Source organism: Idiomarina sp. 017G (genome assembly GCF_004362265.1).
Classification (GTDB): Bacteria; Pseudomonadota; Gammaproteobacteria; order Enterobacterales; family Alteromonadaceae; genus Idiomarina; species Idiomarina loihiensis.
The window spans coordinates 172,427-287,769 of record NZ_SNWT01000001.1 but is presented as its reverse complement, the minus strand read 5'-3'; the positions used below and the strand labels follow the sequence as shown (position 1 = coordinate 287,769).

The window sequence follows — 115,343 nt, the reverse complement described above, 5'->3', positions numbered from 1 at the left end:
AGTCACCAGGCTGCGACGGATATCTCCGACTGCAAACACCAGTACCACTAAAACCACTAACAGAATAAAAATTTCCATGGGTATCTCCAGTGCACCATCACAATAAAAGTGTAGTCAAATCTCAAACTTACGACAGGTTGTTTACGCTTCTTCCAGCCCGCCGGAAACAAATGGGATCAAATGATCAATAACATCCTGCGCACCCACTTTTTGATTGAATTCGGCCTCAGCAATTTCAATCAGAGCTTGCCCAGATACCTGGGCAAAAACTGCTGCTCCCAGAATAAAGTGTAGACGCCAGAACATTTGTTGCTCATCCAAATGTGGATTCGCGCGCTTTAATAAAGCCATTAAATGCTGTAATACCTCACCAAACTCCTGCTGAGTGTATTTACGTAAATGCCCCTGAATTTCGGAATAAGCAAAGCCCAGTAATCTTAAAAAGATATCGGGGCCGTGTTTATTAACTTCGGTTAACTTTGCCAGAGGTATTTTAAAGCGCTTAAACAATTCTTCCGTTTTTAACTCGCTCTGCTGCTCTGCCAGCTTTAACTGTTCTTCCAGAACCGGCATAAAAACAACCAGATAACGCGCCATTACGGCCTGAATAAGTGCTTTTTTTGAGCCAAAGTGATAGTTTACAGAAGCAAGGTTAACCCCCGCTTCCTGCGTAATTTGCCTTAACGAAGTCTGCTCAAATCCATCGCGGGAAAAGAGCATTTCTGCGGCATTAAGTATTTTCTTTTGAGTCGGAATTCGGGCTGCCATGAAATAAATAAACGCATGATTTAAACATGCGTTTAATCTAATTCATGTCGTTTCAGCGTGCAAGTGTTCGCTGAATTTATTTTTGGTAAGAGTGTAAACCTTTTCAGGCTGCACTTAGTGGCGCCAATAATGACGATGGAACAAAATAAGTACCGTCATAATTTCCAGACGGCCTGCCAGCATAGCAAAAACCAGCAAAAGTTTAGCTCCCCCGTCAAGGCTCGCGAAGTTTCCTGCCGGACCAATAATGTCGCCTAATCCAGGTCCAACGTTGCCCACCGCAGAAGCCGCACCTGATATTGCCGTCATAAAATCCAGATCAAATAATGATAACCCCAATGCAATAACCGCTATCAGCAAAAAGTACATAAAGCAAAAAGCGACCATTGAGCCAAGTAATGAGTCATTTACCCGACGCTCCTGATAGGTCTGGACACTGACCAGGTTAGGATGAATTAACTGGCTGAACTGTTTTCTTAATAACAGCTGCGACAACTGAAAACGAAAAATTTTCATACCGCCGGAAGTTGAGCCGGTGCAGCCGCCAATAAACATTAAGTAGAAGAAAGCCATTAACGACCAACTTCCCCAGTTTCCGTAATCTTCGGTTGCGTAACCGGTTGTGGTCACAACTGACACGACATTAAATGCCGTATGCATTAATGCATCACCAAGTTCCCGTCCTTTAACTATCTGAACCAGGGTAATCAACGCAATAGCAATGAGAAGGAAGGTAACAAAAGCCCGTACCTGGCTATCTTTCCACAATGGTCCAAAGTCACCTTTTACAAAGCGAATGTAGAGCACAAAAGGTAAGGCGCCTGCCACCATAAAAATAGTGCCCGTTATCACCAAAAATGGTGTATTAGAAAAATGCCCAAAAGACGCATCGTAGTTAGAGAAGCCTGCTGTCGCTATGGTGGTCATGCCGTGCACAAAGGCATCAAAACTGCCCATGCCGCCAATTAAATACAAGCTAATAACGGCAGCCGTCAGAATGAGGTAAACCCGCCCTATTGCCAAAACCATATGGCTGGAACGTGGCATAAATTTACCCGACATATCGGAAGATTCAGCCTGGAACAGGCGCATGCCGCCAACTTGCAAAAACGGCAAAATGGCCATAGCCATAACGATAATTCCGATTCCGCCCAACCATTGCAACATAGCCCGCCACAACAGAACACTCGCGGGCAAGTCGTCCAGCCCCGAGATAACGGTGGCTCCGGTAGTTGTAATGGCTGACATGGCTTCAAACCAGGCACTGGAGAAGTCCAGATAAGGTCGAGCAAAAATAAACGGCAAGGTGGCGAATAAGCTGGCCGAAACCCAGCATAAGGAGGTCAACAGAAAAACTTGTCGTGCCCGCAGTTTGGCCTCACCCGCTGGCTGCAAAAACAGAAGCAAACCAAAAACCAGACCCAGGCTGGATAATGTCAGGTAAGTCCACTGCTCTTTTTCGCCACTAACCACCGCCATAACAAAGGGCGCCAGCAAGGCGATAGAAAGCAATGCAATGAGCCCGCCAATGGCTTTCAGCAATAGCTTAATAGCCTGACGCTTATCAAGCGGAGTCTGACGCAATGACTGGCTTGCCTGCATTGACATAGTTTTAGTTAGACGTGTCTAAAGGAGCAAATGATTTCACCAAATCATCAATCGCTTTCATCTGCTGAAGGTAGGGCTCCAGAGCGTGCAGAGGTAAAGCACAGGGACCATCGCATTTCGCTTCATCGGGGTTCGGGTGCGCTTCAATAAACAAACCAGCAATACCCAGCGACATACCAGAACGAGCCAACTGCGCTGCTTGCGCGCGGCGTCCGTCAGCAGAGTCAGCTCTGCCGCCAGGACGCTGCAAAGCGTGAGTTGCGTCAAAAATAACCGGCGCCATGGGTTTCATCTCGTCCATACCAAGCATATCAACAATGAGATTGTTATAACCAAAGCTTGAACCTCGCTCACACAACATCAGCTTCTCGTTACCGGCCTCGCCAAACTTTTTAATAATGTGCTTCATTTCCTGCGGCGCAAGAAACTGTGGCTTTTTAATATTAACCATAGACCCGGTTTCAGCCAGTGCTACCACCAGGTCAGTCTGACGGGCAAGAAACGCCGGTAACTGCAATACGTCAACCACTTCAGCGACCGGTGCTGCCTGATGCGGCTCGTGTACATCGGTAATTAAAGGCACATTAAACTGCTGTTTCACTTCTTCAAAAATGCGTAGTCCTTCTTCCAGACCGGGGCCGCGAAAAGAGTGAATGGATGACCGATTGGCTTTATCAAACGACGCCTTAAACACGTAAGGTATGCCAAGCCTGCTGGTTACCTCAACGTAATGCTCAGCAATTCGCAAAGCTAAATCACGGGATTCCAGCACATTCATCCCGCCAAATAAAACAAAGGGTTTATCATTTGCTATTTGAATGTCACCAAGCTGTAACTCTTTAATCATCATAAACTCCCGCGGTTAACTACCGACAACTCGTAGAATCTGTCCGGCGAAATACGCCATATAGGTTCCAAGCGCATAACCCATTACCGCTAATAATACACCAACCGGTGCCAATGACGGATGAAAAGCTGAAGCAACAACCGGTGCTGACGCTGCGCCACCCACATTAGCCTGACTGCCCACTGCCATATAAAATACAGGAGCACGAAGCAGTTTTGCCACAAGTAACATAAGCCCAGCGTGGATCAGCATCCAGATAGCACCAATTAAGAAGTACTTAGGCGCCTCTACTATTTTGGTTACGTCCATATGCAGGCCAATGCTGGCCACCAGAATATAAACAAAAACGGAGCCTATTTTTGACGCCCCGGCGGCCTCCAAAGAACGAGCCCGGGTAAAAGAAAGTGCAATACCGCCAGCAGTGGCTAAAACAATGACCCAGAAAAACAGACTGTCCAGGCTGAACTTACTTAGTGCAGGATAATTCGTTGCTATTCCCGGAGCTATCCAGTCAGCCAGCAAATGCGCTAACCCGGCAATACCGAAACCAACAGCCAGAATCAGCATTAAATCACGTAAGCTCGGGTTTCTGACATGCTCGGCTTCATACTGCTCCACTTTACGACGAATGTTGTCGATAGCGGATGTATCAGCGCCGGTGCGGGCATCAATTTTCTTAGCATTTGCTGCCATATAAAGCAGTACAGCCATCCATAAGTTGGCAACAATAATGTCTACTGTCACCATGGCTGAGAAAATATCACCGCCGACTTCATAAACTTCTTTCATGGCAGCCTGGTTTGCGCCGCCACCAATCCAGCTTCCGGCAATGGTTGTCATGCCACGCCAAACAGCATCAGGGCCCGCACCGCCAAGCATTTCAGGGAATATGGCAGACACCAGTAACAAGGCTATAGGTCCGCCAATGACAATACCAAAAGTACCGGTTAAAAATAGAATAAGAGCCTTTGACCCAAGACCCATTACGGCTTTTAAATCCAGACTTAGGGTAAGCAATACCATACAGGCGGGTAACAGATAATCCATTGCTATATCTGTTACGGCAGTTTGATTTCCGTCGACAATACCAAAAGTATTCAGCAAAGACGGTATGAAATAGCAAAGCAGTAAAGCCGGAACAAAACGATAGAATTTCTTGAAAAAAGGATGCTCGCTGCTATTAGTGTAAAATACAAAACCAAGGATGGTCAGCAATAAACCAATAACAACCCCATCGTTAGTGATTAAGGCATTCGTTTCCGAAACAACAGACTCAGGCGCTAACATAGGTACTCCTTTTACTTAACCGGCAATAAGTGCTTGTTTGGACACAGCCACATGCAACAGGAAGGCTATCCAGCCGCAAGCGCCAATAAAACCAAGCCAGCGCGCACCAGCTGTTTTTCCTTTCATAGCTAAGACACCAAAGCCAATATAAGCAATAACACCTATGACTTTATCAGTTAACCAGGGAACCTGAATTGGGTACATGCTTAACGTCACCATGATACCCACCGCACTGAGCAACAATAAGGTATCGTTAACGTGAGGGACTATCTTCAACCACTTCTTTTTTAATAAAGGTGAGTCAAGAAGCAGAAGCACAAAACGGAATAAAAAAAGGCTGATCGAAATCAGCACAAATAATACATGCAGGTGTTTAAAAGCAGCGTACACAGTAACCTCTTATTTTTAATTTAATTAAATGGTTCTCAACTCAGGCAGGGATTTTATAACAACATCAAGAAACTTAGGTGAATAATAGCGGCCCCGTTCATCTTTCAGGCGTACCGCAATATCGCTGTCACTAATGCCACTTTCCCACCAATCCAGCAACTGCTCGGTCAACAGAAGAACCTGAGTGCTTATCGCGATATCCGAGCCTTGTTTACCTTCGGGCAAACCCAGGCCGTCCCAGCGCTCCAGTCTTTCAATAAGTGCCCTGTGCGCATTTTGTGTTGCTTCATGCTCACCGTGACCCAGCGCTCGTAATGAGCGGGCAACTCGTTGCTGACACGTGGTTTCTACCGCTGCAGCCGCATCTGAAGCGCAATTAAGCAACGGCCGCGCTTGCGCAAATAAAGACCAGGCCAAAGCCGTTGTCTCAGCGTCTTCTGCCGCAACTTTTTGAGCTACAGCGTACGCCAGCCGGACTTCGCTGTTTTGCTCCAGGATGCCATTAAAGTGGCTGGCATGATGTAGCATAAGTTGATCGGCTAAACGCGCCAGAAACTGATCGGAATCTTCCAGACAGACCACGTTATCCTGTGCCAGTTGTACATTTTCAGAAAACAGCTGAAGTACATGGTGATCATCGGCCGTAAGTGCTCTGGATAAGCCGCCGATAAACAAAACAGAGCCGTGCGACCGGCAATGACTTCGGCAGTATAACAATACGAAGTCGTCACCATAATACGAACCATGGTTCGCAATAACATGCTCTAACTCGGCTAAAGCCTTTGATGGAATAACCGAACGTAAAGTCTGACCAACACAAACCCCGGAATCTTCTCCATGAGCGGCTAACACTTTATAGGATGAGCCATCTTCATTAGAAGTAGCATACAAGGTTTGTTTGGCACCGCCGATAACCCAGCTCAACTGCTGCACTAAACCATCAACAAAACTGTTCATTGGTTGCAAAGCGTAAAGATTCGCCGAAGCGGCGATGATTTTCTCAAGCCCGTGACGACTTTGGTCAATGGACATGATATCGCGGTACGAACGCAGCGATGACATTACTGCAGTAAAGAGTTTCTGTGCAGTAAGTTCGGTTTTGGATTTGTAGTCGTTGATGTCGTAGTTAACGATAACCGTGCGCTCAGGTGCCTGACCCGGCTGCCCTGTTCGCAAAATAATACGGGTAAAGTGGTTGTCGGCTTCTTCCCGAATATAACGTGCCACCTGCAGTCCGGCATCATCGGTTTCCATAACAACATCCAGCAGTAATATGGCTGCATCAGGATGCTCATCAATTAACTTCTTTGCCTCTTCACCAGAAAAAGCACTGTAAAACTTTAAACCACGACCTAAAAAATTAAAGTCGTTGAGTGCCAGTTTGGTTACCGCATGCACCTCTGGTTCATCATCGACAATCAGAATTTTCCAGTATTCTGTCGGTAATTTTGTGGTTTGCTGGCTGGCTTCGTCAGCAAACATAAACTGATTGCTCATTATTAGTCTCTCCCCGCCCTGGCTTTTGTCCCGCCGGTAACTCGTTCTACCCTAGCATAATCCTGCCATCGGTTAACCTTTTTGTAACCACTTTTAAACAGTAGCTCCACCACGCTGTCAGCCTGTTGCCATCCCTGCTCAAGTAGTAACCACCCATGGTCTGCTAAATGGTTGTTAGCTTCTTTTATAATAGTCTCTATATCGGCTAAACCATTATTTTCCGCAATTAACGCCGTCTGGGGCTCAAATCTGACATCTCCCATATTCAAGTGCGGATCGCCTGCATCAATGTAGGGAGGGTTCGATAGAATCAAATCAAATTTAAGAGACTTTGGCACAGATTGAAACCAGTTGCTGCACAAAATTTCAACATTTAAACCTAAAGCCTGACTATTTCGGTGTGCCAGTTCCACTGCATCGCAGCTTTTATCACACGCCCAAACTTGCCAACCGGGACGTTCCGACTTTAATGCCAGCGCAACCGCGCCCGTGCCCGTGCCTAAATCCAATACGCGCGCATGTTCGGGAAGTTCAAGACTAAGCGCCGCTTCAACCAGCGTTTCAGTATCGGGACGGGGAATTAACGTGCTGTCGTTTACTTCAAGCATCAATGACCAAAACTCGCGGCGACCAGTGATATGAGCCACGGGCTTGCCTTTCTGCCGAGCTAAAATACATTCCTCATAATGGCATTGCTGCTCTTCTGTCAGCTGCTTTTCCGGCCAGGTCATAAGGTAAGTTTTTTCTTTATCCAGCACAAAGCAAAGTAAGGCAGAAACATCCGCAGCAGCATCTTCACTCTGCTTTAACTGCTGCCGACCCCACTTTATGGCTTGCTCTAGCGTCATTGCTGTCCTTCAGACAGAGCCGCCAGTTGATCCGCCTGATGCTCAGTAATAATGGCATCCAGTATCAAATCGATATCGCCGGTAAGTACTTCATCTAACCGATACAGCGTCAGGTTAATGCGGTGGTCTGTTACCCGGCTTTGCGGGTAATTATAAGTGCGAATGCGCTCTGAACGATCACCACTTCCTACCAAATTACGGCGGGTACTGTCTTCTTCTGCCTGACGTTTTTCATCTTCCAGACGTTGTATTCTTGCCTGTAAAACCGACATGGCTTTAGCCCGGTTTTTATGTTGCGAACGCTCTTCCTGACATTCAACAACCACACCAGTTGGTATGTGGGTAAGACGAATAGCAGAATCGGTTCGGTTAACGTGCTGACCACCAGCACCCGAGGCGCGGTAAGTATCGACACGTAAGTCCGCCGGGTTAATTTCAACGGCCTCGGCTTCTGGAATTTCCGGTAACACGGCAACGGTACAAGCTGAAGTATGAATACGCCCTTGCGATTCAGTTTCAGGAACACGCTGCACCCGATGCCCACCAGACTCAAACTTCATGCGTCCGTAAACACCATCACCACTCATGTGAGCAATAATTTCTTTATAACCGCCGTGTTCGCCATCACTGGCACTGACAATATTGACCTTCCAGCCATTTTTTTCAGCGTAGCGGCTATACATACGGAATAAATCGCCGGCGAATATCGACGCTTCATCACCGCCAGCTCCGGCCCGAATTTCCAAATAGCATGAACGATCATCGTTCGGGTCTTTAGGCAGCAACAGAAGTTGTAGGCGGTTTTCCAGCTCTTCTTCGGCTTTTCTTGCCTCTTTTAGCTCTTCTTCCGCCATTTCGCGCATTTCAGCGTCATCATCTTCAGCCATATCTTTTGCAGCTGCCTGATCATCCTGATTCTGGCGGTACTCTTCAAAGCAACCAACCACCTCTTCTAATTGAGAGTACTCACGCGATAATGAGCGAAAACGGTTTTGATCACTGATCACATCGGGCTCACCCAATAAAGCTTGCACTTCCTGATAACGCTCAACTAACCCTTCTAGTTTGCGTTCAATGGATGGATTCAACATGTTTTTATTTGCCTTTTGATGAGTCAGAGGATGGCTCTGACCAAAGTTGTTGCAAAACGGCCAGCGTATATTGGTCGTTATTTTCGCCGGCAGATTTCAATAAGCTTGTCGGTTTATGCGTTAACTGCTGCACCAGCCTGTGACTGAATCGTTGCAGCACTTCGGCCGGGTCTTTGCCCTGCTCTATTTGCGCTAATGCTTTTTTTAACTGCTCGTCAGCTAGTGTTTTTGTGTGCGTACGGTACTCCCGCACCAGCTCTACACTATTCAGGGATTTCAGCCAGTCATTAAACTCTTTCGTTTGCTGCTGAATAATAACCTGAGCTTCACGAGCTGCCTGCTCACGGTTACGAATATTTTCGCTAATAATACTTTGAAGATCGTCAACTGTATAAAGGTAAGCGTCATCGAGTTCATTAACCTGCTCTTCAATGTCCCGCGGCACAGCCAGATCAATTAACAGCATGGGTCTGTGGCGACGCTTTTTCAGTGCTTTTTCAATGCTGCCTTTGCCCACAATAGGCAAAGTACTGGCGGTTGAACTGACGACAATATCGGCCTGCGGTAATAACTCTGATAACTCAGACAAGCTGTGAGCCGTTGCCCCGACACGTTCAGCCATCTCGCTAGCTCGTTGCAGAGTCCGGTTTGCCACCAAAATTTCGGTGACGCCTTGTTGTTTTAAATGCTGAGCAACCAGCTCGGAAGTATCACCGGCTCCAATCAACAGCACCTTTGACTTCTGTAAGTTAGCGAAAATATGACGCGCCATAGAAACAGCAGCATATGCGACCGAAACCGCGTTTTGACCAACCGCGGTTTCATTTCTGACAGTTTTTGCTACACGAAAGGTTTGCTGAAATAAGCGTTCAAGGATACCGCCCACCGAGGCCTGACGTTTTGCGGCCTGATACGCTTGCTTCACCTGCCCCAGAATTTGTGGCTCGCCAAGCACCAGTGAGTCTAAACCACTGGCAACCGACATAAGATGAGTAATGGCCTGCTCGCCCTGAAAGTGATAATGATGATTTTCCAGCGCATTTGGTGCCAATTTGTGAAAACCGGTTAACCAGCCCAGAAGCAAGTCACCAGACACTTCACCCCGGCAATATAGCTCGGTTCGGTTACAGGTAGAGACGATAACGGCTTCTTCAACACCTTGAAGATTACGCACGGCCTGCAGCGCAGCATCAAGCTGTTCAGCACTGAACGCAACTTGCTCGCGCAAATCGACTGATGCGGTTTTATGATTAATTCCGAGAGCTGAAATGGTCATCTGACTGTGAAACTCGTTATCCCAACGCGGCCAAAATCTAAGTTGCCCGATTGTACGTGAAAGCCTTAGTCATTGAAAGTGACAGCGCTTTCTGGTCAACTAATTACATTCCGATTGCAGCAATTGAAAAATATGATTCAACGCCGACTATTCTGGGTTTACCTGGTTGTCATAACATCGTTAACCGGGTGCGCGCTGCCGACGCCATCAGAGCAAGCAAGCAGTACCGAAGTTAATCAACGTATTATTGACGCTCATCAACAAAAGCTGGAGCAGTTGCAACAGTGGTCGTTAAGTGGCCGCATGGCGGTTATTCAAAAGCAAAATAAGGAAAGGGACAGTTTTTACATTAACTGGCACTACCAGCCTCACCAACAGGTTATTCGTTTTTCTCACCCGCTAAAAGGCCAACTGGCTAAGCTGACCGTCGATGACAGCGGCGCCTTGTTAACTGACTCCGATGATCAGGAACGCTGGGCTCCTTCAGCAGACGCTTTATTATACCGTCTACTGGGTGCTGCCGTTCCCTTTGAGCAATTACACCACTGGGTTCTGGGCAGAAAAACAAACTCACTAAAGTCTGTGAGTTATCATAAAGATGGAACCTTAGCTCAGTCGGCGATATTTCACCGGGGTCAAAACTGGCAGCTCAGCTGGTTCTATGATCAGGACAAAGTACAAACAGTAACCTTGCCGGAACAAATCCACCTGGAAAGTCCGGACCTACTGATAAAGGTACAAGTGAACGAATGGCAGTAAACACCTTAACGCTCCCAGCTCCGGCGAAACTCAACCTATTTTTGCATATTATCGGGCGCCGCTCCGACGGGTACCACAATTTACAGACTGTTTTTCAGTTTCTGGACTACGCCGACACTCTGAAATTCTATACCGCCGCCGACGACAAGTTTGATTTAATTGACCACAATAGCCACATTCCCCGCGACGAGAATTTAGTCTGGAAGGCGTTAACAGCGCTAAGAAAAACATACGAAGAAAAAGGCATTACGCAACTTCCTGGCTGCTCGATTGAATTAATTAAGAGACTTCCTCAGGGTGCCGGGCTAGGTGGTGGTTCATCTAATGCGGCAACCGCACTGGTGGGGCTGAATCAGCTTTGGGGTAGCCATTTAAATAGCACTGAATTACAGGCAATAGGTCGCAAACTCGGTGCCGATGTGCCTGTGTTTATTCATGGACATGCTTGTTTTGCTGAAGGTATCGGCGATGTGTTCACTAATATAACACCGCCTACTCCGTGGTATTTAGTGGTTAAACCCAATGTTTCTATCAGTACGGCTGCGTTGTTCTCTCACCCTAAGCTAGAACGCAACTGCTCGCCGGTTACCGCGGACAACTGGCAACAGCAAAAAGTCGCGAATGTGTTTGAACCAGTGGTCTGCGATCTACACACCGAAGTTGCTATGTTACGCCGTGCCTTGCTAGAATACGCCCCGACTCGGCTCACTGGCAGTGGAGCATGTCTTTTTTCAACATTCGAAACAAGACAAGCCGCAAAGGAAGCGCAACAGCAGGTTCCCAAAGAACTTTGCTCATTTATCGCTCAAGGCCAGAACCGTTCACCACTTATCCAGACATTAACCCAATAAAAGTCGAGGTATGTTGTGCCTGACATGAAACTTTTCGCCGGCAACGCCACTCCTGAGCTAGCCCAGAAAATCGCCGATCGCCTTTATATCAAACTTGGTGAAGCTTCCGTTGGTCGCTTTAGTGACGGCGAAATTAGCGTCGCCATCAATGAAAACGTCCGCGGTTCCGACGTCTTTATTCTTCAATCTACGTGCGCCCCAACCAATGACAATTTAATGGAACTCATTGTTATGGTGGACGCCTTACGTCGTGCGTCTGCTGGTCGTATTACTGCAGTGATGCCTTATTTTGGTTACGCTCGTCAGGATCGCCGGGTTCGTTCAGCTCGTGTTCCTATTACTGCTAAAGTTGTTGCCGATTTCTTATCCAGTGTGGGTGTTGACCGTGTACTGACTGTCGACTTACACGCAGAGCAAATTCAGGGCTTCTTCGATGTGCCTGTCGATAACGTTTTCGGAACCCCGGTTTTATTAGAGCACATGCGTCAGCAAAACTTCGACCATCCGGTTGTGGTCTCTCCTGATATTGGTGGTGTTGTGCGTGCTCGTGCTTTTGCCAAGCTAATGGACGACACCGATTTAGCCATCATTGATAAGCGCCGTCCGTCAGCCAACGTATCGCAGGTTATGCACATAATTGGTGATGTTAAAGGCCGTGACTGCATTATTGTCGATGACATGATTGATACTGGCGGAACGCTTTGCAAAGCCGCAGAAGCACTGAAATCTCACGGTGCAAAGCGTGTGTTTGCTTACGCTACTCACCCGGTATTTTCCGGTAATGCGGTGCAGAACATTAAAGACTCTGAAATTGACGAATTTATCGTTACCGACAGTGTTCCGCTAAGCGATGCGATGAAAGCCACTGGTAAAGTTACTCAGTTAACCTTGTCTGGTATGCTTTCAGAAGCACTGCGCCGCGTTAGTAATGAAGAATCTATTTCAGCAATGTTCGATTACTGATTGTTGTAATTATTCCTGCCCAGTGCTAGTATTGCGCGCCCTTAGAAACCGGCCTCGTTGTCGGTTTCTAAGTTTCTGGGTCAGCTCTTGGTCGCGAGTGCTGACAAATAAAAACTTTAAACATTGAGAGGCCAAATCATGGCTGAATTAGATTTTAACATCCAAGCTACCGTCCGCACGGACAAAGGGAAAGGTGCGAGCCGCCGCCTGCGTCATGAGGACAAAGTACCAGCGATTTTATACGGTGGTCAGGGCGAGCCTATCGCATTAGCGTTAGACCACAATAAAGTGAATAACATGGCCGACTACGAAGCCTTCTATTCACACATTGTGACGCTGGAATTTGATGGTAAGAAACATCAGGCAATCCTAAAAGACATGCAGCGTCACCCGTACAAGCCTAAATTGACTCACCTGGATTTCCAGCGTGTAGAAAAAGGCCACAAACTTCACACTAACTTACCTCTGCATTTCTTAAACGAAACAACTGCGAAGGGCGTTAAAGAAGAAGGCGGTGTTGTTGTTCACCACGTAAACGACGTGGAAATTACTGTATTACCGAAAGACTTACCAGAATACCTGGAAGTTGATATTGCTGAACTCAGCGTAGGTGACACCATTCACCTGACTGACTTAAAACTGCCTAAAGGCGTTGAGTTAGTTGAACTGACTAAAGGTGAAGACCATGACCAGGCGGTTGTGTCTATTACTGCTCCTCGCGTCGAGAAAGAAGAGACCGAAGAAGATACAGTAGCACCTGGCGACGTTCCTGCTGAAAACAGCAAAGACGCTGACGAAGAATAAGTCAGTCTCCTGTTATGGGAACTGAAGTGAAACTGCTTGTGGGCCTGGGAAATCCGGGCCCCGAGTATGAACGAACTCGCCACAACGCTGGTTTCTGGTTAGTCGATGACTTTTGCAGACGCCACGCGATTACGCTCTCCCCTGATGCAAAAAGCAAAGCTCTGATTGGACGCTGGCAACAAGGCGCTCATGACCTGCGCATTGTATTACCACAAAATTTTATGAACCGTAGTGGCTTCTCTGTTGCGGCTCTGGCTAACTTTTATAAAATACCGGCTAACGAAATTTTAGTGGCTTACGATGAGCTCGATTTACCACCCGGCGTTGCTAAGTTTAAGAAAGGTGGAGGTGCCGGCGGGCATAACGGAATTAAAGACATTATTGCCCAGACAGGCAGCCAGGACTTTATGCGGTTACGCATTGGTATTGGCCACCCGGGCGATAAAACGAAGGTAACTGGCTTTGTCTTAGGCAAAGCTTCAGCAAATGAACAGCGGCTTATTGATGACTGTATCGATGAAGCCAGCCGCAGTATCGACACATTAATGGCGGAAGGCTGGGGAACTGCGTTGCAGCGCCTGCATAGCTACCGCCCTGAACAGAAAGGCTAAACTCTCATGGGATTTCGATGTGGTATCGTTGGTTTACCTAACGTAGGTAAATCCACTCTCTTCAACGCACTGACCAAAGCAGGCATTGAAGCTGCAAACTTTCCATTTTGTACCATCGAACCAAACACTGGCGTTGTGCCTGTTCCTGACCCTCGCCTTGATAAACTAGCCGCTATTGTTAACCCAGAACGAGTCATTCCAACAACCATGGAGTTTGTGGATATCGCCGGGTTAGTTAAAGGTGCTTCAAAAGGCGAAGGCTTAGGTAACCAGTTTTTAGCAAACATTCGTGAAACTGACGCTATTGGCCATGTTGTTCGCTGTTTTGAAGACGACAACATAGTGCATGTCAGCGGTGGTATCGACCCTGCCGATGACATTGACACCATTAACACCGAGCTGGCATTAGCCGATTTAGACTCGGTTGATAAGTCTCTATACCGTTTAAGTAAAAAAGCAAAAGGTGGAGATTCACAAGCTAAAGCCGAAATCGCCGTGCTGGAAAAGCTGAAACCGGCACTGGACGAAGGCCAAATGGCTCGTTCTGTTGAGCTAAGCAAAGATGAGCGTGCCACTATTCGTTCATACAACTTGCTGACTTTAAAGCCGACTATGTACATTGCTAATGTCAACGAAGACGGCTTTGAAAATAACCCACATCTTGACAAAGTTCGTGAAATTGCCGCAACCGAGAATGCGGTAGTCGTTCCGGTATGTGCCGCTATTGAATCAGAAATTGCCGAGCTGGACGAAGCCGATAAAGAAGAGTTTTTAAGCGAGCTGGGTCAGGACGAACCGGGGCTTAACCGCGTTATTCGTGGCGGCTATGAACTACTAAACCTGCACACTTACTTCACTGCTGGCGTAAAAGAAGTTCGCGCCTGGACAGTTAAAGTGGGTTCAACTGCACCGCAGGCAGCCGGACGCATTCATACTGACTTTGAAAAAGGCTTTATTCGTGCCGAGATTGTTGGTTATGACGACTATATAGCTAACAACGGTGAACAAGGCGCAAAAGATGCTGGGAAATGGCGTCTGGAAGGGAAAGAGTACATTGTGAAAGACGGCGATGTCATTCACTTCCGCTTTAACGTTTAAATACCGATTAGTGGCTCGCTCTCAGCGAGCCACTTTTTCCCTCATTACTCTTCAACAATATCGCCATGCATTGGCGCCAGCACGCCCAATAACTGATTCTGCGCTGAAACCGGCACATCCTCTTTTTCCATTGCAGCAATCAAGTGTTCGACTAAAGCGTTAAAATCCGCATTGTCGACTCCCATATTACGATGGGAAGTTTTCATATCCTCGCCACTGTAATCACAAGGACCACCACTTAAGTCACACACTTGTTCACTGATGAGTTTGTGCACACGCATAATATCAACACCATCAAAATGATGCGCAATACGCTCATCACCACCCACCCGATAAAGCATTTCTTCGACGATAGTCTCTATGCCCTGCTGCTCACCCAGTTGCTGATACAGACTCTGAGCAGAGCTAAGCGGCGAAAACAACAAGGCCGCCATTAACAAAACGGTTTTCATAGTCTCTCCTTAAAAGGCTGCCTGAACCGATAAATACCAACCCGTTTGATCATCCAGGCCGGCAATCGAGCCCAGATCGGTGTAGGCACCAACAACCGATACATGTTTATTCGGGAAATAAGCAACAAAAAGATCTTTCCAGTCCTGCTCTTGAGCAAAACTTAAGTTGTCCGGTTTCTGTCGGTACTCAACGCCTACAGCCCAATAACGATTAATAAACGCAGCTACGGAAGCTTCAGCCAGCCACTCGCGGCCATCTTCTTTATCGCCGCCAAAACCCAGTAAGCCCAATTGGTTAGCTTTACTTGAACGCAAAGTCAGATTAGCAACCCAGGTACGGTGGAAAGGCCCGTCTAGCCATGCTTTTGCCGCACTGACATACCAGTCGGTGCTACTGTCATCCTGAGAGCCTACCGCCTCTGGCAACTCATAATCGTTGTTCTTCTTGTGTTGTAAACCCAGGCTTATTTGCGGTAGGTCACCATAAATTAAATCTCCTGCCAAACGTACTTTTGCACCAACAATGCTTTGGCTCAATTCGCCGCCAATAGTGGAGAGATCAAAGGTTTGTTCAGCATACGAAAGCTCAATACGGTTGTTCCAGCTCAAACTGGCGCCCTGAACACTTAAGCGGAAATCATCAACTGAAACTTCACTTAAGTTAACCGTCGCGCCAAATTGGCCTTCACCGGCATAACTGCTTAACGTAGCCCAGGGCACTATGCCTCCGCCGCCAGAGCCTTCAAGACTACTGGTACCACCGGTCGCTAGTAATCGGGCTCCCTGATCCGCTGCTGCAGGCGGGGTTAAAGCTAGAGCACAGGTCAGCAAAAAACCGCCGCCATATAAACACTTGTTCATCATTCGTTATCATCCATTGGTTTCATGGTTATTTAAGTAATCTATAAAGCCTGAAATTGGTAAGGGTTTGCTAAAGAAATAGCCTTGCAACTCATCGCAATGCATCGACTGCAACACTCTCCAGCTATCCTCATTTTCCACACCTTCTGCAACGACACGAAGACCTAACTCGTGAGCTAAGTGTATGGTTGAACGAACAATAGATTTGTCCTTAGACTCCTCGCTCAAATGCTGTACAAAGGCCCGGTCTACTTTCAATTCCTCTACCGGTAAACGCCGCAATTGCGCCAATGAGGAGTGCCCGGTACCGTAGTCATCAATTGATATTGAAAACCCAAGACGCTTCAATGTTTCCAGCCGGGCAATGGCTTTTTCCGGGTCTTTCATTACCGCACTTTCTGTAATTTCCAGTACCAGTAATTTTGGCAACTCAGGAAAATCAATAATGAGTTGTTCAAACAGCAAGGGTAAGGTGTCGCTCAATAAGTCGACGGTTGACAAATTGATGCTCAATTTTAAAGTCCGCCCCTGCTCATGCCAGCTCTGAAGCAGTTTGGCCGACTCTCTGCACACCCAGTTGGTCAACTCTGTAATGGCTCCGGATTGCTCTGCTAACGGAATAAATTCATCCGGTCCGACAAATCCGAGCTTATCACTTTGCCATCTCAACAGTACCTCAGCCCCCACCACTGAACCCGTCTGGCAATTAATTTTAGGTTGCAGTACAAGATGTAGCTCCTTATCCGCTACTGCGTCTTTAAGGGACTCGATAATTTGCAGACGTCGCATGTATTGTTCGTCCAATCCACTCTTATATTCAACATAAAAGCTCTTCTGGAGTTTGGACTGCTGAACACTGACTTGCGCGCGACGAATAAGTAAATCGACCTCGTTGCCATGCCCAGGAAAATAAACAACACCGATATTAAAGGCCAGTCGATAATCACTGTCGCCGACTTTAAAAGGCGTATCAAGAAAAGAGTGAAGCTCTTTAATTTTGTTGTCGAGATCGAATTCGGACTTATCAGAAGCGTATAAAACAGCAAATTCGTCGCCACCGATGCGAGCCAATAATTCAGCGTTGCCACAACACCACTTCAGCCGGGCAGATAACTGACGCAGGATGTCATCACCGATTTCCTGCCCCACACTGTCGTTGAGAACTCTGAATTGATGAATATTCAACAATAACAGGCATCCGGAGCTGGTATTGCCATCTAAACGGTACTGTAACTGCTCACGGAAAAACGAACGATTCGGTAAATCGGTTAAATGGTCATGAGATGCCTGATAAGAAATTCTTTTTTCACGTTCGGAAATAGCCTTGCGCATGCTGCCAAAGGTATTGGCCAGCTCTCCGAACTCATCGTCGTTCAGCGACAACTCGGATTCGCTGTAGTCGCCTTGCTGTAATTTCCTAGCCGCTCCCGATAACTGCTGTAACGGACGAGAAACCCCTCGGGCTATAATCGCCGCTAAAAGCATCGCTATAACCAGAGCGACAATTGCAATTAAAGCAATTTGCCAATGCAGCCGTGTGAACTCGGCGGCCGCCGTTTCAAGTGACGTTGTCAATGCCACATGAACGGCGTCATCGGAACCGGCATCAAGCACCACTTCACTCCCCGCCAGTTCCTGGCTTAACAGCCAGTTATCAAGAGTATGACCGTCTTTGTTCAGGGCTTTTGCAAACGAGGACACTTGTCGGGCCTCCAGACTGGAAGCAATGACTTTTCCCGAGTTCTCCAGCCACAGGGTGATATCGGCATTAGCCAGGTTTTTTAACTCTTCTGCTAACCCCGAATCCACTTTAAAACCTAAGGTTGCCCAGGCAATAAGATTTGGAGCATTAACCGGTACTGTAACCAGTTGAAACAGTTCTCCTTCGACAACCGCCAGTTCACTGTTCGAGCCTGCCCCACTATGGCTAATGCGTAGCTTATCAAAAGCATGAGATGATGCTATTTCTTCGCCCTCGGGAGTTTGCAGCACCATCAACTCAGCTTCAATGCGCTCACCGTAATTGACCAAAGCTGACACTATGGTTTCCCGATCTTTTGAAGCCACCGCGCGTTTAAACCCAAAATCATCGGTAAGAACTTCTGCCGCTTGCAACAACTGAGCGCTACGGCTATCCAGAAGCTCCCGGAAGACTCTTTCACTGACACTAAGCTCACGTTCAATGGAGCGGCCTAACTGATTCTCTGTAGCGACCCAAACTGCAGCTAACGCAACCAACAAAGCGCCAGCTACAAGCCCTGCAAGGATGAGAACTAAACGGGTTCTGAACCGTGTTATCATCAATTCCCTCTACGATTAAAGCGCTGTTCCAGCCGCGACGGCTCTTTATCTTTCTGCACCGGCGGTGATACTTGCACCTGCGCGGTTAGCTTCCCTGAATCTGAGGCTAATTGCACGCTCTGTGCTTTAGACAATTCGTCCCCCATCCAATAATGCCAAACCTTGATTTCAGCGGGCGGTTCTCTTTCTTCCAGATTAAGCTCCGCAATACCTTGTTCATTCGTTACAGCAACATCATATTCGTCACTTACCAACACATAGGCAACCATCTGGTCGTGAATATTGCACCCGAGAGTCACTATGCCAGCTTTATCAAAATTAACACTTGGCTTTTCTTTATCGGAATAAAGTTTTAACTCAAAATTCTTAGCCGCAGAGAAAGAGTAAACATGGTGTCGAATGTTATCACTGTTAGGAAAAACAACGTCAGTGCCAGGCTCTACTGCGCTAACCGTGGGCGTAAACTGCTTGTCCACCTGATCAACTACCGCCGACTGCCCAGGCACTTTGACAGACGGCTTTTCCCTCTCAATTAATAGTGCAGCATTTACCAACGGCTGACCATCTGCGGCCACAACCTCAACCGTTACGGTATCTGCAACCACGTTTTGAACCGCAGATACCATGAAAAAAACACCAACAAAAAATCGCTTCACACAGGATCCTCCACAAAATTACCATTGGGCGCACATCAGTCAACCGTAACCGAAAAAACGAAACTGCGCTATGATTGGAGTACGTATTAATGATCCACTATGGTTCATTATTGGTATTTGAAATACTCAGTGTCGACATACTAGTTTCGATACGAAGCTTTTACTCTTAAGCTTATGACAGGAGGGATATTCATGAGTCAGGATTATCGCACAGAGAAAGACAGTATGGGCGAGGTCAAAGTCCCCTCAAAAGCACTTTATGCTGCACAAACTCAACGCGCCGTTGATAACTTTTCCATCAGCGGGTTAACTTTACCCACTCAGCTAATACAAGCCATCGCAATGGTTAAAGCGAGTGCGGCCGGAGCAAACGCTAAAATCGGTCAGTTAGAAAAGGAACAGGCTGACGCCATTATTAAAGCGGCTAAAGAAATCATTAACGGTCAACACTTAGAGCACTTCCCTATCGATGTATTTCAAACCGGTTCAGGCACCAGTTCCAATATGAATGTGAACGAGGTTATTGCCAATTTAGCTAAACAAAACGGTGTTGAAATTCACCCCAATGACCATGTGAACCAAAGCCAGTCAAGCAACGATGTTATACCTACCGCCATTCAGGTAGCGAGTGTGCTGGCTGTAGAAAAACAGTTAGAACCGGCTTTAAAAGGTCTTATTGACACCATTCGCAAGAAAGCCATTGAGCTACGCAATGTGGTAAAAACCGGCAGAACCCATTTAATGGATGCCATGCCAATGACCATGGCGCAAGAACTTGAAGCCTGGGCGGGTCAGTTGGACGTTACAGCTGAACAACTTCCACAGTTATTGCAGCGCAGCCGCGTTCTTCCTCAGGGCGGTACAGCAATAGGTACCGGAATAAATGCCCCTAAAGAATTCGCAGCTGAGTTTGCCGAACAGTTGACTCAGCTTAGCGGCAGTGACTTTAAACACTCCGCGAACCCTTTTACGGGTATTGCCGGACAGGAAATCAATTTACAACTCTCGGCACAACTGAATACGCTGGCGACTACCTTACTCAAAGTCAGTAACGACTTACGCTGGATGAACAGTGGACCACTGGCGGGCTTAGGCGAAATTCAGCTAACCGCATTACAACCCGGAAGCAGTATTATGCCGGGTAAAGTGAACCCGGTTATTCCGGAAGCTGTAGCTATGGTTGCCGCTCAGGTAAATGGTAATCACACCACAATTACAACCGCAGCTCAGCAAGGCAACTTCCAGCTAAACGTTATGCTGCCGGTTATTGGCTACAACTTACTACAGTCCATTAATATACTCAGTAACAGTTGTGAAGCTCTGGCAAGCAAAGCTATTGCCGACTTCGAGGTTAATGAAGAGCGACTGCAACAAGCTTTAGCGAAAAACCCTATTCTGGTAACGGCTCTTAATCCGGTCATTGGCTACAATAAGGCCGCTGAAATTGCCAAAGTAGCTTATAAAGATGGCAGAGCAATTATCGATGTTGCTGATGAGATGACCGACTTAGGTCGTGACCGGCTGGAGCAGTTGCTGGACCCGAAAAAATTAACTGAAGGTGGCGTTAGCGAATAGCGCCCCTGGTATTTGGAGTACAAAATGAGTCAACAACAGGTTTTAATTACCGGTGCAAACCGCGGCATTGGCTACGAGTTTGCGCGCCAGTACGCTGAAAAAGGCTATAAAGTTATTGCGGTTTGCCGTAACAACTCAAAGCAACTGACTGAGTTAGATGTCGATATTATTGAAGGCATTGACGTTACAAAAGCGTCAGATCTTCTTCGTCTTACGGAAAGCATCGGTGATAAAAAAATTGATGTTTTAATTAATAACGCTGGACTGCTTCATAAAGACGAACTGGGTGAACTAGACGCCGGTAATATCCGTGCTCAATTTGAGGTCAATGCGTTAGCCCCGCTACGAGTCACTGAAGCTCTGCTTAAAAACTTGACGGGCGGCAGCAAGGTGGCATTGATTACCAGTCGTATGGGTTCCATTGGCGATAATGGTTCCGGTAGTCGTTATGGTTACCGAATGTCAAAAGCCGCATTAAATGCAGCGGGCAAATCTCTGGCGCTGGACCTAAAAGATAAAGGTATTTCCGTTGTTCTGCTGCATCCGGGCTTTGTACAAACCGAGATGGTTAACCACGCCGGAGATATTCCACCGGAAACCGCAGCTGAACGTTTAATGCAACGCATTGAAGAATTGAATTTAGATACCACCGGACAGTTTTTTCATAGCAACGGAGAAAGCCTGCCCTGGTGATTTGCTGCCTTTTTAAGCAAATAACTGCTTTTTTGCTCAAACGCGCCCGTTAATATCGTTTTTTCTCAAAAATAGGTTGACGGGCTGCGGAGCGATTTGCATAATACGCGCCGCACTCACAGAGAGCGGTAAGTAAAAAGGTATGGCTACGTAGCTCAGCTGGTTAGAGCACAGCACTCATAATGCTGGGGTCGCAAGTTCGAATCTCGCCGTAGCCACCAACCTTTAACTGATAATGATGCGGACGTGGTGGAATTGGTAGACACGCTGGATTTAGGTTCCAGTGCCTCACGGCGTGAGAGTTCAAGTCTCTCCGTCCGCACCAACTCTCAGAGCCAGCTAAAATTGGGGCATAGCCAAGCGGTAAGGCAGCGGGTTTTGATCCCGCGATTCCCAGGTTCGATCCCTGGTGCCCCAGCCATTAGTTGTTTCCAAAAGTGATTGCCATCTTAGTAGGATGGGGCATAGCCAAGCGGTAAGGCAGCGGGTTTTGATCCCGCGATTCCCAGGTTCGATCCCTGGTGCCCCAGCCATACTAACTACTGTTGCGGTGGTGGCGGAATTGGTAGACGCGCTAGCTTCAGGTGCTAGTGTCCGTAAGGACGTGGGGGTTCAAGTCCCCCCCTCCGCACCACTTTATTCGAGTATAATCTTGCTCAAGTAAAAGTGGAAAAACAGAAAGGCCACCTTAAGGTGGTTTTTTTGTGCCTGTTATTCGCCCACAGCCTGCTTTAACAAGCAACGCTTAACCCACGGAAAAGCAGCTACTTTCAAGGATGCTGCGGTTGCAAACTGCATAACTGGATTACGACTGCGCCAACCAAACTGTATGGCATCCATCATTCTCATCATTTTCGCATTTTCGCCTTGCCGGGTCTTTTCGTATTTATCCAAAGCTACGCTTGGAGTATTTTCCTGTAGTACCTCAACCAGACAGCGAACATCGGCAAACCCCAGATTAACGCCCTGCCCGGCCATAGGGTGAATACTGTGAGCAGCATCGCCTAATAAAACAATAGAGCCTTCTTTAACGTAGTGTGCAGCATGTTTTCTCTGCAGCGCAAAACTAGCGCTTTTAAGTACCCGGAAATTACCGATATGGGGAGAAAAGGTCTCTCGCAAATAGTCTTCAAGACCCGCCTTGTCTCTCTGCAGGGAGTTGATGTTGTCACGTAAGCCGTAGTCTATAAGGCAAGCTTGTTGCTCGGTCAATGGCAGTAGAGCATAAGGCCCCTGCGGGCGAAAAACTTCCCAGGTTTCAGGTTCTATCGGCTTTTCCAGACTGACATTAGCTAATAAGCAACGTTGCTCGTAGTCCCAGCCCCGATAATGAAAACCAGCAAGCTGCGCCACTATAGAATTGGCTCCGTCACAGCCCAACAACAGATCATAACTGAGCGTATCGCCCTGACTTAAAACCACTGTTTTTGTCCCGGCATTGAGTTTATCGAGCGTTTCGCCTTCTCGTAAATCAACGTTCTTAAGAGAGCGCAGTTTTGTCCATAGCGCAAGCTGCAAAGCATTATTTTCGACCATAACGCCAAGTTTGGATAAGCCCGCTTCATTCGCCTGAAAGCTCAGGTTATGGCCACTTTGCGATGTTACGCTCAGTTTCTGATAATCGAAAACCCGCTGCTGACGCACACAAACGCCAATGCCTAACTCTAGCAACCATTCCCAATTGCTGTTATTCACAGACGATATGCGTAAATCCCAATCAGGGTCTGTACCGCTATCTTTTCCCGGAGGAAAAGGTTCAAGTAAGGTCACATTTGCACCGTGCTGCGCTAATGCCAGCGCTGCCGACGCACCAACCATTCCGCCGCCATTTATTAATACTGATAGCTGTTTCATGTACCGCGCGCTCTCTCCTCACATTCCCGCTAACCCTTATAAATAACACATCTCGTGGTGAATTTCCGTTATCATAGTCAATAAGACGATGTTCAGAGTGTTTTTTATGCAGACCAGGGAAAGTTCACAAAAAGCGGTCATTATTGCTTCTTTGCTTATTTTAAGTGCCGAAGCCAGTTTTGCAGGCGTCAGTGCGCTGGTTAAATACATCAGTCAGGATCAACCTTTCGAGCAATTGGTCTTTTTTCGTAACCTGATGGCCTTTCTCGTTCTTCTTCCCTGGTTATGGCGAAAAGGTCTTGGCAACTTAAAAACAGAACGCCTGAAACTGCACCTTATTCGTGGTGCTGCGGGCATTGCCGCTATGTACTTGTTTTTCTACGCTATTGCGACAATTCCGCTGGCGCAGGCTACTCTGGTTCTGTTGCTGTCCCCCTTTTTAATTCCAGTTATTGGCTGGCTTTGGCTACACGACTATGTGGCTAAACAAACCTGGCTGGCTATTGGGCTGGGTTTTATTGGTGTCTTTATTTTTCTCGACCCTATGAACAGCGAGCTTTCACCTGTCATCGGGTTAGCCTTTTTAGCCGCCGCATTCGCAGCCTTCACCAAAACCGTCATTCGCCGCATGTCAGACACCGAATCGACAAGTAAAATTGTATTTTATTTTTCTACTCTGGCCACCATTGCTTCAGGGCTTCCGCTGCTGTGGTTGTGGCAACCTATTCCAACTCAGCACTGGCTTGGAGTTGTTGTTATGGGCTTGCTGGCAGTTTATGGGCAATTGGCTATGACCAAAGCTTTTTCCATCGCCCCACCGGCAAAGGTTGGAGTGTTTACTTACAGCTCAGTTTTGTTCGCCGCTTTACTCGGCTACTGGTTATTTGGAGAGGAACTTGCCTGGCACATGCTGTGGGGCGCGTTAATCATTGTTGTTGCAGGCTATTTTGCCATACGAACACGGCGCAAAAGTTAATCATTTCAAACTTGGCAATCTGCTCCAATACGCGATAAAATAAGCGCCTTATACGAAATCCATCAACCATCGAGTGGTCATGAGTAAGAAGTTATATATCAAAACCTGGGGTTGCCAGATGAACGAGTACGATTCCACCAAAATGGCGGAATTGCTCCACTCAACCCACGGCTACGATGTTGCCGAAGAAGCCGAAGATGCCGATCTCATTCTTTTGAACACCTGTTCCATCCGCGAAAAAGCGCAGGAAAAGGTTTTTCACCAGTTAGGTCGCTGGAAAAACCTGAAAAAGAACAATCCGAATTTATTGATTGGTGTTGGTGGCTGCGTTGCTTCTCAGGAAGGCAATGAAATACGCGCCCGCGCGCCTTTTGTCGATATTATCTTTGGCCCTCAAACCTTGCACCGCTTACCGGAAATGGTTAATCAGGTCAGCGAGACTCATGCGCCTATGGTTGACGTCTCTTTTCCTGAAATTGAAAAGTTTGACCGTCTAGCCGAGCCTAAAGCAGACGGTGCCAGTGCTTTTGTCTCTATTATGGAAGGCTGCAGCAAATATTGCTCATTCTGTGTTGTGCCTTACACTCGTGGTGAAGAAGTCAGTCGCCCGGTTGATGATGTCATTTATGAAATTGCACAACTAGCGGAACAAGGCGTCCGTGAAGTAAACCTGTTAGGACAAAACGTTAACGCCTATCGCGGTGAGCATTACGACGGCGAAGTGTGCCGCTTTGCTGAATTGCTGCACCTGGTTGCGGCAATTGATGGTATTGATCGGATTCGCTATACCACATCGCATCCGGTTGAATTTACAGACGACATTACCGAAGCCTATAAAACCATTCCGGAGCTGGTCAGCCATTTACACTTACCAGTACAAAGTGGTTCAGACCGTATATTGACCATGATGAAGCGTGGTCACACGGCGTTGGAATACAAATCGAAAATTCGCGCCTTGAAAAAAGCGCGCCCTGATATCGCCATGTCATCAGATTTTATCATCGGTTTCCCCGGCGAAAGCGATGCCGATTTTGAAGCAACCATGGATCTTATCCAGAGCATTGACTTCGACATGAGCTTCAGCTTTATTTATAGTGCTCGCCCGGGAACGCCAGCGGCTGATTTACCTGACGACATTAGTGAAGAAACCAAGAAAAAGCGGCTGCAGCTATTACAGCAACGTTTGAACCAACAGTCTATGGCGCACGCTCGTCGTATGCTGGAGACGGAGCAACGCATATTGGTTACCGGACCATCGAAAAAGAACCCGATGGAGCTTACCGGACGCACTGAAAACAATCGGGTTGTAAATTTTGTTGGTCAACCCCATATGATTGGACAGTTCGTTGATGTACGTATTACCGAAGTTCTTCCTAACTCGCTACGCGGTGAGTTAATTCGGGAAGAAGCCGATATGGGGCTTCGTGTAGATACGGCACCAGAAATTATTTTGCAAAGAGGAAAATCGAGCGAGCCTGATGAATTAGGCGTTGTTCGAATGCCTCGACAAGCCAGTTAAGTAAAGAGGAAACGATTGAGTCCACAAACACAGACACTTGATTTTGAGCTAGAGCCGACGGATTCACGTCGGCTTTCCAATCTCTGCGGTCCTTTAGATGAGAATCTGAAGCATATAGAGCGTCGCCTCGGCGTAGAAATAACGCACCGCGGTCATCAGTTTCAGTTGATAGGTCACGCAGCCAGCGTTGCAGCCGTGCACAAATTGTTACTCGATCTCTACATTGAGACGGCAACCGTAAAGGGCAAAGAAGGCCAGATTGAACCCGAACAAGTTCACCTGGCCATTCAGCAGGCCAAAGTTCTTGAGCAAAGCGACGATCAAGGCGACCCTGCCGCTGAAAAAATGACTCACATTAAAACCAAACGCGGCTTAATTAAGCCTCGCAATCATAATCAGGCGGGTTATGTTCGTGCCATTCTGGCTCATGACGTTAATTTTGGTATTGGACCTGCCGGTACCGGAAAAACTTATCTGGCAGTAGCTTGTGCAGTAGATGCTTTGGAACGTCAGGAAGTGCGCCGTATTCTCTTAACTCGTCCGGCGGTAGAGGCGGGTGAAAAGCTGGGTTTCTTACCGGGAGACTTAGCTCAGAAAGTAGACCCTTACTTGCGCCCTCTTTATGACGCTTTATTTGAAATGCTCGGCTTTGAAAAAGTTGAAAAGCTGATTGAGCGTAACGTCATTGAGGTGGCTCCGTTAGCATACATGCGTGGTCGAACGCTGAATGATGCCTTCATTATTTTAGATGAAAGCCAGAATACCACTTGTGAACAAATGAAGATGTTTCTGACCCGTATTGGTTTTAATTCACGAGCGGTCATTACCGGCGACATCACTCAGGTGGATTTACCCCGCGGTCAACGCTCAGGGTTAAGGCACGCCATTGAGGTACTAAATAAAGTAACAGACATTAGCTTTACCTTCTTTCAAGCCGGCGATGTCGTGCGTCACCCCGTAGTGCAGCGCATCGTTCAAGCCTACGAGGAATTCGATAAAAGCTAATGGCTGATTTAACACTAGACTATCAACTGGCTGACGGTATTACCAAAGCTCCAGAGGAAAACGCTGTCCACAGTTGGGTCGCAGCCACTCTGGATTATCTGCAAGAAAATGATAAAGCGGTTGAGCTAACAGTGCGCATTGCTGCATTAGAAGAAGCTCAGCAGTTGAATAATGAGTTCCGTAATAAAGATTACGCCACCAATGTTTTGTCTTTCCCCTTCAATAGCCCGGTCGAATTACCCGTCACTTTGTTAGGTGATTTGGTTATCTGTCAGAGCGTCGTTGAACGTGAAGCTGAAGAGCAACAAAAGTCAGCCATCGACCACTGGACGCATATGGTGATACACGGTACTCTCCACCTATTAGGTTACGATCATATTGAAGACGACGAAGCCGAAGAAATGGAACAAATTGAACGTAACATCTTAGCGAGTCTGGGAATATCAGACCCGTATCAAACCGCAGACAACATGGAGCTTAACACTCAATGAGCGACGACAACCCCCACTCAGCCAACGGCTCATCGGGAAAATCCTGGGCAGCGAGACTGCTGCAAGTATTCGCTGGTGAGCCGAAAAGCAGAGAAGAACTCGTCGATTTGATTCAGGACGCCGAAGACCGCGACCTGATAGACAACGATACCAGAGAGATGATTGAGGGCGTTCTCGATGTCGCTGAGCTTAAAGTCCGCGACATTATGATTCCACGCTCACAAATGGTCACCATTGATATCCATCAAGGTGTAGACGAATTCCTGCCTATCGTTATCGATTCTCAACACAGTCGTTACCCGGTTGTTACTGACAACAAAGATCACGTTGAAGGCATTCTGTTAGCAAAAGACTTGCTCAGCTACGGCTTTAACATGACCGACGAAGCCTTTTCGCTGGACAAAGTCATGCGCCCCGCGGTTATCGTTCCGGAGAGTAAACGCGTTGATGTGTTACTAAAAGAGTTTCGTTCCAACCGTTACCATATGGCTATTGTTGTCGATGAGTATGGCGGCGTATCTGGCCTGGTAACTATTGAAGATATTCTGGAAGAAATAGTTGGCGAAATTGAAGACGAAACCGATGCTCATGGTAACGATGAGAAAAACAATATTCGTCGCCTTAGCCCAAGCCGCTATTCAATAAAAGCTTTAACTACCATTGAAGACTTTAACCAATACTTTGATACCAACTTCAGTGATGAAGAACACGACACTGTTGGTGGCCTTGTTGCGCACGGCTTTGGCCATTTACCACAGGCAGGTGAAGAAGTTAAACTCGGTAACATGACTTTCCGGGTCACTAACGCAGATAAAAGACGTATTCAACAACTGCAAGTCAGTCTGGACTCTGATACCGATACCTCGCCGGAGTCTGCACAGTAATGATAACACCCTCAGGAAGCGTTACACGCTCTTTACTGTTAGTGATTTGCGGCGCTCTCCTGACGCTGTCTTATTCACCTTTTCACTGGCATTGGCTGCCGTTTATCATTCTGCCTATAGTGGTAAGACTGATATGGCCCCTCGCCCCTAAACGGGCATTCAGGGCTGGCTTTGTCTTTGGCATGGGCTGGTTCGGTGCCGGTTTAAGCTGGATTTACGTTAGCATCGATCAGTATGGTGGTGTTCCGGTTCCGGTTACGCTGCTTCTATTAGTACTACTCTTTGCTTATTTAGCACTGTTTCCTGCAATTGCATTTTGGTGTTGGCAGAAGCTCTCTCATCGTAAATTTGCCTGGCGCTTCAGCCTGCCTTTCTTTTGGCTTATTGCTGAGCTACTCAGAGGCTGGCTATTCACGGGCTTCCCCTGGCTAAGTCTCGGCTACAGCCAAACTGATGGTATTTTCGGTGGGTTGGCTCCGGTTATTGGTGAAACCGGTATTACGGTGGCTCTTTGGTTTACTGCCATTACTTTGGTTCTGGCGCTAAGATTCAAAAAGCCGGCGTCGCTTTTAATTCCACTTGTTTTTCTCACTTGCGCTGTCGTATTTCCTAAAATACAACCCACAGAGAGAAAAACAGAATCTATGTCGGTATTGCTGGTACAGGGCAACATCCAACAGTCATTAAAATGGCAGGCTGAACAGCAATGGCCGAATATTCTGCGCTACCTTGATTTAACCCGTCCCAAGTTTAACCACGATCTGGTTATTTGGCCTGAATCCGCTATAACGGCACTTGAGCCCTACGCGAGTGATGTCCTCAATACAGTAGAACAGTCTGCGAGCATGAACGGCTCAGCCTTAATTACCGGTATTATTGACTACGACAGATTAAACGACGATTTTTACAACTCGGTTATAGTGCTGGACGAAGAAAGCTACAGTTACGGCAATGCTAACCGCTACCAAAAACATCAACTGCTGCCCATAGGGGAATTTGTTCCCTTTGAAGACCTTTTACGCCCGCTGGCTCCGTTATTTAACCTCCCAATGTCGTCATTTAGCCGCGGGGGATACCAACAACCTAACCTTAAAGCTAACGGTAGTAACCTGGCCATGGCAATATGCTATGAAATAGCTTTTGCAGGGCAAGTTCGTAGCAATACCTACGACGATACCGACTATCTGGTGACCATTAGCAATGACACTTGGTTTGGTGATTCACACGGCCCCTGGCAACACATGCAAATAGCGCGGATGCGTGCAATGGAGCTTGGCAAACCCTTATTGCGGGCAACGAATAATGGTGTCACAGCTGCCGTTGACGAACATGGCCAATATATAGAGCTGGCTCCGCAGTTTACCGCAACAGCATTATCTGCCGATGTTTATCCGGTTAGTGGTTCAACGTTATTTAATAAAATTGGTAACTGGGGAGCTATAATTCTGGCTCTGTTTGGCTTGTTACCTGTAATCGCTACAAAACGTACTAAGAAACACGCTCAGACATAGTCATCGGGCGCGAAAATCAGTACACTATAAAGGCTTAGCAGAACTATTCTGTTGCTGTTCTTTTCCATTTTTTCACAGGGATCTCATTATGGAAAATATATTTGACGCTATTCTTTTTGCTGTGCTTATTGCTGCAGGTGGTCTGGGACTCACTTCCTGGCTCATGTTGTTCGCCATTGATAAGTCAGAGCCTGCCGAAGTCAAACAACGCGCTGTTTTTGAAAACGGTTTTTTTGGTCTGGCCGGCATAGTCGTTGTACTTCTTATGTGGTACGCAATTAGCTAAACCGATATTTAAATTCAAACGGAATCAGCAGGAATTATGCAAGAACAATACAATCCGAGCAAAATCGAATCTGCCATGCAAAAACGCTGGCAGGAACAAGACGTATTTACGGCAAAGGAGCAGCCGGGCAAAGACAAGTTCTACTGCCTGTCTATGTTCCCCTACCCTAGCGGAAAGCTGCACATGGGGCATGTTCGTAATTATACTTTAGGTGATGTCATTAGCCGTCATCAGCGTATGCTCGGAAAGAATGTTATGCAACCTATGGGCTGGGATGCCTTTGGGCTACCTGCTGAAAATGCCGCTATACAAAATAAAACGGCACCGGCGAAATGGACTTATCAAAATATCGATTACATGCGCGAGCAGTTAAAAAGCTTAGGTTTTGGCTACGACTGGAACCGTGAGCTCGCGACTTGCTCGCCGGATTATTATCGCTGGGAACAATGGTTCTTCACTAAGCTTTATGAAAAAGGCCTGGTGTATAAGAAGAATGCGACGGTCAACTGGGACCCGGTAGACCAGACGGTGTTGGCCAATGAGCAAGTCATTGACGGCCGAGGCTGGCGTTCAGGCGCTAAAGTCGAGCAAAAAGAAATTCCTCAGTGGTTTATTAAAATAACCGATTACGCTGAAGAGCTGTTAGACGATTTGGATCAGCTTGATGGCTGGCCAGAACAGGTCAAAGCGATGCAACGTAACTGGATCGGCCGCTCAGAGGGCGTCGAAATTGACTTCAACGTCGCCTCCTCGGAGCAGACTTTACGCGTTTATACCACCCGTCCGGACACACTTTACGGTGTTACCTACATGGGCGTTGCAGCACAGCATCCTTTAGCTACGGAAGCCGCTAAAACGAATCCTGAACTGGCTAAATTCATTGAGGAGTGCAAAAACAGCAAAGTTGCAGAAGCTGATATTGCCACCATGGAAAAGCTGGGGATGGACACCGGTATTAAAGCCGTTCACCCAATGACCGGCGAAGAAATTCCGGTGTGGGTCGCTAACTTTGTTTTAATGGATTACGGTTCCGGTGCCGTTATGGCCGTGCCTGCACATGACCAGCGCGACTGGGAGTTTGCAACGAAATACCAGTTGGAAATTCGCCCGGTAATTGAACCTCTTAGTGGCGATAGTGACATTGAAAAAGCAGCCATTACTGAGAAAGGCACCGTTATTAACTCGGGGCCATATAACGGCATGAGCTCGGCACAAGCCTTTGACGCTATTGCAACCGAGCTAAAAGAGAAAGGCATTGGTGAGCGTAAAGTCAATTACCGTTTGCGCGACTGGGGAGTATCTCGTCAGCGTTACTGGGGAACTCCAATTCCAATGCTGAACCTGGAAAATGGTGAGTCTGTGCCGGTACCTGAAGATCAGCTACCGGTTAAACTGCCCGAAGACGTGGTGATGGACGGAGTCAATTCACCGATAAAATCTGATCCCGAATGGCGTAAAACCGAATATAACGGCCAGCCAGCAGAACACGAAACCGATACCTTCGACACCTTTATGGAGTCGTCGTGGTACTACGCCCGTTACTGCAGTGCACAAACTGATGATGCCATGCTGGATCCGGAAAAAGCTAACTATTGGTTACCGGTCGATCAATATATTGGTGGTATTGAACACGCCATTTTGCATTTGCTGTATGCCCGTTTCTTCCATAAGTTACTGCGCGATACTGGCTTAGTGGAATCTGACGAGCCATTCAAGCGTCTTCTGTGTCAAGGCATGGTACTGGCGGACAGCTATTACCGCGAAGATGAAAAAGGCGGTAAGCAGTGGGTGTCACCTCTTGAAGTTGACATTGAGCGTGACGACAAAGGTGCCATCGCCGGAGCTAAACATAAGCAAGACGGCCAGCCGGTTAATATCGGCGGCATGAGCAAAATGTCAAAGTCTAAAAATAACGGTGTTGACCCGCAAACCATGGTTGAACGCTATGGCGCGGATACCGTACGGTTATTTATGATGTTTGCCGCACCACCGGAAATGACGCTGGAGTGGTCAGATTCTGGTGTTGAAGGTGCGCAACGCTTTTTACGCCGTCTATGGAAACTGACTTACGACTTAAATAACGCCGGCGGCGCTTGTTCAGGTCAAAGCTTAAATGCAAACCAAAAGCAGCTGCGTCGCGAGTTGCATAAAACCATCGCTAAAGTCAGCGATGACATGGGACGCCGCCAGCACTTTAATACAGCAATAGCAGCCATTATGGAGCTGCTCAACCACTTACAAAAAGCGCCATTGGAAAGCGAAGCGGACCGTCAGGTATTAGCTGAGTCTATCGATGCGATGGTTCGTATGCTTGCGCCTATCACGCCGCATATCTGTGAGCAATTATGGCAGGAGCTGGGGCATCAGGAGCCACTGTCTTTCGCTGACTGGCCGGCCGTTGACGAAAGTGCGTTGGTTGAAGACGAAAAACTGATTGTGGTGCAAATTAATGGCAAGGTTCGAGCCAAATTAACCGTACCGGCCGACGCTTCCGCGGAACAAGTTGAGCAAATTGCTTTTGATGAAGAAGCTGTACAAAAGCATACTGAGGGCAAAGACGTTCGTAAGAAAATCTACGTGCCCGGAAAAATTCTCAATATTGTTGTTGGATAACCTATGCGCGTTACCTTAAACCTTGTACTCACCCTGCTGCTGATAGCCACTCTTAACGGGTGTGGCTTTCAGCTGCGTGGAAACTACCAGCTACCGGAAACGTTGCAGGCGGTTTCTCTGCAAAGCCATGTTTCAAAAGAATTAAGTGAGCATATGGAGCAGCGCTTTATTCATTCGGGGATCCAGGTATCTAAAGCGGAACAGCCTGTTGTTGTTCGGCTTCTTTCAGATAAGTTAGAGCGAAGAACATTGTCGTTGTTTGAAAGTGGCCAGGTTGCAGAATACGAGCTTTTGTATCAGGTCAATTATCAGTTGTTCAACAACGAAAAACTGCTACTTGAGCGAACGGTTGAAGTCGCGCGGGACTATCAGGACGACCCTAACTTTGTATTGGCTAAAACCCGCGAACGGGAAATGCTGGTCGATGAAATGAGAGCCGAAGCGTCACGCCTTATTTTGCAACAAATCATCTCCGAAATGTCGGAATCGAATTCCTAGCCAATGCAAACTATCTACCCTGAAAAGCTCGAACACTTCCTGCAACAGAATGGGATTCCCCCTGTCCTGCTAGTGTTTGGTGATGACCTTTTACTCAGGAACGACGCGCTGGCTAGTATTCGAAAAAGCTTAGCCAGTGATGACCTCGAGCGGGTGCATTGGTTACAAAGTAAAGACTTCGACTGGCAACAACTGTCTTCCGGAGAACAGTCAATGAGTCTGTTTGGCAATAAGCGTCTGGTTGAGCTGGAATTGCCCGAAAACAAACCCGGTCGGGACGGTTCTGCCGCATTGACCGAATACGCAAAGAATCAGGCCGACAGCGAAATTCTGGTTGTTATTGGCGACCGGTTAAAAAAAGAGACCCAAAACAGTCGCTGGTTTAAAGCACTGGCAGAACGCGGTCCGCTGGTTCGCACCCAAAGCCCGGATAAGTCACAGTTGCCCGCCTTTATTCACCAGCGTGCTCAGCGTTATCAACTCACTCTCGCCGCGGGTGTCCCGGAAAAGTTATCAGACTGGTTTGAAGGAAATTTACTTGCTCTGGATCAGGAACTCAGCAAATGGCAATTGCTGAGCAACGACGGTGTCATTACGGAAGACTTTCTGAAAAGCTCCATTGATGATGTCAGCCGCTTTAGTGTGTTTGCGCTGCAGGAAAGTATCCAGCAGCAAGATTTCGAAGGTGCGTTGCATCGTCTCGAGCGCTTACTGGACGAAGAAAATGACTTTCACAGGCTTATCTGGATTTTGCAGCGCGAAGTACAATTGCTAACAGCGTTGCAAAAAGCTAAGCAGACACAAACCGATACAAACGCGCTTTTCCGTCAATTTATGATTTGGCCTAATCAGCAACCGGGGTATCACCAGCGCGCAAATCAATTGAGCCAGCAAACTCTATTGAGTGCACAGCAACTCATTGAGAGAATAGAAGCGGCGCTTAAGCTCGATAGCGGCGAATCTCCTCTTACATTGACAACACATCTACTCAGTTTACTTTGCTGCAATAATGCCAACGCCATTAATGACGGACTTTCGGTATTTAACCACGGCATTGAACCGAACGAAAAATTTATTCAGCTATGATACGCGCAATTTTTGGCGGCACCTTCGATCCTATTCATAACGGGCACCTGCAAACGGCAGCCGCTCTGGTGAAAGAACTTGGTATTTCAACTTTAGCATTAATGCCAAGCGCGGTGCCGCCGCATCGTCCACAACCGGATGCCAGCCCTGAGCAGCGGTTAGACATGGTTAAGCTTGCGTCTCAATACCACAAGGCTTTCACTGTCGAGGACTGGGAATTAAGACAGGACAGACCGTCCTTTACTGCCAATACATTAAGTGAATTTAAAACTCAGTTCCCTGATGACACCCTACTCTTTGTAATGGGGATGGATTCATTAATGAGTCTTTACCGCTGGCATCATTGGCGCCAGCTTATTGAGTGTGCTCACCTTGTTGTTATGCCAAGAGCAGGAGCTCCTTTTAACCCTAAAAACGACGAGCTCAAAGAGTTTATTTCAGTCCATCTGACCCGCAATAAAAACGCCTTGAATACACAAAGCCAGGGGCTGCTTTATATTGCAGAAACTCCAATGGTCGATGTTTCCGCCACTGAACTGCGGAAACAACTTCAGCAGCGTGAAAAAAACCTGCCACTACCTTCCAATGTTTATGACTATATAAGACAACATCAGCTGTATTTGTAACTGAACACTTTTCCTAATTTCTGTTAAACTTCGGGTTTTAATCCTTAAATCGGAGAAAATCTTTTGCAGGCAGAAGAATTGCGTGAATTTGTCATTGATAAAATCGATGATCTTAAAGGTCGTGACGTTCAAATTTTAGATGTTCATGATAAAACCGACGTTGTTGACTACATGATCATTTGCTCTGGCAGCTCGAAAACGCATGTAAGAAGCATTGCTGAACATGTAGCGACAGAAGCAAAGCATGCTGGCACGCCGCCTATTGGCGTAGAAGGTGGAGAACAGTCGGAGTGGGTTTTAGTTGACCTTGGTGATGTTGTTATACATGTTATGCAAGACAGTATTCGCGACTTCTATCAATTAGAAAAACTCTGGGGCTAGTCAGTGCAAATTCAATTACTCGCCGTTGGCACCAAAATGCCCACGTGGGTTACTGAAGGCTTCAACGAATATAAAAAACGGTTCCCGGCGGATTGTAAGCTAGTGCTGCATGAAATAGCGGCTCAAAAGCGAACACGCAAAGCAGACTTAAACCGCGTTATGCAACAAGAAGGCAAATCGCTGCTGCAAGCCATACCCAAAGGGAACCGAATTGTCACTTTAGAAGTCAAAGGTCAGGCTTGGGACACTCCCAAACTTGCTCAGCAATTAGAAAAGTGGCAAATGGACGGTAGAGATGTCACTCTGTTAATTGGTGGGCCCGAAGGGCTTTCTGATGAATGCTTGGCAGCAGCAGAGCAGCGATGGTCTTTGTCCAAATTAACATTGCCCCATCCAGTAGTGAGGTTAATTGTCGCAGAAAGTCTTTACCGGGCATGGAGCCTGAATAACAATCATCCGTACCATAGAGAATAAGAATAATAATGCGTCACCGCACCCACATACGTGATCATGACTCCGAAGCGGCCGTTTTTGGGCGACGTGTACTCGTTGCTATGGTGATTGTTGTAGCTGCTTTTATTGCTCTGGCGTCAAACATGTATCACCTACAGGTGAGTGAACATAACGAGCTTCAGACGCGCTCTAACGATAACCGGATCAAATTACTCCCTCTGGCGCCGAATCGGGGCTTAATTTACGACCGCAACGGTGTTTTATTAGCAGAAAACACACCAATTTACAGTCTGGATGTTACCCCGGAAGAAATCGATAATCTTGAGCAGACCCTAAGTCAACTTCAGCAGTTACTCGACTTTCCTGACAGCACTATTGAGCGCTTCTACCGGAATCTAAAAAATCAGCGGCGTTTTAATAATGTGCCCTTGCTCGATGAATTGAATGAAAAACAGCTGGCAGTTTTTGCGGCACATCAACATAAGTACCCAGGCATAAGCATCGAAGCTCGTTTGATACGAAACTACCCTCACAAAGAGTTATTAACACACGCAGTTGGCTATGTTGCCAAGATCAACCCAAGAGACGTCGAGAGCCTGCGTGAAAGTGGCGAACTACCTAATTACGCCGCCAGCCGGACGATAGGAAAGCTCGGTATAGAAAAATACTACGAGAAAGATCTCCATGGCGAAGTCGGCTATCAGAGTGTTGAGGTAAATAACCGAGGGCGTGCAGTCAGGACATTGAGTATTGAAGCGCCTAAGCCGGGTCAGGACATCGTTCTGGAGCTGGATCTTGAATTACAGAGAAAAGCTGCGGAGTTACTAGGTGAGCAACGCGGCTCTATTATATTAATGGATGCCACCACCGGTGGGATACTGGCTATGGTCAGCACGCCCAGCTACGATCCAAATTGGTTCGTCAATGGCATTTCGGTTAAGCAGTATCAATCGTTGTTGAATTCGACTCAGAGTCCGTTGCTTAACCGCGTAACTCAAGGGGCTTATCCTCCGGCATCAACCATCAAACCTCAAATCGGTTTGCTCGGATTAGAAGAAGGCACCATTGACGAAGATACTCGCATATGGGACCCCGGCTGGTTTGAAATAAAAGGCGTTGACCGACGCTACCGCGACTGGCTGGCCTGGGGACACGGCTGGGTCGATGTAGAAAGAGCCATTACTGAAAGCTGTGATACATTTTATTACGATTTAGCCCTTAAGCTCGGCGTCGATAAGATATCCAGTTTTATGGCTGAGTTTGGTTTTGGCGAAAGAACAGGCATCGATATTCACGAAGAAGTCTCTGCATTAATGCCATCTCGTGGTTGGAAAAGAGCGCGTTTCGGTCAGCCCTGGTATGCGGGCGAAACTCTTTCTGTCGGTATTGGTCAGAGTTACTGGACGGCAACACCTATGCAACTAGCCGTTGCAACGGCCATGGTTGCAAATAAAGGTGAGCACCTTATTCCCAGGCTGCTTCGCGGTAAAATACAAGACGGTGTATTTGAAGAAGCTTTAATCGCCCACCGGGAAAAATTGACCTTATCCGATAGCAGCAACTGGGAAGTTATCACTAAAGGGATGCGTAACGTCAACATGTCACCCAAAGGTACAGCGCATAGAGCGTTTAAAGACGCGCCCTACTCGTCGGCAGGCAAAACCGGAACAGCTCAGGTCAGAAGCCTCGGACAGGAAGAGGAATATAATGCAGAAGATATCGCCGAGCGCTATCGCGATAATGCGATGTACGTGGGTTACGCTCCGGCAGAGGATCCTGAAGTTGTTGTTGTGGTAGCAATAGAAAACTCTCTTGGGGGCGGCGGAAGTGTCGCCGCACCGGTAGCAAGAAAAATATTAGACGTCTGGCACACCCGATTTAACAATGGCAAAAAACAGCAGGAAGAAACAAATGCTGACAACTGAAGAACGCCAAAGAAGTCCGCTACTGAAAAAACTGCATATTGATGGGCCACTGCTGATTCCTTTGGTTGTGCTCTCAGTTCTTAGTTTATTTGTTATTTACAGCGCTGCCGGGCAGGATCTGGAGGTCGTAGAAAGGCAGTCGATACGTATTGGGTTATCGTTTGTTGTACTTTTTGTAGTTGCACAAATTCCACCACGTGCCCTGTCACGCTTTGCGGTGCCAGCCTTTGGTGCCGGGGTTCTGCTGCTAGTGGCCGTACTTGTTTTCGGGGAAATGGGGAAAGGCGCTCAACGGTGGCTGGATATAGGCCCTTTAACCATACAGCCGTCAGAAATAATGAAACTTGCCATGCCCCTTATGCTGGCCTGGTATATGAATCAACACCCTATTCCGCCCTCCATTTATCGATTGTTTGGCGCTTTAGTGCTGGTGATTATTCCAACCTTACTCATTGCCCGACAACCCGACTTAGGGACTTCTCTGCTGGTTGCCTGCGCTGGACTTTTCGTTATATTTTTGGCTGGACTAAGCTGGAAGTTAGTTACCGCCGCGGCTATTTCTGCTGCGGCTTTTACCCCTGTGCTCTGGTTTTATCTTATGCACGACTACCAGCGTCAAAGAGTGCTCACTTTTTTAAACCCCGAGCGTGATCCTCTCGGTTCCGGTTACCACATTATTCAGTCAAAAATTGCCATCGGCTCAGGCGGCATTGATGGTAAAGGCTGGCTTCAAGGAACTCAATCTCAACTTCAGTTTCTACCAGAACGTCACACCGACTTTATTTTTTCTGTTTTTAGTGAGGAGTTCGGCCTTACCGGAGTTATCCTTCTGCTTGCCTTGTACGGCTTTGTTATTTTACGAGGCCTAATTATTGCTCTACAAACCCAGGATATCTTTTGTAAATTACTGGCCGGTTCATTAACACTCACCTTCTTTGTTTATGTCTTTGTAAATATTGGTATGGTTTCAGGACTATTGCCAGTGGTTGGGGTACCATTACCTTTAATCAGCTATGGTGGCACGTCGATGGTGACACTTATGGCCGGCTTCGGCATGCTCATGTCAATTGCGACCCATCATCGCTTAGTTATGAAAAATGGCTAAAAAAACAGGGAAACTATATGCGCACCTTATTAGGATTAGCGTTGCTAACCGCAACAAGCAGCTTTGCTGCAAATGCTCAGGAGCAGAGCCCTGAGGTTGAAGATTTTATTCAGCAGCAAGTTGAGCAGCACAAGCTGGACGAAGAGCAAGTTCGCCAATGGCTTTCGACAGCTCGGAAAAACGACGAGGTTCTTGAAGCCATTCAGCGTCCATGGGAAGCCAAGCCCTGGTATCAATACTACCCAATTTTCTTAACTGAAAAACGCTTAGAAGCGGGCGTTAAGTTCTGGAAAAAACATAAAGAAACGCTGGAACGTGCAGAAGCTGAATACGGTGTACCTGCTCAAATCATAGTTGCAATCATTGGCGTCGAAACCTTTTATGGCAATTATATGGGGAAATATTCCGTTCTGGATTCACTCTACACTTTAGGCTTTCATTACCCCCCCCGTTCAAGTTTCTTCCGTTCCGAACTTAGCGAATTCTTTCAGTTAGCATCTGAAGAAGGTTGGGACGTAGCCGAAGCAAAAGGTTCCTACGCCGGTGCTATGGGTTTCGGTCAGTTTATTTCCTCCAGCTATCGGCATTACGCGGTGGACTTTGACAACGACGGACAAAGAGACATTTTGACGAATCCGGTCGATGCTATCGGCAGTGTGGCTAATTATTTTGCAGAACATAAATGGCAGCAAGGCCAACCTGTAGCACAGCCTCTTGGTAATGAACAAGACTGGAAAGCGTTAGTCAGCGACGGTATGAAACCCAATACCACGCGTTCCGAAATTAAGCGTAAAGGCTATGAACTTCCGCAGCATAAGGCGGTTAATAATGGTACCGAGGTCAGAGTATTTGAGTTTGAAACAGAAAACGCTCATGAATACTGGCTGGGATACGACAACTTCTATGTGATTACCCGGTATAACCACAGTCCACTTTACGCGATGGCTGTCTACCAGTTTAGCGAGCAACTGAAAAATGAAGTGCAGTAATTTATCCACCTTAATGCTGAGCGTGTTTTTGCTCAGTAGTTGCTCCAGCGGTCCCTCCGGCCGATACTCTCAGCATGAAGACAGTGCTCCGACTCGTTTACCTACTGAGTCGGAGTTACGCAGTGCCGTTCCCGTACATGAGCCTATCAGTCCTCAGGGGAATCGGGACTATCGGGTCTTAGGCAATAATTATGAGGTAATGGACAGTGCGGTAGGGTATGTCGAGGAAGGTTATGCCTCCTGGTATGGAAATAAATTTCATGGGCATCTGACTTCGAATGGTGAATATTATGATATGTACAGTATGTCAGCGGCTCATACCCGGTTACCTCTGCCTACTTATGTAAAAGTCACTAACTTGAACAACGACCGTACCGTCACTGTTAGAGTAAATGATCGCGGGCCATTCCATCCTGAACGTATTATCGACTTGTCATTTGCGGCGGCTTATAAGTTGGGTATGTTGGATAGTGGTACAGCCCCGGTTAGAGTTGAAGCCATTAATTTAAAAACGCCAATGCGAGTCGAAGATCAGTCTGCCCCGGGAAGCCAATCGAATTATCATATTCAATTGGTGGCTTCATCAGATATTAACCGTTTATCGCAGTTAAAACGCAACCTGCCGCCCAAGTTCCAGGAAATTGCAACTACAGAGAAAACGGATGGTCTACATAAATTAATGCTGGGTCCGGTTTCAGAACAGAAAAGCTACGATTTACTCGAGCAAATACGATCTTCCGGATACCCTCAAGCTTTTCGCGTAAAGGCGGCGCAAAGTCAGACGGATACTCCTGACGCTGTGCAACAAAACTGATATAATTCGGCCTCTTTACGCATTTGATTCACTTTTTGACCGATAAGATAAAGATAATCCCAATGAAAAAAATTTGTCACCTTTTTACTGCCGTAACCCTATTATTCAGCTCAGCAAGCTTCGCCGCTCAGTCATTAGTTCCCGATGCGCCGTCGGTTAATGCGAAAGCCTATATTCTTATCGATCACACTACTGGCAAAGTGTTAGCAGAAAATAATTCCCGTGAAAGCCTGCCCCCGGCCAGCCTGACCAAAATGATGACCAGCTATATTATTGGTAAAGAAATGCTAGCTGGCCGCATTAGCGAGAAGGATATTGTTACTGTAAGCGAAAATGCCTGGGCCAAAAACTTCCCTGAGTCATCCAAAATGTTTATCGAAGTTGGCAAAGAGGTCAGTGTTAAAGAGTTAAACCGTGGCATCATTATTTCCTCTGGTAACGACGCCTGTGTTGCAATGGCTGAACATATTGCGGGAAGCGAAGACGCTTTCGCTGGGTTAATGAATAATTATGCTGAACAAATAGGCATGAAGGACAGTCACTTTGCGAACAGTCACGGGCTGCCTGATTCTGAGCAATACGTCTCCGCTCGTGATATGGCCACGTTAGCAAGTGCTTTAATAAATGAGACTCCTGACGAATATAAACTCTACTCAGAAAAGTCTTTTACCTACAATAATATTAAGCAATACAATCGCAACTCATTGCTATGGGATCGGAGCTTGAACGTCGATGGCATTAAAACCGGCCATACTAATGAAGCGGGTTATAGCTTGGTTTCTTCCGCCGTTGAAGACGGAACCCGATTAATTGCTGTGGTTATGGGAACTAACAGTGAACAAGCGCGTAAAGTTGAAAGCAAAAAACTGCTTAACTACGGATTCCGTTATTTCGAAACCGTAAAAGCATATTCTGCCGGCGAAAGCTTCATTTCCCAACGTATTTGGGGTGGAGATTTAGATGAAGTCGAGCTGGGTATTAGTGAAGATGTCGTTATCACCTTACCTAAAGGTCAACGTGATAAATTAAAAGCTAACTTTGAGCTTGATGAGCAGCTACAGGCACCGCTTTCCAAAGGTCAGCATGTAGGCACAGTTTACCTTCAGCTAAATGGCGAAGATGTAGCTTCATTTCCGCTGGTAACCTTACAAGCTGTCGAAGAAGGTGGATTCTTCAAGAAGATGATGGACTATATAAAACAGCAGTTTACTGAAGAATAAAGGTTTAGATAGATGCAAAAAACTCGTTTTGACGAACTGGTCGATTTCCCCTGTCACTTTACTTTTAAAGTGATGGGGGTTGCTAGTGACAGCCTTCCTGATCAGGTTGTGGAAGTTTTACAAGAGCATGCTCCGGGCGACTACAGTCCTTCCGTAAAGCCCAGCAGCAAAGGCAACTACCACTCAATTTCTGTTGCTGTGCGTGTCGAAAGCCAGCAGCATATCGAAATATTGTATCGTTCACTCTCAGATATCGAGGACGTTCGCTACGTTCTGTAGCGGCAGGACTAGCCGTTGTTGCTGACAAACGTTATAATGGCGGCATGAACGATACCCTAATTATCCGTGAATTGGGCAGGCAGCCATACGAACCCGTATGGCATGCTATGCAAGAATTCACTGACCAACGCGACGAACATACTGCCGACGAGCTGTGGGTGGTCGAGCACGATCCTGTATTCACTCAAGGACAGGCGGGAAAAGCTGAGCATATTCTCGCTCCGGGTGATATTCCGGTTATCCAGGTCGACAGAGGCGGACAGGTTACCTATCACGGTCCGGGTCAGCTTGTTATTTATTTCCTTCTTAATATCCGTCGTCTTAATTATGGTGTCCGTCAACTCGTTAACCACATTGAAAACACCGTCATTGCAACCCTTTCCGACTACGAAATTGATGCCAAAGCGCGTCGAGACGCTCCTGGAGTTTATGTAAATACAGATAAAATTTGCTCTCTGGGACTGCGTATTCGTAAAGGCTGTTCTTTCCACGGATTGGCCTTGAACGTCAATATGGATATGGAACCTTTTTCCCGAATAAACCCTTGTGGTCTTTCGGGCATAAAAATGATTCAAACTAAGGATCTCAATGGTCCTGATAGCTTTAGTGAAGCGGCTGATGCAGTGATAAAACACTTTACCAGCTCTCTTTCCTACAGCAACATTCTTCAACAAACGGGACTCGCTCAAGATTATGTCAAAGCCAGTTAGAGTTGAACCTGGTGTCAAAATGCGTGACGCCGATAAAATGGCACTGATACCAGTACAAATTATTCCCACCGAACGCGATCAGATGTTGCGTAAGCCGTCGTGGCTGAAGGTGAAGTTACCTTCTTCAACTGAGCGTATTGATGAAATTAAGCAAGCAATGCGCAGCCATGGTTTGCACTCTGTTTGTGAGGAAGCATCCTGTCCAAATTTACCGGAATGTTTTAATCACGGTACAGCCAGTTTTATGATCCTGGGCGACATCTGTACACGTCGTTGCCCATTCTGTGACGTTGCTCACGGTCGCCCTCTTCCTCCCGATCCGGAAGAAGCTGAAAAGCTGGGCAAAACCATCCGCGACATGAAAGTAAAGTATGTCGTAATTACATCGGTTGACCGTGATGATTTACGCGACGGCGGTGCTCAGCACTTTGCGGACTGTATTCGTGAAATTCGTGAGCACAGTGAGAACAACATTCAGGTAGAAGTGCTGGTACCGGATTTTCGTGGTCGTATGCAGGTTGCAATCGATATTCTCAAAGGCGAGGCGCCTGACGTATTTAACCACAACCTTGAGACCGTGCCACGCCTGTATAAGGCAGCTCGTCCTGGTGCAAATTACCAGTGGTCTTTAGACTTGCTGCAAAAATACAAAGAAGTTCGGCCGGATATCCGGACTAAGTCGGGACTTATGGTCGGCCTTGGCGAAACCAAAGAAGAAATACTGGAAGTCATGAAAGATCTTCGTGCGCACGATGTCGACATGTTGACTATCGGACAGTATTTGCAGCCTAGCCGCCACCATATTCCGGTAGCACGCTACGTGCACCCCGACGAGTTTGAAGAGCTGCGTGTTGCTGGTGTCGAAATGGGCTTTAGCCACATTGCCAGTGGACCGCTCGTACGCTCGTCTTATCATGCTGATTTACAGGCAGCAGGCGAAACCGTACGTTAATTAAGGAATAGTGACCATGAGCCTTTTATTGTGGTGTTTACTCATTGCCGGAGTCTTGCCAATTTTGGCTAAGGCACCTGTGGTTTACTTTCAGAACCGCGATAACGGTTATGACAATAAACATCCCAGAGCTCAACAGCAACGGTTACTTGGGCGTGGAGCCCGGGCCGTTGCCGGTCACTATAATGCCTATGAAGCTTTCCCATTATTTGCCGCAGCAGTATTGGCAGCCCTGGCAACTTCTCAGATCACTGACCGAATTGAATTTTTAAGCATTTCATTTATTGTACTTAGAGTGCTCTATCACATTGCTTATTTAAGCAACTATGACAAACTTCGTTCACTTATTTGGTTTCTGGCAACACTCTGCCCAGTGCTAATTCTGGCGCAAGTCGCTATTAGCGTCTAAATCAAAAGCGTTAGTTTTTTGCTCCAGCAATCTTAAGTAGATTTCTGGCCATAGTTTGGTGTCGTGCCGCTCCATAGCGGTTCTAGTATTAACAGGGCGCCATGCTTGTCTGTCATCTATAGCGTTACAGGTATCCGCTTTAAAAAGGCCGACAACGGCTTCCCCAGAGCTTCCTAAACGCCACTTCCCTTGCTTCTTAATCGCAATATCTTGCCAGGAACTGAGTTCATCTTTCCACGGTAGCCTTTGATAAATCGCTTTGATCTGCTGGGCTGAATACTCATTATGAGCTTCTGTCACAATAATATTCAGACTGTCATGGTCATAATAGCCGTAACAAAACTTCTGGGCGAGTACTTCTGACATTTCGTATTCATCAGCGAACCCCATCCAGTGTCCTAGCTCATGTTGAATAACCGCTTCTGAACTGTCAGTCGTTAAAGTCAGTGTCTGACTATTGGCACTGGCAATGCCTTCTTCGGCTAATATTACCTGCCTATCAAAACTTTTTTCAAAATGACAACTTGCCCGTTTTCTCTGCGTATCGGTTACACAAGATAAGTTTTCGTCCAAAGTAAAGCTAACGCACCAATTCTGAGTATCAAAAGGTGCATTTTGTACCGCGGACAAAAAGTTAAGATAACGTCGTTTTTCCCCAGAATCCGCTGCAACGACATTAATTTCCATATCACACTGACCATTATTCTTATAGCGTTCAATCAATTCAAGCTTGCTCTGCAACCAAGGTTCTCTCGAATCGCCCCAGCGGTTCTGCCATTGATTTATTGATGTTTTCTGATCGGTTAATTCAGCACTAGCTACCTGCCGTTGAGCCGCCGGGTCACCAGCAGCAACGGCCAGTTCAAGCCAGGTGTCATTTGCTCTCGGAAATTCGTCAATTAAACTTTCTATGGCCGGGAAATAATGCTGCTTTGCCGACCGCTGCCACCAATAATAAGCAGCGGTACGGTTATCAAGTTTCCAGTGATGATTTGCCAGTTGATTTTGTGCCTGGGCATTACCCTGATGCGCTAACCTGCTGAGCTCTTGTTGGTGGTTATGAACCTGATGAGACCACCCACTTAAAGCAAGCAGAAACAACACAATTAAGAGTCCGGCTTTCACTCCTTTTCTCTTTAACGACTAAGTAACGATTCACGAATACGGGTTAACTCAACCGACGCATAACGGTGTTCAACGAAGCCATACACATTGGTCATTAGAGCCAATTTAAAATAGTTAACAGCCTGCAGTTGCTCTCCTTTCATTTGCATGTATTTGCCAAGGTAAAAATAGGCTTCACACAAACGTTCAGTCAGCTTTTCCGACTCGCCTAAGTTACGAGTCATACGTTGTAAAAACTCTTCTTCAGAAAGTTTCTCGGCATACAGTTGTACAATCTGATACCCCCAGTCGGACTTATCCAGTTTCTCAGCGTTTTGCTTCAGACTTTCTTGTGCCAGTTCAGCATCATTTTCATGTTCGGCGAGAAACAGCCAAATAACACGATAAGGATCATCGGGTTCTTTTTCCAGATGGTATTCTAAGTCTTCCTGAGACAGTTTCGTTCTGGCGTCGTAATACTCAGCTATACCACGGTTCAAATAGGCGTAGCGATGTTCGGGGTTTAGTTCAATTGCTGAATCAAAAGCCTCGTAGGCGTAATCAAACTCTTCTAATTGCGTATATTGAATCCCTAAGAAATTATACGCATCGGCCAGTCTAGGGTTATATTCTAAAGCCCGGGTAAAATCCATTCTCGCAAGAGTTCTTAAGCCTACTGCATCGTATAGCGCGCCGCGACGGTAGTATAACTCTCCGCGCTGTTCTTCGGTTAAGTCTTCTCTTAACATTTGCGCAATGCGTGCCAGCTCAATTTCATAGCGAAATTCAGCCCGCTCAGGCTCAGCGAGTACCACAGTATCAGGTAACTGGTTAAATGAACTTTGCGAGGCACACCCCGTCATGGCGCCTAATAACAACAAAGCTCCAATGAACCTAACACTTCTGCGCTCTTGCATAATTTTATCCTTAAATAAACACTGGCCTCTATTACAGCACATTCAACGCCATTCAGGCAAAAAGCAGACATAAAAAAACCCCGTTTAAACGGGGTTTTCAATAAAGCTGAGAAAATCTTTACGATTATTCTTCGCTTTTGGTTTCTTCTTCAGCTGCTGGCTCTGCCGGCGCTTCAGTTGCTGGTTCTTCTTTTTTCTCAGCTGCTTCTTTCATGCTTAAACGCACGCGGCCCTGACGGTCAATTTCCAGTACTTTAACCGGAACAACATCACCAACTTTCAGGTATTCGTTTACGTCGTTAACACGTTCTTCTGCAATTTGAGAAATGTGTACTAAGCCATCTTTACCTGGCAGAACAGTAACAAAGGCACCGAAGTCTACGATACGCGCTACTTTACCCTGGTAAATTTTGCCAACTTCAACGTTAGCCGTTAACTGCTTGATTTTCTCAATAGCGGCATCGGCATCAGCCTGGTCGCTTGCTGCAACTTTAATAGTACCGTCGTCACCAATCTCAATGTTGGTATTAGTTGACTCAGTCAGCTCGCGAATAACCGCTCCGCCTTTACCGATAACGTCTTTGATCTTGTCCTGATCAATTTTGATGGTGGTAAAGCGAGGTGCATAAGTAGACAGCTCTTCACGGTGACCGCCTATAGCTTCGTCCATCACTTTCAGAATGTGTAAGCGAGCTGATTTAGCCTGCGCTAATGCACTTTCCATGATGTCACGAGTGATACCATCAATTTTAATGTCCATTTGCAGCGCAGTAATACCATCGGTGTTACCGGCTACTTTAAAGTCCATATCACCTAAGTGATCTTCGTCACCAAGGATATCAGACAGAACAACATGCTTGTCGCCTTCTTTGACCAAGCCCATAGCAATACCCGCTACAGAAGACTTGATTGGCACACCCGCATCCATCAACGCCAGTGAAGAACCACAAACTGAGGCCATTGAACTTGAACCGTTTGATTCAGTAATTTCTGAAACCACACGAATAGTGTATGGGAATTCGTCGTGGCTAGGCATAACAGCCTGAATACCACGCTTAGCCAAACGACCATGACCAATTTCACGACGTTTCGGCGAACCAACCATACCCGTTTCACCAACACAGTATGGAGGGAAGTTATAATGCAGCATGAAGCGATTCGTGTTCATACCAGTCAGCTCATCAATCATCTGAGCATCACGGTCAGTACCTAAAGTCGCAGTTACCAACGCCTGAGTCTCACCACGGGTAAACAATGCTGAACCGTGAGTACGCGGTAATACACCAGTCGCCACACTAATAGCACGAACCATGTCAGGGTCGCGGCCATCAATACGCTTTTCACCAGCAATAATACGGCTACGGACAATATCACTTTCCAGATCGTGGAAGATTTTGCCGGCTTCTTCTAAATCGACATTTTCATCTTCAGCAGTCAGCTTCTCGACCATCTGCTCTTTAACCTGGTCAAGCTTACCTTTACGTTCTGCTTTGTCGGTAGTGCGGTAGGCTTCGCCAATACCTTGCTCTGCCAATTCACGTATTTTAGTCTGCAAACTTTCATCTTTTGCAGGTGCCTGCCAGTCCCACTTCTCTTTGCCTGCTTCTGCAGTAAATTCAGTAATGGCTTTGATAACGTCCTGCATTGCTTCGTGACCATACATAACGGCACCAAGCATTTGGTCTTCAGACAGCAGTTCAGCTTCTGATTCAACCATTAAGACAGCTTTATCAGTACCAGCAACCACAAGGTCCAGCTTCGAGTTTTCTAACTCATCTGCGGTTGGGTTTAATACATATTCATCGTTCACGACACCAACACGAGCTGCACCGATTGGGCCTGCGAAAGGAACACCAGAAATAGACAGTGCTGCTGAAGTACCAATTAAGGCAACAATATCAGGATTAATTTGAGGGTTTACAGAAACAACAGTTGCAACAACTTGCACTTCGTTCATGAAACCATCAGGGAATAATGGGCGAATTGGACGGTCGATTAAACGACAAGTCAGAGTTTCATTTTCGCTTGGACGGCCTTCACGCTTAAAGAAGCCACCTGGAATTTTACCGGCTGCGTAAGTTTTCTCTTGGTAATTTACCGTTAATGGAAAAAAGTTTTGCCCTTCGCGAGCTTCTTTTTTCGCAACCACAGTGACCAGGACTGTTGTGTCATCGATGCTGGCAAGCACAGAAGCAGTCGCCTGACGTGCTATTACGCCAGTTTCTAAAGTGACTGTGTGCTGACCGTACTGAAATTGTTTAGTTATTGGATTCACGTTGCTTTCCTTTACCTTCAAAATATAGAGTATCCGGATTGATACTCGTCTTCTCTCTTTATTTATCTCATCGCATAGTATAGGGGAATTGTGACGAAATTAAGACCCATAAGCCTAAAAAAGAATACAAAAAAAGGGCCTGAAGGCCCTTTTAATTTTATTCTTTTCAGAACGTTTGTCTTAGCGACGGATGCCAAGACGTTCTACGATAGCTACGTAACGTTTTTCGTCTTTACGCTTCAGGTAATCAAGTAGCTTACGACGACGGCTAACCATACGTAGCAGACCACGACGTGAGTGGTGATCTTTCTTATGTTCTTTAAAGTGGTCTTGTAATTCAGCCAAGTTTTTAGTTAAAAGCGCAACTTGCACTTCAGGAGAACCGGTATCGTTCTCGCCTTGGCCAAATTCTTTTAAAATCTCAGCTTTCTGTTCAACAGTTAGTGACATGCTAACTCCTAAGTTTTGTCAAAATGATCGACGCCAATCACTAATTCAGCATCGATATGAAGGCGGCGATTATACTCGTCAGCCGCCGTAAAAACAACTATAAATCCACATGCTCCCGCGCAATAACCCGACGCGGCCATAATTCCGCATTTTTCACCCGTGCAACACCAAGAAATAGCGAGTTTTCTGTGGCAACGCGCCATTCTTCTGCGTCATTTCCATTTTGCTCAGGTAAAGGAATCGGCTGTCCATGCAAAAAGTCGCGAGTTTGCGCTTGAGTCACTGTTACCTCTGGCAATTGTCCCAGTAGCAAATCAGCCGGATGCAATAACGCATCGAGACCTTCATAGCCCTCTTCTGCTAACGTTTCCAGTTGTTCCAGGGTCACCATAGCGGCTTCAGCTATGTCGGCTACTGCGTTACGGTGTAGCATGGATACGTGAGCACCACAGCCTAATAACTGACCCAGGTCATCAACTAAAGTACGAATATAGGTACCTTTGCTGCAACTCACTTGCAGGGTCACTTTATTGTCCTGAATATCCAGCAGTTCGATAGAGTGGACGGTGATTGTGCGCGTTTTTTTCGGTACTTCAATGCCTTGCCGCGCATAATAATATAATGGACGGCCTTCGTGCTTCAGTGCCGAATAAATAGAGGGAGACTGTTCCTGTTCACCAATAAACTGCTTTATTGCATCGGCAACCTTAGCGGCATCAACTGCAACCTGCTTTTCCTCAACCACTTCGCCTTCGGCGTCACTGGTGGTTGTTCTTACCCCCAGCGTAGCTTCAACCCGGTAGGCTTTATCGGCATCCAACAGATATTGCGAGAATTTGGTCGCCTCTCCGAGACAAACTGGCAGAATACCGGTTGCCAGAGGATCCAGCGCACCAGTATGACCGGCTTTTTGTGCATTATACAGGCGCTTAACACGCTGCAGGGCATGGTTTGAACTCATGCCCTGCGGTTTATTCAATAATACTACGCCCGTGAGAGCACGGCCTTTGCGTAGACGAGCTTTAGACATTAATCGTCTCCGCTGTTTTCGCTGCTTTTCTTATCTCGTTCACGAGCTTCCGCAACCAATTTGCCCATACGAATCCCTTCATTTAAAGAAGCGTCGTGCTGAAATTTTAGTTGCGGAACAATGCGTGCTTTGATGCGCTTACCCAATAAAGATCGAATGAAGCCTGAGGCTTCATTCAACACTTTTAACGCCTGCTTAATTTGCTCAGGGTCATCCTGGAAAAAGGTAACAAACACTTTGGCATAAGCTAAGTCACGAGAAACTTCCACGTCGGATACTGTGACCATGCTAACGCGAGGATCTTTTATCTCACGTTGCAGGATCATAGCGATTTCTCGTTGTAGCTGATGCCGTACCCTTTCGGTACGGCTAAACTCTTGAGCCATAAATTCCTGTGTCCTTGATTACAGCGTACGTTCAATCTGAATGGTTTCGAAGACTTCGATTTGGTCGCCTTCTTTGACATCGTTGTAGTTCTTAACACCGATACCACATTCCATGCCGTTACGAACTTCCTGAACGTCATCTTTAAAGCGACGTAAAGATTCCAGCTCACCTTCGTAGATAACAACGTTATCACGCAATACGCGAATTGGAGCAGAACGCTTCACCACACCTTCAGTTACCATACAACCAGCAATGGCACCAATCTTAGGTGATTTGAAGACATCACGAACTTCGGCTAAACCAATAATCTGCTGTTTAAACTCAGGCTGCAGCATACCGCTCATTGCCGCTTTAACTTCGTCAATTAAGTCGTAAATAACACTGTAATAGCGTAAGTCGACACTTTCCTGTTCAACCAGTTTTCTGGCCGCAGCTTCAGCACGAACGTTAAAACCAACAACAATGGCATTTGAGGCACTGGCCAGAGAAATATCGGTTTCGGTGATACCACCAACGCCGCTACCGATGATGTTCACTTTCACTTCATCAGTTGACAGTTTGGTTAAGGCATCAGAAATCGCTTCCAGTGACCCTTGTACGTCAGACTTAAGTACAATATTAAGCTCAGCAACATCACCTTCGGCCATGTCCGCAAACATGTTTTCCAGTTTCGCTTTCTGTTGCTTAGCTAATTTCACATCACGGTATTTACCCTGACGATAGTTAGCAACTTCACGCGCTTTACGCTCGTCTCTGACAACCGTTGCTTCATCACCCGCCTGAGGAACACCAGACAGACCCAGTATTTCTACCGGAATTGATGGGCCAGCTTCTTTAATTTCTTTACCGGTTTCATCGCGCATCGCACGAATACGACCGTATTCAAGACCACAAAGTACAACATCGCCCTGCTTCAGCAGACCGCGCTGAACCAATACCGTTGCTACCGGGCCGCGGCCTCGATCCAGGCGTGATTCAACCACAATACCTGAGGCCATACCGGTTTTCTCTGCACGTAAATCCAATACTTCAGATTGCAGCAAAATAGCTTCTAACAGTTCATCAATACCGTCACCGGTGTGCGCTGACAATGGAATGAACTGAACATCGCCACCCCAGTCTTCAGGAATAACTTCCAACTGCGACAACTCGTTCTTCACACGATCTGGGTCAGCGCCTTCTTTATCCATTTTGTTGATAGCAACAACCAGAGGAACGCCAGCAGCTTTTGCGTGCTGAACCGCTTCTTTGGTTTGCGGCATAACACCATCATCCGCAGCGACTACCAGGATAACAACGTCTGTTGCGCCTGCACCACGTGCACGCATAGAAGTAAAGGCGGCGTGTCCCGGAGTATCCAGGAAAGTCACCATGCCATGACCCGTTTCAACGTGGTATGCACCGATGTGCTGAGTAATACCACCCGCTTCGCCTGATGCAACTTTGGCTTTACGAATGTAATCCAGCAACGATGTTTTACCATGGTCAACGTGACCCATAACAGTAACGACTGGTGCACGAGGTGCCTCTTCTCCGCCTTCCTGGCGGTCAGAAAGCACTTCTTCTTCCAGCGCATTATCTTTCACCAACGCAGGTTTATGACCCAGCTCTTCAACCACTAAAGCGGCTGTGTCTTGATCAAGAATCTGGTTAATGGTGACCATCTCGCCCATTTTCATCATGGTCTTGATAAGGTCACTGGCTTTAACTGCCATACGGTTAGCAAGTTCACCAACGGTAATGGTCTCACCAATTTTCACATCACGTTCAACTGGCTGAGCTGGTTTGTTAAAGCCCTGTTGCAGCGACGACCCGCGACGAGCACCTTTACGACGCTTCTCGCGGCGTGGGGTATCATCGCTTTCTTCATCTTTACGACGACGCTTTTTACCGCGTTTGCGGCTTTTACGTTCTTCGTCAAAATCTTGTGCGTCTTCAGCTTCTTGCGCAGTAGATGACGTTGTAAAATGCACGTCTTCTTTTTCTTGCTGTTTACGTTTCTGCTCTTCTTCTTCCCAGCGTTTTGCGTTTTCTTCCGCCAGTTTACGAGCTTCTTCCGCTTGCGCTTCCGCTTCTTTTTCCGCTTTTTTACGGGCTTCTTCTTCCTGTTGACGCTTCAGTTTTTCAGCATCGGCTTTCGCTTTGTCTGCCGCTTCACGCTCTTCAGGTGTCATTGCAGCACGTTTTTCAGCTTCTGCTTTTTGACGCTCTTTCTCTTTTTCTTTGCGCAGCTTTTCTTTTTCAGCTTTTTCTTTCTCAGCTTTTTCGCGTTCTGCTTTAGCCTTGGCTTCCGCTTCTTTACGCTGCTGTTCTTCTTCGCGCTGTTTTTCTTCTTCGCGAAGCTTCGCTTCTTCCGCTTCTTTCTCTTGCGCTAAGCGTTCTTGTTCTTCACGTTCCTGTTCTTCGCTTGCTGAACGTTTCACGTAAGTACGCTTTTTACGCACTTCTACCTGAACGGATTTAGAGTCTCTTCCGCCACCAACGCTTAACGTACTTTTTGTTTTGCGCTTTAAAGTCATTTTGCTGGGTTCAGAGCTGCCGCCACCGCCGTGCTGACGATTCAAGTGAGCCAGTAATTTCTGTTTCTCTTCTTCGTTAACAGAATCACCCGCTTTCTTGGTCATGCCCGCTTCAGCGAACTGCTGAACCAGACGATCAACTGTTGTACCGACATCTGTGGCCAGCTTATCGAGCGTTACTTCTTCCATAGTCTGTTGTACCTCCGCTGATCGTTCTACTGTTCTTCATTGAACCAGCAAATATTGCGAGCTTTCATAATTAAATCGCCAGCCTGCTGTTCATTTAATTCTTCAATATCGGCTAAGTCGTCAACACCCTGTTCCGCTAACTCTTCCAGAGTTGTCACGCCTTTGCTGGCTAATACATAAGCCAGGTGACGCTCCATTCCTTCAAGGTTCAACAGTGTGTCATCTGGTTCAGCCGATTCCAGAGATTCTTCGGTAGCCAGAGCTTTCGTGGTTAAATAAGCACGTGCTCTGCTACGCAATTCTTCTACGATATCTTCGTCCATCCCTTCAATATCAAGGAATTCTGCAACCGGGACATAAGCCACTTCTTCAAGTGAAGAGAAGCCTTCATCAACCAGTACATTGGCAAAATCTTCATCGATATCTAAAGTCGATACGAACAAGTTCAATAGACGCTGAGTTTCAGCTTCATTTTTTTCGTTGAACTCGTCTTCGGTCATAACATTCAGTGTCCAGCCGGTTAGCTGGCTGGCCAGGCGAACGTTCTGTCCACCTTTACCAATAGCTTGAGCCAGGTTATCTGCCGCAACCGCAATATCCATAGTGTGTGCATCTTCATCCACAACTATAGACGCTACTTCAGCAGGCGCCATCGCGTTAATGACGTACTGTGCCGGGTTATCATCCCAAAGCACAATATCTACGCGCTCGCCACCAAGCTCACCGGATACCGCCTGAACTCGTGCACCGCGCATACCAACGCAAGCCCCAACAGGGTCTATACGCTTATCGTTACTCTTAACCGCAATTTTAGCACGCGAACCCGGGTCTCGGGCAGCACCGCGTAGCTCAATCATCTCTTCGCCTATTTCAGGCACCTCGATACGGAACAATTCCAATAAGAAGTTAGGATTGGTTCTGCTTACAAATAACTGTGCTCCACGAGCTTCTGGACGAACGTCATAGAGCAAACCGCGAATGCGATCACCTGGACGCACAGATTCACGCGGTAACATTTCGTCACGATAAATAATCGCTTCCGCGTTATTACCTAAATCCAGAATAACGTGTTCCCGATTCGCACGCTTAACAATACCGCTGACCATTTCACCCACTTGCTCACGGTATTCATCAACAACCTGAGCTCGTTCGGCTTCACGTACTTTTTGTACGATAACTTGTTTTGCAGTCTGGGTCGTAATACGGTCAAACTGTATCGAATCAATTTGCTCTTCTACGTAATCACCGGCTTGTACCGATGGATCTTCGTATTGCGCTGCTGACAAGCTAATTTCACGGTAAGGATGCTCTAACCCTGAATCCGTGTCTTCAACGACTAACCAACGACGGAAGGTATCAAATTCGCCGGTGGTGCGATCGATATCAATGCGAACTTCAATATCGCCGTCGTACTTCTTTTTGGTCGCATGAGCCAATGCTGACTCTAACGCTTCAAATATTTTTTCGCGTGGTACTGCTTTTTCGTTTGAAACCGCTTCTGCGACTAACAGTATTTCTTTACTCATGAGTGCTGCCTCGCCAACGCAATCTTTTAATCAAATGCCGGAACCAGGTGAGCGTTCTTCACATCACGCATATTCACCTGAAGAGTATCGTTATCAACGGCAAGGGTCAGTTCTTCACCCTCAACCGCAATCAATTCTGCCTTAAATTTTCTTTTGTTTTTTTGCGCCGCTACTAACTCAAAAGCAACGGTTTCATTTATATAAGGCTGCATTTGTTCGGCATTAAAAAACGGTCTTTCCATTCCTGGAGAGGACACTTCCAGGTTGTATTCAACATTAATAGGGTCTTCAACATCCAGCAGTGAACTGACCTGATAACTCACTTCTGCACAGTTATCCACACTGATGCCTTCCGGATGATCGATATATACCCGTAAAGTTGAAAACTTACCGGCGCGAATAAATTCTACGCCCCACAATTCAAAGTCCAGCGCTTCTACCGCTGGGCGAATTATATCGGTTAACCGTTCTTGCAAATTTGCCAATTACTGCCTCCTGAAACAAAAAAAGGGCGCAAGCGCCCAGTGTTCTGGCTATCCTAGGATAGCTAAGGCCGCATAGCAAAAAGCCCCGAGCTGCTGCGGGGCTTTCTGAACACTGGACCCTTTGTCAGTTATTTTAGCAAAAGCGACGCCTTAATGCGAAACGCTGCTACTAAAATTGGTTGCGGGGGCAGGATTTGAACCTACGACCTTCGGGTTATGAGCCCGACGAGCTACCAGACTGCTCCACCCCGCGTCCGAAACTTGTTGCACATTATACGTATTTTTCGTTTATTTTCAACCTCTGAGGCAACAATCAGAGAGCTAATTTTGGTGCAGAAGGCGGGACTTGAACCCGCACGCCCGTAAGAGCACTACCCCCTCAAGGTAGCGTGTCTACCAATTCCACCACTTCTGCAAAATCTTAGTCAATTGGCGGCACGTCAGATTCAGACTCTGACTTATCATCCGCTGGAGGTAACTCTTGCTCTTCAGCCGGAACTGAAAGGTCTGAGAAGTCATTTGACGACTCATCAGTAGAGGTCGATAAGTTACCCAACACCAGGCTCAGAATGAAAAACACTACCGCTAACCCGGCTGTTGCCCGGGTCAGGAAGTTACCTGAACCTGATGAACCAAAAACAGTGTTCGATGCGCCTGAGCCAAAAGATGCGCCCATGTCTGCGCCTTTGCCTTGTTGCAGCATAATAAAGCCAATTAAGACCAAAGCGACAACGAGAAATGCGATCATCAAAATTTCGTACATAATTTTACCCTTGAGCAGCTTGGCAAATAGCAACAAAATCTGATTCTTTCAGACTTGCGCCACCTATCAGGCCGCCATCAATGTCTTTTTGCGCAAATAATTCGGCAGCGTTGTCAGCTTTAACTGAGCCGCCGTACAATAACGGCATTTTCTCACCAATCGCGCCAAATTGCTCTACCAGTAACGCTCTTAATTTTGCATGAACGTCCTGTGCTTGTTCTGGTGAAGCCGTTTCTCCAGTACCAATTGCCCAAACAGGCTCATAGGCCAAAACAATTTTACCGGCTTGCTCCTTAGGAAGATCAGCTAAAGCCGCTTGCGCTTGCTGTGCTACAACTTCCCAGGTGTTTCCCTCATCGCGTTGTGCTTTATTCTCACCAACACAAATCACCGCTTTCATACCGGCATTAACCGTAGCCAAGGCTTTCTCATTCACCATTTTGTCGGTTTCTGCGAACAGCTGCCGACGTTCTGAATGTCCCACTAACACATAGCTAACACCAAACTCTTGTAGCTGTGCGGTTGAGATTTCGCCGGTAAAGGCACCACCAGTGTGTTCAGATACATTCTGAGCACCAATGGCAATGTCATCGTAATAACATTGATTAGCCAGCTCGCCAATAAGGGTGAACGGAGGACAAATGACTAACTTAACTTGCTGAAGCTGATTAAGTTTTTCCCGCAAAGCCGCCGACATTGTTTTCGTTAGCTCGCGATTTCCGTTCATTTTCCAATTTGCAATCACTAGTGATGCATTAGGCATAGTTTGTCCTCTACTCCAGAGCGCGGGAATAGTAGCGAAACACTCGCCAACTTACAAGCGAGATTTTCACCACTATCCGCTAACTGTTTAATTTGTAGCCGCTTCGACCTCGTTCGCAATTTGCTGAGCAAAGGCTTTTACCTTAGCTTCGTTCTCACCCTCGACCATTACGCGAATTAAAGGTTCAGTGCCAGACTTACGTAATAAGACCCGACCAGTGCCTGCTAAAGCGCTCTCAACTTCACGAACAACGCTTTTCACATTTTCTGATTCCAGCGGCTGTTTATCGCTCTCAAAGCGGACATTAATAAGTACTTGCGGCAGCTTATGAAAGTCGCAGCTCAGTTTCTCCAGAGACTTTTGTTCCTGATACATAGCTGCCAACACCTGCAGGCCAGCTATAATGCCGTCCCCAGTAGTGTGATGCTGACGGTTTATAACATGGCCGGAGTTCTCTCCCCCCAGATACCAGTCACGCTTAACCAGTTCCTCAATAACATAGCGGTCACCGACTTTTGCACGAACGAATGGAATACGCCGTTTATCCAGCTCCTTCTCCAAAGCAAAGTTGGTCATCAAAGTACCAACAACCCCGCCCTGAAGCTGTCCCTGATTCTGCGCAGTAACAGCGAGCATATAAAGAATTTCGTCGCCATCAATGGGGCGTCCGTTTTCAGTCACCATCATGATGCGATCGCCATCGCCGTCAAGCGCTATGCCAAGGTCGGCTTTGGTTTCCAGTACTTTATTCTGCAATGCCGTTAAGTGCGTTGCACCGCACTCTTTATTAATATTGAGGCCATTGGGCTGCGTGCCTATTTCGGTCACTTCAGCACCAAGTTCCCGAAGCACATTAGGCGCAATGTGGTAAGTAGCGCCATGGGCGCAGTCAACCACGATGTGAAGCCCTTCCAGCGTCATTTCGTTGGGGAATACGCTTTTACAAAACTCAATATAACGTCCTGCGGCATCATTAATGCGTTTTGCCCGCCCTAACTCTTCGGAAATAACGCAGTCCATAGGCTCGTCCAACAAACGTTCAATTTCCAGCTCAACCGCGTCAGGAAGCTTGTGTCCGTTATCAGCAAAAAACTTAATACCATTATCATAATATGGGTTATGAGAGGCGCTGATCACGATTCCGGCAGCAGCTCTGAACGTGCGTGTAAGATAAGCAATTCCGGGAGTGGGCATAGGACCTAAGAAGTCCACGCCAACACCAGCAGCGGCTAAACCAGCCTCCAGTGCTGACTCAAGCATATAACCAGAAACCCGGGTGTCTTTGCCCACTAATACGCGACTGGTACCCTTAGCGGCTAGTACACGCCCAGCGGCCCAGCCAAGCTTTACGGCAAATTCAGGGGTTATCGGGAATTGCCCGACACGTCCGCGCACGCCATCAGTGCCGAAATATTTACGCTCACTCAAAGGTGTTCTCCTTCTATAGTTGCTGCAACCACTTTCATCGCATCAACTGTCTCCTTAACATCATGAACGCGAATTATACGTGCTCCTTTCATTGCTGCAATGGTTGCAGCCGCTAAACTGCCTGCTAAGCGATCTTTTACTTCACGTCCAGTAACATGACCTATCATGCTTTTTCGCGACATTCCCACCAATAACGGCAACTGCAATTCGTGAAACGCCTGCAAACGTTGCAATAACTGGTAGTTATGTCGCTGCGACTTGCCAAAACCAAAACCAGGATCCAACCAAATCCTCTCGCGTTCGATACCCGCTTTTTCACACGCTATAACACGCTCTTGCAAAAAAGTCTTAACGTCGCAAACAACATCATCATAATTAGGGTTGTGCTGCATACTTCGTGGCTCACCCTGCATGTGCATCAGACACACTTCTGCGTTTGTCGCTGCCAGCGCTTCCAGAGCACCTTTCTCACGCAAGGCATTCACATCATTAATTATATTGGCGCCAACTTCTATCGACTCTGTCATGACTTTGGGTTTGGTTGTGTCCACCGAAATAGCAACATCAAAACGGTCTCTTACCGCCTTTACCAAAGGAACAACTCTGTCCAACTCTTCCTGTTCAGCAACCGAATAAGCACCAGGGCGGGTTGACTCCCCACCAATGTCCACAATGTCAGCGCCGTCTTTGATCAGCTGTGCAATGTGGTCTATTGCATCATTTAGGCGGTTGTACTCACCCCCGTCTGAAAATGAGTCCGGAGTGACATTAACAATTCCCATAACTCGCAACGGCTTTGGATTTTTCGGCATGGCTTAGCTCCGCTAATAACTGTGTCCTACAAAAAAGCCACCTCGCGGTGGCTTTTTAAAAGAATCAACGTTAAGAAGTCGCATCCCCGGGTTTATCAACATTAATGGGGCGGTCCGGACGTTCTTCGGTGTTCTCTGCCTTAGCAGCCCCACCGTCAGAATCGTTACCACCACTGTCTCTGTCATCCCAGTCTTTTGGCTGACGAACATCGCGACGGTTCATCAAGTCATCAATTTGGTCGGCATCAATAGTTTCATAGCGAACTAATGCGTCCTTCATTGAATGCAAAATATCTTCGTTTTCTTCCAGCAGCTTTTTCGCTCGCTGATAATTACGGTCGATAACTGACTTCACTTCTTCATCAATAGCGCGCGCAGTGTCATCTGACATGTGCTTGTGCTGGGTTACCGAGCGACCGAGGAATACTTCATTTTCATCTTCGGCGTACAGCAACGGCCCCATTTTCTCCGACAGTCCCCACTGGGTAACCATTTTACGAGCAATTTCAGTTGCACGTTCAATGTCGTTAGAGGCGCCGGTGGTCACTTTATCGTTACCATAAATAATGGCTTCTGCGAGACGTCCACCGAATAAGCTTGAAATCATACTTTCAAGATGCTGTTTACTGTGGCTGACACGATCCTGCTCTGGCAGATACATGGTCACACCCAGTGCGCGGCCTCGTGGAATAATCGATACTTTGTAGACTGGATCATGTTCTGGCACAAGGCGACCAACAATGGCGTGGCCGGCTTCGTGGTAAGCGGTCATCGCTTTTTCATCATCCGTCATAACCATTGAGCGGCGCTCTGCACCCATCATGATCTTGTCTTTTGCTTTATCAAATTCTTCCATTGAAACGACGCGCTTGTCGCCCCGGGCAGCAAATAGCGCAGCTTCGTTAACTAAGTTCGCTAAGTCCGCACCAGAAAAGCCGGGTGTACCACGAGCAATCACTGACGGTTTAACGTCATCACCCAATGGTACTTTACGCATGTGCACTTTAAGAATCTGCTCACGACCACGAACATCCGGTAAACCAACGATAACCTGACGGTCAAAGCGGCCGGGACGCAATAATGCAGGATCTAAGACATCTGGACGGTTAGTCGCGGCAATAACGATAATGCCTTCATTACCTTCAAAGCCATCCATTTCAACCAGCATTTGGTTCAATGTCTGCTCACGTTCATCGTGGCCACCACCGAGTCCGGCACCACGTTGGCGACCCACGGCATCAAGCTCATCAATAAAGATAATGCATGGCGCAGATTTTTTCGCTTGTTCAAACATGTCACGAACACGGGAAGCACCGACACCAACAAACATCTCAACGAAGTCTGAACCGGAAATGCTGAAGAACGGTACTTTTGCTTCGCCAGAAATAGCTTTTGCCAGCAAAGTTTTACCCGTACCCGGAGGTCCGACCATAAGAACGCCTTTCGGTATTTTGCCGCCCAGACGCTGAAACTTAGAAGGGTCTTTCAGATAATCAACAAGCTCTGAGACTTCTTCTTTGGCCTCATCACAACCCGCAACGTCTTTGAACGTTGTTTTTGATTGCTCTTCATTCATCAGCTTGGCTTTGCTTTTACCAAACGACATGGCCCCACGGCCGCCACCGCCCTGCATCTGACGCATGAAGAATATCCATACACCAATTAACAACAGCATTGGGAACCACGAAATAAAGATAGATGCCAGAATACTCTGCTCTTCCGGCGGAGTACCTTGTGTTTCTACATCGTTTGCCAACAAATCATCCAGAATTTTTGGATCATATTGAGTTGGTACAACGGTTTTATAAGACTGACCATTGCGAGTCATACCTGAAATAGTGCGTCCATCATCACCAAATTCAGCACGACGAATATTGCCATTATTAACCTGAGATACAAATTCGCTGTATACCATGGTTGATGATGACGTTCCGCTCGGACTGAAGCTCTGAAAAACGCTCATCAGTACGACGGCTATTACAAGCCACAAGATGAGATTCTTTGCCATATCGCTCAAAGCCTATTACCTCTATTAAAAATCAACTACCCAACAGGGTACTACAGTTTATAGTCTGTCGCTACCAAGTAGACCTCTCTCGAACGTGCTCTCGAGGACTCTGGTTTTCTCGTTTTCACATCGTTAAACGCTGCTCGTACATCTTTCAGGAAAGATTCAAAACCTTGCCCCTGAAACACTTTGACGGCAAAACTTCCGCCGGGTTTCAAAACCTGATTGCACATGTCCAGCGCCAGCTCTACCAAATACATAGAGCGTGCCTGGTCCACCGTACCATTGCCACTCATATTAGGTGCCATATCAGACAGCACCACATCAACATTCTTACCACCGATACGTTCCAATAAAGCGTCTAGTACCGATTCTTCACGAAAATCGCCCTGAAGAAAATCGACTCCGGCGATTGGGTCCATCGCTAAAATATCACAAGCAATAATCTGACCGTCACCATTAAAGTAGTCGGCAACGTATTGTGACCACCCACCCGGGGCCGCTCCTAGATCAACGACGGTTTGACCTTTTTTGATCAGTTTGTCCCGTTTTTGTATTTCTTCCAATTTAAAAACAGCGCGGGATCGTAATCCCTTCTTCTGTGCTTTTTGGACAAACTGATCGTCAAAATGTTCTTTCAGCCAGCGCTGACTACTCACACTGCGTTTTTTTCCCATGATTTAACGAAGTTTCCTTAATTGTCTGGCCTGAATACCTGATCTGGCGTTACAATGTTAAAAAATCAAGCTCTAAAACGGATATTATCGAATGTCATTAAGTAATAAGCAAAAACAGCATTTAAAAGGTTTAGCACATCCGCTTAAACCCGTCGTACTACTTGGGGCTAACGGCCTTACTGAAGGTGTTCTTGCAGAAATTGAGCAAGCACTTGACCACCATGAACTGATTAAAATAAAAGTTCCGGAAGAAGACCGCGAGCTCAGAAAGCAAATTATGGCAACCATTGTACATGAAACAGGTGCCGCTGAAGTGCAAATTATCGGTAAAACACAAGTGATATACCGTGCTGCAGAAGAACCTAAGATTCGTCTTCCTCGCGGGTAATTCTTTGAATCGCAGGCTTAAGAGCTAATGCTTTCGCTACTAACTCTAATGCCTGCGATTTCTCCATCCACTTATCGGTAGTGGAAAAATACGCATCCAGCATCAAAGTCATGCATTTTTCGTCATCTTGCAGCCCGTAGACTTTCAATAACGGCTCTATCTTCTTGTGAGCTTTTAAAAACTCAATTCGCCGTTTGCGTTCTTCCTCTACCACACTGCTCTTAACATAGTCACCCTGAGTATAAGTGTAGCTGGGTTCATGCAAGGTATAACCCGGAGCGAAAAACCAGTTAAGAGAAATTCTTTCTTGCAGTAGTTTACGGATAATTTCGGCAAAAGGTAACTTGTTACTACGTTTCCAGTTGGCATAGTCGTTGGCGTTGCGGCCTAACCACACAGAAACATCTTTATAAGTTGCCTTCTGTGAGATGAGTTTTAAACGCTCGAAACACTCCGTGACAGTGAGTTCATCAAGAGGTGTATATTGAAGAGTATTAAATGATAGTGACTGTTCCTTGTCCATTGTCATCTTCTCTTGTAAATTTAATGTTAGAAAAAAGATAAGAGCAAACTATACAATAGATAGTATAAAAAACAAACAGGAATGTATTTGAAAAGCTAATAAAAAGAAAAAGGCTGGTAAACTTACGTTTCCAGCCTTTTATACACTCATTTTTGATATTACTTATATTGTACTGCAACAACCTCGTATTCAACTTCACCGTTAGGTGTCGTTACTGTCGCAATATCATCAATTTCTTTACCAATAAGCGCACGCGCAATGGGTGAATTCACAGAAATTAAGTTTGATTTAATATCCGCTTCATCATCGCCAACTATTTTATAAGTAACTTCTTCGTCCGTTTTCGTGTTGTAAACGGTGACTGTGGAGCCAAAAATAACTTTGCCGTTATTTGGTACCTTAGTTACATCAATAATCTGTGCGTTGGAAAGCTTGGATTCAATTTCCTGAATACGGCCTTCGCAAAAACCTTGCTGTTCACGCGCTGCATGATATTCCGCATTTTCTTTTAAATCACCATGCTCGCGAGCATCAGCAATAGCTTCAACAATGCGCGGACGCTCTACCGTTTTTAAACGTTTAAGCTCATCACGTAATAATTGCGCGCCATGTTCCGTCATTGGAATCTGGTTCATATTAACGATACCCTTTTATGTAATTCTTGTACCGAGCTCACCCGAGCCCGATCATCCGCTGTATTTGCTTTTACTGTCGCAAACGCAGCATTCAATGTTGTGGTGTAAATAACTTTATTCAATAGTGCTTCGCGGCGAATATAGACCGAGTCTTCAATCGCCTGACGGCCTTCTACTGTATTTATAATATAGCAATATTCGCCGTTTTTAATCGCATCAACAATATTTGGACGGCCTTCTTGCAGTTTATTTACAATACTGCAGTCAATACCTTCTTCGCCAAGCATTTTGGCTGTACCGCGCGTTGCTTCTAAACTAAAGCCTAATGCCAATAAGCCGCGGGCTAAGTCCATCAAGCGTTGCTTGTCACTGTCTTTTACAGAAATGAGTGCTTTACCTTTTTTGGCCAACGCTTCGCCGGCACCCAGGTTGGCTTTCGCATAAGCTTCTTCAAAGCTTTCACCCACACCCATAACTTCACCGGTTGAACGCATTTCAGGTCCGCGAATCGGATCCACGCCCTGAAATTTTGCAAAAGGAATAACCACTTCTTTCACCGAGTAATACGGTGGAATAATTTCTTTTACATAGCCCTGCTCTTGCAGTGACTGGCCAACCATTACCCGCGCTGCCACTTTGGCTAACGGCACACCTGTTGCTTTAGAAACAAAAGGTACGGTTCGAGCAGCTCTTGGGTTTACCTCAATCAGATAAATTTCATCGTCTTTAACCGCAAACTGCGCATTCATCAAGCCATTCACATTCAATTCAAAGGCTAGCTTACGCATTTGTTCACGTAATTGAGCCTGAATAATGTCACTCAATGAGTACGGAGGTAATGAACACGCAGAGTCACCTGAGTGAACACCGGCTTCCTCTATATGCTGCATAATGCCGCCAATTAGCACGTCGGTACCATCGCAGATGGCATCAACGTCCACTTCTATCGCGTTATCAAGAAAACGATCCAGCAGTACCGGTGCGTCGTTTGACACTTTGACCGCGTCAGTCAAATAACGTTGCAGGTCGGCTTCGTCATAAACGATTTCCATCGCACGGCCACCCAACACATAAGATGGGCGCACGACTAAAGGATAGCCGATACGTTTTGCTTCAGTTAATGCTTCGTTAAAGCCTGTGACTGTTGAGTTCTCGGGCTGCTTCAGCCCTAAACGACGCACTGCAGTCTGAAATCTTGAGCGATCTTCAGCTCTGTCAATAGCGTCAGGCGACGTACCGATAATCGGCACGCCATTAGCCTCAAGCTCACGCGCCAGCTTCAACGGAGTCTGGCCACCGTATTGGACAATAACCCCTTTAGGCTTTTCAATACGAACAATTTCGAGGACATCTTCGAGAGTAATAGACTCAAAGTATAGACGATCTGATGTGTCATAGTCGGTAGACACTGTTTCCGGGTTACAGTTCACCATAATGGTTTCATAACCGTCTTCACGCAGCGCCAGCGAGGCATGCACACAGCAATAATCGAACTCAATGCCCTGCCCTATACGGTTTGGTCCGCCACCAATAACCATAATTTTGTCATTGTCCGTCGGCGCTGCTTCGCATTCTTCATCGTAGCTTGAATACATATAAGCTGTGCCAGAGGCGAATTCAGCCGCACAGGTATCAACACGTTTGTAAACGGGATGAATTTTATACTTATAACGCTTTTTACGAACTTCTGCTTCACTCACATGCAGAACATCGGCTATACGGGAGTCAGCAAAACCACGACGTTTCAGCACCGTCATCACGTCTGCGGTGAGCCCGGCTAAACCAAGTTCATCAACCTCTTTTTCAAGGTCGACAAGCTCTTCAATTTGAATCAGATACCACTCATCTATACGCGTTAGTTCAAAGACTTCGCGTACCGTCATACCTAAGCGGAAAGCGTCGGCGATATACCAAATACGCTCTGCACCCGGTTCTTTTAATTCACGGATAACTTTTGAACGGGCATCTTTAGCTTCTAAGTCCACAATAGGGTCAAAACCTGAGGCACCAAGCTCTAGACCACGCAATGCTTTTTGCATTGACTCCTGGAAGTTACGGCCAATAGCCATCACCTCACCTACCGACTTCATTTGTGTGGTCAGCCGGTCATTACAGTTAGCAAATTTTTCAAAGTTAAAGCGCGGTATTTTTGTGACCACGTAATCTAATGCAGGCTCGAAAGACGCGGGCGTTTTGCCGCCGGTTATTTCGTTCTCAAGTTCATCAAGCGTGTATCCAACTGCCAGTTTCGCTGCAACCTTAGCAATTGGGAAGCCTGTAGCTTTTGATGCCAAAGCGGATGAACGCGAAACCCGTGGGTTCATCTCGATAATGACCATACGTCCGGTGTCCGGATTAACACCAAACTGTACGTTTGAACCACCAGTTTCCACACCGATTTCGCGCAGAACGGCCATTGCCGCATCACGCATTAGCTGGAATTCTTTGTCTGTCAACGTCTGGGCAGGCGCAACCGTAATTGAGTCACCGGTGTGAATACCCATAGGGTCAAAGTTTTCAATAGTACAGACAATGATGCAGTTATCGCTTTTATCGCGCACAACTTCCATCTCGTACTCTTTCCAGCCCAGTAGCGATTCGTCAATTAACAACTCATTGGTTGGCGACAAGTCCAGACCCCGGCGGCAAATTTCTTCAAATTCTTCGCGGTTATAAGCAATACCACCGCCACTGCCGCCCATAGTGAAGGACGGTCTAATAATGCAAGGGAAACCTAATCGGCTAAGCACATCAAAGGCTTCATCAAGACTATGAGCCATTTCAGCATTCGGTGTTTCCAGACCAATCGCTTTCATTGCCTTATCGAAGCGATCTCGGTTTTCCGCTTTATCAATCGCATCGGCATTAGCGCCAATCATTTCAACCTTGTAGCGTTCCAGCACACCGTGGCGGTCTAAATCCAGCGCACAGTTCAAAGCGGTTTGGCCACCCATGGTCGGTAACACCGCATCCGGACGCTCACGCTCAATAATTTTCTCTACTACTTCCCAGTGAATTGGCTCGATATAAGTTGCATCGGCCATTTCCGGGTCAGTCATAATGGTAGCAGGGTTAGAATTTACCAAAATGACTCGGTAACCTTCCTCGCGCAGCGCTTTGCACGCTTGAGCGCCGGAGTAATCAAACTCACAGGCCTGGCCGATAACAATAGGGCCTGCACCCAGAATCAGAATGCTTTTAATGTCGGTACGTTTTGGCATAAAGTCGCTCTATCTGTCCTTTCGCTACGGATGACGGCATCGAATATCATTCGACGAATCAGGCTTTGGCCTGCATCAATTCAATAAATTGGTCAAACAGTTCACTGGCATCGTGCGGCCCAGGGCTTGCTTCAGGGTGCCCCTGAAAACTAAAGGCCGGCTTATCTTTGCGGCGAATACCCTGCAATGTGCCATCGAACAAAGACACGTGAGTCACTTCCAGGTTATCCGGCAGCTGCTTTTCATCAACGGCAAAGCCATGGTTCTGACTGGTAATCATCACCCGTTTCGTTTTTAAATCTTGTACCGGGTGGTTAGCGCCGTGATGACCAAACTTCATTTTCATGGAGTGCGCGCCACTGGCAATAGCCAATAATTGATGACCAAGGCAAATACCAAAAATTGGAATGTCTTTATCCAATAAGGCTTTGATTGCTGTGATCGCGTAATCGCAAGGCTCAGGGTCGCCCGGACCATTCGATAGGAAAACCCCATCGGGTTTTAATGCCAGTACATCCTCGGCCGACGTTTGAGCCGGTACGACTGTAATCTTACAGTTTCGGTCTGCCAGCAAACGCAGAATGTTGTGTTTACAACCATAGTCGTAAGCGACTACATGGTATTTATTCTGCTCTGGTTTGGTGTGGCCTTCGCCAAGCTGCCAGCTGCCGCCCTGCCAGTCGTAAGGCTTATCGCAGCAAACTTCTTTCGCAAGGTCCATTCCTTTTAAGCCCGGAAACTTCTGAGCCAGTTCCTGCGCTTTATTTTCATCCAGCTCGCCAACCATAATGCAGCCATTTTGCGCACCTTTCTCGCGCAGAATGCGAGTTAAACGACGCGTATCAATATCTGCAATGCCCACCACATTGTGACGTTGCAAGTAAGCGCTTAGCGTTTCCTCACTACGGAAATTGCTGGCTTTCATTGCCAAATCTCTAATGATAAGTCCTTTCGCCCAAACCTGATCAGACTCTGCGTCTTCAGAGTTAATACCGGTATTGCCTATATGGGGATAAGTGAGAGTAACGATTTGTTCTGTATAAGATGGGTCAGTAAGAATTTCCTGGTAACCTGTCATGGCCGTGTTGAAGACCACTTCGCCGACTGCAGAGCCTTCGGCTCCGATAGCGGTTCCGCGAAACACGGTCCCGTCAGCAAGCACCAGAATCGCTCGTTTAGCGGATTGACTCGCTAGAATACTCAAGGGCAACCTCCGTACATAAAAAAACGGGTAAATCAATAATTTGACTTCCCCGTCTTGCGTCCTGAACCGCGCGTTTTGCCAAATCACGCCGGCCTTCGGACTGATTCAGGCAAATTCCCGCCATTCTACGAAATATTACGAAAACCGTCCAGCGGTATTTATTGCTTGAGCATGCGTTGCAGTATGTCCTGCAAATTCAAGGTGTCCTGCAGGCTATATAAACCGGGCGCTTGTTCGTCGAGCCACTTAGCGGCACGTAAGGCTCCGTCGGCAAAAGTTTTTCGATTGCTGACACGGTGTCCAATCTCAATGCGTTCACCCGCAACCGCCAGAGTGACTTGATGTTCACCGATAATATCCGCTGCCCGCATTACAGAGAAGCCAATGCCATCGTCGCTACGCAGACCGTCAGAGCGGATACCGTCGTTAACCTGTTCCCAGTTTTGCTGCCGGCCTTTTGCGGCAGCCTGCCCCAAACTCAGCGCCGTTCCGGACGGGCCATCTTTTTTGTGCCGGTGATGCGCCTCGAAAATCTCAATATCAGCATTGGGTAATGCAGCACTGCTTAAACCAACCAGCTGTTCAAGCAAAGCAATGCCAATGCTGGTATTACTGGCATACAGCACCGGCACGGTCTCGGCCGCCTGAGCCAGACGTTCTTTCTGTTCTTCGTTTAACCCCGTCGTACAAACAACAATAGGCAATTGATATTGTTCAGCAAGCTTCAGGTTTTCAGTGAGTGCTTCAGGCAAAGAAAAATCAATAAGGACATCAACCTGCTCGGGCTGCAATTCGTCGGCGCTAATAAAATGAACGGGCTCGTTCTCTGTCGCACTGTCGCCGTAACTGTTACTGCTTTTTCTGACAATGGCTGCACCCAGCTTAGCTTCGTTATCGTCCGCCAAAGCCTGAATAACCGCTTGTCCCATTCTGCCTGAGGCTCCGAATACGCCCACATTGATCATTATTTTGACTCCGTCGCTAAATGAGTTTGATCCTGCAACAGGTTTTCACTACGCGCAACAACTCTAGAAACCATCATATCGCCGGTCACATTAGTCAGGGTTCGGGCCATATCGATTATTCGGTCAATAGCTGCGATAAAAGCAATACCTTCTAAAGGTAAGCCAATAACATTCAGCGTTACGGTCAGCATCACTAAAGCGGTGCCTGGTACACCCGCAGTTCCTACTGACGCTATAGTTGCCGTCAACATGATCAAGCCATAGTCCATCCACTCTAATGGTATTCCGTACAGCTGCGCAATAAAAATAGACGCAACGGCCGGATAAATACCACCGCAACCATCCATATTAATCGTTGCACCCAGTGGTAACACAAAGCTGGCATAGTTTTTAGAAACGCCCAACCTTTCGGTAACGGCTCGGTGCGCGGCAGGTAATGATCCAAACGAACTGCACGTGGTAAAGGCGACTATCTGTGCGTCAAATATCGCTTTGAAAAACTGCCAGGGGCTCATACCGCCAGCAGTGCGAATTAAACCGCCGTAAACCACCACAATATGGATAAGACAAGCCAAATAAATAACACCAACAAACTTCGCCAGGGGCAGTAAGGTACTAAAACCGTATTCACCAATAACCCAGGACATTAAACCAAGCACACCAACAGGCGTTAACTGCAACACCATGCGGGTAATTTCATACATGACTTCGGCGCCTGATTTTATCGTCTTGCGCAAAGGCTCGCCCTTGTCTTTTAAGCGTTGAATAGCAATACCAACCAAAGCAGCAAAAACAACGATTTGCAGCACATTACCTTCGGTTAAAGCAGCAAAAGGATTACTCGGCACAAAATTGAGGAAAACCTGGGCTATACCGGGAATTTGCTTTTCGTTTTGCTCCGTTGCGGTCAACGTAGCTGCAGGGCTCATGTCAATTAAACTGGCCAGAGTTAAGCCAATAGCACTGGCAATCACCGCGGTCAGCATAAATAAACCTATGGTTTTAGCACCCAAGCGGCCTAATTTTTTTCCATCATTCAAATCCGTAATGGCACTGACAATGGCACAGAAAATAAGCGGCGCGACCAGCATTTTAATGGCTTTTATAAATAAATCGCCAAGAGGCTTAAGCGCAACTCCAACTTCAGGAGCCAGTCCACCTATGAGCATGCCTAATACAAAGGCACCTAAAACACGTTGCCAAAATGGAATTGCAAACCACGCTTTAAACATAATTCCCCAGCCGCTTTATAAAAATGGGAGCTAGGGTAAAACTTTAAGGATAAGGGCAAAAAGAATAAATTGAACTAGGTTATAACCTTTTGAAAGGCAGAGGGAACAGGATCATTCCCTCTGTTACTTTATTTGTCTGAACTGCCGACCGAAGCAGGCCGTTGACAGGCTGGTGTTTTTCCGGCGGCACGAGCCGCAGAATAACGCTCTTGCAACGAAGGGATCAGCGCTTCAAGATCTTTAATACGAGTTTGGGGATTCGGGTGAGTTGACAACAGCTCGGGCGGCGACTCACCGTCTGAGGCCGATTGCATATTACGCCAAAGCTCAGGAGCCTCTTCCAGTTTGAAGCCAGCGTCAGCCATATATTCCATCCCCAATTCATCCGACTCCGATTCATGAGTGCGTGAATAAGGCAGCAGGATACCAACCTGAGCTCCTACGCCCAACGCGGCCATTAATAAACCGGCTTTATCGTTGTCCAGTTGAGTACTGGCGAGAATACCGCCAAGCTGTAAGCCAAGCCCGACCATCATGTTGCTGGAGATGCGTTCATTACTGTGCTCAGCAATAACGTGGCCAATTTCATGCCCAATAACTGCAGCAAGCTGATGCTGGTTTTCGGCAACCTCTATCAGGCCGTCGTATACGCCAATATAACCACCGGGCAGAGCGAAAGCATTGACCGTAGGCTCTGCAAAAACAGTAACTTGCCAGTCCATCTGACTATAATTTCCTGGCAAATTTTCTATTAATGCATCGCTGACACAACGCACGTAAGCATTGACCTCAGCATCGTCATTAATTTTCTGTTCTTCGCGCATTTCTTCGTAGGAGGCAGCCCCCATTTTATTCAATTCGCTACTTGAATAAAGTTGCAACTGCGAGCGTCCCGTCGGAGATTTTGCACAACTGGCCAGTACAACCAACGTACAGGCACTTAACGCTACTGTCTTCCAATTCATTGACTGCCTCCGGTCTTTTAACTCACTCACTTATTATAGTGATAGACAATCTAGCTACGTAAGTCATCAAAGAATTGTTTCACACCGTCGAAAAAACCTTTTTCTTTGGGTCGGAATTTTGCAGCTTCATCACCAGTTCCCATCGAATTTTCAAGCTCTTCCAACATGTCACGCTGTTTAGATGACAGATTTACAGGGGTTTCAATCACCACTTTGCAAATCAGGTCGCCGACTTCACCCGTGCGAACTGACTTAACGCCTTTACCACGTAACCGGAAATGTTTACCCGTTTGTGTCTCTTTAGGCACTTTCAGTTTTACTTTGCCTTCCAGAGTTGGAACCTCAATGTCACCACCAAGAGCCGCTTTAGTAAAGCTTACAGGGACTTCACAGAACAAATTATTGCCGTCGCGGGCAAAAATAGGATGCTCCCGTACGTGAACCTGAACGTATAAATCACCTGCCGGTGCGCCATGTTCGCCCGCTTCACCTTCATTCGCTAAACGAATGCGGTCACCGGTATCGACCCCCGCCGGAATCTTAACCGACAAGGTTTTAGTCTCTTCTTTACGGCCATGACCATGACATGTGCGACAAGGATCTTTAATAATCGTGCCGGTTCCACGACATTGAGGACAAGTTTGCTGCACGGCAAAAAAGCCCTGGCGCATCTGAATCTGACCTGAGCCATGACAATGACCACAGGTTTGCGGCTTACTACCTTTTTTCGCACCACTACCATTACAGTCGCGACATTCTACCAGCGTTGGAATTTCTAGCTCAACGGTTTTACCCCGAACCGCTTCTTCCAGCGACATATCCAGGTTGTAGCGCAAATCTGCGCCACGTTGCGCGCGGGCTTGCTGACGTCTGCCGCCGCCAAAAATATCACCGAAGACATCACCAAAGATATCAGCAAAATCAGCACCGCCACCGCCGAATCCGCCAGCACCATGGCCAGCTCCGCCCTGGCGTGCCTGTTCGAAAGCTTCATGCCCATATTGATCATACATCTGGCGTTTCTGAGGATCAGAAAGAACTTCGTACGCCTGCTTAATCTCTTTAAACTTAATTTCCATATCTTTATCACCCTCGGTTCTGTCCGGGTGATACTTCATCGCCATACGTTTGTAGGCTTTTTTAATGTCACGTTCATTGGCGTCTTTCGATACGCCCAGAACCTGATAAAAATCTTGCGTCGCCATAATTTCTTCGTCTTCTATCTGTGCTGTTTGTCAGCCTGATACAAATACACGGGTATTACCTTGCGGCAACACCCGTGTGCTTTTGCGAAGTTGCCTTAATGCTTACTTCTTATCGTCGTCTTTGACTTCTTCAAATTCAGCATCAACGACATCGTCATCCGCTTTGGAAGACTGCTGTTCACCGCCAGCGGCACCTTCAGCACCTTGTTGTGCCTGTTGCTGCTGAGCTGCTTCCATTAGTTTTTGTGATGCTTCCATCAACGCCTGAGATTTCGCATCAATGGCTTCTTTGTCGCCATCTTTAGACGCTTGCTCAAGTTCTTCACAAGCTTTCTCAATAGCGTCTTTGTCTTCCTGAGACAAGGCATCGCCAACTTCTTTCAGCTGGTTACGGGTTGCATGAACCAAACCGTCCGCCTGGTTACGCGCCTGTACCATTTCTTCAAACTTCTTATCTTCTTCAGCGTGCGCTTCGGCATCTTTAACCATTTTATCGACTTCAGACTCATCCAGACCAGAAGAAGCTTTGATAGTAATCTTCTGCTCTTTACCTGTGTCTTTATCTTTGGCTGATACGTGCAGAATGCCGTCCGCATCAATGTCAAAAGTCACTTCAATTTGTGGTACGCCACGCGATGCCGCACGAATACCTTCCAGGTTAAACTGCCCCAGAGATTTATTATCCCCTGCGCGTTTACGCTCACCCTGAATAACATGAATGGTTACCGCGGACTGATTATCTTCAGCCGTTGAGAAGGTTTGCGATTCTTTAGTCGGAATCGTAGTGTTCTTCTCAATCAGTTTCGTCATTACGCCGCCCATGGTTTCTATACCCAGCGACAGAGGACAAACATCCAGCAACAATACGTCTTTAACGTCACCTTGCAATACGCCAGCCTGAACCGCAGCACCCACTGCAACAGCTTCGTCAGGGTTCACATCGCGACGTGGTTCTTTACCGAAGAAGTCCGTTACCGCAGCCTGTACTTTCGGCATACGAGTCTGACCACCGACCATGATGATGTCCTGAATGTCGCTGACAGACAGATCCGCATCGGCTAACGCCTGTTTCAGTGGCTCAAGTGACTTCTTAATCAAGTCTTCAACCAGTGATTCCAGCTTCGCACGGGTCACTTTAATGGCCATGTGCTTAGGACCAGCGTTGTCTGCCGTAATGTACGGCAAGTTCACTTCGGTCTGCTGCGCAGATGACAGTTCAATTTTCGCTTTCTCTGCAGCTTCTTTTAAGCGCTGCATCGCCAGCGGATCTTTACGTAAGTCTATGCCCTGGTCTTTTTGGAACTGCTCAACTAAGTAGTTGATTAAGCGGTTATCAAAGTCTTCACCACCTAAATGCGTATCGCCATTAGTTGCCAGTACTTCGAAGGTATGCTCACCTTCAACTTCGTCAATCTCAATAATAGAGATATCGAATGTACCACCACCTAAGTCATACACAGCAATCACGTTGTCGCCGGACTTCTTGTCCATACCGTACGCCAAAGCTGCGGCTGTTGGCTCGTTAATAATACGTTTGACGTTAAGACCCGCGATTTTACCGGCGTCTTTTGTTGCCTGACGCTGAGCATCGTTAAAGTATGCCGGTACAGTAATTACCGCATCCGTTACTTTCTCGCCCAGAAATTCTTCGGCGGTTTTTTTCATCTTTTTCAGGACTTCCGCAGAAATTTGTGGTGGCGCTTTTTTGTCACCATCAATTTCTACCCATGCGTCACCGTTGTCAGCCTTAACAATTTTGTAAGGCATAATGCCGATATCACGCTGTACTTCTTCGTCCTGAAAGCGACGGCCAATTAGGCGCTTAATCGCAAACAAGGTTTTATTTGGGTTGGTTACTGCCTGGCGTTTTGCCGGTGAACCTACCAAAATTTCGCCATCGTCAGTAAATGCAACTACTGACGGCGTTGTACGGTCGCCTTCGCCATTTTCAATAACGCGAGCTTTGCCACCATCCAGTACAGCAACGCAAGAGTTTGTTGTACCTAAATCTATACCAATCGTTTTACCCATGATTCGTCTCCAACTTCTTATTCATGTAATTTGTTTCGTTACCCCTTATCTGGGGTGCCTATGTTCGAATTTCAATACCCAACACAGGGATAATTTTCGATTTTGTTACGCTTTTGTATCCACACCCGAGTTCGAGTTACGCGCAACCATTACCATTGCCGGACGCAACAGGCGTCCATTCAGCTCGTAGCCTTTTTGCATTACCGCCATAATAGTATTGTTCGGATGCTCATCGGATTCCTGCATCGACATGGCCTGGTGTTGATCCGGATTAAAGGCTTCGCCTTCTGCACCAATTGCTTTTACACCGAACTTTTCCAGAGTTGAGGTTAAACTTTTGTAGGTAAGCTCAATCCCCTCTACAAAGTTTTTGTTCGCTTCATCTTCTTTATCAGCCAGCTGTAAAGCACGCTCCAGGTTATCTACAGAGGTTAGTATTTCATTAGCAAACTTCTCCAGCGCAAACTTATGTGCTTTTTCAACATCCTGACTGGCCCGGCGACGAACATTTTCCATTTCAGCCTGGGTGCGCAGTACCGAGTCGCGTTGATCATTTACTTTCGCTTCTGCTTTACTTAAAGCTAATTCCAGCTCAGCAATGCGATCCGTTTGATCCGATGACTGTCCCGCAGTTTCAGTTTCATCGGCTGCTACGTCCTGCTGCAACGCCTCTTCAGCTGCCTGTGCGGCTTCCTGTTCAGCTTTTTGCTGCTCTACAGTCGGCTCATCAGCCGCTTCATTTTTCTGTTTCGAATCGTTTTTATCGGTCATAAGTGACTCTCTTTAACCAGTTTAAAATTAAGGTTGCAGGATTAATGGGGGCAAGTTTTTTTCTTTCAAGGGGATTTCTCTTACTTGATAAATTTTCTTGCTCATCGTAGCGTAAGCACACGAACGCATAAGGATCCCGTTAATGAGCGCTTTTACAAAGATTGGGTTACTCGGCAAGGCCGACGATCGCGGTACCCAGTTAACTTTAGAAACAATTACCACGGCTTTAATTCATCGTGGTTTTGCGCTGTGTCTGGAGGCACGTACGGCGGAGCAATTAAACCTGCCGGAAGAGGTTGAGACGCTGAGCCTGCCGGACTTAGGTGAATGGGCCGAAATTGCTATTGTCGTCGGTGGTGATGGCAACATGCTGGGTGCTGCCCGCGCCTTATGTGAATATGATATCGGTGTTATCGGCGTCAATCGCGGCAATTTGGGCTTTTTAACCGACTTAGACCCTGACGAAGTTATGACGCCTTTGTTGTCGGTACTCAATGGAGACTACCACGTAGAGGAACGTTTCCTGCTCTCAGCTGAAGTCATTAACAAAGGCAGCTCATCAGGTACCGGCAGAGCAATTAATGAAATTGTTCTGCACTCAGACAAAGTCGCGCATATGATAGAGTTTGAACTCTATGTAAACGACCATTTTGTTTTTAGTCAACGCTCTGATGGTTTAATTTGCGCCACACCAACCGGCTCTACCGCCTATTCATTATCAGGCGGCGGCCCTATTTTGCATCCCGGCCTGGACGCAATGACTCTGGTGACTATGTTTCCCCATACTTTAAGCAGTCGCCCAATTGTCGTCGACGGTAACAGTGAAGTCAGATTAAAGGCCGCTTTTGACAATGACTTGCTGCAAATCAGTTGCGATGGGCATGTCAGGATGACAGTTCACCCGGGCGACGATGTCATTATAAAAAAATACCCGAAAGCCTTACGTATGATTCATCCGATTGACCACAACTACTACCACGTATTACGCAATAAACTGGGCTGGGGTAGTCGACTTTTTTAAAAGGGATACTTGCATTTCGACGTAACTACTGTATAAATACTGTATAACCTGTATATATCAACAGTATTGGAGCGAAGATTATGTTATCCCAATTAACTATTCGCAACTTTGCAGTCGTTAAATCTTTAGACATTGAATTTCACAACGGCATGACCGCTATCACCGGTGAAACCGGCGCCGGTAAATCTATAGCTCTGGATGCCTTGAGCCTTTGCCTGGGTAGTCGGGCCGATGCTAACTGGGTTCGTCCGGGCCAGGAAAAAGCGGAAATTACAGCTGTTTTCGCTTTAGAAGATGCCAGCCCCGCCCATCAGTGGTTAACTGAAAATGAGTTTGATGCTGATGATGACTGCGTTTTACGTCGGGTTATTCAGCGCGACGGACGCTCCAAAGCATGGATTAACGGAACACCGGTTCCCGTCAGTCAGCAAAAATCCCTGGCACCTCTGTTAGTTAACATTCATGGTCAGCACGAACACCAATTATTGTTAAAAGAAGAGCATCAATTAACGCTACTCGATAGCTACGCCCGCCATCAGCACTTATTAGACAAAGTCCAGCAAGACTATAAAAACTGGGCTTCAGTTGAGAAGCAATATCAGAGCTATCAGCAACAAAAAGAAGAACTGGAAGCCCAGCGTCAATTACTTGAATATCAGGTTAACGAGCTGAATGAGTTTGCTCTGGAAGATGGTGAATTCGAAGAACTGGAGCAAAAACACAAACGCTTAAGTAACAGCAAGGTTTTACTCGAAGCCGGTGTGTTTGCTTTAAATGCTCTTTACGAAGGGGAGCACAATAACGCGTCCAGCCTGGTTCAGTCAGCCAGCCAACGCTTAGCTGAAGCTGAAGAGATGGATACCGCGCTTTCTCCTATTAACCAGTTACTGCAACAGGCGAAAGTACACATTGAAGAAGCGGCGCTTGAATTACGCCAGTATCAGGACGACTTAGAGCTCGACCCGGGCGAACTCCAGATTATAGAAGCCCGCTTAAGCGCCGCTATTCATTTAGCGAAGAAGCACCAGATACCCGGCTCGGAACTGAGCCAGCAACACAAGAAGTTAATGGATGAGCTTGATAATCTGGAACAAGCCGGTGAACAAGCTGAGAAGCTTGACGAAGACCGGCAGCAGGCTCGCAAAGTTTACCGTGAGAGTGCCCTTAAGCTTTCCACAAGCCGCGAGCAGGCAGCTGCGGAATTAAGTCAAAAAATAAGCAGCTCAATGCAAGAGTTGAATATGCCGCATGGTCGTTTTGTTATTCAGGTTGAACATGATGCCAGCGCCCGAGCTACCCGACTGGGTACCGATGAGGTCGAGTTTCTGGTAACAACCAACCCGGGACAACCCATACAGGCGCTGAATAAAGTCGCTTCCGGGGGTGAACTTTCGCGAATTAGCCTTGCCATACAGGTGATGACAGCGACACAGAAAACGGTTCCTACCATGATGTTTGATGAAGTTGATGTCGGCGTCAGCGGCCCCACGGCATCAATAGTGGGATCTATGCTTCAGGCTTTGGGGAAAACCTCTCAGGTTATTTGTGTTACCCATTTACCACAAGTCGCGGCTAAAGCTCATCAACAATTGCAAGTGAGCAAGTCAACTGATGGAGCCGAAACTGAAACTGCGGTGGTTGCATTATCTAAAGAACAGAGAGTTATCGAACTGGCGCGTTTATTAGGTGGCGACAAAGTCACCGACATGGCAAAAGCTAATGCGAGGGAATTACTCGCCAGTTAAATTCGTTCTATACTGGCGTTCGAGTAAGTCATTGTTTATCATCGACGCCAATACAATCAATTGAGATTAATTTTAATAGGTATTTCATGTCAAGATTTGGAGTTTTTCTAGTTGCCGTTATAACCTTAAATGGCTGTTCTCTTCTCGATGAAATGGTATATCGTATTGATATCCCACAAGGAAATTACCTTGAACAGGAAGATGTCGACAAGTTGCGGGTGGGAATGACTGAAGAGCAAGTTGTCTTTGTGCTGGGAACCCCTGTTGCGCAGAACAGCTTTGACTCTGACCGCTGGGTATACCTTTATAAAATGGATCCCAATTCAGGTGAAGATTACCGTAAAGAGCTGGTACTTACCTTCAATGACAAGCGTTTGCAGGATTTTAAAGGCGACTTTGATAAACCAGAAGACTTTAATCAGGCACTGGACCAGTAACTCGCCTCGAAATCTACATCAAGGAGAATTATGGCGAACTCTTCACTTAACGATGAGGTCGTCCGTGTTGTCCGAAGTTCTGGAGACAAACGAGACTATCAGCACCTGACATTAGAGAACCAACTTAAGGTGTTGTTGGTTCACTGCCCTGATAGCCAGAAAGCCGCGGCCTCTGTCGCGGTAAATGCCGGCCATTTCGATGATCCTGAACATACTCAGGGGTTGGCTCATTTTTTAGAGCACATGTTATTTTTAGGAAGCCAGGCGTTTCCTGATCCCTCCGCTTTCGGGCACTTCTTAAATTTGCAAGGTGGCCAGCACAACGCCTGGACCGGCACGGAATTTACTAACTATCACTTTGACTGCAATGCTAATGCACTGCCACAGGCGCTGGAATTTTTTTCCGCTATGCTGAAAAAACCGTTGTTGTCGGAGAGTTGGATAGACAAAGAAATAAGTTCTATAGAGTCGGAGTTTCGCCTGAAACAAAATGATGAACTCCGACGCTTGTATCAGGTTCATAAGGTTACCGCGAACCCAAAGCACCCTTTCAGTCAGTTTTCTGTGGGCAACCTTAATACACTCAGACACGATGAGCACGGTACCTTAAAAAGCAAATTGCAGCGTTTTTTTAACGAACATTACGTAGCACAAAGAATGCGTCTGGTCGTTGCCGGTCCGCAGTCTATTGCCGAGCTCGAACAATTAGCTCACCGTTACTTTGCGGATATTAAACAACAACGCACTGGCAAAACGTCTATTAATGCTCCTCTTTACCGCCAGGAACAAAAAGGAGTATGGATAAAAGTTAAGCCCATCAAAGCAGCTTACCGTCTTATTTTGACATTACCGTTACCGAGTATCGACGCAGACTACCCGCATAAAACCACCAGCTTTATTGCGCATTTATTGGGCTACGAAGGTCCGGGAAGTTTATTCAGTTCGTTGCGTTCAAAGGGTTGGGTCAACTCACTTTCAGCGGGCGGTGGCATTAGTGGTAGTAACTTCAAAGATTTTAATATTAATATCCAGCTTACTGAGTCTGGTCGCCACAGAGTTGAACAGGTTGTTCAGTGGGTTTTTGCCTATATACGAAAAATAGAAGCGGACGGGATCGAAGACTGGCGCTACAAAGAGCGCCGTATTACCACAGAAATGAGTTTTCTGTATCAAGAGCCGACTCCGGTCGGAGAATTGGCTAACCAGCTCTCCGTAAACGCTTTTCACTATAAACCGGAAGACACTCTCTACGGTGATTATCGTATGGATGGGTTAAATTATTCTTATGCAGCGAAAACCCTGCAACAGATGACCGCTGAAAATGCGCGTATTACTTTAATTGCTCCTGATGTCCGGACGACTGAAGTCGCGCCGATTTATCATACAGAATATGGTTTAAGCCCTATTAGCAAAAAGCAGTTTCAGTCATTTTTCTCAACACCTGATGACTTCAACTGTCAGCTACCTAAGCCCAACCGTTTTCTCAACTCCCGGTTTAAACCTTTACCTCTGGAGTCTGGTGGCTCTCTGCCAACACGATTAGAGGACAGTGCACAGTTACAGTTATGGCACCTGCAGGATCGTGACTTCCGGGTACCCAAAGGGCATATTTACTTATCCTTAAGGTTGCCTGCGGTAACCAATTCAGCTTTTCACTTCGCTATCGCCAGATTATGGTCTGAGCTTATGATAGATGCATTAAATGACGACTTGTATGACGCCGAAGTCGCTGGCTTGCACTTTAATATTTATCCAACTCAAAACGGTATTACGATACATACAACCGGGCTTTCTGCCGGACAAATTCCCTTGATGCAACATCTTATCCGGCGAGCTTTAAAGACTCGTTTTGCGAGACGCCGCTGGCAGGATCTAAAACAAAGCTTGCTAAGTAACTGGCACTCCGCTCATCAGAGTCAGCCACTGAACAAGCTTTTTGCTGAACTGAACCAGCAGCTGCAATCCGGTTTATTTCGGCTTAGCGATTTAGCCTGTGAACTGGAGAAAGTCTCATTCCGTCAGTTTACAATAGAAGTAGCGAAGCTTTTCTCCCCAGTGCATGTTAATGCACTAGCTCACGGCGACTGGCAAAAAGGCGATGCTCTGGAGCTGGGACAGCTTATTAAAAATAATCTCCCTGACCAACGAAGCGTTCCCAACAAAAGGCTTCCGGTTAAGCGCGTCCGCGATTTTTGTTCGCAGCAGTTAATTGTTCCTGCTGAACACTCAGATACCGCTGTTTTGCTTTATTTTCAGGGCGAAGATGATACTTCAACCGAGCAAATCAGTTTTATGCTCTTGCAGCAATTAATTCATCAACCAATATTCCAGGCTTTACGAACCGAACAACAACTGGGTTATGCCGCCGGTAGCCAATATTTTCCGGTACAACGGCTGCCCGGAATCTTATTCTTTTTACAGTCACACGAGTTTGATGCTGATAAACTTTATCAAGCAATACAAGACGTGATTAAAGTGCAACTGGCCGAGCTTGAGGAGTTGACACTAAAAGAATGGCACCACGCTAAGTCGGTACTTAAACAGCAAATTAAAACAGTTGATCGTAACTTAAGGGTTCGCAGCCAAAGACTTTGGGGCGCTATTCAACTCGCCGATACAGGGTTCAATCGCCAGCAAGAACTCCTCAGTGCCCTGGAACATTGCCAACTCACTGACTGGCTGGAACGACTAAAACTGCGTTTAGGTGATAAATCGCAAGCTCTAAGGCTTCAAACCTAAACTCTGACCAAGTAGAATAGTCTTTGACAGTCAGTACCTCTCTCGTTATCTTAACGATATATTAACAATAAAGAGCTGCTAAAGTAGCCATTCAATAGGTTTGTCGTGAATTTTACATTGCCTATCAGAACATTATGCTCTGCTCTTTTTCTATGTGTTTTGTTATCTGGAAGCTTTAGCTTTCATGTTTACGCGCAATACTCCTCCACACAAAACTCAGTACATCAATGGACCTTCAATGATGGCTTACCCAGCAATCATGTAAATGTTATAGCTCAGGGTCCCGAAGGTTTCTTGTGGGTTGCGACAGCCAGTGGCTTAACCCGATTTGATGGCAATGAATTCAAAAATATTTTAGCTATCCCTGAAGCAAAGAGGCATTTGCTTTCTGATAATATCGAACAACTGTTTTTTGATACGTCGGGTGCACTATGGCTCGGAACCCGAAACGGTCTGACGCAACTCCAGTTTTCCTCAGAGCACAAGCTTAAAACCTTTGAGTTATCAGGGCGTGAGTCCGGCGGTCAAACTCGTATAAGACACATTTCAGAAGACGCAAAAGGTCGGTTACTGGTTGGTACAGACCGATTCATTTACCGCCACACTCCCGGAACAGAGGTTTTTGAACCCTTAAACCTAAGCTATAACGGCACCCCGATTCAGCACGTAAACTATATTTATCATGGAAAAAAATGGAACTGGTTAAGTACTGAAAATCAGGGAGTATTTGCCTGGGATGGTTTTTCCAGTGAAGTTTTTGCGGTTAATAAACAAAACCCGATTACAGACACAATACCAGGCAAGCAGCTTTACGCTGCCGTTCACTATCAAGATAAGCTCTGGCTTGCAACAGAGCAAGGGCTGACTCTTCTGGACAAAGATTTACGCTTAAAAGCACTTCCTGAGTACCTTAGCAACCTAAATAAAGTTAATGATATAGCATTAACTCAAGACCGTTCCGCAATTTTACTCAGTGCTGCTAATGGTCTGTATGAATTACAAAATGAAAAGCTTATCAAGCTACATAACGCACCCACCGCATCGGCTTTGCAAGTTACCCGGGGGGACGTTTTTTTCGTACCGGATAATCAGGGCATTTACCAACTAGACACGCCTTTTGCTCCGGCAGCCCTGGTTTCCGGTTCCAATACACAGCAGAGTTCAGCCAGCATAAACATTCCTCAACTGATGCAACAAGTATCAGCAGCGATAGAAGATAGCAATGGTAACTGGTGGTTAGCGACAGACTTAGGGTTATTATTTTACAATACCGTCAATGAAGAAATCTCCGAACTTAATCACTACCCGGACGCCCAGTTTGAGATAAATAAAATGCGTTTATTCGCTAATCAGCTTTATCTTGTTAATAACTCCGGAGAGCTATATCAGTACAACATTATTAATAGAGACTGGAATTCACTAATAGCGTCAGAATTGTCGGCAACACCCAATAATTTGAATTTAACGGCATTTGACCATTCGCTTTGGTTGCATACAAAAACCGAAGCCATCGAAATAGACGCCTTTGGACAAGTCTCTCAGAAAAAAACAATTTCTGTCGATAATGAACTGTTAAACAAACCACCCCATATTGACTTAGAAAAAGTCAGCAACGCCACATTTATAGCTGACTTTACGGTTCCGTTCGCAGCCGCTCCGACAGAGTTACACTACCGCTACAAATTGAATCACGCTGAAAATAGCTGGCAAACTCTGGGAAAAAGCGGTGCATCGCTACAACTATCGTCGTTGCCCGCCGGGTCGCATGAACTAGAGGTTCAGGTATCTTATCATGATGACCTCTGGTCGCCATCGGCAGTGGCTCAGCTTGACGTGGCAATTCCTTTTTGGAAAACACCTTTTGCCTGGATCGGCGGCACACTCATCTGTGCTCTGGTCTTGTTATCGTATTGGCTTTATCTGCGCCAGCGGCAAACCAACATGCGCCGCGATCTTAAACAGTACCACCGGCAGGCTCAAGGCGTACTTTCCAGCCGTTACCAATGCTGGGAATGGGATCTCGATTCAGGCGAACTGATACGACAGAATATCTGGGAGAACTGCCCCGCTTTCCCTATTGACGGGAAACGACTTGGCCTTTCTGGCGGAAAGTCGAACGTACACCCGGAAGACTTAAAACGACTGCAAAAAAGCCTTGCAGACCACCTAAGTGGTGAGTCTGAGTTGTTCGAATGCAGCTATCGACTGGACAATCAGGGCAACTGGCTGTGGGTATTAGATAGAGGAAAACTTCAAACTAACGATGAACACCGAACTATGTTCGGTACCCTAAGTGACATAAGCAGTCTGATAAGCTCTGAAGAGCGAATTACGATGCTGGCTTCTTCGATTACAAATATATCTGATGGAATTTGCATCTTCGACCGGTTTTTCCGAAAACGCGAAGTCAATAATGCGTTTGAGCGAATTAGCGGCTTCAGTCGTGAACAGGTTTTAGGTCAGTTATTGACGCTTGAATGTTATCCCGAGAGCTTCGTGAATCAAATAAAAAGAGCGGTCATAAAAGAGGGAACCTGGCGGGGTGAAATCACCGATGTTAAAGCCAACGGTGAAGAGTTCCTGATGGAATTAACCCTTGATGCGGTTCGGGATGATAACGGTGAGGTGTCACTCATCGTTGCCAGTTTCTCGGATATCACCGAAAGGCGTCACACAGAAAACGAGCTTCGCCGCTTGTCGAACACCGACACTTTAACCGGCCTGCCGAATCGTTCTTACTTTCAGGTCAGTCATTCAAATCTGGTTAGGAAAAAAGTCTCACATACTTTATTGCTCTTTGATTTAGACGATTTTAAGAAAATTAACGACTCCTTAGGTCATGAGATTGGTGACCAGCTTTTATGCCAGGTTGCCGAGCGACTTATGGATATTGGCCGTCGGCAGGATACTCTTTATCGGTTGGGTGGAGACGAGTTTGGTTTGCTCATTGAAGACAGCGTGGACATAAACCTAATTGGCGATTTGGCCAACCAAATTAACCTAAAAGTGGCAGAGCCATACTTTATTGAGCAACAGGAAATTGTCATTGGCAGTTCCATTGGCATTGTACTTTACCCTCACGACGGCCAGACGTCGCAGGAGCTTTTACAGAAAGCCGATATGGCTATGTATCATGCCAAGCAGCGTGGCGGAAACTGCTATCAGTTTTTCAGCCAGTCAATGAACGAGAACGCGGTCAAACGACTTAAGCTGGAAAATGAATTAAGAGCAGCATTAAAGTCTCATAATATTCGCGTTTACTATCAGCCGAAAATAGAAATAAACTCCGGCCATATTGCCGGACTTGAGGCGCTGGCCCGCATTGAGAGTGAAGACGGCTCAATGATTAATCCGGCTGACTTCATTCCTCTGGCCGAAGAAACCGGGCTTATTATTCCACTAGGCGAAGAAGTTTTGCGGCTAGCATGCCGTGATATGAAACGCTTTATGGCTTGTCAGGGCTCACCGAAGAGCATTGCTGTGAATTTGTCTGCCCGGCAGTTTATGCAATCCAGTCTGGCCTTGCAAATTGAGCAAATTTTACGTGAAGAGGGGTTGCATCCTCGCCATGTTGAGTTTGAGATAACCGAAGGCATGGTCATGAGCGACCCTGAACGCGCCATTACTATGATGGAAAACCTATCTGATATGGGTGTAAAACTGGCTCTGGATGATTTTGGTACAGGTTACTCTTCGCTGTCGTACCTTAAGCGTTTTCCTATGAACAGCCTGAAAATTGATAAAGCCTTTGTTGATGACATAACCATCAACGACAAAGACCGTAATATGGTCGCGTCAATTATTGCAATGGCACATAACCTTGGCCTGAAGGTTGTTGCGGAAGGGGTTGAAACTAAAGCTCAGTTACAGACGTTAAAAAGCCTCAAATGCGAATACATTCAAGGCTTCTATTTTGCAAAACCAATGCCGGCTGATGCGTTAATTGAGTTTATTGAGCAGCACAACGAAGTAGCTGCTCAGGTTTAACGTTACTAATAAAGGCTATTGATAAAAATTCCAACCATTTTCCAGCATTTGCTTCAACAAAGGCGCAGGCGTGTATCGTTCGCCACGTTCTGCTGCCAGCTTCTCTAGCTTATTCACTATCGTTTCAAGCCCCTGGCTGTCCATATAACGGAATGGCCCGCCAAGGAAAGGTGGGAAACCGATACCGAAAATTGCACCAATATCACCGTCGCGAGGACTGCGAATAATCTCTTCCTGCAAACAGTAAGCAGCTTCATTCAGCATGGGCAATAAACAAATATCAATAATTTCGTCCGCAGACTTGCTCTCGTTCGGATCAATATCCAGCAAAGAATACACTGAAGTGTCTACCGGCTTACCCTTTACACTCTTGCCGTATTGATAAAAGCCTTTTTGGTTTTTCTTACCTTTACGGTCGTCGTCAATCAGCTTCTCAAAAGCTTCAGGCGCTTCAAAACGATCACCCAGCTCTTTCACCAAGACCGGAGCCACTTTTGCCGCAACATCGATACCAACCTCATCCAGTAAAGTAATTGGCCCCACCGGGAAACCAAATTTCACTAAGGTTTTATCGATATGCTCAATAGGCTCTCCGGCTAACAGTAAGCGCGCAGCTTCGTTCATGTAGGGCGCAAGAATTCGGTTTACATAGAATCCGGCACCATCTTTCACCACTATCGGAGTTTTACCCTGCTTCTTGGCCAGAGAAACCGTTGTGGCTATTGTCTTATCGGAAGTACCCGGATGGGTAATAATTTCCGCCAACGGCATTTTATCGACCGGAGAAAAATAGTGGAGCCCAATAACCTGTTCCGGGCGCTTGGCTTTAGCCGCTATTTGAGTAATAGGCAGTGAGCTCGTATTAGTTGCAAAAATGGTCGACTCGTCTGCGTGCTCCTCCACATCAGCAACCATTTTTTGCTTCAGGTTAAGGTCTTCAAATACCGCTTCAATAACCACATCGGTACGCTCAAATCCACTGTAATCAAGCGAACCGCTCAGCATTAGCATGGTCTTTTCAAGCTCGGCCCGGCGCATATGCCGACGCTTCACTTTTTTATCTAGACGCTCGTAACTGTAATGTAATGCATGTCGAATTCCGTCTTCAGCGATGTCCTTGATACGTGCAGGAATACCTGCTTTAGCCGCCGTAACATAGGCAATACCGCCGCCCATCAATCCACCACCTAAAACGCCAACCCGTTTGACCAAATCAGGTTTAACACCATCGGCGCCGGTTTCTTTTTTCATTTCTGTGGTGGCAAAGAAAATCTGGCGCAGCTGATAAGACTCTGGCGTCATTGCCAACTCACCAAAGCTACGGGCTTCCTTATCCAGGCCAGCTTCGCGGCCACGTTCAACACCTTCACGCACCGTCTGAATGATTTTATCAATTGCCGGGTAATTGCCCTGAGCTTTCTTCTGCGCCTGCTCACTGGCCTTTTTAAAGATAATGTCACGGCCAAACTTGGTCGCCTCCAGCACTTTACTAATGCCCTTAAGTGGCGGCTTAGTTGATTTTGGCTTACGTTTTAACGCGTGCTCAACGGCAACATCCAACAATATGCTTTGGGGAACAACCTCGGTGACAAGTCCTGCTTTCAGAGCCTGTTTAGCCCGCAGTTCTTTACCGGTCAGGATCATCGTCAGTCCTTGCTGAACACCAACCAGTTCAGGCAGACGTTGCGTACCACCACTGCCCGGTAACAAGCCTAATTTCACTTCAGGTAAGCCCAGAGCTGTCTTGCTGTTGTCGGTACAAACTCTTACATGACAAGCCATGGCCAGTTCCAGTCCACCACCCAGGCAAGCTCCGTTAATAGCCGCAACCACAGGCACATTTAACTGCTCGATGCGATCAAACATAGCCTGCCCTTTTCGCGCCAGACTTTCTGCATCCACGGCATTTTCACAACCGTCTATCATGTTGATATCAGCACCGGCAATAAAGGAGCCTGGCTTACCACTAATAAAAACCACACCTTTGACTGAATCATCGCTTTCTAAGCGATTCATCAAACTGCCAACTTCTTCGGCAAATGAGTCTTTTAAGGTATTCATCGACTCACCAGGGACATCAATCGTAATTACAGCGACGCCGTCGTCCCTAACTTCCATAGTGAATGCTTTATCCTGACTCATTATTCTGTCTCCACAATCATTGCTGCACCCAGGCCACCGGCAGCACAAGCGGTTGTTAAACCGACACCACCACCGCGACGGCGCAATTCATTCAAAGTCTGTGTGATCATTCTGGTACCGGTTGCGGCAAATGGATGACCATAAGCAATGGAGCCGCCCAGCACGTTAAATTTATCCATATCGATTTCGCCAATGGCTTTATCACGACCCAGCTTCTCTTGCGCAAACTTATCACTGGCAAACATCTTCATATTCGCCAATGTTTGCGCTGCAAAAGCCTCGTGCATATCAATAAGGTCTAAATCGTTTAAGCTCATACCCGCGCGGTCTAAAGCCACCGGAGTCGAATAGGAAGGTCCCATCAGCATGTCTTCTTCCACCTGTAGGGCAGCAAAGGCATAACTGCGTAAGTAACCTAATACCGGCAACCCGAGTTCTTTCGCGCGGCTTTCGGTCATCATCATGACAGCAGAAGCTCCGTCAGTTAAAGGCGTGCTGTTCGCCGCAGTCACTGAACCATGCTTGCGATCGAATACCGGCTTTAATTTCGCCAGTTTTTCTATCTGGCTGTCACCGCGAATATTGTTGTCGCGGCTCAAATGCTGTTTATAAGGCTCAGGGTAAGCCGTCATCACTTCATCACTTAACCAACCAGCTTCCCATGCAGCATGAGCCTTTTGGTGCGATCTTACCGTTAGCTCGTCCTGGTCTTCACGGCTAATGTTATGCGTTTTCGCCATTTGTTCCGCCGTTTGTCCCATGCTTAGTCCGGTACTGTATTCTGCCACGGCCGGTGGTACAGGCAGTAAGTCTTTAAAACCCAAGCGCTTCAATATAGAAAACCGTTGCCCTAAGGTTTTTGCTTTATTTAAATCGACTAGAGCACGCGCCAGACGTTTACTGACACCAATAGGTAATACCGAAGATGAATCCGCACCACCAGCTATGCCGCCACGAATATGGCCAGCCACCATAGCTTCGGCAATATTAACCGCCGACTGAAAGCTTGTAGCACACGCGCGGGACACACTGTAAGCATCAGTACCAACAGGCAAACTGGTTCCCAATACTATTTCACGGGCAATGTTAGGCGCTTCCGGCATTTGCACAACCTGACCAAACACCAGTTGCTCAACCCAGTCACCGTCAATACCGGTTTTATTCACTAATTCCTGAACAACCATTTTACCTAAGTCGACTGCGGGTATGCCGTGAAAGTCCGTTGCTTGTTTCGCAAATGGTGTTCTTATACCCGCCACAAAGGCAATTCTTTCGCCATTTACGGTTAGCAAGCGTTGTGCTGCTGTCATAATAAATCCTCAATTCAAAAACCAATACTGGTCTGACCACAAATTATGTTACAAATTCTAGCCCGTAATAGAGCAGATTAAAACCACCGTTTTCGGTAAAGTATGCTGTATAGATTGAAATTTCGGAACAAAGACAGCATTGTTGCTGTCATTGCTATGCAGTACTGACAGCATAGTCAGTTTTCGCTGATAACGACAGCCTGGAGTAAACATGACCGCGACAGCGTTTCAAAAGCTACAAAATTACCTGAATCGGCAAGTGCTTGGACAGCCGGACTTCACTCAAAACCTTTTAATTGCCGTATTGGCTGACGGCCACCTGCTGGTAGAGGGCCCTCCCGGCCTGGCTAAAACCCGTGCAGTACAAGCTTTAGCAAAAGGTATTGAAGGCGACTTCCATCGGGTGCAGTTCACTCCCGACTTATTGCCCGCCGATTTAACCGGTACCGACATTTTTCGTCCCGAAACTGGACAGTTTGAGTTTCAACAAGGCCCTTTGTTCCATAATTTAATTCTGGCCGATGAAATTAACCGAGCCCCGGCAAAAGTTCAGTCAGCATTACTGGAAGCTATGGCAGAGCGACAAATAACTGTCGGTCAACGCAGCTACCCACTTTCTGATCTTTTTATGGTGTTAGCAACACAGAACCCGCTGGAGCAGGAAGGAACTTACCCGTTACCTGAAGCCCAGCTCGACCGTTTTTTATTGCATTTAAAACTCGACTATCCGGATGCCGAGACCGAACAGCAAATTCTGCGCCTAACCCGGGGAGAAGCCCTGTCAGGTGATCTTGATATGCCTACGCCATTAACGCAAAAGCAGTTATTCGACGCGCGCCACGAAGTCCTGCAGTTGTATTTAGATGATGCAGTCGAAAACTATCTGGTTCAGTTGATTATCGCGACACGTCAGCCGCAGCGCTACGACCAGAACCTAGCACAATGGATAGGTTACGGCGCCAGCCCTCGCGCCACTATAGCGTTGGAGCGCTGCGCCCGCGCTAAAGCCTGGCTCGACGGTCGCGATTTCGTCACACCTGACGATGTTATCAGCGTGTTCCATAACGCTTTACGCCACCGTATTATTTTGAGTTATCAGGCGGAAGCCGATGGCGTATCACACGATCAGGTTCTTGATACAATACTGAAACTTGTACCGGCACCATAATGTTAAAAGCTGAAGTTGAACAATGGCTTAAGCAGTTGCACTGCGATGGAGTCAGTCCCGGTATTCAGGAACTTCTTTATTATCGCAGTAAAATTAATGCGTTTGCACGCCACCATAAAAGTCTGCCGCGCTCAAGCCAGACCGGCCCCCTGCTAAGTAAGAGCCGGGGGCGCGGAATGGAGTTTGATGAAGTACGGCATTACCAGCCCGGTGATGATATCCGCTCCATTGACTGGCGGGTAACCGCGCGAACCGGTAAAGCTCATACCAAGCTCTATCGTGAAGAAAAAGAGCGCCCGGTATTTATCTGGGTGGACCTTTCTTTAACCCAATTATTTGGTAGCCAGTTTGTATTTAAATCTGTGCAGGCTTGTCACTTAGCCGCAGCCCTGGCCTGGCAGGCACAACACAAAGGCGACCGTATTGGTGGGCTCATTGGCAACGGTTGGCAACATCAGGAGTTAAAACCTATAGCCAGACAAAAAGGCGTTTTACGTTTATGTCATGCACTTCTGGAAGTTCATAAAGACAGCCTGAAGCGTTGGCAAGACAAGCAAAAACAGCAACAAAACACGCTGGATGATAACTTAAAACGCATACGACAACTGGTTAAGCCCGGCAGCAGCATTCATGTTATCAGTGATTTCTATAACGCAGGCGAACGCTTTCTGGATGGTTTGCGCGTGCTATCCCAGCATAATTCGGTTCGTTGTTTTGGACTTTACGACCCTATGGAGCATGAGTTGCCTCAGGGGTACTCGTCTCATCCGCTGGCAATTACCGATGGTCAGCAACAGGTCAGTATAAATCTCGCTGATCAACAGCAGAGAAAAACCTATCAAAATGCCGCCGAGCTTCGTTGGAGCAGTATTCAGCAAGAATTCAGGAAACGGAAGTTGTCTTTAACACCAATATCCAGTGCTTTACCATTGGAACAGCAATGGGCAGAGGTAAAATAATGCAGCAACCGTCATTAGATAAGCTTAATGATATTGTCGAGCCAGGGGCAGCGAGTTGGTGGCCGCCGTCATGGCCGGCAATTGCTATTGCCGTTGCACTACTGTCTGGCATCGCTTTACTTATTTTCTGGTTAGTTCGGCGTCGACAGCAGTCACGCGTGCGCAAAGCGGCTATCAGGCAGTTGCAGCAAGACAGAAATATGAGCATCGAAGAGCTTACTATATTATTGAAACGCACGGCGCTGGCGTATTATCCCAGAAAGGTCGTTGCGGAAAAACACAGTCGTCAATGGATAAGCTTCTTGCTCATTCCTCTGTCAGGCAAGGAAAAGACAACTTATGAACCCCTGCTTAACGAGGCCAATAAAAACTTTTATGGTATTGCTGATAATAATTTTAATCGACATTACTACGAACTCGCTCGCCTGTGGCTGAGTAAAGATTTGAGCAAGCAACCCGGAGCCGAAGATGTTTGAATTTGCCTGGCCGTGGATGTTTTGCCTACTCCCCTTACCCGCCATTATCTGGAAATGGTTTCCGGCCGTACGAAAAAGTAGCTCGGCTATACGCCTTCCCAGTACTTACGGCTTAGTTAGCGGCAGTCAGAGCTCTGGTAAACGCTGGTTATTGTTACCGCTGATGAGTTTATGCTGGATCATGCTGGTCGCTGCGGTGGCTAAGCCTCAATGGTTGGGCGAGCCGCTCGCAATTCGAGCCGAAGGAAGAGAGATTATGCTGGCTGTAGACTTATCCGGCAGTATGGAAATTGCAGATATGCAATTGGAAGGCCGCTCAGTGAACCGTCTAACCATGGTTAAGCACGTTTTGAGCGACTTTATTGAACGCCGCGAAGGTGACAGGCTCGGACTGATTCTATTTGCAGACACGGCCTATTTACAGACTCCCATGACTTACGATCGCAATACTGTAAAACAAATGCTCAATGAATCTGTACTCGGCTTAGTGGGTGAACGCACCGCAATAGGAGACGCTATTGCTTTGTCGGTGAAGCGCTTTCGTGACGACGAAGAATCGAACCGGGTACTGGTATTACTAACCGACGGTCAAAACACAGCGGGGAATTTAACTCCGGAGCAGGCTCTTGAGCTGGCTCAGGCTTACGATGTGACGATTTACCCTATCGCGGTAGGTGCTGAAGAAGTAGTAGTTGATAGCTTTTTCGGGCAACGGCGAGTTAATCCAAGCCGTGATCTGGACGTACCGTTAATGCAAAGTATCGCTAAACAAACTGGTGGTAAATATTTCCGTGCCCGCAGTACCAGTGAGCTCGAAGAAATTTATCAACGCCTGGACAAGCTGGAGCCTATTGCCGGTGACCCTCAGCAACTAAGGCCCCGAGTCAGTTTATTTTACTGGCCATTGGTAATAAGTTTTCTTCTGTTTATTGCGTTAGCCATGTTGCACTATCGACCATGGGGGAGACGTTCATGAGCGAATTTCACTTATTGCGCCCCTGGTGGTTACTGGCTTTAGTTCCAGTTGCACTACTGTATTGGCGTTTACTCTACAGTCAGAAACATCAGGCCGGATGGCATCAATGGCTCCCCGGGCACCTGTCAAAAGTATTGGTTAAGTCAGGGTCACAACCGTCTCTCTGGCCTGCCCACCGTTTTTTGTTAATTTCAGTTCTGGCAACACTGGCTCTTTGCGGGCCCACCTGGGAACGACTACCACAACCGGTTTACCAGCTTGAATCGGGACAGGTCGTGATTATGGACATGTCGCCATCGGTTTTAGCCGATGATATTGCCCCTAACCGTTTAACCAGAATGAGATACAAAGCCATTGATTTAGTCCGGGCAGGACTTGATGGTGATACCGGCCTTATTGCTTACGCCGACGATGCTTTTATCATCAGTCCGCTTACTGCCGATAACCGTAATTTAATAAATTTAATCCCATCACTGTCACCCGATATTATGCCGGCGCAAGGCAGTGAACCCTTGTTAGCTTTGAAGCTGGCTGACGATTTATTAAAAAATGCCGGCTACCCTCAGGGCGATATATACTGGCTTACCGACGGCATCAGTAGTAACGAACTCAACCAACTCAGTAGTTATTTGCGTTCTGTCGATCATAGAGTTTCTATTCTGGCGGTTGGTACTGAAGAAGGTGCTGCAATTCGCGATAGCTCAGGCCGTTTATTAAAAGACAACAATCAGGTCATTATTGCCAAAACTTATCCTTCTCGATTATCCGATCTGGCTTCTATTACGGGAGGAGCCTTTTCATCAGTAACCGCCGACAATCGTGATATTGATAAACTGATAAACCAGGCACCACTGACGCGTGAAGGTAAAGACGGCGATGAACAACAGCAAGGAGACGCATGGCGTGATATGGGTCCTTACGTTGCCCTCTTTATCTTACCTATTATGTTGTTTAGCTGGCGTCGGGGCAGCCTGCTTAGCCCTTTATTACTCTCTATGTTATTGCCTTTAATCGGCTTCAGTCCCAATGTGCATGCTGCACAAGAATCCGTCTGGCAGAAGCAGTTGCTAAACCGTGAGCAACGTGCACAGCGTTTATATCAAGAAGAAGAATACCAACGGGCGGCTAACCTTAGCAGAACTCCGTTTCGTCAGGGCGCTGCTCTGTATCGCGATGGTGACTATGAAGCCGCCGCCGAAGCCTTTTCTCAAGGCGATTCGGCAGAGGCGCAATATAATTTAGGTAATGCACTGGCTAAGCAGCAACAATACGATGCGGCAATAGAAGCTTACGACAACGCTTTAGAACAACGCCCTGACTGGTCCCAGGCAGCCGAAAATAAGCAACTCGTTGAGCAATTGAAGCAACAGCAGGAATCAGAAGACTCCGGCGGTTCAGACGAATCCTCCAAGGAATCAGATTCTGATAAAAACGAATCGGATAAGAATTCTGAGCAAAGTGGTGACGGCGAGGAGCAACAAAATAATCAGTCCAATAACAGTGATGGGCCCCCTAATCCTGATGAAAGGGGTCAAGAGGATGGAGAGCCGGAGCCGGAACAAAAAGAACAGGAGCCTTCTCAAGAAGAACCCCAGGAGCAGCAACGCCAGGACACAAGCCCAGAAAGCCAGGAGGAATCCAGCCAACTACTTCAACAGAAGGTCCGCGAAGGCGAGATTGACCCTGAAAAAGCCCAACAACTGGAGCAGTGGATGAACCGGGTGCCGGATGACCCAAGTATACTGCTACGTAATAAAATGCTTCTGGAGAGCCAGAAACGGCGTCAGCGCAGAACCTCAGAACCCCAGGGAGACGATAAAAAATGGTAAGAGTATGGCGACACATTATCTTATTGATGAGCTTTTTACTTGTGAGCCAACTTGCTCACGCCGATGTCTCTGAGGTTACTGCTACGGTAGACCGTAATCCGGTTACGGCGAACGAATCCTTCGTATTAACGATAACCGTTGATGACGATGTTGCTAACGACAGCTTTTCGCCATCTAAACTACTAAAAGACTTCGTTGTAGGCAGAACATCGGTCAGTCGCCAGACATCAATGATCAACGGAAAACTTAGCAAACAGACGCGCTTTACAACCGTGCTTATTCCCCAGTCTGCCGGAGAATATAAAATCCCCGAAATTAGCATAGGTGGTGTCTCGTCGGCTCCTATTTCATTGCAAGTCCTGGAACCCGGCAACAACCAGGATAACGAACAGAAAATCGCTTTTCTGGAAGCTCGCGTAGACAATCAGCAAGTCTATCTGCAGCAGCCTATCACTTATGTTGCGCGGCTATTTCTTGCGGCCGACTTGAACAAAGGAAACTTAATACCGCCTGAAGCAGAAAACGCCGACATTCAGCAAATTGGCAGGGATGAAGAAAGTACAGAAATGGTGAATGGCAGGCGCTATAAGGTTTATCAGCGTGTTTACCAAATAACGCCAAGCAAGTCAGGTTCTTTAAGTATCGCAGGCGCCCGTTTCGACGGCGAAGTTTTCACTCAAGGGCAACGCTCTATCTTTTCGTCTTTCTCCAACACACAGCCTGTCAGCACCATTGCTGAAACTATCGAGGTTGAGGTGCAGGCCGTCCCTGATAGCTGGCAAGGTCACTGGTTGCCTAGCGAGCTTGTCAGTGTTTCTCAATCCGTTTCGCCTGAGCAAGAAAGTTATACCGTAGGTGAACCTTTCACTATTTCCTATATGCTGACCGCTGTTGGTGTAAAACCAGAGCAGCTACCAGACGTTCGACCAAGCTTCCCCGATACGGTGAGAATTTATCCGGATGGCGATGAGACGGATCAATTTAGTCGCAACGGCGTTATTATCTCTCAAAAAACAATAAGCTTTGCGGTCGTCCCCAATCAGCCAGGGCCATTAAAAATTCCGGCACTAAGCATCCCATGGTTTAATACCAAAACAGGTAAACCTGCATCGGCGGTAACCGAAGAGTTAAACTTTTCTGTCGCAATGGGTGACGGGATGCAACCTATCCCGAAGGCAAGCAATAATGCCGAAGCTAAAGTGACTGAAGAGCAGCAGCTAAATGATGAGGAAGTAACTCAAACTGAGGCGAAAACCCGCTCAGTTGAATGGAATACCTGGACAGTTAGCTTACTCGCCCTGGTACTGATTGTTTCCATTATACTGAACGCGTACCTTCTCTGGAGTCGAAGTACAAGCTCTAAGAGCAAAGTATCAACGCGTAAAACAACAGAAGATAAACCTCACAATCTAAACAAAGACAAATTATGGAGAGGGTTTCAGCTAGCCTGCCGTAACAATAATGCACATGAAGCAAAAGAGTTTTTGCTGAAATGGGCAAACCGCTATTTTGAACGCAGCTTTAATAGCATAACTGAGCTGTCTCAATATCTTTCAATAGAAAATGCATGCTCAAGCTTGCAACAAAGCCTTTATCAGCCGAAGGCTACCTCATGGCAGGATGGAAAAGTGCTTTATAAAGAAGTTAAGACCTCTATAGAAGCAAAAAAAAATATAACAACTACTAAAGACGTGTTGCCAAACTTGTACAGCAATAACGGATAAACTCACTACAATAGAAATAAAAAAGGCTCAGACTTGTCACGGTCTGAGCCTTTTTTGCGATATCAACGTCTACGGAGTTGATAAACGTTTTATATCTGCGTCCGCTTTTAAGTTATTAATAAAGGCTTGCAACATAACCTGAGCCTGACGGTTCCGCATCTGACTCTTTAACTCGTCAAGTTGGCTGTCATCAGTACTTCCTGGAGAAACTTCGGTCAGTGCAACCACAGCAGCATCTCCATTCGGTAACGCAACCGTGTTAAAGACGCTCTCATCGCTTGCTGAAGGAGACATTGAGAATAGCTCACGTACAATAGTTCTTGGGTGCTCACCATTGTTACGCTGAATGCTATCTACCCAGACAATTTCGTCGCTCACCTCTTCACCCGCTTTCCAGGCTTGCATCCATTCATTAGCCTGCTCAAGCGCTAATTGCTGAGCTTTTTCTACGCGCAGTTCGGACACTATTTTTTCACGAACTTCGTCCAGCTCTTTTACTCGCACTGGTTGATGCTCAGTTACACGTACTACCAGTGACCGATCATCTGAAGTTTCAATAATATCGCTGTTCAACTTCTCTTTAATTAACTGCTCTGAAAATAGGTTATTGAGAACAACATCGTCGCTCAAGGGCGTTGGGGCTCTGTCACGAGTGAATAAATCGGAACGGCGTACAGTGGCTCCAATTTCTTCAGCAGCAGGCTCCAATGTGTCAGGTTGCTCAAAGCTAATTTCCGCAAGTTTCTGTTGTTTTTCAAAATAGCGATCTTCTGCCTTTTCGGTTAACAACTGCTGACGCACTTCGTCTTTCACTTCGCTAAATGGTGTGACTGAACCTTCGCGTAAATCGGTAAGTTTAATAATGTGGTAACCAAAGCTCGTTTCAACAACGTCTGATAAATCACCAACATTTTCTAACTCAAAAACGGAGGCATCGAAATCTTCATCCATCATTCCGGCTTCTATCCAACCTAGATCTCCGCCCTGCTCAGCTGAGAAAGTATCGTCTGAATAAGTTTGCGCTACCTCCGAGAAGTCCGCACCTTGTTTAAGTTCAGCAAGTGCTTCTTCAGCTTTCTTTTTAGCGTTATCAGTCTCGAACTCGATCAGAATATGAGAAACACGGCGCTCTTCTTCGGTCGAATATTGCTGCTGACGCTCATCATAATATTGACGCACTTCTTCATCTGAAATTTCGACTTCTGATTCAACAGCAGCTAAAGAGAGCTCAACATAGGCGACGCTGAGTTTTTCCTGAGTCCGGAACATATCTTGATTTTGCTGATAGAAGTTTTCGATATCCTGTTCTGCAATCTCTACCTGCTCTTCGAAACTTTCATTGCTAGCCACTAAAAAGCCACCTGAACGCGACTGGCTTTGTAAGCGCATAAAGGCAATAGCTTCAGGTTCAAGCACGAACGCAGTCGCAGACAAGCCTCGTAGTAACTGATTTCGGGTCATATCCTGTTGCATCACTTTTGCGAAAGCTTCAGGGCTATAACCCGCATTACGCAAAGCCATCAGGTAAACATCGTTATCAAATTGTCCTGCTGTACGAAATTGAGAAATATCACGGATTGCAGCTTTTACCTGCTCAGGGCTCACTCTCATCCCGTTATCTTCAGCGTATTGCACTAAAAGCTCTTGTTCGATGAGTTGCTCTAATACTCCACTGCGTAAATTACGCATATAATCTGGATCGGAAGTAATAGCAGAAAACATATCACCAAACTGCTCTTGCAAGCGACTACGCTCATTTTCATAAGCACGATCGTAGTCACTACGAGGAATTTCTTCTCCATTAACTTTTGCGACAGCATCTTCTGTGTCACTAGTGATATAACCACCAACACCTGCTAATGCAAAAGTTAGAATGATTAACACAAGAATGGCCTTAGCAGTATAACTCTGCGAGCCTTCCCGAATCCGCTCTAACATAATAAGGCTTTCCTTATTTAACCTGAATAAACAACGTCACATTATAAGGTGATTCGTCTTAAAACTCACCATTCATACAAAAAAATAACCCGAGGTTTTATAAACCTCGGGCTACTATTATTATTCTTTAAAAAAAGCGCTAATGCGCTTTAATTAATTTACTGCGTCTTTCAGTGCTTTACCTGCTTTAAAAGAAGGAACTTTAGCAGCAGCGATCTGAATAGTCTCACCCGTTTGAGGGTTACGACCAGTACGAGCAGAACGCTCACGCACGCTAAACGTACCGAAGCCAACTAATGCGACTTGGTCATCTTTTTTTAGAGCATCAGTTACTGCATCGATCATAGAGTCCAGAGCACGACCAGCAGCAGCCTTAGAAATATCTGCACCTGCCGCGATTTTGTCAATAAGCTGAGACTTGTTCACAGTATCATCCCCTTAGATTGTTATTATCAAGTTTCCGTGGTTCCATTCGGATTTTAAAATGGGCCAGAACGGTTATATCAAGCTTGATTTAATTGTTCAAGCACCATTAGTCCAAATGGCTTTCCTATCCAGCTGTTCGTATGTCATACATGTGAATCAGCTATAAACTCTAGGCTACCACAGTCTTTTAGATTGAAAACCCTTTTTACTCACTTTTTAACGAAAAAATGCGGTCTGAAGCATGATTTCTCATCCGCAGACCGCATTCTAGTGCTTGAATATGACTTTAGTATTATATTGCTGGTTACTCCTTAACCAAAGCAACATCCAATACTTCATCAATCCATTTTACCGGCTGAATCACTAAGTCCTGTTTTACGTTGTCAGCAATTTCTTTCAAGTCGCGTTCATTTTCTTTAGGAATTAACACATGCTTGATTCCACCACGGTGCGCAGCCAGCAATTTCTCTTTTAAACCACCAATGGCCAGCACTTCACCGCGCAACGTAATTTCGCCCGTCATTGCTACATCAGAACGAACAGGCTTACCGGTTAACGATGACACCATAGCTGTCACCATAGCAATACCTGCACTGGGCCCATCTTTCGGTGTAGCGCCTTCTGGTACATGTACATGAATATCGCGTTTTTCATGGAAGTCTTCCGCAATGCCCAGCTTATCAGCACGGCTACGAACCACTGTCAGAGCAGTCTGAATAGACTCCTGCATAACATCACCCAGGGAACCTGTGGTGGTTGTCTTTCCTTTACCAGCTACATTAGTAGCTTCGATAGTCAGCAAGTCTCCGCCAACTTCAGTCCATGCTAAGCCAGTAACCTGACCGACTTGATTCGCTTCTTCAGCTTTGCCGTAATCAAACCGTTGCACGCCCAAATAGTCGCTAAGATTGTCGCCGGTAATCTCAACATGTTTTATCGATTTATCCAGCAAAATTTGCTTAACCGATTTCCGGCACAAGCGCGACAGCTCACGTTCGAGGTTACGCACCCCGGCTTCGCGGGTGTAATAACGGATAATGCCAATAATCGCACTGTCCTGAACCGTAATTTCTTTTTCTTTTAAACCGTTACGGCCAATTTGCTTGGTTAACAAATGTCGCTTCGCAATATTCAGCTTCTCTTCTTCGGTGTAACCCGACAAGCGAATCACTTCCATGCGGTCTAATAATGGCGCTGGAATATTCATACTGTTAGATGTCGCCACAAACATGACATCTGACAAATCGTAATCGACTTCAAGATAATGGTCATTGAAGTTAATGTTTTGCTCAGGATCCAGTACTTCTAGCAATGCTGAAGCCGGGTCACCGCGCATGTCAGCCGACATTTTGTCAATTTCATCTAACAGAAACAGTGGATTACGAACGCCAACTTTTGACATTTTTTGAATCAGTTTACCCGGCATAGAGCCAATATAAGTACGGCGGTGACCTCGTATTTCTGCTTCATCGCGTACGCCCCCTAGCGCCATGCGCACATACTCACGCCCCGTCGCCTTCGCTATCGACTGTCCAAGCGAGGTTTTACCGACACCTGGAGGACCTACTAAACAAAGAATCGCACCTTTCACTTTGGTGGTTCGTTGTTGTACCGCAAGATACTCAATAATACGTTCTTTAACTTTCTCCAGCCCGTAGTGATCAGCATCTAAAACTTTTTCAGCATGAGCTAAATCTTTCTTAATACGCGAACGTTTCTTCCATGGAACCGATACCATCCAGTCTATATAGCCGCGCACGACAGTCGCTTCCGCTGACATGGGTGACATCATTTTTAATTTTTGTAACTCAGCTTCAGTCTTTTTCTTCGCTTCTGCCGGCATCTTGGCGTCATCGATTTTCTTCTGTAACTGCTCAAATTCATCGACGCCATCTTCGGTTTCACCCAGCTCTTTCTGAATGGCTTTCATTTGCTCATTCAAATAATATTCGCGCTGGCTTTTTTCCATCTGTTTTTTAACGCGGCTACGAATGCGCTTTTCCACCTGCAGAATATCAATCTCACCTTCCATCAGAGCCATCAGATGCTCGATGCGCTCCCGAATGTCAGTAATTTCAAGAATGGCCTGCTTTTCTGCAAGTTTCAGCGGCATATGGGCAGCCATTGTGTCCGCTAAGCGATCGCCGTCTTCAATGCCGGACAGAGACGTCAGTACTTCCGGCGGTATCTTCTTATTTAGCTTTACATAGCCTTCGAACTGATTCAGTGCCGAACGAATAAGAATCTCTTCTTCTTTTTCCGGTAACTCTTCCGCGGCCAGATAATGAATACTAGCTTGAAAGTATTCTTCGTTATCCTGCAATTCATCCAGCTGCGCCCGTTGCTTACCTTCAACCAGCACTTTAACGGTGCCATCGGGTAGTTTCAGTAGCTGTAGAACTGTCGCAACTGTACCTACCTGATAAATATCCTCAGTAGTAGGTTCATCCACAGAAGCGTCTTTCTGAGCCGCCAGAAAAACTTGTTTATCTTCATCCATAGCGGCTTGTAAGCATCGAATCGACTTTTCCCGACCGACAAACAGTGGTATCACCATATGCGGGTATACCACGACATCTCTCAACGGCAGAACCGGCATCGTTAATTGTTCGGTGCGCTCTTCGCTCATTAAATTCTCTCCCGACCTAGGTTTACTTTGTAATATGCGGTCTTTACCTGAAAGTTCAATCCTTGACAGAAAAAAAGGGCCTTTCCGGCCCTTTTTCGAACACTTTTAATACAGTTTCGGATTATTCGCCCGAAGCCTGCTTATTTTTCTGCTGATTCGCGTAAATTAGAATAGGATCGGATTCACCAGCGATTACCGACTCATCCACCACAACTTTCGCGACCCCTTCAATAGAAGGCAGTTCATACATAGTGCCCAGCAGAACACCTTCCACAATGGAACGTAGACCACGAGCACCTGTTTTGCGAGCCATAGCCTTTTTCGCGATAGCTCTTAAAGCATCTTCACGAAACTCCAATTCAACGTCTTCCATTTCAAACAAAGCTGAGTATTGCTTGGTTAACGCATTTTTTGGCTCACGCAAAATTTCAATCAACGCTTCTTCATCCAGCTCATCTAGCGTGGCTACAACCGGTAAGCGACCAATGAATTCGGGAATCAAGCCATAGCGAACCAAATCTTCCGGTTCCACTTTAGCAATGATTGCCCCTTCTTCACTTTGCGTCTTACTCTTCACTTCTGCGCCAAAACCAATACCGGTTCCGGTAGACAAGCGTTGCTCGATAACTTTATTCAAGCCAGCAAAAGCACCGCCACAGATAAACAGAATTTTTGATGTATCGACTTGCAGAAACTCTTGTTGAGGATGTTTCCGACCACCTTGTGGCGGCACAGAAGCAACTGTTCCTTCAATCAGTTTCAGTAAGGCTTGTTGTACACCTTCACCACTGACATCGCGAGTAATCGACGGATTGTCCGACTTACGTGAAATCTTATCAATCTCATCAATATAGACAATACCACGCTCTGCTTTCTCAACGTCGTAATCACACTTCTGTAAAAGCTTTTGAATTATGTTTTCAACGTCTTCGCCAACATAACCCGCTTCGGTTAATGTTGTTGCATCTGCCATAGTAAATGGCACATCCAAATAACGCGCTAAGGTTTCAGCCAGGAAAGTTTTTCCTGAGCCTGTCGGACCAATTAGCAGGATATTACTTTTGCCAAGCTCAACTTCCTGCTTGGCTGAACCGCGTAAGCGTTTATAGTGATTATAAACGGCTACCGACAACACCTTTTTGGCGCGATCCTGACCAATAACATAGTCATCCAAATGCTTACGGATAGCTTTTGGCACAGGCAACTCATCCTGATCCGGAACCGGAGACAGTTGATGAATTTCTTCTTTTAGAATGTCATTGCATAGCTCAACGCATTCATCACAAATGAATACGGACGGTCCTGCAATAAGCTTCTTAACTTCGTGCTGACTTTTGCCACAAAAAGTGCAATATAGCGGCTTATCGCCGTCACCTTTGGACTGATCCGTCATGCTTTTCTCCTAACTGCTCTGCGCCAACTCAGGACTCTTCGCCACGCTGACGTAAAATACCATCAACCAGGCCGTAATCGATTGACTCTTCTGCCGATAAAAAGTGATCGCGATCAGTGTCTCTGGCCACTTTCTCGTAATCCTGACCTGTGTTCTCCGCTAACATACGGTTTAAGCGCTCTTTCAGATCCAAAATTTGTTTCGCATGAATTTCAAAATCTGACGCTTGTCCCTGGAATCCACCCAACGGCTGGTGAATCATCACTCGGGAATTAGGTAAACAATAACGTTTACCCTGAGCCCCCCCAGCCAATAGGAACGCGCCCATACTGGCCGCTTGGCCCATACATACCGTGCTAACATCCGGCTTAATAAAGCGCATGGTATCGTAAATAGCCATACCCGCTGTCACTACCCCACCAGGCGAATTAATGTAAAGGTAAATGTCTTTATCAGGATTATCTGATTCTAAAAACAGTAGCTGAGCCACAATGAGATTGGCCATGTGGTCTTCTACCTGACCACAACAAAAAATGACACGTTCTTTTAAGAGACGTGAATAGATGTCGTAAGAGCGCTCACCTTTCGAAGTCTGCTCGACGACCATAGGGACTAGCTGTGCCATTGGATCCTGAATATCGCTCGACATGTTTTATAAAGCTCCTGAAATAAAAATGGCTCGTATGAGGTCATACGAGCCATTAAACCAAGCTGTAGCGGGACCCGTCAAGGATTCCGTTACACTAGATTACTGCTGCTTCGGATTCATGATGTCATCAAAGCTCGCTTTTTTATCTTTAACCGAGGCTTTTTCCAACACGAATTCGATTGCTTGCTCTTCCAACGCTAAGTTACGAACTTGCTGCATCATATCGTTGTTTGACTTGTAGTATTCCACAACTTCCTGCGGGTCTTCATAAGCAGAAGCTGCCGTTGCGATGATTTCATCAACTTTCTCATCATCAGCTTTAAGCTCGTTACCACGAATCACTTCACCTAATAACAAACCAACTTTAACACGCTCTTTCGCTTGTTCTTCGAACAGCTCCGCCGGTAAGTCAGGCATTTGTTCAACATTACCACCGAAACGTTGAGCCGCTTGCTTACGCAACTGGTCAATTTCTTGGTCGATCATTGATTTAGGCAGTTCAACGTCGTTGTTTTCAACAATACCTTTCAGTACTTGTTCTTTAACTTTTGCTTTCACTGCGTTTTTCAGCTCGCGTTCCATATTTTTGCGAACTTCTTCTTTCAACGCTTCAACGCCGCCTTCTTTCACACCAAACAATGCAACGAACTCATCGTTTAGCTCTGGCAGGTCACGTGCTTCAACTTTCTTCGCGGTTACCACGAATTGCGCTTCTTTACCTTTCAGGTTTTCAGCGTGATAGTCTTCCGGGAAAGTGACTTCAATAGTCTTTTCTTCGCCCGCTTTAATTCCTTTGATTTGATCTTCAAACCCAGGAATCATGCGACCTTCGCCCAGCTCAAGCGCGAAGTCGTCAGCTTTACCGCCTTCAAATTCTTCACCGTCAATAGAACCAACGAAATCCATAGTGACACGGTCACCCTTTTTGGATTTACGCTTAACTTCTTTCCAGTCAGCATGTTGTTTCTGCAACGTTTCCAGCATGTTGTCGACGTCTTTCTCAGTGACTTCAACAGCAGGCTTTTCAACTTTTACTTTGTCCAGGTTCTGTACTTCTACTTCTGGATACACTTCGAACGTAGCCGTGAACTCAAGATCTTTACCTGGCTCATTGACTTTAGGTTCAATTGCAGGTGCGCCAGCAGGGTTCAGTTTTTCCTGCATAACAGCTTCAAAGTACTTACTTTGCATGATACTTGACGCTGCACGTGAACGGGCTTCGCGACCAAACAGCTTTTGTAATACGTTTGGCGGAATTTTTCCTTTGCGGAAACCATTCACACGACGATGGCGATATTCTTCTTTTAATAAGCGTTTTACTTCGCTATCAATTGTATCTGCCGGGACTGTAACAGTCACACGACGTTCTAAACCTTGAGTTGTCTCTACAGAAACCTGCATTGCTTCATTACCTCGGTTTCAATCAATGAATGTTACTCGCATCAACTTATCATTATAAAAATGAGATACGGCAACGGCGTTGACCTTTAAAAATGACGCAGCATTATAGCGAGGTGACCGCCCGGAGTCGAGCCCCCGAGCGGCAATTTTTAGGCTTCACTTTAACGGAAGGAAAAATAACTAAGATTTATCTTTAAGCTCAAGGAGTAGATTGTTGATTTCGCCCAGTTTATCCGGTTTATCCCCGGCCATATTTTCTTGATCGGCGACTTCGGTTTCCAATTCATCATAACGCCACTGCGTCAGCACTTCGATTTTCTGCTCGTTTGAAAGCTCAGGATCATTTGCCACGTCTTGCGGAGAATCGAACGCTTCAGCGGGATTCTTTAAACTTTTCTTAAAGTCCATAACAATAGCTCCAGCCAAGGATTAACAACAAAATCTTTTGATTAAGTATTAGATAAATGTAGCAGTAGTGGCTGAAAAGAAAAAGGGGGAATTAGTGTAATGGTCGGCGATGCAGGATTTGAACCTGCGACCCCTTGGACCCAAACCAAGTGCGCTACCAAACTGCGCTAATCGCCGAAATACAGGATGTTACTTCAAAAGAAATGGGGTGGATGATGGGACTTGAACCCACGACAACCGGAATCACAATCCGGGGCTCTACCAACTGAGCTACACCCACCACTGAGTGATTTCTTTGGCGCGTTATGGCGCACCCGGCAGGATTCGAACCTGCGACCCACGGCTTAGAAGGCCGTTGCTCTATCCAACTGAGCTACGGGCGCATATCGAACCAATAAACCGTCAAGAGAATGGTCGGCGATGCAGGATTTGAACCTGCGACCCCTTGGACCCAAACCAAGTGCGCTACCAAACTGCGCTAATCGCCGAATTTCTCCGAAAGCCGTGTCATACGCAGCTTTTAAAAACACTATTGCTGGTCGACAACGGTGGCGAATATTACCTGCTGAAGACTGACCCGTCAAACTTTTTTTCGGTTATCAGTGCCGACTGGCTACTTTTGCAACAACCTGACGACTAAACCAACAACCGGTGACATTCAGGGCAGAAAAAAGTTACAATACAACTTATATATCACCTTGAATTCTCTCATCTTTGGGAACGTCATTATGCCAGCTCAAATTATCGATGGTAAAACCATCGCTGCCACTGTTCGCCAGGCGGTTAAACAGCAAGTAAAAGAACGCATTGATTCCGGATTACGCGCACCAGGGTTAGCTGTTGTTCTGGTCGGAAGCGACGCCGCTTCAGAAGTTTACGTGGGCAACAAGCGCCGTGCCTGTGAAGACGTTGGTTTTCGCTCGTTTGATTACGACTTACCAATAACCACAACACAGAAAGAACTTGAGAAGCTCATTGAAGAGCTGAACGATGACGACGCCGTAGATGGTATTTTAGTTCAGCTTCCGTTGCCTGCGGGTCTGGATGCCACACCAATTTTAGAAAGAATTCGCCCGGATAAAGATGTCGACGGCTTCCATCCATTCAATATTGGACGTTTGTCACAACGTATCCCGGCTTTGCGCCCCTGTACCCCCAAAGGTATTATGACACTGTTAGAGCATACGCACGTTGACTTACACGGCTTAAACGCAGTGGTTGTCGGGGCATCGAATATTGTTGGTCGTCCAATGAGCCTGGAGTTATTACTGGCAGGAGCAACAACGACGGTGTGTCATCGCTTTACCAAAGACTTATCCGATCATGTCAAGCGTGCTGATATCGTTGTTGTTGCGGTAGGCAAAGCGGAGTTCATTCCTGGCGAGTGGATTAAACCTGGCGCCATCGTCATAGATGTAGGAATGAATCGCCTGCCCGATGGTCGATTAACCGGTGACGTGGAGTTCTCTGTCGCTGCCGAGCGAGCCGGCTGGATCACTCCTGTTCCCGGTGGCGTTGGCCCCATGACAGTTGCCTCGTTAATTGAGAACACATTGCAGGCCTGTGTCGATTATCACGACGTTCGTTAAATTTTATTGCTGTCGGTAGCCGCTTAACATGACATGTTGAGCGGTATTCGATAACCCCCACAACGGTTTATCAAATAAAGTACTTCGGCCTGCACAGTAAGTCGCGGCTTTTGAATCTGAGACTAAACTCTGTGTTGCCGCCAGAAAATCAGCAGCAATTGGAATTTCCAGTGGCAAGCACCAATAAGTTTCAATAACCAAAACGCGTGCCTGATGCCATTCCTCGGAGGCATTATCGCCAGCCCGTGCATGATAATGGTCAACCGAAATTTCCAGTACGTCTTTTTGCAATTCGTTATCCCAGCGCCAGTCCGAAAACTGGCGAAAATCATTAGTACTGGGTGACAGAACCTTTAATTGTCCAAAGCGCGAGAAATGAAGTCGCTGTTTAGCTATAGCCTCAGCTGCGGCGGCTATTTTGTTATCTATGTTCAGTTGTGGTTTTAAACCGGCCATTCCTGCCGCCAGCGTGTTCACCATGGCATTATTGTTACCATGGTTAAGACTTCCTGCTCTCACTGCATACTGATTCGCTACTGTAAGTGTTTGCTGCGCCCACCAAATAAAGAGAACCTGAACAAAAGTAAAAACGCAGGCGACAATAACAGGCCAAACGACCAGCAGCTCAACACTCGCCTGCCCGGATTGTTTTTTCAGTATTTTAACGGGGTTCAGAAAAGAAAAACCCGCTGCCGGAAAAGCAGCGGGAAGTGTTATGCTCAAGCGAGACAATAACATGAGGACCTCCGTGTCCGGTGTGCCGTGTCCTTCAATAGACACGGCACTATGTTAGTCCAGCTTTTATCTTTTAACTATTGGCAAAATGAGTGTTTGTTCGTAAGTTTTTAGCTACTTTTCCTCAACTTTCCATTTACCGTTACGGTAGAACGCCTTCCACCCTGTTTGTTTCTTCTTAATTTCAGTTACAACGTACTGTTCTTTATTCTTTCTTGAAAAACGAACAATAGCATCATTACCGTCATCATCTTCCTTGGGTGCTTCTGCCAGGTACTTAAATTTTTCCGGTAAACGATCTTTAAACTGAGCCAGCTCTTTTACCGTTACCGCGCGTGTTTCTCTGGATTTAGGGAAGGTATTGGCCGACAGGAAAATACCGGAGGCACCGTCTCTTAGCACAAAGTAAGCATCCGACTCTTCACAAGGCAATTCCGGTAACGGCACAGGGTCTTCTTTCGGTGGCGCAGCTTCCCCGCTGCGCAGTAATTTCCGAGTGTTTTTGCACTCACTGTTGGTACAACCAAAATATTTACCAAAACGTCCCGTTTTTAACTGCATTTCAGAACCACACTTATCGCATTCAATGGTGGGTCCGTCATAACCCTTAATGCGGAAAGTCCCCTCTTCAACCAGTTGGCCGTCACATGTTGGGTTGTTACCGCAAACATGAAGCTTACGCTTTTCATCAATAAGGTAACTGTCCATTGCGGTGCCACATTTAGGACAACGCTTTTTGGCCCGAAGCGCTTCAGTTTCACGCTCTTCTTCGTCAGTCACCTCTATAGCTTCTTCGCCCGGTGTCAGGTTAAGCGTTTTGGTACAACGCTCTTTGGGCGGCAGGTTATAGCCAGAACAGCCAAGGAATACTCCCGTGGAAGCTGTTCTTATTCCCATTTTGCGACCACATTCAGGGCAGTCGATATCGGTAAGAACCATGCTGTTCTCGCGCATACCGCCTTCGGTCGGTTCCAGTTCTGCTTTTTCCAGACGCTCTTTAAAGTCGGCATAAAACTTATCCAGAGTCTCTTTCCAGTTCCGCTTTCCGGCAGCAATATCATCCAGAGCCTGTTCCATTTCCGCCGTAAAGTTATAGTTCATTAGCTCAGTGAAGTTCTCAACCAACCGGTCATTGACAATTTCACCCATTTTCTCAGCAAAGAACCGACGGCTCTCAACCCGAACATAACCGCGATCCTGAATGGTAGAAATAATTGAAGCATAAGTTGATGGACGACCAATGCCTCGTTTCTCCAGCTCTTTGACTAAAGAAGCCTCACCATAACGCGCCGGCGGCTTAGTAAAGTGTTGTTCCGGGTTCAGTTTCTCCAGCTGTAATGCATCGCCTTTTTTCACATCAGGCAAGGTCGCATCACCGTCTTTTTTACTACTGGCCGGAGGCATCACCTTAGTCCAACCGGCAAACCGCATCACGCGTCCGCGAGCTTTCAATTCAAAATCGCCGGCGGTTGCCGTCAGGGTGGTACTATCGTATCGAGCCGGTACCATTTGGCAGGCCACAAACTGACGCCAAATCAACTCATACAAACGCTGCGCGTCTCGCTCCACAGAAGCCAGTGACTCTGACTTAACCTTCACATCTGACGGACGTATCGCTTCGTGCGCTTCCTGTGCGTTACTTTTTGCACCATAGCGAACAGGAGCGTCCGGTAAATAATTTTTACCAAAGTCCTTGGTAATTAATTCACGACAAGCATCGACAGCCTCAGAACTTAAATTGGTTGAGTCAGTACGCATGTACGTAATGTGGCCTGCTTCATACAGACGCTGAGCCATCATCATGGTTTTCTTAACGCCAAAGCCTAACCGGGTACTGGCGGCTTGCTGCAGAGTCGAGGTAATAAAAGGCGCACTGGGTTTACTGGACGTTGGCTTATCTTCACGCCCGGTAATTTCATAGCCGGCTTTTTTCAGTAGTGCTAAAGCTGCGTCCGTTTCCTGTTTATTGGACGGACGGAAGTTCTTACCAGCCTGCTTCATCACCTGCATGCGCAGAGACTCGTCCGCAGGCGTGTTTAAGTCTGCATGAACGTCCCAGTACTCTTCCGGTACAAAGGCTTTAATTTCACGCTCACGTTCAACCACAAGCCTTACAGCGACAGATTGGACACGTCCTGCTGACAACCCTCGGGCGATTTTCTTCCACAACAAGGGCGACACCATAAAACCAACGACCCGATCCAGGAAACGTCGGGTCTGCTGCGCATTAACCCGGTCGGTGTTCAGCTCTGCCGGATGTTGAAAAGCTTCTTGAATGGCTTTTTTCGTTATTTCGTTAAACACCACGCGTTTATATCGCGAGTCATCACCACCAATAAGTTCCCGCAAGTGCCAAGCTATCGCCTCTCCCTCGCGGTCCAAATCCGTTGCCAGAATAATTTCATCTGACTTTTTGGCTAACTGTTTTAGCTCTTTAACGACTTTTTCTTTTCCCTGCAGAACCTCGTAATGCGCTTCCCAGTCATTTTCCGGGTCAACCCCCATACGAGCAATCAGTCGCTTATAATCACGTTCTTTCTGGTATTTTGCCTTAGCATCCGGCGACATCTTGCGTACTTCTGCAGCCGGCTTACTCTTTATTGTCTCAGTGGCACGGGTAGGCAGATCACGGACATGACCAACACTGGACTTAACGACAAAGTCCTTACCTAAATACTTATTAATCGTTTTGGCTTTTGCCGGAGACTCGACAATGACGAGCGATTTTGCCATAGAATAATCGTTCTCTTGTTGTAGATGACCGTGTATATACGTGCTAACAGTAACAATTACAAGTGCAATTGCTCTTTAGCGGCCTTTTTTAGGTATATCGGTTATCGCTTGCAGAAACAACCGCAACTCGGTTATTTGATAAAAATTCGCACAAGTTAAATAAACAGTCACAATTACGTTAGCAAGCCAAAGTCCAGAAAAATAAAGGCTTTCAAGGCCGTTTTAAAACAGTATAATGGCAATTAAGTTTCTATTTTTAGGTGCACGATACGTGCAGGGAGTATCGACAAGTGAGCATGCAACACTTCGAAGTCAACTATGACGGTTTGGTTGGGCCAACTCATAACTACGCTGGACTGTCGTTCGGCAACGTTGCCTCTTTAGCCAATGCAAAAGCAACATCCAGCCCCAAACATGCTGCCCTGCAAGGTCTGAAAAAAATGAAAGCCTTGCACGATATGGGAATGAAGCAAGGTGTGTTGGCGCCACAGGAACGCCCGGATATTTTTGCATTACGCCGCCTGGGCTTCCACGGTACCGATTCCGAGGTTTTATACCGTGCAGCAACCGAAGCGCCCGCCATATTTCAGGCCGTTTGCTCCGCTTCCAGTATGTGGACAGCCAATGCCGCGACAGTTTCGCCCAGTGCAGACACAGCAAATGGGAAAGTGCATTTCACTCCGGCGAATCTGACCAATAAGTTTCACCGTTCGTTAGAACCACAAACCAGTGGCCGTATTCTGCAGGCAATGTTCAATAATGGTCGTTATTTTGAGCATCACACCCACCTGCCGGACAATGAACATTTTGGTGACGAAGGTGCCGCGAACCACACCCGTCTGTGTCGTGAATATGGTCATGCCGGAATTGAGCTCTTTGTTTTTGGCCGTTACGCCTTCGACAGTTCTAAACCAGCACCTAAGCGCTTCCCGGCAAGACAGACTCTGGAAGCCTCTCAGGCAATTGCCCGGTTGCATGGTTTAAGTGAAGACAACACCGTTTACATTCAGCAGAACCCCGATGTTATTGACCAGGGCGTATTCCATAATGATGTTATCGCGGTCGGTAACCAGAATGTGCTTTTTTATCACGAGCAGGCCTTTACTGATACCGAGTCGAAATTAGCAGAAATTCAACGTAAATTCGGCGAACATCCGCTACATTTCATTAAAGTTGCTACAGAACAAGTGAGCATTCAGGACGCAGTAAATACCTACTTATTCAATACTCAGTTAATTACACCGCCCGACGGCCAAATGACCATTATCGCGCCTACAGAGTGCCAGGAAAACGATAATGTCCGTTCCTATCTTGAGCAGTTGACGCAAAGCGCTGACAGCCCAATTAAGCGGGTTGAGTACTTTGATGTGAAACAGAGTATGCGCAACGGGGGCGGTCCAGCCTGTTTGCGTTTACGTGTTGCTTTAAACGATGAAGAAATAGCGGGTGCAAACCAGAATTGCCTGATGTCTGACGGGTTATTTAATCGTTTGAATCAATGGGTAGAGAAGCATTACCGTGATGAGTTAGCGGTCGATGATTTACGTGACCCGGCGCTGCTGGAAGAATCACGCACGGCACTTGATGAGTTAACACAAATTATGAAGCTGGGTTCGGTGTACCCATTCCAGCAAGACTGAGCGCCCAGCGCTCAGTCTTTTATTTCAGAATGAATTAATCGTTGTCGTTGTGAAGTTCGAGGTTGGCGTCTTCTGAGCCGTCACGATCGGACCTTGCAACGTCATTACGTGCCGCATGCAAACGATCTAAGTACTCCTGGCTCACATCACCCGTTACGTATTCACCACTGAATACCGACGTATCAAAACGTTTAATTGATCGGTTCTCTGCTCCTACTGCTTCAATTAAGTCGTCAAGATCCTGATAAATGAGACCATCAGCTTTAATTATGTCACGAATTTCCGTTGCTTCACGTCCGTGACCAATCAGCTCGTTAGCGCTTGGCATATCAATGCCGTAAACGTTCGGGAAGCGAATTTCCGGAGCAGCTGAAGCAAAATATACTTTCTTCGCACCGGCTTCACGAGCCATTTCAATTATTTGCTCTGACGTTGTTCCACGTACAATTGAATCATCAACCAGCAGAACGTTCTTACCACGGAATTCCGCGCTAATGGCATTTAACTTTCGGCGTACTGATTTACGTCGCTGAGTCTGTCCCGGCATAATAAAGGTACGACCAATATAACGGTTTTTCACAAAGCCCTGGCGATAAGGTAAGTCCAGCACGCTGGCTATCTCTAAAGCGATATCACAGCTGGTTTCAGGAATTGGAATAACCACATCAATATCGAGTTCGCCGTAATCACGCTTTATCTTCTCGCCCAGCTTACGGCCCATATTAACCCGAGAGGCATAGACCGAAATGCCATCAATAAACGAGTCGGGACGCGCAAAGTACACGTACTCAAAAATACACGGACAATGTATTGGCTTATCAGCGCACTGACGAGAATACAGCTTGCCATCGTTTGTAATATAAATAGCTTCGCCAGGCTCGACATCGCGCATATATTTAAAACCGGTGCCGTCAATGGCAACGCTTTCAGAGGCAACAATGTACTCTTCGCCGTCTTCGGTATCACGTTTACCCAGGGCTAAAGGACGAATGCCCCATGGGTCACGGAATGCAACCATGCCATGACCGAGGATCATTGCTACCACGGCATAAGAACCACGAACCTGACGGTGAACCGCGGTCATGGTGCGAAAAACGTCTTCTTCGCTCAGCGTTAAACTCTCGTTTTTATCCAGCTCATTGGCAAAAATGTTCAGCAAAATTTCCGAGTCGGAGGTGGTATTAATGTGGCGACGGGCCGTTTGAAACAAATGTTCCTGAACGTCAGCAGCATTAGTTAAGTTACCGTTGTGCGCCATGGCAATACCAAAAGGCGAGTTAACATAGAATGGCTGCGCTTCTGCTGAGCTCGAACTTCCGGCCGTAGGGTAACGCACATGACCAATACCGACATTACCCGACAAGCGGTGCATGTGACGTGTATGGAACACATCCCGCACCAATCCGTTGGCTTTTCTTAAACGCAAAGTACAGTGCTCATCAACTGTCATAATACCAGCGGCGTCCTGGCCACGATGTTGAAGCATGGTTAACCCATCGTAAAGCGCTTGGTTAACAGGCTGCTTACCAACAATACCAACAATACCACACATGTCTTTTCACCTTTTTATACAGGTTGAGGGACTAAAAAACTGGAGCTGTTTTCCAGATAGCTGAAAAACCACTGAATAAATACACCGAAATGGGGAATTAACACGGACCCCTTCCACCATTCACTGGAAGATAACGTAGTAAAGGAGTCGATAAAGAATAATAACGCACTGACAATTAGCACTCCGCGTAAGGCGCCAAACACCAGACCAAGAACCCGGTCAGTTCCGGACAACCCGGTGTGATGAACTAATTGAGAAAGAATATAGTTGATAATAGCGCCCAGAATAAGTGTCGCTACAAATAATGCGGCAATAGCGGCAGCGTTTCTGACCAGCGGATCACCAATTTGGGTAAAGTATACCGCAAGATCTTCGTAGAACTGACTAGCGATAAAAAAAGCTGCTATCCAGATGGCCAGAGATACGGCTTCTTTAACGAACCCTCTTACCAGGCTGATAAGCGTAGAAAGGCCGATAACAATAATAATGGCGTAGTCAATCCAGAGCATAATGACTCACAATTGCTGGGCTAAAGACGCGGGCGATTTTAACAGAATGCGATTCATAATGTGATTTCTTTTCGCATATATTGCAAAACTTATGGCCGGTAGGTAATGACCTTACCTTCAAGGCCAGTTAGCTCTTTTAACGGCGTCAGTTGCTTTTCTAGTTCTGTTTTTGATGTATCCGGACCAACCAATACACGGATCAAAGAACCTCCGGACGTCTCTTGAGAGTAGGCGGCAAAGCCTTTTGCCTGTAACTGCGAAATTAACCGCTTAACGCTGTCTTCCTGACTAAAAGCACCTAACTGAATAACCCAGGCTTTACCATCGGCAGCAAACTCTGTAGGTTCGCGTGGGGGCGCCTGAACGTCGTTATCTTCGTTAACGGGAGCGGCCTCGTCTGCTGTCTTCTCAACATTTGATGACGCTTCTTCAACTGTAACGGGCTCTGCTACTGTTGTATCTGAGAGAGTTTCAGGTTTCTGCAGCTGCTCCTCTACTGCGGGCTTTAATGGAATGGTTTCCATTGGTTCCACAGGCCCTTTCTTTTCGCCATCAAGCACATCCGGAATAATGATCACGGCTAACGCCACAAGTATTAAAGTGCCAACGAGACGATTTTGTAGAGGACTGGACAAAGCTCAAGCTCCTTTTAGGTACGCGTTAATTCTCGCTACAGTGTAAAACGAGCCGAAGCCGAAAACCAGAGCCTTACCATGATTCATTTGCCATTGCTGCGCTGCTGTCACTGCTGCTGCAAACGCCTGCTCCACCGATTCAAACAGATAACAGGATTCTGTAGGTAATTTAGCATTGATCACCAAGTTATCCGCATTCTCACCACGCGGCTCCGACAATGAGCCAAGATACCAGGCAGAAGCCTGAGAACTCAATGCGTTAGCGACACCGGCATGGTCTTTGTCACTTAACATCCCCACAACAGCAAAAATTTTATGTTGTGGATAAAATCTATTCAAATAGCGACTAGCATAAACTGCAGCCTGCGGGTTATGCGCAACGTCCAGCAAAACTCCAATACCATTAACGGTATCAGACTGCATTCTCCCAGGTAAACTTGCCCGAGTAATACCTTCACGAATAGCCGATAAGCTGACTGGTAACGGCAATTGTTCGATAGCCGCAATGGCTGTTGACGCGTTGATAAGAGGCAGTTTTGGTAACGGCAAGTCATTCAATTGGGTGTTCTGACTACGATAACTCCAGCTTTCATCGTATTCGGTACGATGAAAGTCACGCCCGACTTGATAAAGCTTAGCACCGATGCGCTCCGCGCTTTCTGCAATACTGGCCGTTGGACTTGCTTCACCACAAATTAATGGCTTACCCGATCTGGCAATACCGGCTTTTTCATACCCAATGTGCTCACGATTATTTCCGAGAAAAGCAATGTGGTCGATGCCGATACTGGTGACCACAGCCACGTCTGCGTCAACACAGTTAACCGCGTCTAGACGCCCACCCAGGCCTACCTCAAGAATAGCGACATCCGGAGACTGGCGACCCATTAACCAAAGCGCCGCTAACGTACCAAACTCAAAATAAGTTAATGACGTATTGTTACGAGCCTGCTCAATAGCATGAAATGCTTTAACGTGTTCGGAGTCCGGCAATTCTTGCGCATTAACCCGAACTCGCTCGCGATACTCGGTAATATGCGGTGAGGTATAAACGCCGGTAGTGTAACCTGCCGCTTGCAGAATCGTTTCCAGATAGCAAACTGTTGAGCCTTTACCATTGGTTCCGCTAACCGTTATGACTAAAGCTGCCGGCTTTAATACGCCGGCATTAGCAGCCACTCTGGCTACACGCTCCAGACCCATATCGATATTTTTCGGATGAAGTTTTTCGAGGTAGGTCAGCCACTCCTGCAGTGATGCAGTCACTGCAGGAGCTGATGAGGATATCTCCGCCATTACTCGTTTACACTTACTTCCGTAGCTTCGGTAGAAGGTAAGTTTTGCATTTTCGCCAACAAACGGGCAACAGTATCGCGCATATCACGACGGTCGGTAATCATGTCGATAGCCCCATGTTCCAGCAGGAACTCAGCGCGTTGAAAACCTTCCGGTAAGGTTTGACGAACCGTTTGTTCAATAACCCGAGGTCCGGCAAAGCCGATGAGAGCTTTTGGTTCAGCAATATGAATATCGCCCAACATTGCCAGACTCGCAGAAACACCACCCATGGTCGGGTCGGTTAATATCGAGATGAACGGCAGGCCTTCTTCGCTCATACGAGCTAAAGCCGCAGAGGTCTTAGCCATTTGCATTAACGACATCAGAGCTTCCTGCATACGAGCACCGCCGGAGGCAGAGAAACATACCAGCGGAATACGATGCTTAAGGCAGACTTCGGCAGCCAGTACAAACTTAGCCCCTACCACCGATGCCATGGAGCCGCCCATAAAGTTAAAGTCAAAGGCAACCGCGACTAGAGGAACGCCTTTTACGGTACCTTTCTCGGCAATTAGGGCGTCGTTCTCACCCGTGCTTTTTTGCGCGGCAGCAATACGGTCTTTGTATTTTTTGGAATCTTTAAAGCGCAGAACATCTTTTGGCTCTAAATCTGTGCCTATTTCTTCGCGATTGTCTTTATCCAGAAAAATATCTAAACGGCTGCGCCCGGTAACCCGCATGTGATGATCACACTTAGGGCAAACATTAAGGCTGCGTTCTAAATCAGCCTTATAAATAATATTGCCACAGGCCGTGCACTTGCTCCACACGCCCTCTGGAACGCCACGTCGTTTGTTAATTTTTGGCTTCGCAAGAATTCTTTCTATCCAGCTCATACTATTCCGCCCAAAGGCTGTTATTAGTCAATTTGATGTAGCTTACATGGTACCACAAATGGGTCAAGCAAAGAGGTCATAACAGTGACTCTTAATCGCCTAGCCACAAAGGTCCCAGTGGAGC

Annotated in this window: 102 protein-coding genes and 11 tRNA genes (2 of these 113 running past the window's edge); 50 read left to right on the top strand and 63 right to left on the bottom strand. The window is 46.7% G+C overall.

Going from position 1 to position 115,343, the window contains the following annotated elements:
- The 10 genes from DEU30_RS01380 to hemA all read right to left on the bottom strand — a co-directional run.
- Positions 1–78: the beginning of an acyl-CoA dehydrogenase gene (locus DEU30_RS01380; RefSeq protein WP_011234168.1), read on the bottom strand. The gene continues 2,262 nt to the left of window position 1, outside the view; 78 of the gene's 2,340 nt are visible here — the first part of the coding sequence; the start codon lies at positions 76–78; the stop codon falls past the left edge of the window.
- Between the two features lie 63 nt (positions 79–141).
- Positions 142–768, bottom strand: coding sequence for a TetR/AcrR family transcriptional regulator (locus DEU30_RS01375; RefSeq protein ID WP_011234169.1), 627 nt, complete (start codon positions 766–768; stop codon positions 142–144).
- A 114-nt stretch (positions 769–882) separates the two neighbouring features.
- Positions 883–2,376: a TrkH family potassium uptake protein gene (locus tag DEU30_RS01370; protein ID WP_227016307.1), complete on the bottom strand. Its 1,494-nt coding sequence runs from the start codon at positions 2,374–2,376 to the stop codon at positions 883–885.
- A 4-nt stretch (positions 2,377–2,380) separates the two neighbouring features.
- A complete protein-coding gene (gene kdsA, locus DEU30_RS01365) occupies positions 2,381–3,226 on the bottom strand; it encodes a 3-deoxy-8-phosphooctulonate synthase (protein WP_114981523.1) in 846 nt (281 codons plus the stop codon).
- Between the two features lie 12 nt (positions 3,227–3,238).
- Positions 3,239–4,510, bottom strand: a complete 1,272-nt coding sequence (locus DEU30_RS01360; RefSeq protein ID WP_114981524.1) for a DUF819 family protein — start codon at positions 4,508–4,510, stop codon at positions 3,239–3,241.
- Between the two features lie 15 nt (positions 4,511–4,525).
- Positions 4,526–4,900 carry a SirB2 family protein gene (locus DEU30_RS01355; protein WP_011234173.1) on the bottom strand — a complete coding sequence of 125 codons (375 nt, stop codon included), beginning with the start codon at positions 4,898–4,900 and terminating at the stop codon, positions 4,526–4,528.
- Positions 4,901–4,924: 24 nt separating this feature from the next.
- Positions 4,925–6,397: a DUF3369 domain-containing protein gene (locus DEU30_RS01350; protein WP_114981525.1), complete on the bottom strand. Its 1,473-nt coding sequence runs from the start codon at positions 6,395–6,397 to the stop codon at positions 4,925–4,927.
- Positions 6,398–6,399: 2 nt separating this feature from the next.
- Positions 6,400–7,245, bottom strand: coding sequence for a peptide chain release factor N(5)-glutamine methyltransferase (gene prmC, locus DEU30_RS01345; protein WP_114981526.1), 846 nt, complete (start codon positions 7,243–7,245; stop codon positions 6,400–6,402).
- Positions 7,242–8,333 (bottom strand): peptide chain release factor 1, encoded by a 1,092-nt coding sequence (gene prfA, locus DEU30_RS01340; protein ID WP_016341306.1) that lies wholly within the window; start codon positions 8,331–8,333, stop codon positions 7,242–7,244. The genes prmC and prfA overlap by 4 nt, the downstream gene beginning before the upstream one ends.
- 7 nt (positions 8,334–8,340) lie before the next feature.
- Positions 8,341–9,612, bottom strand: coding sequence for a glutamyl-tRNA reductase (gene hemA, locus DEU30_RS01335; protein WP_011234177.1), 1,272 nt, complete (start codon positions 9,610–9,612; stop codon positions 8,341–8,343).
- 132 nt (positions 9,613–9,744) lie between these two features.
- Here hemA and lolB point away from each other — a divergent pair, with 132 nt between their 5' ends.
- From lolB to ychF, 6 genes are all read left to right on the top strand, one after another.
- Positions 9,745–10,371 carry a lipoprotein insertase outer membrane protein LolB gene (gene lolB / locus DEU30_RS01330; RefSeq protein WP_114981527.1) on the top strand — a complete coding sequence of 209 codons (627 nt, stop codon included), beginning with the start codon at positions 9,745–9,747 and terminating at the stop codon, positions 10,369–10,371.
- Positions 10,362–11,222 (top strand): 4-(cytidine 5'-diphospho)-2-C-methyl-D-erythritol kinase, encoded by an 861-nt coding sequence (ispE, locus tag DEU30_RS01325; protein WP_114981528.1) that lies wholly within the window; start codon positions 10,362–10,364, stop codon positions 11,220–11,222. Before lolB ends, ispE begins: the two co-directional genes overlap by 10 nt.
- Before the next feature lie 15 nt (positions 11,223–11,237).
- Complete coding sequence (locus DEU30_RS01320; RefSeq protein WP_016341307.1) at positions 11,238–12,185, top strand: ribose-phosphate pyrophosphokinase; 948 nt, start codon at positions 11,238–11,240, stop codon at positions 12,183–12,185.
- Positions 12,186–12,323: 138 nt separating this feature from the next.
- Positions 12,324–12,989 carry a 50S ribosomal protein L25/general stress protein Ctc gene (locus DEU30_RS01315; RefSeq protein WP_011234181.1) on the top strand — a complete coding sequence of 222 codons (666 nt, stop codon included), beginning with the start codon at positions 12,324–12,326 and terminating at the stop codon, positions 12,987–12,989.
- A gap of 14 nt (positions 12,990–13,003) precedes the next feature.
- On the top strand, positions 13,004–13,600 hold the full coding sequence (gene pth / locus DEU30_RS01310; RefSeq protein ID WP_034820237.1) for an aminoacyl-tRNA hydrolase: 597 nt from the start codon (positions 13,004–13,006) through the stop codon (positions 13,598–13,600).
- Positions 13,601–13,606: 6 nt separating this feature from the next.
- Positions 13,607–14,698 (top strand): redox-regulated ATPase YchF, encoded by a 1,092-nt coding sequence (gene ychF / locus DEU30_RS01305; RefSeq protein WP_011234183.1) that lies wholly within the window; start codon positions 13,607–13,609, stop codon positions 14,696–14,698.
- 44 nt (positions 14,699–14,742) lie between these two features.
- On the opposite strand, the gene DEU30_RS01300 is transcribed toward ychF, so the two are convergent.
- The 4 genes from DEU30_RS01300 to DEU30_RS01285 are packed head-to-tail and all read right to left on the bottom strand — an operon-like array spanning position 14,743 to position 18,968.
- A complete protein-coding gene (locus tag DEU30_RS01300) occupies positions 14,743–15,150 on the bottom strand; it encodes a group 1 truncated hemoglobin (protein WP_114981529.1) in 408 nt (135 codons plus the stop codon).
- 9 nt (positions 15,151–15,159) lie between these two features.
- Entirely contained in the window at positions 15,160–16,014 is an 855-nt protein-coding gene (locus DEU30_RS01295; protein WP_114981530.1) for a DUF3034 family protein, read from the bottom strand.
- A gap of 6 nt (positions 16,015–16,020) precedes the next feature.
- Entirely contained in the window at positions 16,021–18,312 is a 2,292-nt protein-coding gene (locus DEU30_RS01290; protein WP_114981531.1) for an EAL domain-containing protein, read from the bottom strand.
- Positions 18,312–18,968 (bottom strand): methylamine utilization protein, encoded by a 657-nt coding sequence (locus DEU30_RS01285; RefSeq protein ID WP_227016308.1) that lies wholly within the window; start codon positions 18,966–18,968, stop codon positions 18,312–18,314. The genes DEU30_RS01290 and DEU30_RS01285 overlap by 1 nt, the downstream gene beginning before the upstream one ends.
- Before the next feature lie 192 nt (positions 18,969–19,160).
- On the opposite strand from DEU30_RS01285, the gene DEU30_RS01280 reads away from it, so the two are divergent.
- From DEU30_RS01280 to DEU30_RS01250, 7 genes are all read left to right on the top strand, one after another.
- Positions 19,161–20,543 carry a class II fumarate hydratase gene (locus DEU30_RS01280; protein WP_114981532.1) on the top strand — a complete coding sequence of 461 codons (1,383 nt, stop codon included), beginning with the start codon at positions 19,161–19,163 and terminating at the stop codon, positions 20,541–20,543.
- A 24-nt stretch (positions 20,544–20,567) separates the two neighbouring features.
- Positions 20,568–21,236, top strand: coding sequence for an SDR family oxidoreductase (locus DEU30_RS01275; protein WP_110012600.1), 669 nt, complete (start codon positions 20,568–20,570; stop codon positions 21,234–21,236).
- A 144-nt stretch (positions 21,237–21,380) separates the two neighbouring features.
- A tRNA-Met gene (locus DEU30_RS01270) sits at positions 21,381–21,457 on the top strand.
- 19 nt (positions 21,458–21,476) lie between these two features.
- Positions 21,477–21,561, top strand: a tRNA-Leu gene (locus DEU30_RS01265).
- A 21-nt stretch (positions 21,562–21,582) separates the two neighbouring features.
- A tRNA-Gln gene (locus DEU30_RS01260) sits at positions 21,583–21,657 on the top strand.
- Between the two features lie 37 nt (positions 21,658–21,694).
- Positions 21,695–21,769: transfer RNA gene (locus DEU30_RS01255), tRNA-Gln, on the top strand.
- Positions 21,770–21,783: 14 nt separating this feature from the next.
- Positions 21,784–21,870, top strand: a tRNA-Leu gene (locus DEU30_RS01250).
- Positions 21,871–21,947: 77 nt separating this feature from the next.
- Here DEU30_RS01250 and DEU30_RS01245 read toward each other — a convergent pair.
- Complete coding sequence (locus DEU30_RS01245; protein ID WP_114981533.1) at positions 21,948–23,090, bottom strand: FAD-dependent oxidoreductase; 1,143 nt, start codon at positions 23,088–23,090, stop codon at positions 21,948–21,950.
- A gap of 106 nt (positions 23,091–23,196) precedes the next feature.
- On the opposite strand from DEU30_RS01245, the gene DEU30_RS01240 reads away from it, so the two are divergent.
- From DEU30_RS01240 to DEU30_RS01135, 22 genes are all read left to right on the top strand, one after another.
- Positions 23,197–24,066, top strand: coding sequence for a DMT family transporter (locus DEU30_RS01240; protein ID WP_011234191.1), 870 nt, complete (start codon positions 23,197–23,199; stop codon positions 24,064–24,066).
- A gap of 79 nt (positions 24,067–24,145) precedes the next feature.
- Positions 24,146–25,585, top strand: coding sequence for a tRNA (N6-isopentenyl adenosine(37)-C2)-methylthiotransferase MiaB (gene miaB, locus DEU30_RS01235; protein ID WP_011234192.1), 1,440 nt, complete (start codon positions 24,146–24,148; stop codon positions 25,583–25,585).
- Positions 25,586–25,600: 15 nt separating this feature from the next.
- Positions 25,601–26,590 (top strand): PhoH family protein, encoded by a 990-nt coding sequence (locus tag DEU30_RS01230; RefSeq protein ID WP_114981534.1) that lies wholly within the window; start codon positions 25,601–25,603, stop codon positions 26,588–26,590.
- Positions 26,590–27,081: an rRNA maturation RNase YbeY gene (gene ybeY / locus DEU30_RS01225; protein ID WP_011234194.1), complete on the top strand. Its 492-nt coding sequence runs from the start codon at positions 26,590–26,592 to the stop codon at positions 27,079–27,081. The genes DEU30_RS01230 and ybeY overlap by 1 nt, the downstream gene beginning before the upstream one ends.
- On the top strand, positions 27,078–27,965 hold the full coding sequence (corC, locus tag DEU30_RS01220) for a CNNM family magnesium/cobalt transport protein CorC (RefSeq protein ID WP_011234195.1): 888 nt from the start codon (positions 27,078–27,080) through the stop codon (positions 27,963–27,965). The genes ybeY and corC overlap by 4 nt, the downstream gene beginning before the upstream one ends.
- Positions 27,965–29,476, top strand: a complete 1,512-nt coding sequence (gene lnt / locus DEU30_RS01215) for an apolipoprotein N-acyltransferase (RefSeq protein WP_114981535.1) — start codon at positions 27,965–27,967, stop codon at positions 29,474–29,476. The genes corC and lnt overlap by 1 nt, the downstream gene beginning before the upstream one ends.
- Positions 29,477–29,564: 88 nt before the next feature.
- On the top strand, positions 29,565–29,762 hold the full coding sequence (locus DEU30_RS01210; protein WP_011234197.1) for a hypothetical protein: 198 nt from the start codon (positions 29,565–29,567) through the stop codon (positions 29,760–29,762).
- A 36-nt stretch (positions 29,763–29,798) separates the two neighbouring features.
- Positions 29,799–32,375: a leucine--tRNA ligase gene (leuS, locus tag DEU30_RS01205; protein ID WP_114981536.1), complete on the top strand. Its 2,577-nt coding sequence runs from the start codon at positions 29,799–29,801 to the stop codon at positions 32,373–32,375.
- A gap of 3 nt (positions 32,376–32,378) precedes the next feature.
- Positions 32,379–32,873, top strand: coding sequence for an LPS assembly lipoprotein LptE (gene lptE, locus DEU30_RS01200; RefSeq protein ID WP_011234199.1), 495 nt, complete (start codon positions 32,379–32,381; stop codon positions 32,871–32,873).
- Between the two features lie 3 nt (positions 32,874–32,876).
- Positions 32,877–33,959 (top strand): DNA polymerase III subunit delta, encoded by a 1,083-nt coding sequence (holA, locus tag DEU30_RS01195; RefSeq protein ID WP_114981537.1) that lies wholly within the window; start codon positions 32,877–32,879, stop codon positions 33,957–33,959.
- Positions 33,956–34,585: a nicotinate-nucleotide adenylyltransferase gene (gene nadD, locus DEU30_RS01190; RefSeq protein WP_114981538.1), complete on the top strand. Its 630-nt coding sequence runs from the start codon at positions 33,956–33,958 to the stop codon at positions 34,583–34,585. Before holA ends, nadD begins: the two co-directional genes overlap by 4 nt.
- Before the next feature lie 63 nt (positions 34,586–34,648).
- Positions 34,649–34,966, top strand: a complete 318-nt coding sequence (rsfS, locus tag DEU30_RS01185; RefSeq protein WP_011234202.1) for a ribosome silencing factor — start codon at positions 34,649–34,651, stop codon at positions 34,964–34,966.
- A 3-nt stretch (positions 34,967–34,969) separates the two neighbouring features.
- Complete coding sequence (gene rlmH / locus DEU30_RS01180) at positions 34,970–35,440, top strand: 23S rRNA (pseudouridine(1915)-N(3))-methyltransferase RlmH (RefSeq protein WP_011234203.1); 471 nt, start codon at positions 34,970–34,972, stop codon at positions 35,438–35,440.
- A gap of 8 nt (positions 35,441–35,448) precedes the next feature.
- Positions 35,449–37,344 (top strand): penicillin-binding protein 2, encoded by a 1,896-nt coding sequence (gene mrdA / locus DEU30_RS01175; RefSeq protein ID WP_011234204.1) that lies wholly within the window; start codon positions 35,449–35,451, stop codon positions 37,342–37,344.
- Complete coding sequence (gene rodA, locus DEU30_RS01170) at positions 37,331–38,449, top strand: rod shape-determining protein RodA (RefSeq protein WP_114981539.1); 1,119 nt, start codon at positions 37,331–37,333, stop codon at positions 38,447–38,449. Before mrdA ends, rodA begins: the two co-directional genes overlap by 14 nt.
- Positions 38,450–38,466: 17 nt before the next feature.
- Complete coding sequence (gene mltB / locus DEU30_RS01165) at positions 38,467–39,438, top strand: lytic murein transglycosylase B (protein ID WP_110012610.1); 972 nt, start codon at positions 38,467–38,469, stop codon at positions 39,436–39,438.
- Positions 39,425–40,252, top strand: coding sequence for a septal ring lytic transglycosylase RlpA family protein (locus tag DEU30_RS01160; RefSeq protein WP_011234207.1), 828 nt, complete (start codon positions 39,425–39,427; stop codon positions 40,250–40,252). The genes mltB and DEU30_RS01160 overlap by 14 nt, the downstream gene beginning before the upstream one ends.
- A gap of 62 nt (positions 40,253–40,314) precedes the next feature.
- Positions 40,315–41,472: a D-alanyl-D-alanine carboxypeptidase family protein gene (locus DEU30_RS01155; RefSeq protein ID WP_011234208.1), complete on the top strand. Its 1,158-nt coding sequence runs from the start codon at positions 40,315–40,317 to the stop codon at positions 41,470–41,472.
- A gap of 12 nt (positions 41,473–41,484) precedes the next feature.
- Positions 41,485–41,751 carry a DUF493 family protein YbeD gene (ybeD, locus tag DEU30_RS01150; RefSeq protein ID WP_011234209.1) on the top strand — a complete coding sequence of 89 codons (267 nt, stop codon included), beginning with the start codon at positions 41,485–41,487 and terminating at the stop codon, positions 41,749–41,751.
- 44 nt (positions 41,752–41,795) lie between these two features.
- The gene (gene lipB, locus DEU30_RS01145; protein ID WP_114981540.1) at positions 41,796–42,461 is read left to right on the top strand and encodes a lipoyl(octanoyl) transferase LipB; all 666 of its coding nucleotides are present in this window, start codon (positions 41,796–41,798) and stop codon (positions 42,459–42,461) included.
- A complete protein-coding gene (gene lipA, locus DEU30_RS01140; protein ID WP_016341310.1) occupies positions 42,445–43,413 on the top strand; it encodes a lipoyl synthase in 969 nt (322 codons plus the stop codon). The genes lipB and lipA overlap by 17 nt, the downstream gene beginning before the upstream one ends.
- 16 nt (positions 43,414–43,429) lie before the next feature.
- Complete coding sequence (locus DEU30_RS01135) at positions 43,430–43,822, top strand: MAPEG family protein (protein ID WP_011234212.1); 393 nt, start codon at positions 43,430–43,432, stop codon at positions 43,820–43,822.
- Here DEU30_RS01135 and DEU30_RS01130 read toward each other — a convergent pair.
- From DEU30_RS01130 to rlmE, 17 genes are all read right to left on the bottom strand, one after another.
- A complete protein-coding gene (locus DEU30_RS01130) occupies positions 43,790–44,947 on the bottom strand; it encodes a peptidase (protein ID WP_114981541.1) in 1,158 nt (385 codons plus the stop codon). The genes DEU30_RS01135 and DEU30_RS01130 overlap by 33 nt on opposite strands.
- A gap of 11 nt (positions 44,948–44,958) precedes the next feature.
- Positions 44,959–45,843, bottom strand: coding sequence for a lipoprotein NlpI (gene nlpI, locus DEU30_RS01125; RefSeq protein ID WP_114981542.1), 885 nt, complete (start codon positions 45,841–45,843; stop codon positions 44,959–44,961).
- 124 nt (positions 45,844–45,967) lie between these two features.
- Positions 45,968–48,118, bottom strand: a complete 2,151-nt coding sequence (gene pnp, locus DEU30_RS01120) for a polyribonucleotide nucleotidyltransferase (protein ID WP_114981543.1) — start codon at positions 48,116–48,118, stop codon at positions 45,968–45,970.
- Between the two features lie 180 nt (positions 48,119–48,298).
- Positions 48,299–48,568 (bottom strand): 30S ribosomal protein S15, encoded by a 270-nt coding sequence (gene rpsO, locus DEU30_RS01115; protein WP_011234216.1) that lies wholly within the window; start codon positions 48,566–48,568, stop codon positions 48,299–48,301.
- Positions 48,569–48,665: 97 nt separating this feature from the next.
- Positions 48,666–49,598, bottom strand: coding sequence for a tRNA pseudouridine(55) synthase TruB (truB, locus tag DEU30_RS01110; protein ID WP_114981544.1), 933 nt, complete (start codon positions 49,596–49,598; stop codon positions 48,666–48,668).
- Entirely contained in the window at positions 49,598–49,984 is a 387-nt protein-coding gene (rbfA, locus tag DEU30_RS01105) for a 30S ribosome-binding factor RbfA (protein WP_034820154.1), read from the bottom strand. The genes truB and rbfA overlap by 1 nt, the downstream gene beginning before the upstream one ends.
- An 18-nt stretch (positions 49,985–50,002) precedes the next feature.
- The gene (infB, locus tag DEU30_RS01100; RefSeq protein ID WP_034820151.1) at positions 50,003–52,693 is read right to left on the bottom strand and encodes a translation initiation factor IF-2; all 2,691 of its coding nucleotides are present in this window, start codon (positions 52,691–52,693) and stop codon (positions 50,003–50,005) included.
- A gap of 26 nt (positions 52,694–52,719) precedes the next feature.
- Entirely contained in the window at positions 52,720–54,219 is a 1,500-nt protein-coding gene (gene nusA / locus DEU30_RS01095) for a transcription termination factor NusA (protein WP_011234220.1), read from the bottom strand.
- A gap of 26 nt (positions 54,220–54,245) precedes the next feature.
- Positions 54,246–54,704: a ribosome maturation factor RimP gene (gene rimP, locus DEU30_RS01090; RefSeq protein ID WP_114981545.1), complete on the bottom strand. Its 459-nt coding sequence runs from the start codon at positions 54,702–54,704 to the stop codon at positions 54,246–54,248.
- A gap of 176 nt (positions 54,705–54,880) precedes the next feature.
- Positions 54,881–54,957 (bottom strand) — tRNA-Met (locus DEU30_RS01085).
- 75 nt (positions 54,958–55,032) lie between these two features.
- Positions 55,033–55,119 (bottom strand) — tRNA-Leu (locus DEU30_RS01080).
- Positions 55,120–55,125: 6 nt separating this feature from the next.
- Positions 55,126–55,467 (bottom strand): preprotein translocase subunit SecG, encoded by a 342-nt coding sequence (gene secG, locus DEU30_RS01075; RefSeq protein WP_034820144.1) that lies wholly within the window; start codon positions 55,465–55,467, stop codon positions 55,126–55,128.
- A 4-nt stretch (positions 55,468–55,471) separates the two neighbouring features.
- Positions 55,472–56,230, bottom strand: coding sequence for a triose-phosphate isomerase (tpiA, locus tag DEU30_RS01070; protein ID WP_114981546.1), 759 nt, complete (start codon positions 56,228–56,230; stop codon positions 55,472–55,474).
- An 87-nt stretch (positions 56,231–56,317) separates the two neighbouring features.
- Entirely contained in the window at positions 56,318–57,658 is a 1,341-nt protein-coding gene (glmM, locus tag DEU30_RS01065; RefSeq protein WP_011234224.1) for a phosphoglucosamine mutase, read from the bottom strand.
- Positions 57,655–58,470 (bottom strand): dihydropteroate synthase, encoded by an 816-nt coding sequence (folP, locus tag DEU30_RS01060; protein WP_034820142.1) that lies wholly within the window; start codon positions 58,468–58,470, stop codon positions 57,655–57,657. Before folP ends, glmM begins: the two co-directional genes overlap by 4 nt.
- A 70-nt stretch (positions 58,471–58,540) precedes the next feature.
- A complete protein-coding gene (ftsH, locus tag DEU30_RS01055; RefSeq protein ID WP_011234226.1) occupies positions 58,541–60,487 on the bottom strand; it encodes an ATP-dependent zinc metalloprotease FtsH in 1,947 nt (648 codons plus the stop codon).
- 41 nt (positions 60,488–60,528) lie between these two features.
- Positions 60,529–61,155 (bottom strand): 23S rRNA (uridine(2552)-2'-O)-methyltransferase RlmE, encoded by a 627-nt coding sequence (gene rlmE, locus DEU30_RS01050; RefSeq protein ID WP_114981547.1) that lies wholly within the window; start codon positions 61,153–61,155, stop codon positions 60,529–60,531.
- Between the two features lie 91 nt (positions 61,156–61,246).
- Between rlmE and yhbY the strand changes: the two genes are divergently transcribed.
- Positions 61,247–61,543, top strand: a complete 297-nt coding sequence (gene yhbY, locus DEU30_RS01045) for a ribosome assembly RNA-binding protein YhbY (protein WP_011234228.1) — start codon at positions 61,247–61,249, stop codon at positions 61,541–61,543.
- On the opposite strand, the gene DEU30_RS01040 is transcribed toward yhbY, so the two are convergent.
- The 10 genes from DEU30_RS01040 to grpE form a co-directional block, all read right to left on the bottom strand.
- A complete protein-coding gene (locus DEU30_RS01040; protein WP_114981548.1) occupies positions 61,518–62,066 on the bottom strand; it encodes a hypothetical protein in 549 nt (182 codons plus the stop codon). The two genes, yhbY and DEU30_RS01040, sit on opposite strands and share 26 nt — an antisense overlap.
- A gap of 158 nt (positions 62,067–62,224) precedes the next feature.
- On the bottom strand, positions 62,225–62,701 hold the full coding sequence (gene greA, locus DEU30_RS01035) for a transcription elongation factor GreA (RefSeq protein ID WP_011234230.1): 477 nt from the start codon (positions 62,699–62,701) through the stop codon (positions 62,225–62,227).
- Positions 62,698–65,922 carry a carbamoyl-phosphate synthase large subunit gene (gene carB / locus DEU30_RS01030; protein WP_034820138.1) on the bottom strand — a complete coding sequence of 1,075 codons (3,225 nt, stop codon included), beginning with the start codon at positions 65,920–65,922 and terminating at the stop codon, positions 62,698–62,700. Before carB ends, greA begins: the two co-directional genes overlap by 4 nt.
- A 58-nt stretch (positions 65,923–65,980) precedes the next feature.
- Positions 65,981–67,126, bottom strand: coding sequence for a glutamine-hydrolyzing carbamoyl-phosphate synthase small subunit (gene carA, locus DEU30_RS01025; RefSeq protein WP_034820125.1), 1,146 nt, complete (start codon positions 67,124–67,126; stop codon positions 65,981–65,983).
- A gap of 158 nt (positions 67,127–67,284) precedes the next feature.
- On the bottom strand, positions 67,285–68,091 hold the full coding sequence (gene dapB, locus DEU30_RS01020) for a 4-hydroxy-tetrahydrodipicolinate reductase (RefSeq protein WP_114981549.1): 807 nt from the start codon (positions 68,089–68,091) through the stop codon (positions 67,285–67,287).
- A complete protein-coding gene (locus DEU30_RS01015) occupies positions 68,091–69,323 on the bottom strand; it encodes a dicarboxylate/amino acid:cation symporter (RefSeq protein WP_114981550.1) in 1,233 nt (410 codons plus the stop codon). Before DEU30_RS01015 ends, dapB begins: the two co-directional genes overlap by 1 nt.
- Before the next feature lie 128 nt (positions 69,324–69,451).
- Positions 69,452–70,288 carry a M48 family metallopeptidase gene (locus DEU30_RS01010; protein WP_114981551.1) on the bottom strand — a complete coding sequence of 279 codons (837 nt, stop codon included), beginning with the start codon at positions 70,286–70,288 and terminating at the stop codon, positions 69,452–69,454.
- Positions 70,289–70,338: 50 nt separating this feature from the next.
- Positions 70,339–71,493 (bottom strand): molecular chaperone DnaJ, encoded by a 1,155-nt coding sequence (gene dnaJ / locus DEU30_RS01005; protein ID WP_114981552.1) that lies wholly within the window; start codon positions 71,491–71,493, stop codon positions 70,339–70,341.
- A 102-nt stretch (positions 71,494–71,595) separates the two neighbouring features.
- Positions 71,596–73,524 (bottom strand): molecular chaperone DnaK, encoded by a 1,929-nt coding sequence (gene dnaK / locus DEU30_RS01000; protein WP_114981553.1) that lies wholly within the window; start codon positions 73,522–73,524, stop codon positions 71,596–71,598.
- A gap of 105 nt (positions 73,525–73,629) precedes the next feature.
- Positions 73,630–74,295 carry a nucleotide exchange factor GrpE gene (gene grpE / locus DEU30_RS00995; protein WP_114981554.1) on the bottom strand — a complete coding sequence of 222 codons (666 nt, stop codon included), beginning with the start codon at positions 74,293–74,295 and terminating at the stop codon, positions 73,630–73,632.
- Between the two features lie 142 nt (positions 74,296–74,437).
- Between grpE and nadK the strand changes: the two genes are divergently transcribed.
- From nadK to DEU30_RS00970, 5 genes are all read left to right on the top strand, one after another.
- Positions 74,438–75,316 (top strand): NAD(+) kinase, encoded by an 879-nt coding sequence (gene nadK / locus DEU30_RS00990; protein ID WP_034820105.1) that lies wholly within the window; start codon positions 74,438–74,440, stop codon positions 75,314–75,316.
- An 80-nt stretch (positions 75,317–75,396) separates the two neighbouring features.
- Positions 75,397–77,061 (top strand): DNA repair protein RecN, encoded by a 1,665-nt coding sequence (recN, locus tag DEU30_RS00985; RefSeq protein ID WP_034820102.1) that lies wholly within the window; start codon positions 75,397–75,399, stop codon positions 77,059–77,061.
- Positions 77,062–77,147: 86 nt separating this feature from the next.
- On the top strand, positions 77,148–77,498 hold the full coding sequence (bamE, locus tag DEU30_RS00980; RefSeq protein ID WP_034820100.1) for an outer membrane protein assembly factor BamE: 351 nt from the start codon (positions 77,148–77,150) through the stop codon (positions 77,496–77,498).
- Positions 77,499–77,528: 30 nt separating this feature from the next.
- Entirely contained in the window at positions 77,529–80,237 is a 2,709-nt protein-coding gene (locus tag DEU30_RS00975; RefSeq protein ID WP_034820098.1) for an insulinase family protein, read from the top strand.
- Positions 80,238–80,396: 159 nt separating this feature from the next.
- Complete coding sequence (locus DEU30_RS00970) at positions 80,397–84,224, top strand: EAL domain-containing protein (protein WP_114981555.1); 3,828 nt, start codon at positions 80,397–80,399, stop codon at positions 84,222–84,224.
- A 15-nt stretch (positions 84,225–84,239) separates the two neighbouring features.
- Here the strand turns inward: DEU30_RS00970 and fadJ are convergent, their stop codons facing one another.
- Both fadJ and fadI read right to left on the bottom strand, forming a co-directional pair.
- A complete protein-coding gene (gene fadJ, locus DEU30_RS00965; RefSeq protein WP_110012632.1) occupies positions 84,240–86,366 on the bottom strand; it encodes a fatty acid oxidation complex subunit alpha FadJ in 2,127 nt (708 codons plus the stop codon).
- The gene (gene fadI, locus DEU30_RS00960; protein WP_034820090.1) at positions 86,366–87,676 is read right to left on the bottom strand and encodes an acetyl-CoA C-acyltransferase FadI; all 1,311 of its coding nucleotides are present in this window, start codon (positions 87,674–87,676) and stop codon (positions 86,366–86,368) included. Before fadI ends, fadJ begins: the two co-directional genes overlap by 1 nt.
- A 211-nt stretch (positions 87,677–87,887) precedes the next feature.
- Between fadI and DEU30_RS00955 the strand changes: the two genes are divergently transcribed.
- The 6 genes from DEU30_RS00955 to DEU30_RS00930 are packed head-to-tail and all read left to right on the top strand — an operon-like array spanning position 87,888 to position 94,808.
- Positions 87,888–88,844 carry a MoxR family ATPase gene (locus tag DEU30_RS00955; RefSeq protein ID WP_034820087.1) on the top strand — a complete coding sequence of 319 codons (957 nt, stop codon included), beginning with the start codon at positions 87,888–87,890 and terminating at the stop codon, positions 88,842–88,844.
- The gene (locus tag DEU30_RS00950; RefSeq protein WP_114981556.1) at positions 88,844–89,803 is read left to right on the top strand and encodes a DUF58 domain-containing protein; all 960 of its coding nucleotides are present in this window, start codon (positions 88,844–88,846) and stop codon (positions 89,801–89,803) included. The genes DEU30_RS00955 and DEU30_RS00950 overlap by 1 nt, the downstream gene beginning before the upstream one ends.
- On the top strand, positions 89,803–90,279 hold the full coding sequence (locus tag DEU30_RS00945; RefSeq protein ID WP_114981557.1) for a DUF4381 domain-containing protein: 477 nt from the start codon (positions 89,803–89,805) through the stop codon (positions 90,277–90,279). The genes DEU30_RS00950 and DEU30_RS00945 overlap by 1 nt, the downstream gene beginning before the upstream one ends.
- Positions 90,272–91,255, top strand: coding sequence for a VWA domain-containing protein (locus DEU30_RS00940; RefSeq protein ID WP_114981558.1), 984 nt, complete (start codon positions 90,272–90,274; stop codon positions 91,253–91,255). The genes DEU30_RS00945 and DEU30_RS00940 overlap by 8 nt, the downstream gene beginning before the upstream one ends.
- The gene (locus tag DEU30_RS00935) at positions 91,252–93,084 is read left to right on the top strand and encodes a VWA domain-containing protein (RefSeq protein ID WP_114981559.1); all 1,833 of its coding nucleotides are present in this window, start codon (positions 91,252–91,254) and stop codon (positions 93,082–93,084) included. Before DEU30_RS00940 ends, DEU30_RS00935 begins: the two co-directional genes overlap by 4 nt.
- On the top strand, positions 93,078–94,808 hold the full coding sequence (locus DEU30_RS00930) for a BatD family protein (RefSeq protein WP_114981560.1): 1,731 nt from the start codon (positions 93,078–93,080) through the stop codon (positions 94,806–94,808). Before DEU30_RS00935 ends, DEU30_RS00930 begins: the two co-directional genes overlap by 7 nt.
- Positions 94,809–94,877: 69 nt before the next feature.
- Here DEU30_RS00930 and DEU30_RS00925 read toward each other — a convergent pair whose 3' ends face one another.
- From DEU30_RS00925 to DEU30_RS00875, 11 genes are all read right to left on the bottom strand, one after another.
- On the bottom strand, positions 94,878–96,746 hold the full coding sequence (locus DEU30_RS00925; RefSeq protein ID WP_114981561.1) for a SurA N-terminal domain-containing protein: 1,869 nt from the start codon (positions 96,744–96,746) through the stop codon (positions 94,878–94,880).
- A gap of 153 nt (positions 96,747–96,899) precedes the next feature.
- Positions 96,900–97,172 (bottom strand): nucleoid-associated protein HU-beta, encoded by a 273-nt coding sequence (gene hupB / locus DEU30_RS00920; protein WP_011234253.1) that lies wholly within the window; start codon positions 97,170–97,172, stop codon positions 96,900–96,902.
- A 304-nt stretch (positions 97,173–97,476) separates the two neighbouring features.
- Positions 97,477–99,801: an endopeptidase La gene (gene lon / locus DEU30_RS00915; protein WP_011234254.1), complete on the bottom strand. Its 2,325-nt coding sequence runs from the start codon at positions 99,799–99,801 to the stop codon at positions 97,477–97,479.
- A gap of 121 nt (positions 99,802–99,922) precedes the next feature.
- Positions 99,923–101,194, bottom strand: coding sequence for an ATP-dependent protease ATP-binding subunit ClpX (clpX, locus tag DEU30_RS00910; protein ID WP_011234255.1), 1,272 nt, complete (start codon positions 101,192–101,194; stop codon positions 99,923–99,925).
- Positions 101,195–101,222: 28 nt separating this feature from the next.
- Positions 101,223–101,843: an ATP-dependent Clp endopeptidase proteolytic subunit ClpP gene (gene clpP / locus DEU30_RS00905; RefSeq protein ID WP_011234256.1), complete on the bottom strand. Its 621-nt coding sequence runs from the start codon at positions 101,841–101,843 to the stop codon at positions 101,223–101,225.
- Positions 101,844–101,942: 99 nt separating this feature from the next.
- Complete coding sequence (gene tig / locus DEU30_RS00900; protein WP_011234257.1) at positions 101,943–103,244, bottom strand: trigger factor; 1,302 nt, start codon at positions 103,242–103,244, stop codon at positions 101,943–101,945.
- A gap of 180 nt (positions 103,245–103,424) precedes the next feature.
- Positions 103,425–103,652: a hypothetical protein gene (locus tag DEU30_RS00895; protein WP_011234258.1), complete on the bottom strand. Its 228-nt coding sequence runs from the start codon at positions 103,650–103,652 to the stop codon at positions 103,425–103,427.
- Positions 103,653–103,752: 100 nt separating this feature from the next.
- Positions 103,753–103,829, bottom strand: a tRNA-Pro gene (locus DEU30_RS00890).
- Between the two features lie 27 nt (positions 103,830–103,856).
- Positions 103,857–103,932, bottom strand: a tRNA-His gene (locus DEU30_RS00885).
- Between the two features lie 26 nt (positions 103,933–103,958).
- A tRNA-Arg gene (locus DEU30_RS00880) sits at positions 103,959–104,035 on the bottom strand.
- 28 nt (positions 104,036–104,063) lie between these two features.
- A tRNA-Pro gene (locus DEU30_RS00875) sits at positions 104,064–104,140 on the bottom strand.
- Between DEU30_RS00875 and DEU30_RS00870 the strand changes: the two genes are divergently transcribed.
- Positions 104,113–104,292, top strand: coding sequence for a hypothetical protein (locus DEU30_RS00870; RefSeq protein WP_081423216.1), 180 nt, complete (start codon positions 104,113–104,115; stop codon positions 104,290–104,292). The two genes, DEU30_RS00875 and DEU30_RS00870, sit on opposite strands and share 28 nt — an antisense overlap.
- 88 nt (positions 104,293–104,380) lie before the next feature.
- Positions 104,381–105,241 (top strand): bifunctional methylenetetrahydrofolate dehydrogenase/methenyltetrahydrofolate cyclohydrolase FolD, encoded by an 861-nt coding sequence (gene folD, locus DEU30_RS00865; RefSeq protein ID WP_011234259.1) that lies wholly within the window; start codon positions 104,381–104,383, stop codon positions 105,239–105,241.
- Positions 105,242–105,244: 3 nt separating this feature from the next.
- Here the strand turns inward: folD and DEU30_RS00860 are convergent, their stop codons facing one another.
- Both DEU30_RS00860 and topA read right to left on the bottom strand, forming a co-directional pair.
- Entirely contained in the window at positions 105,245–105,979 is a 735-nt protein-coding gene (locus DEU30_RS00860; RefSeq protein WP_110012639.1) for a TadE family protein, read from the bottom strand.
- A gap of 111 nt (positions 105,980–106,090) precedes the next feature.
- Entirely contained in the window at positions 106,091–108,709 is a 2,619-nt protein-coding gene (topA, locus tag DEU30_RS00855; protein ID WP_114981562.1) for a type I DNA topoisomerase, read from the bottom strand.
- A 296-nt stretch (positions 108,710–109,005) separates the two neighbouring features.
- Here topA and astB point away from each other — a divergent pair, with 296 nt between their 5' ends.
- A complete protein-coding gene (gene astB, locus DEU30_RS00850) occupies positions 109,006–110,349 on the top strand; it encodes an N-succinylarginine dihydrolase (protein ID WP_011234262.1) in 1,344 nt (447 codons plus the stop codon).
- A gap of 34 nt (positions 110,350–110,383) precedes the next feature.
- Here the strand turns inward: astB and purF are convergent, their stop codons facing one another.
- The 6 genes from purF to truA all read right to left on the bottom strand — a co-directional run.
- A complete protein-coding gene (purF, locus tag DEU30_RS00845; protein WP_110012641.1) occupies positions 110,384–111,901 on the bottom strand; it encodes an amidophosphoribosyltransferase in 1,518 nt (505 codons plus the stop codon).
- Between the two features lie 14 nt (positions 111,902–111,915).
- Positions 111,916–112,410, bottom strand: a complete 495-nt coding sequence (locus DEU30_RS00840) for a CvpA family protein (protein WP_114981563.1) — start codon at positions 112,408–112,410, stop codon at positions 111,916–111,918.
- A gap of 89 nt (positions 112,411–112,499) precedes the next feature.
- Positions 112,500–113,045 carry an SPOR domain-containing protein gene (locus tag DEU30_RS00835; RefSeq protein WP_114981564.1) on the bottom strand — a complete coding sequence of 182 codons (546 nt, stop codon included), beginning with the start codon at positions 113,043–113,045 and terminating at the stop codon, positions 112,500–112,502.
- Between the two features lie 3 nt (positions 113,046–113,048).
- Positions 113,049–114,341, bottom strand: coding sequence for a bifunctional tetrahydrofolate synthase/dihydrofolate synthase (gene folC / locus DEU30_RS00830; protein WP_114981565.1), 1,293 nt, complete (start codon positions 114,339–114,341; stop codon positions 113,049–113,051).
- Positions 114,341–115,219, bottom strand: coding sequence for an acetyl-CoA carboxylase, carboxyltransferase subunit beta (accD, locus tag DEU30_RS00825; protein WP_011234267.1), 879 nt, complete (start codon positions 115,217–115,219; stop codon positions 114,341–114,343). Before accD ends, folC begins: the two co-directional genes overlap by 1 nt.
- Before the next feature lie 91 nt (positions 115,220–115,310).
- Positions 115,311–115,343, bottom strand: partial view of a tRNA pseudouridine(38-40) synthase TruA gene (gene truA, locus DEU30_RS00820; RefSeq protein WP_011234268.1) — the end only. It continues 753 nt past the right edge of the window; 33 of the gene's 786 nt are visible here — the last part of the coding sequence; its start codon lies beyond the right edge, outside the window; its stop codon occupies positions 115,311–115,313.

Bases quoted from the DNA above. Each gene is read 5' to 3' on its own strand.
- greA (WP_011234230.1), bottom strand. From the start codon at position 62,701: ATGAACCAGATTCCAATGACGGAACATGGCGCGCAATTATTACGTGAT.
- hemA (WP_011234177.1), bottom strand. From the start codon at position 9,612: ATGACCATTTCAGCTCTCGGAATTAATCATAAAACCGCATCAGTCGAT.
- DEU30_RS00975 (WP_034820098.1), top strand. From the start codon at position 77,529: ATGGCGAACTCTTCACTTAACGATGAGGTCGTCCGTGTTGTCCGAAGT.
- topA (WP_114981562.1), bottom strand. From the start codon at position 108,709: ATGGCAAAATCGCTCGTCATTGTCGAGTCTCCGGCAAAAGCCAAAACG.
- ispE (WP_114981528.1), top strand. From the start codon at position 10,362: ATGGCAGTAAACACCTTAACGCTCCCAGCTCCGGCGAAACTCAACCTA.
- DEU30_RS01155 (WP_011234208.1), top strand. From the start codon at position 40,315: ATGAAAAAAATTTGTCACCTTTTTACTGCCGTAACCCTATTATTCAGC.
- lipB (WP_114981540.1), top strand. From the start codon at position 41,796: ATGAACGATACCCTAATTATCCGTGAATTGGGCAGGCAGCCATACGAA.
- DEU30_RS01210 (WP_011234197.1), top strand. From the start codon at position 29,565: ATGGAAAATATATTTGACGCTATTCTTTTTGCTGTGCTTATTGCTGCA.
- DEU30_RS00860 (WP_110012639.1), bottom strand. From the start codon at position 105,979: ATGTTATTGTCTCGCTTGAGCATAACACTTCCCGCTGCTTTTCCGGCA.
- rlmE (WP_114981547.1), bottom strand. From the start codon at position 61,155: ATGGGAAAAAAACGCAGTGTGAGTAGTCAGCGCTGGCTGAAAGAACAT.
- DEU30_RS01360 (WP_114981524.1), bottom strand. From the start codon at position 4,510: ATGTTAGCGCCTGAGTCTGTTGTTTCGGAAACGAATGCCTTAATCACT.
- lolB (WP_114981527.1), top strand. From the start codon at position 9,745: ATGATTCAACGCCGACTATTCTGGGTTTACCTGGTTGTCATAACATCG.
- corC (WP_011234195.1), top strand. From the start codon at position 27,078: ATGAGCGACGACAACCCCCACTCAGCCAACGGCTCATCGGGAAAATCC.
- holA (WP_114981537.1), top strand. From the start codon at position 32,877: ATGCAAACTATCTACCCTGAAAAGCTCGAACACTTCCTGCAACAGAAT.
- fadJ (WP_110012632.1), bottom strand. From the start codon at position 86,366: ATGAGTCAGGATAAAGCATTCACTATGGAAGTTAGGGACGACGGCGTC.
- nusA (WP_011234220.1), bottom strand. From the start codon at position 54,219: ATGAGTAAAGAAATACTGTTAGTCGCAGAAGCGGTTTCAAACGAAAAA.
- nadK (WP_034820105.1), top strand. From the start codon at position 74,438: ATGAGCGCTTTTACAAAGATTGGGTTACTCGGCAAGGCCGACGATCGC.
- tig (WP_011234257.1), bottom strand. From the start codon at position 103,244: ATGCAGGTTTCTGTAGAGACAACTCAAGGTTTAGAACGTCGTGTGACT.
- tpiA (WP_114981546.1), bottom strand. From the start codon at position 56,230: ATGCCTAATGCATCACTAGTGATTGCAAATTGGAAAATGAACGGAAAT.
- DEU30_RS01275 (WP_110012600.1), top strand. From the start codon at position 20,568: ATGAGTCAACAACAGGTTTTAATTACCGGTGCAAACCGCGGCATTGGC.
- DEU30_RS00945 (WP_114981557.1), top strand. From the start codon at position 89,803: ATGCAGCAACCGTCATTAGATAAGCTTAATGATATTGTCGAGCCAGGG.
- DEU30_RS01160 (WP_011234207.1), top strand. From the start codon at position 39,425: ATGAAGTGCAGTAATTTATCCACCTTAATGCTGAGCGTGTTTTTGCTC.
- DEU30_RS01040 (WP_114981548.1), bottom strand. From the start codon at position 62,066: ATGGACAAGGAACAGTCACTATCATTTAATACTCTTCAATATACACCT.
- nadD (WP_114981538.1), top strand. From the start codon at position 33,956: ATGATACGCGCAATTTTTGGCGGCACCTTCGATCCTATTCATAACGGG.
- folD (WP_011234259.1), top strand. From the start codon at position 104,381: ATGCCAGCTCAAATTATCGATGGTAAAACCATCGCTGCCACTGTTCGC.
- DEU30_RS00955 (WP_034820087.1), top strand. From the start codon at position 87,888: ATGACCGCGACAGCGTTTCAAAAGCTACAAAATTACCTGAATCGGCAA.
- DEU30_RS01370 (WP_227016307.1), bottom strand. From the start codon at position 2,376: ATGTCAATGCAGGCAAGCCAGTCATTGCGTCAGACTCCGCTTGATAAG.
- DEU30_RS01300 (WP_114981529.1), bottom strand. From the start codon at position 15,150: ATGAAAACCGTTTTGTTAATGGCGGCCTTGTTGTTTTCGCCGCTTAGC.
- yhbY (WP_011234228.1), top strand. From the start codon at position 61,247: ATGTCATTAAGTAATAAGCAAAAACAGCATTTAAAAGGTTTAGCACAT.
- rpsO (WP_011234216.1), bottom strand. From the start codon at position 48,568: ATGTCACTAACTGTTGAACAGAAAGCTGAGATTTTAAAAGAATTTGGC.
- clpX (WP_011234255.1), bottom strand. From the start codon at position 101,194: ATGACGGATCAGTCCAAAGGTGACGGCGATAAGCCGCTATATTGCACT.
- rodA (WP_114981539.1), top strand. From the start codon at position 37,331: ATGCTGACAACTGAAGAACGCCAAAGAAGTCCGCTACTGAAAAAACTG.
- ybeY (WP_011234194.1), top strand. From the start codon at position 26,590: ATGGCTGATTTAACACTAGACTATCAACTGGCTGACGGTATTACCAAA.
- leuS (WP_114981536.1), top strand. From the start codon at position 29,799: ATGCAAGAACAATACAATCCGAGCAAAATCGAATCTGCCATGCAAAAA.
- truB (WP_114981544.1), bottom strand. From the start codon at position 49,598: ATGTCTAAAGCTCGTCTACGCAAAGGCCGTGCTCTCACGGGCGTAGTA.
- DEU30_RS00925 (WP_114981561.1), bottom strand. From the start codon at position 96,746: ATGTTAGAGCGGATTCGGGAAGGCTCGCAGAGTTATACTGCTAAGGCC.
- DEU30_RS01240 (WP_011234191.1), top strand. From the start codon at position 23,197: ATGCAGACCAGGGAAAGTTCACAAAAAGCGGTCATTATTGCTTCTTTG.
- DEU30_RS00930 (WP_114981560.1), top strand. From the start codon at position 93,078: ATGGTAAGAGTATGGCGACACATTATCTTATTGATGAGCTTTTTACTT.
- DEU30_RS01135 (WP_011234212.1), top strand. From the start codon at position 43,430: ATGAGCCTTTTATTGTGGTGTTTACTCATTGCCGGAGTCTTGCCAATT.
- ychF (WP_011234183.1), top strand. From the start codon at position 13,607: ATGGGATTTCGATGTGGTATCGTTGGTTTACCTAACGTAGGTAAATCC.
- dapB (WP_114981549.1), bottom strand. From the start codon at position 68,091: ATGATCAATGTGGGCGTATTCGGAGCCTCAGGCAGAATGGGACAAGCG.
- mrdA (WP_011234204.1), top strand. From the start codon at position 35,449: ATGCGTCACCGCACCCACATACGTGATCATGACTCCGAAGCGGCCGTT.
- secG (WP_034820144.1), bottom strand. From the start codon at position 55,467: ATGTACGAAATTTTGATGATCGCATTTCTCGTTGTCGCTTTGGTCTTA.
- astB (WP_011234262.1), top strand. From the start codon at position 109,006: ATGCAACACTTCGAAGTCAACTATGACGGTTTGGTTGGGCCAACTCAT.
- bamE (WP_034820100.1), top strand. From the start codon at position 77,148: ATGTCAAGATTTGGAGTTTTTCTAGTTGCCGTTATAACCTTAAATGGC.
- DEU30_RS01375 (WP_011234169.1), bottom strand. From the start codon at position 768: ATGGCAGCCCGAATTCCGACTCAAAAGAAAATACTTAATGCCGCAGAA.
- DEU30_RS01350 (WP_114981525.1), bottom strand. From the start codon at position 6,397: ATGAGCAATCAGTTTATGTTTGCTGACGAAGCCAGCCAGCAAACCACA.
- DEU30_RS01280 (WP_114981532.1), top strand. From the start codon at position 19,161: ATGAGTCAGGATTATCGCACAGAGAAAGACAGTATGGGCGAGGTCAAA.
- carB (WP_034820138.1), bottom strand. From the start codon at position 65,922: ATGCCAAAACGTACCGACATTAAAAGCATTCTGATTCTGGGTGCAGGC.
- infB (WP_034820151.1), bottom strand. From the start codon at position 52,693: ATGGAAGAAGTAACGCTCGATAAGCTGGCCACAGATGTCGGTACAACA.
- DEU30_RS01245 (WP_114981533.1), bottom strand. From the start codon at position 23,090: ATGAAACAGCTATCAGTATTAATAAATGGCGGCGGAATGGTTGGTGCG.
- DEU30_RS01295 (WP_114981530.1), bottom strand. From the start codon at position 16,014: ATGATGAACAAGTGTTTATATGGCGGCGGTTTTTTGCTGACCTGTGCT.
- lptE (WP_011234199.1), top strand. From the start codon at position 32,379: ATGCGCGTTACCTTAAACCTTGTACTCACCCTGCTGCTGATAGCCACT.
- accD (WP_011234267.1), bottom strand. From the start codon at position 115,219: ATGAGCTGGATAGAAAGAATTCTTGCGAAGCCAAAAATTAACAAACGA.
- nlpI (WP_114981542.1), bottom strand. From the start codon at position 45,843: ATGCAAGAGCGCAGAAGTGTTAGGTTCATTGGAGCTTTGTTGTTATTA.
- DEU30_RS01015 (WP_114981550.1), bottom strand. From the start codon at position 69,323: ATGTTTAAAGCGTGGTTTGCAATTCCATTTTGGCAACGTGTTTTAGGT.
- lipA (WP_016341310.1), top strand. From the start codon at position 42,445: ATGTCAAAGCCAGTTAGAGTTGAACCTGGTGTCAAAATGCGTGACGCC.
- rbfA (WP_034820154.1), bottom strand. From the start codon at position 49,984: ATGGCTCAAGAGTTTAGCCGTACCGAAAGGGTACGGCATCAGCTACAA.
- mltB (WP_110012610.1), top strand. From the start codon at position 38,467: ATGCGCACCTTATTAGGATTAGCGTTGCTAACCGCAACAAGCAGCTTT.
- ybeD (WP_011234209.1), top strand. From the start codon at position 41,485: ATGCAAAAAACTCGTTTTGACGAACTGGTCGATTTCCCCTGTCACTTT.
- DEU30_RS00940 (WP_114981558.1), top strand. From the start codon at position 90,272: ATGTTTGAATTTGCCTGGCCGTGGATGTTTTGCCTACTCCCCTTACCC.
- DEU30_RS00840 (WP_114981563.1), bottom strand. From the start codon at position 112,410: ATGCTCTGGATTGACTACGCCATTATTATTGTTATCGGCCTTTCTACG.
- dnaK (WP_114981553.1), bottom strand. From the start codon at position 73,524: ATGGGTAAAACGATTGGTATAGATTTAGGTACAACAAACTCTTGCGTT.
- pth (WP_034820237.1), top strand. From the start codon at position 13,004: ATGGGAACTGAAGTGAAACTGCTTGTGGGCCTGGGAAATCCGGGCCCC.
- DEU30_RS00895 (WP_011234258.1), bottom strand. From the start codon at position 103,652: ATGGACTTTAAGAAAAGTTTAAAGAATCCCGCTGAAGCGTTCGATTCT.
- fadI (WP_034820090.1), bottom strand. From the start codon at position 87,676: ATGACAGCAGCACAACGCTTGCTAACCGTAAATGGCGAAAGAATTGCC.
- folC (WP_114981565.1), bottom strand. From the start codon at position 114,341: ATGGCGGAGATATCCTCATCAGCTCCTGCAGTGACTGCATCACTGCAG.
- kdsA (WP_114981523.1), bottom strand. From the start codon at position 3,226: ATGATGATTAAAGAGTTACAGCTTGGTGACATTCAAATAGCAAATGAT.
- purF (WP_110012641.1), bottom strand. From the start codon at position 111,901: ATGTGTGGTATTGTTGGTATTGTTGGTAAGCAGCCTGTTAACCAAGCG.
- miaB (WP_011234192.1), top strand. From the start codon at position 24,146: ATGAGTAAGAAGTTATATATCAAAACCTGGGGTTGCCAGATGAACGAG.
- folP (WP_034820142.1), bottom strand. From the start codon at position 58,470: ATGCCGAAAAATCCAAAGCCGTTGCGAGTTATGGGAATTGTTAATGTC.
- prmC (WP_114981526.1), bottom strand. From the start codon at position 7,245: ATGACGCTAGAGCAAGCCATAAAGTGGGGTCGGCAGCAGTTAAAGCAG.
- lnt (WP_114981535.1), top strand. From the start codon at position 27,965: ATGATAACACCCTCAGGAAGCGTTACACGCTCTTTACTGTTAGTGATT.
- dnaJ (WP_114981552.1), bottom strand. From the start codon at position 71,493: ATGGCGACGCAAGATTTTTATCAGGTTCTGGGCGTATCGAAAGACGCC.
- DEU30_RS01010 (WP_114981551.1), bottom strand. From the start codon at position 70,288: ATGAATTGGAAGACAGTAGCGTTAAGTGCCTGTACGTTGGTTGTACTG.
- DEU30_RS01315 (WP_011234181.1), top strand. From the start codon at position 12,324: ATGGCTGAATTAGATTTTAACATCCAAGCTACCGTCCGCACGGACAAA.
- DEU30_RS01290 (WP_114981531.1), bottom strand. From the start codon at position 18,312: ATGATAACACGGTTCAGAACCCGTTTAGTTCTCATCCTTGCAGGGCTT.
- lon (WP_011234254.1), bottom strand. From the start codon at position 99,801: ATGAGCGAAGAGCGCACCGAACAATTAACGATGCCGGTTCTGCCGTTG.
- grpE (WP_114981554.1), bottom strand. From the start codon at position 74,295: ATGACCGATAAAAACGATTCGAAACAGAAAAATGAAGCGGCTGATGAG.
- recN (WP_034820102.1), top strand. From the start codon at position 75,397: ATGTTATCCCAATTAACTATTCGCAACTTTGCAGTCGTTAAATCTTTA.
- DEU30_RS00950 (WP_114981556.1), top strand. From the start codon at position 88,844: ATGTTAAAAGCTGAAGTTGAACAATGGCTTAAGCAGTTGCACTGCGAT.
- DEU30_RS00935 (WP_114981559.1), top strand. From the start codon at position 91,252: ATGAGCGAATTTCACTTATTGCGCCCCTGGTGGTTACTGGCTTTAGTT.
- clpP (WP_011234256.1), bottom strand. From the start codon at position 101,843: ATGTCGAGCGATATTCAGGATCCAATGGCACAGCTAGTCCCTATGGTC.